Origin of the sequence: Cytobacillus spartinae (assembly GCF_042865285.1) — a bacterium.
GTDB classification, from domain to species: Bacteria; Bacillota; Bacilli; order Bacillales; family Cytobacillaceae; genus Robertmurraya_A; species Robertmurraya_A spartinae.
This window is the reverse complement of record NZ_JBIACK010000001.1, coordinates 115,344-230,686: the sequence shown is the minus strand read 5'-3', so window position 1 is coordinate 230,686 and position 115,343 is coordinate 115,344. Positions and strand designations below refer to the sequence as shown.

Sequence of the window (115,343 nt, the reverse complement as noted above, 5' to 3'; positions counted from 1 at the left end):
TAAATGAGGAGATTGCTCCATATAATGTGAATGTTTCAGCAGCGATTGCAGATGTTGCGGATCTAGAATCAGTGAATCATGCGGTTGAACATTTAAAATCTGATCTTGGCCCAATAGATATTTTAATTAATAACGCTGGGATTGCCCAGTTCGGGGGATTTCTTGATTTACCTCCAGAGGAGTGGGAAAAAATTATCCGCGTAAACTTAATGGGGGTTTATCATGTTACTCGAGCTGTCCTCCCTGAGATGATTGAAAGAAAAACCGGTGACATCATCAATATTGCCTCAACGGCTGGTCAAAAAGGAGCACCCGTTACCAGTGCATACAGTGCTTCAAAGTTCGGCGTATTAGGTTTAACAGAGTCTTTAATGTTAGAAGTAAGGAAACATAATATTCGTGTAACCGCATTGACCCCAAGCACCGTTGCAACGGATCTTGCTTACGAGACCAATCTGATTACAGGTGATCCTGAAAGAGTCATGCATCCGGAGGATTTAGCTGAACTCATCGTTTCAGGTTTAAAATTAAATCGTAGAGTTTTCGTGAAAACAGCTGGGCTTTGGTCTACTAATCCGTAGAGAGTTAATGTTTGTTGTCTTTAGTACACTGAAAGACTCGATGGTTTATCATCCATCGGGTCTTTCGTTAGTTAATAGACATCCCTTCTACGATATCCTAGCCTCATTTTGAGTGCATTACTCCTTTCTCGCTCACTTTTAACGGCAGCTAAATAGATATTCCGATAATCCCACCCCTAGACCATCTGGCCCAAAAGACTGCGTCGAGTCTGAATAAGTTCCGCCACAATGCTAACAGCCATTTCCTCTGGCCCAACTGCTCCGATTGGATTCCCAACTGGCGCATGAACCCACTCAGGAAAATTTCGTTGGTTTAACAATTGAATGGATCGCTTCTTAGGACCTAACAGGCCAAGATATTTTACCCTTCCTTGTTGAAAAATGTATGAAGTAATCTCTTCGTCCTTTTGGAAAACATGGGTCATTACTAGAACATAATCATTGTGTGTAAATTGGATTTCATCCATGATTTCCTTCGGTTGTCCGATTAATAGGTTGTCAGCTGTCGGAAAGTTTTCTTTAGAACAAAGTTGTGGTCTCCAGTCACATACCTGCACAGAGAAGCCATTTCTGCTTGCTAGCTCCGCCACAGGAATTGCATCCATATTAGCACCGAAAAGAAATAAACGTGGCTTAGGTTCAAGCTGATTGACAAAGAGCAACCGATCCTTTTTTCGTTTTAAATCTAAAGGAACATTCAGCTCTACAGGACCATTCGTCAAGTGATTGTCATACTTTACAAAGAACTGATTAATCAGTTTATAGTCAGTTGTAAACTCAATCATGTGTAAAACGCTGTGACCAGCTTCTAGATCCGCTTTTACATAGGAAAGTTTGGTTCGCAGTTGAATCGTGACAGGTTGTAATAGAATTTGTATGCTCCTATTCCATCCTGGTCCTTCACCCTTACCAAAATCGTTAGTATTTGATAAATCGTATTTAACGATTCTACTAGCTTCTGTCTCCATACATTCCTTCGCCCATATAACTAAATCACTCTCTAAGCATCCTGGGCTTATACAACCTATATAAGTCTCGTCTTCAAAAATGACGATACACGTTCCTTCCTTCATATAAGATGAACCTTCTACACGGACAATTGTACCCAGTACTGCTTTTTTCTCAGATGTTAATAGTTCCTTTAAAATATCATGAATATCTCCCATATTTTCCTCCACGAGAATCACTTATTAGAAATTTATCAATAAAATGTATGATAAACATCTTCAAAAAATTAGTAGGAAAAGTCATACAAGTTATATTTAAAAACCTCGCTTCATTTTTTATAGGAAACGAATGGATATTAGAATGAAGATTGGAGGAACAAGAAACATGCAATTTGAAAACAGTAAAAGAAAGTGGACCCAACAATCTGATAAAAAAGAGCACATTAATAGACTAAAACAACAGATTGGAGCATTTGTATGGATTCAGGCACTTGCCCTAGTTGCTGAAACAAGGGCAGTGACTGAATTGTATGATTTAGAGGACAAAGATCCGGGCAATGAAGAGATCTTAACCGGAGTATGGATCCAGGCAATCGGGCAATTAATTGAGGCAATAGGGGTCTCAAAACAACTTTTAGCCAATGATAATCCATCATTATTTGCTGGACAAAGAACCTCGATTACGGGGGATTGGATTCAATCCATAGGCGCATCTGTCGAAGCAGTTGGAGGAGAAAAATCTCTTAAAGATGCCATTCGTAAAGGTCAGAATGGATTAATCCCGTAATCTGTAGAGAGTTAAGAAATAAATTAGGAAGCTTTTCCTAGTTTATTTTTGTTTTTAATAGACCCTGTACATTTTAGACACGAACACTGTATAAGCACCCCTATTCTATGTTATTTTAAACGCAATAAAACAGAAGTATATTTTCGCGAGTGCTTTCGATTTATTTTAAATCCATGCTTTAAAAAACAGTGAATGCTTTCTTTCGTGCAAAGTGCTGTAATAACCTTTATTTTTTGATTCTCTTTTACATAATTTAATCGTTCTTCAAAGAGTTTATTGTAGATACCTTTTCTTCTATAATCTTGTAGAACAAATCCTCTCTTGAATATGGCTTTTCGTTGCCTTTCCCGAACTATACAAGAAACTAAACCAACTACTTCCCCATTAACTTTGGCAGTAAACCAAACGGTACCATCTGTCTCCCTAATTCTCAAACCTTCTTTATAAGCAGGTCCAATTAATGGTTTAATCTCATCAAACTTACTCTTTTGAATCGTTACTTCCATACAAAAACCCCCTTCTTACAAGTTGTCCTTTACTACTTTTGTATGTTAAAAGAGGAGTGTATGTAACGGCTTTTATCTACTAGATAAAAAATAAGCTGCTAGAAAAGCAGCTTAATAATAGATAGATTGATTACTATTTACGCATTAGATAGGTTGCTATCTAGATTAAAAGTTGATATTACGGATTTTATAATATCTACCCTCGGGGAAAAGAGAAATAAATCATGATAATTACTTTGAATGTATTCATCAATAACATTAATTTTGTCAATGATTCTTCCCATTAATAAGTAGCTTACTTTTTCATCCCATACAAACCTGTTCACCCTTTTAAGCTCATCCGCTAATATCTGAAACTTAAATTCTTCTATTAAATGCCTAAGTCTATAAAGCTTATCCTGGTTTTCAACGATTGTAGATTTTTTTGCATAGCTATCATTTACGAGCTGAATTAAGCAATGTAAGTTGTCAGCAACCATATTTGCTTTCTCCATTTTGAAATGCATAGATCTCACCTACCCCTATATACCATATATAGATACAAGTAAGTAAAGTCATGACATAAAAAGTAATAAAAGCTGTAGACTCTTATAAAAAGTTTACAGCTTTTATTCTCTACCCTTTTAGGAAAAACCCCAATAACCTAAGCGGACAAAACCTCTTCAATTTGTTGTAGAGTTTCGGCACTTAAACTTACGCCACTTGCTTTCATATTTTCTTCTAACTGTTGAGGTCGACTTGCTCCAACGAGGGCACTTGCTACATTTGGCTGTCTTAAAATCCAAGCAATGGCCAGTTGAGATAGTGACAGATTTTCATTTTCTGCAATCCCTTTAAGTCTTTCTACTTTTTCCAGGTTCTGATCGTTAAGGACGCCAAACAGGTTACCTAAATTTTCTTGAGAAGCGCGGCTCCCTACTGGAATTTCTTCTCCTTTTTTATACTTTCCTGTAAGTACCCCCTGAGCTAATGGAGAGAAAACAACTTGACCTATTCCATGCTTCTCGCTAACTGGTATGATTTCTTTTTCGATATAACGGTGAAGCATACTATAGTTTGGCTGATTAACGACAATACGGTCAAGGAGCTTCTTATCAGCAAGGTGAACGGCTTCGGTCATTTGTTCTGCTGTCCATTCACTTACCCCAACATAAAGTACCTTCCCTTGTCTTACTAGATCATCTAAAGCCCTTAAAGTCTCTTCTAGAGGAGTTTCTTCATGATAACGGTGACAATAATAAATATCAATATAATCTGTACCAAGTCTTTTTAGACTAGCATGGCATTGCTCCATGATATGTTTACGAGAAAGTCCTGAATCATTCGGACCCTCACCCATTTTCCCAAAAACTTTTGTTGCCAATACATAAGAGCTCCTATCATATTTACTTAGCGCTTCACCAACAACCTTCTCCGCTTCCCCTCGTTTATATACATTCGCTGTGTCAAAGAAGTTTATACCCAGCTCAAATGCTTTATCAATCGAAGAAATCGCATTCTGCTCTTCAACGTAACCACCATACGTTAACCAACTACCGAGACTAATTTCACTCACTTTAAGACCGGTGCTTCCTAAACGGCGATATTCCATATTTTTTAATCTCCTTTTTTTAAAATTTAACTTTAATGTTGAAAAATAGCATCAATTTTATTAACTTCTGCATCTGTTAATTGAACTTCTCCTGATTGAATGTTGCTAAGGATTTGCTCCGGTGACTTAGCACCAGGAATAATCGCATCAATTGAATCACGCGTCAAATACCAAGCTAGAACTAACTGTCCAACTTCAACATTCTTTTTAGCTGCTAACTCTCGTAATTGGTCTACTTTTTCTATGTTCTTAAAATAGGTTTCCTCTTTAAATAATGGATGTTTTTTCTGCTTTTCTGTTAATGGTGTCTCTTTTGTATATTTTCCTGTTAATAATCCCTTTGCGAGAGGAAAATAAGGAACAAAAGAAATGTTATGGTCAATTGTATATGGAAATATCTCCGTTTCTAAATCCCGATTAAATAAATTGTAGTGAGCCTGAAGGACATCAATGTAACCATCCTGATTGGCTTCTTTTAATTGTTCTAATGAAAAATTGGAAACACCAATGGCTCTTATCTTGCCTTCGTCTTTCAGTTTTTTCAAGGCACCAACAGCTTCATTTTTGGGTGTTTTATCATCAGGAAAATGTATATAGAATAAATCAATATAATCTGTTTGTAGTCTCTTTAACGACTCTTCCACGCTTTTAACTAAAAATGAAGGCGAATTATTATGAACAACGTCACCATTAATAAAGGTGTAGGATGCCTTAGAAGCAATGACAAAATCTTCGCGATTCCCATGTTCTTTCATGACCTCTCCAATTAATTCTTCCGAACGACCAAGGCCATAAAAATAAGCTGTATCGATAAAATTAAGCCCGTTATTCACAGCGGTATGGACAATTTTCTTGGACACCGCTTCATCAATATGTTCATAAATATTATGCCCCCCAATCGCGTTAGCTCCAAGACCAATAGGATTAACAAGTAAATCAGTTCTTCCAATACGGATTTTTTTCATAAGTCTATTCCCTCCAATAGTGAAGATCTTTAATCATTGATTTTAGTACACGCAAAAGCAAAAGGATCTTTACCCATACCCATCATCATTATCTCCTTTACTAGATAATTAGATGAGTAGGAATAAAAATCCTTCTAGTTACGAAATATTTAAGCAGAATATCCTGAATATCATTCATTCCAGTACTAAAAAGTATTGAACTTTACCTGGTGACAATGGCGAAATAGATTTCAATTGGTACCCTATACTTAGAAGTTGTGCTAGGGTCTCCGCGCAATTTCGTCTAGGTGGTTCAATGGGAGCGTGAAAGCTTTTATATAGATTCAAATACTGATTATTTTCAGTACAGTGAATCAAGACAACATGTTTCCCACTCCACGCCTGCCCAATTACCGGCTGCATTTGCGTCTCTCTAACTCTTCTCATATTCATACACCCTTACCCGTTTTATTAACTAGTTTATGTAGGAAAGGTTGTCTTTGGTTAATAGGTGTATGGTTTTGAAAACATTTGTAGTCGGATAGATCGTAAATTCCTTTCAATAAAGTAATGCTTAACTAATTAAGGCCTTTAGATATAAGTCCCCATGTTCCTTCTTAATCCTAGTATCTTCATCTACAAGACCTTTTTTTAAAAGTTCTCTCTTGACCTCCTCCAGTACTAACTCTTTTACAAACGCCGATCTACAAGGTTCTAGTTGACTTGCTAGATCCCAAATCCAATTCTCTAAGTGTATACTTTTGCTTTGTTTTTTCATTTCTTGGTTAAGTATTCTTCTGCTCAACTTTGAGGCCCTCCTTCAAACACACTTTATAGACTAATCAGTCTATATTATAAGGTGATAATTATAATTTATCAAACAAAAACTCTTTATTTTAAACTTTGATAAACAAAATATCATAATTAGAAAATAAACCAGTAAGTTTATTTTGAAAGTCCTTTAACTTCCTCTGTTAAAGTTAATTAGAAACACTAAGTTAATAATAGAAATTTAAGCCATTTAAACAGGTCTAGTAGTAGTTATGGAATGATTCTTCTAATAACCGTTGGAAAATATTGTTTAAACCATACCAATCATGTATACTTAATTGCTCGCCTTCTGACTCTCTATTGCTATTTTCTCCTTCTCCTGTCAGAAGTTAGATCACCTTCTGACTGTCTACTGCTATTTTTAGCTTCTCCTGTTAGAAGTTGGTTCATCTTCTGACTCTCTATTGCTATTTTCTCCTTCTCCTGTCAGAAGTTAGTTCACCTTCTGACTGTATATTGCTTTTTTCTCCTTCTCCTGTCAGAAGTTAGTTCACCTTCTGACTGTAACTCGCTTTTTTCTCCTTTTTCTGTCAGAATCTGGTTTGTCTTCTGACTGTCTATTGCTATTTTCTCCTTCTCCTGTCAGAAGTTAGTTCACCTTCTGACTGTATATTGCTTTTTTCTCCTTCTCCTGTCATAAGTTGGTTCACCTTCTGACTGTACTTCACTTTTTTCTCCTTCTCCTGTCAGAAGCTGGTTTGTCTTCTGACTGTCTATTGCTATTTTCTCCTTCTCCTGTCAGAAGTTGGTTTGTCTTCTGACTGTCTATCGCTATTTTCTCCTTCTCCTATCAGAAGTTAGATCACCTTCTGACTGTACTTCACTTTTTTCTCCTTCTCCTGTCATAAGTTGATCCGTCTTCTGAACGTTTATTGCATTTTTCAGCTTCTACTGTCAGAGTTGGTTTGACCATCTGAACGTACTCCTCTTCCCCTCAATTCTTCTATCTGAAGCTACCTTTTAACTTTCAAATAGCAGTTTTCCGGAAAAGAGCCAAAAGAAAAAACACCCACAGACTGTGCACTGGATGCATATGTGGATGTTTTTGAGTTATTAGTTCGTTGTTATTCTGAAAATCCTCAACCAAACTCAATTTGAAGTGTAGTAAGCACTTTGATTAATAAGAGTTATAAGATTAAAGTTTTCCACCACCAATATTCGTCGAACTAACCAGACTAAATTATTATAAAGCTCGATTTTCATATTCATATTCAACCAAAGCAGGTACAGCTTTGTCTTCGGCAATGGCAGGTGTCTCTGGGCTAGCAATTGTGAGTACGGCTGAACCAATGATTTCTGCCACCTGTTGCAGCTTTTCTTTACTTATTTTATCGATTGTATCAGTCGGTTGATGGTAATCGGGCTCTAATGGAGCATGAATAAATAAAGCAGCTGGGATTCCTACATCGTGAAATGGTTGATGATCACTTCGACCTAATTCCCCGTATGGAATAGCCTCTGAAAAAATATTTTTAGAAGCGGCTGCACCTAAATCCGTTACAAGATTTTTACGCCCGTCTGGTGTAAACATGATTAAGCCCCCAGCAGGATTTTGCCCTCCAGCGGCTGCGGCACCTACCATATCCATTTGGAAGTGGGCAATGATCTTACTCTTCTCTTCTGACGGAAGATTGTTAACGTAGTATGTTGAACCAATTAGCCCTTTTTCCTCAGCACCAAATGTAATGAAGCGTAATTCAGTATCTATCGATTTTTGTGAAAAAATTCTAGCTAGCTCTAATACTGCTGATACGCCCGAAGCATCATCATTCGCACCTGGACCTCCAGGAACCGAGTCATGATGAGCACCAACTGTTACAATCTGACCTGTGTTATTGCTATTGTCTGGTTTCATTGTTGCTATTACGTTGTAGGAGGGAGTCGTTACTTTTTCAACCTCCACGTCCAAAGAGGCTATAACTGTACCTTTCTCTACCTGATCAACCAACTTCTGTCCTTGATCACGCGAAATCGTGATGATAGGGATGTCATTTCCGTCTTTTACCATCCCATTGAAGCTACCATTTGGCTGGTCGTTATACATAATAGCTCCAATAGCTCCTTTGTTCATTACATTACTAATCTTTTCATAATATGGTCGTGCACTATTCTCTATTAGAGCAATTTTTCCTTTTACTTCTTCTCCAACTTCACTAACTGTTGCTTTACCAACATGCACAAGCTCACCCTTAACTTTTCCACTAACATTACTTCCAAATAATGTTCGAATATCTCCTTCTAAAGGCTTATCATTAATAGTTATCGCTTTACGAATTTCCTTATAATACTCAATTGGAAACTCCTGAATGGTTGTTTCGTATCCTAAACTCTTAAACTGGCTTTCTATGTAATCCACTGCTCGCTTTTCACCCTCGGTACCAGCAGCCCTAGGTTGTTCCGCTAAATAGGTCACCGTCTCATACATATTATCGGCATTAACCTCTTCGCTGATGTTAATAATTTCCTTAATTATATTTTCATGATTAACTTCCTTACTATTGTTGTCTTCATTTTCTCCAACTGTGTTATTGTCAGATCCAACTTCCTTATTAACACTCATATTTTTTTCTGACGTATTAGGTTGGTTGTCTGTGAAGAAATATAAAGAACCAATTACAATGAATATTCCTAAAACCAATATCCCATATAACGATTTACGGCGTAACATAAATATCCCCCTTATCTCTATTTCCTTAATTATCCATACCGCCGAATGTTTTGTAAATACTTTTCCAGTCCGTTAATAATTAGATTTAATTAGTGTGTTAGATGAATATCAGAATCTTAAAAATTGGAACTAGAGGCAATTGCTAAGAAAGGATTTCCGGAGACTAATTACAGGAATACAAATCTAATAACATTAACACTTAGAACCTTTGGTCAAAGCGTGTATCCAAGGCTTGAACTATACTAGAAAAGCCAGAGTCACATTTGTCATAAAATATTAACATCCGTTACATAACCTCCTCCGGCAAAAACCTGTCAATAGGAATATCCTAGTATTGTCTACCACTTCTACTAAAGAAAGCCAGATTACCGAATTCAGATAGAATTCATTAAAATCTAATATTTTTGAACAATTGATAGAGATGAAAATAGTAAAGAAGTTTTGATTTTTCACACACAGGAAAATCCTCCCTGAAATATTACAAAATTCACATGCTATGATGTGGTTGTATCAGAGGGAAAAAACATCTAGGAGGACTTGAATATGAAGAAAACTGTATTATCCTTAGTAGTTGCAGGAGCCCTATTGGTTACAGGACCATTAGCTAGTTCTGCTGAGAATTTAGATGGAGCAAAAAAAGTATATGAGGGCCGTTACGTTGTATCTGTTACCAACCATACGAATTGGAATGATTTCATTCAAAGCCTACTTAAAAAATACTATTCTCATAACTATCAAACTCAATTAAAAGAATTACCAGGGCAACCAACTGAGCAGACAGGAAAAGAAACAGAACAAGCACAACCGACAGAATCAAAGAATGAACAACCTGTTCAAGAAAGCCCAGTAGTTCCGCAACCAGCACAACAGCAGCCTGTTGAGCAAACGAATGAAACTAACAATCAGGCTACTTATTCATTAAGTCAGTTTGAGCAAGAAGTTGTGACTTTAACAAATAATGAACGTGCAAAATATGGTTTGCAGCCGCTAAAGGTTGATTTGAAATTAAGTGAAGTTGCCAGAGTTAAATCTTCCGATATGAAGAGTAATGGGTACTTCTCACATACAAGCCCAACTTACGGGTCACCATTTGATATGATGAAGCAATTCGCTGTTCAATATCGTTCTGCTGGTGAAAACATTGCGATGGGTCAGCGTTCACCACAGGAAGTTGTAACTGCTTGGATGAACAGTGAAGGTCACCGTAAGAACATTTTAAGTTCAAACTTTACCCATATTGGTGTCGGGCATGTTGAAGGGAATTACTGGACACAGATGTTTATTGGAAGATAAGTTAAGTGCACATTTAATAGAACTGACACTCAGTGGAGTTTCTCGTTGGGTGCTTTTCACCAATGAATTTTAAGCACATAAGAAAACGCCTGATTCCTTATAGAATAGGGATCAGGCGTTTCATCATATCTATGTGGATTCTTTTTATCCTCTATGACTTCAGCTTTAATAACTCCACAAATAAATCATCTCGTTTTTTTATTTTTTCTACTGCCTTCTCCCCATCATATGTATAAAATCCTTCTCCTGTTTTAACGCCAAGCTTCCCTTTTTCAACTAATGTTTGAAGCGCATGAGGAGTTTCTTTTACATCCGATAGCTTAGGAAGTAAATTGTTACAGATATAATCCATTGTATCTAGCCCTCCAAAGTCCATCGACTCTAGTGGTCCAATAAAAGCATAACGAAACCCTAAACTTTCTTTCATAGCTATATCAATGTCTTCAGCACTAGCTACATTGTTTTCAAAAAGCCATAATGCCTCTCGAATGACTGCAAACTGAAGTCGATTCGCAATGAATCCCGGCACTTCTTTTTGTAAAACTACTGGAGATTTTCCAACTTCAAACATAAGTTTCTCAATTGCATTCACTATTTGTTCATTGGTAACATCTACTTTTACTATCTCAACTAGCGGTACAAGTTGGGCTGGATTAAAAAAGTGCATGATGATGAAACGCTCCGGATACTTACTATGCTCATGGAGCAGAGTTAAAGGAAATGCCGATGTATTAGAAGCAATGATAACCTCACTCCCGACTAGTTCTTCTATTTTTTGATACATCTCCCATTTCATTTCAATGACTTCCGGAATTGCTTCAATAATTAATTCCGCCTGCTTCAAGGCTGTCGGTAATTCCGTGGTAAAATGAATTCTATTTAAGGATTGTTCTCCCTCTTCCTTTGTAAGCAACCCCTTTTCTATTAACATACTTATACTATTTTTAATGCTTTTCTTTGCTTTTTCTAGAGAGGATGGATACATATCATATAGTTGAACGTCTTTCTTCGCCTGTGCAAAAAGTTGGGCAATCCCATGACCCATAACCCCGGCTCCTAATACTGCAATATGTTGAAACATATAATCTCCCTGCCTTCGTATTTTTTCAGAAAACGCTATCATTCTTACTCTACTAGACTAGACCACTTAAAATCTAGTTTTTAAAGAATTTAATTTTCCCACCTCTTTACATTAAATCTTTAACTATTTTCTAAAAAAAATCGGTCTAACTCAAAAAAGTCCTTTTCTATTTTCAAATCATAAGAGTAGCTGTTAATATAAGAAAACAAATATGTATGTTTACAGTTTTAGATATAAGTTTGTTGTTAAGAAGGAGGTACATATTGAAAAAGCAAGGTGTTACATCCATTGGAGAAGTCATCGTTGATTTTATTGCAACGGATCCGTTCAATACGACCTATCAACAATTATTAGGCGGAGCTACTGTTAATGTTGCTGTTGGAATTAGGAGGTATAACATTCCTTCCTATTATTTATGCTGCTTAGGAAAGGATGAAACAAGTACGTTTGTTAGAGAAAAATTAATGAGTGAAGACGTGAATCTTTCCTTTTGTTCCCTTCACCCTAAAAAAAAGATTTGTTCAGTTTTTGTTCATTTAAATCCGGTTGGGGATCGTTATTTCCATTCTTACATAAATGAAACTCCGGATGAGTGGATTACTTATGAGGAACTACGCAAAGATCCGTTTATGAGTAGTAAAATCTTTTATTTTGGCTCAGGCACTTTATTTCACCCAACTGCTAGAAAAACAACTGAACTGGCTCTACATTATGCCCTGGAAGAGAAGATGTGGGTAGCTTTTGATACCAATATCCGGTTGAAACGATGGGAGAGTGAGGGTGTGTGTAGGGAAACGATCTTATCCTATATTAAAAAAGCGGATATCGTAAAGATGGCTGAAGATGAGTTGCTTTTTTTAACAGAGACGAAAACTCTTGAAAAAGGATTAGAACTGATCGCCAAAATGGACATTCCCTACCTTTTTATTACAAAAGGAAAGGATGGAGCATGTGCCGTTCATAAAAATATTATTGTTCAAGTACCTGGAATTCCCGTTAATACATTAGATACAACAGGTGCTGGAGATGCTTTTATGGCGGCCCTCCTTTCCTGTTTTCATGAAAAGGGAATCCCCAAAAACGAAGCTGGGCTAACAGACTATACTAATTTTGCAAATAAAGCAGCAGCCATTTCTACCACAAAATTTGGTTCTTTATAGGAAAGTTCGCTGATATCCATCCATGTCAGCGTTTTTTCTCTTGGAGGGTAAGAGTATATTTTTTGATTTTCTTCTGAGTAGGAATGGTAGCACATGTGTCTCTTTAAACATGTCCATCTGTATTTTTCTCTATCAACTTATCTTTCATATTGTTATAAAAAGGAATTTCTTCTAAAATAAAGGGACAAGCCTTTGGGAGGAACTACTAATGACAGAATTGGTCTATCACTTACTTATAAATCTTCTATTCATACTAATTTCTATTCTGCTCGTGAACTTAGTGGTCCTTAAGAATCGAAAGGCGTATTCCGCCAGATTACGAACACCCCTCCTTTTTGGAGTTGCGACAACAGGAATGGTGGGAAGTCTCATTTTATCGGTACCAGTTGAGGAAGGGTTTTACTATGACTTACGATTTGTGCCTTTCCTACTTGGTTGCATGTACTTGGGGAAACGTGGAATCTGGGGACTTGCTCTTGTGATGGTAATTATTCGACTTCCTCTTGGTGGGTATGGAATATGGGTAACGATGATTATTGTTTCCGTTTATGCTGTAGTCATGATGGGAATGTATCCAAGATTATTAAATAAATCGTTGTTCCAACGAGTCATGTACCTTACCTTTTTAGCATTTATCTATTCCTTATTACTTTTCATGATTCCGAAGCTGTTTTTTGGTTTTCATTCCTTAAAAGCGTTCTTGCTCTTTTCGCTTATTTTAACCTTTTCCACCTTTTTTGTGTGTTACTTGTGTGAGGTACTCCGCACATCGTACCTTCTTCAACTAGAGTCGTTTAAATACGAGAAAATGGAGACCGTAAGCCATCTTGCTGCAAGCATCAGTCATGAAGTGCGTAATCCACTCACCACAGTCAAAGGGTTTTTACAATTGATCCATGAGAACCCAAACATCCCGAGGGAAGCTAAATTGTACTCCCAACATGCCATTTCTGAAACGGACCGTGCAACAGCTATCATTAGTGATTACTTGACCTTTGCTCGGCCACATCCGGAAAAGATTGTACCTATTGATTTAAAAGAGACTATTCATCTCTGCAGAGAAGTGATGACTCCTCTTGCCAACAAACAAGGGGTTTCGATGGAAGTAAACCATTTTCACCATAACAGGATAAAGGGCGATCCTCATAAGTTCCAGCAAGCCCTTATCAACCTTTGTAAAAACGGCATTGAAGCCATGGGTACGGGAGGCACTCTTTCATTGATCACCCATGAAGAAAAAGAACAACTCCATGTGTACGTCATGGATACCGGAATAGGAATGACACCTGAACAAGTAGCACGACTTGGGGAGCCTTACTTCTCCCTAAAAGAAGAAAATGGAACAGGACTTGGCTTCATGGTGGTCTTCCGAATTGTCGAGGGAATGTTTGGAAAGGTTCATGTAGAAAGCGCACCTTCGAAGGGCACGAAAATCAAGATGTCTTTTCCCATTTATAAAGATTAATTACCTAAACACCTACTACAGGGTGTTTTTTTATACTAATCAATATTGATAACTATATTCAGATATACGAACAGATCGCCAATAACAAAACCACATAATATGTAAGAATGATCAATAATCTTCCTTTAGGATAGCTTTTTGGGGTAGAAGGTCTCACTTCCCTTCAGCAGGAATTATTTATTTCCGTCCTTCTTAAAGCCTAAACTTTATGTAGTCTACATGTTTATTCTTGCTATAGTTCAACTAACAAAATGAGCACTAAAAAAACCTCCTTAAAAATATAGCAAGGAGGTCGAACGAACTAGATATATGTAATGAATATTATACTAACGTTGATAATAACAATATTTTTTTGGCGGGACTGCCTGGGAATCGAACCCAGCTATCCTGGCACGCAGGACACAAGCGGTTTTGAAGACCGTGGAGGACACCAGTACCCCAATCAATCCCGTATGGACAACTTTTATTATACTGATAGAATAACATTTTTTCAACCAATACGTTTAATGTTCATAAATGGTACAAATATTAAATCTTTATTTTCCTTTTGTATCTATATAACTTGAACATTTCTCGTATAGCTTGTCTAAACAATACCATAAAGTCTATAATAGGACATGTAAATAAACGTTTTTGTAGGTGAAGTAACATGAAAAGTATGGCTCTTGAAGGTTGGTTTTCGTGGTTTATTGTGATATGGGTTTTTATTTTAGTAGGTTTGTTTTGGATTGGCGGATATTTTATGTTTCGGAAGTTTTTGAAAAGACTCCCTAAAGAAGATGGAAAATCAGTCTTAGACTGGGAAGAACACTATGTTAAAGAGACCATCCACTTATGGGGTGATCAAGAAAAAAAACTTCTAGAAGATTTAGTAAGCCCAGTTCCTGAACTTTTTAGAGATGTTGCCAAGCAAAAAATCGCAGGGAAAATTGGTGAACTCGCTTTAAATGAAAAGAGCAACCAAATTAATGAAGATTTAATTATTCGTGGATATATTTTAGCAACACCAAAACGAGATCACAAATTTTTAAGAAAAAAGTTATCGGAGAGACAAGTTGACATGACTCCGTATAAACACTTATTTTAACCATTCTTTCTGAAGAAAGAATGGTTTTTTATTAAAAAAAACGCCAGTCTATTCTTCGACTGACGTTACCTAAAATCTTAAACTGTTCTCGTATTAACCTGCTGCTCCAGCTTTCGAAAACTTCGATACATCGCAATTCTCCATGGAACGATCATACCGAAAGCTAGAATCCAGAACATTCCACTCAGCTGACCATAATCGATAGAGACGCTCAGCACCAGCTTGGCGGCTATTCTAATCACTAACAATCCAATTAAAATGAAAATAAACGCCCGAGATCTTTTTAAATAGATGTCATTTCCTTTTATTTCAAATTTAGAAGTTTTAATTAATAAAATTGAAAATATCATTCCGACTAATCCAGCTTCCAGTATTTCAAGCGGCGTTACTCGAAACATTGGATGTATAAACATTAGTGCTCCCGTGCTCATAAAAATTGGGGGCAGTATGATTTTTTTTGCTGAAACCGGCTTTTTTGCAGCTTTCATACGAATGAACATGGCAAGTATGGCCATGCAGATGGCTCCAATCGAAGAAGCGACAACCAGGTTCATATCATTCATCCTTTACCTAATTAGTTTAACACTATTATTATATCCTAAATAAACTACGAAGAAAAAGACTTTTAAAAAAAGGACTGCACGAATCTCTTTAATATTGAACGGTTAAGTCACAAGTTCCATTGCAATCTAAATTAAAAAAGCCATTTAAGTCATCCTTAAATGGCAGATAGTTAACTTAGTACTCTGTTGATTGCATCCAATACTCGACCTTCATCAAATGGCTTTACAATAAAGTCCTTTGCTCCAGCTTCAATTGCTTCTACGACCATCTTTTGTTGTCCCATTGCAGAGCACATAATGACTTTTGCGTTTGGAAAGTCTTTTTTTATTTCTTTCACAGCCTCAAGACCACTCATCTCAGGCATTGTGATATCCATAGTAACTAAATCTGGTGATAATTCCTTATACAGTTTAATGGCTTCTTTACCGTTCTCGCCTTCACCAACTACTTCATGGTTCGCCTTATTTAAAATGTTAGATAGAGTCATTCTCATAAATTTTGCGTCATCTACTATTAATATTCTAGCCATTGCTGTTTTCCCCCTCGACACTATCAACAGAAAAATCTATTTATATAATACTTTCTCTAAAAAGCAATAAAAAGACAAAAATCCTTTTGAGAAATACACAACCTATTACAATATACCTAATTATTTATGGAACTTCAATAAAAAGGATGAAAAATAATTAAAAACCTGTAAATCCACCGAAGACACCAGAGAACATGGCGATAATTCTTGTCATCCAGTCAAAGAAGAGGACAATCCCCATTACAATCATGATATAGCCACCGATTTTCATAATCTTTACATTATGCTTTTTAATCCATTGCATTTTGCCGATAAAGAACGACAAAATCAAAAACGGAATGGAAAAACCTAAAGAATACGCAATCATATAAAGCATTCCTGATCCTGGGTTTGAAGCGGCTAAAGCGATAACTGTCATTAAAATTGGACCCGTACAAGGCGTCCATCCTGCGGCAAAAGCCATCCCTATCAGAACCGACCCTATGTAACCTGACGGACGGTGCTTAAACTCTATTCGACGGTCCTTCATCATAAACTCTGGTTTAAAAACTCCTACCACAATCAAACCAAATAGAACAATAAAGATAGCACCTATTTGACGAATTAAATCTTGATACTCAATAAAAAATTCACCTATAAAGGACGTCCCAAATCCAATCGCTATAAATATAACCGAGAATCCTAATAGAAAAAAGATCGTATGCAATAAGCTACGTCTTTGTAACAATGCATTGTCCGTTTTAAGCTCCCCAACTGACATACCCGTGATATACGATAAGAAAGCAGGATACAACGGTAAACAACACGGTGAGATAAAACTTAAAAATCCTGCACCTAGAGCTAAGAATACATTCACATCTGTCATATGCACAACTCCTACTATAAATCATTCATCCTTCATTCTAACAAATCTCTATGAGAAAGGGTAATGAATAGACTGTGAACAATTTGTGTATTAGACTTTTTTTCAACATGGACACTGTTTTTATATATTATTCATATGATAACATTTATAAATCATGCTATGAAAATATTAAGTTCAATTTTACTAGATTTTCCCTTTGAATTAATTACCAAAGTTCGTTATACTATATAAGTAAATACATTTTTTTCTATAATTATTAACACTTTACATACTAGCGTAGAATTATTTTGAAAGGAATATCAGCCGTGTCCAAACAAGAACTTCTCACACTAATTGAAAAAAAGCGAGCTGAATTAATTGATGTTGCTATGCAGAATGGATTGAATTCTTCAACCGCTATACGGTACAGTCAAGAGCTCGATACTCTTTTAAACGAATATAACCGAATCTTTATTAAAAAAATCCAGACACAATAAAACCAGCTTGAACTGAAACTTTCAAGCTGGTTTTATTTTTTCAAGAATAATATTACCCTACGACATCTTCCAGTCTCTCTGTTGAACCATTTTGTAATAAATACATTTTGTGATACAGCCCTCTAAATGCTAATAACTCTTGATGAGTTCCTCTTTCTACAATTTCACCTTGATGTAGGACGAGAATCAAATTAGCATCTTGGATCGTTGATAATCTGTGAGCTATAGCAATAGTTGTTCTACCTTGCCTCATTTTAGCTAAGGCTAATTGAATCGCCTCTTCTGTTTCAGTGTCAATATTTGCAGTTGCTTCATCAAGAACCAAAATTTTCGGATTAGCCGCAATGGTTCTAGCAAAGGCAATCAACTGTCTTTGACCACTAGAAAAAGTTGAGCCTCTTTCTACTACTTTATGTTCATATTGGTCCTCTAGTTTTTCAATAAATGTATGTGCTTGAACGAAGCGAGCTGCTTCCTTAACGTCTTCATCACTTAAATCATTATTGTGAAGGCGAATGTTATCCTTAATAGATCCATAAAACAGGAATGGGTCCTGAAGCACAAGCCCCATTTTTGTTCTAATTTCATCGATTGGATAATCTTTTATTGATTTACCATCAATCTGTATATCTCCCCGGTTAAACTCATAGAAACGCATCATTAAGTTAATGATTGAACTTTTCCCACTTCCTGTATGACCAACTAACGCCACAGTCTCACCAGGTCTCGCTCTAAAAGAAATATTCTTTAATACATCTCTCTTCCCATCATATGAGAAGCTTACATTTTTAAATTCGATATCAGCGTCTTGAATAGTCTCTGCCAGATCAGTCTGAGAAGGTGAAAGCTCTTTTTCATCCAATAGTCTAAATACTCTCGAAGCTGCCACAATCGCTTGTTGATACAATGATAGACGCATCATCATGTTGTTAACTGGTTCAAAGAAACGATCTAGGTAATTTACAAAAGCGTAAAGGACTCCTATTTCAATTGGACTATTAAACGAAGTAATCCCAAAAAAACTCAGTACAACGATCAGGGCCGAAACATAGACAAGGTCGATTGCTGGCCTTAATAGTAAGCCATCTACTTTTATATTCTTCATCCCTGCTCGGTAATGCTTTTCGTTAATATCTCCGAATTCTTTTCTTAACCTTTTTTCTTGACGAAACACTTGAATGATTCCCATGCCTTGTAGGGACTCACTTAGCTTTGCATTCAGTTCACTGAGGCGCTCCCTCATGTCCTGATAAAATCGAGAGCTAAGCTTTCTATACGTTTTAATAATCAAAAATAGCACTGGCAGGATGAACAAGCAAAATATAGCTAATTTTACATTTAGAATAAACATCGCTACAAAGATTCCAAACATTAAAAAGCCGCTTTGAATAAAAGTAACAAGGACGGTTACAAACATATCTTTTATGGCTTCCGTATCATTCGTCACCCTCGAAACAATGCTCCCTGCAGGAGTCTTATCAAAATACTTCAGCCCTAATGATTGAACCTTTGAAAAAACATCAATCCGTATTTCTTGAATAATTTTCAAGGCAATTTCTTGGAACTTTAACAACTGAAAATAGGAGATAAGCACATTCATGATCTGGATACCGATGTAAGCAGCAGCTAGAGTAAAAAGTGGCTCAAACTTTAAATTTCTTGGTGTTAGATGATCATCAATAAAAATTTTGACTAGGATCGGGCCAAGAATATCTCCAATCGTGGTTAGTATCAACAAGGTAAAAGCTAGGATAATTGTTTTCGAATGTGGTTTCGCATAGGTTAATAAGCGGAATAAAACCTTTCGCTGCCCTTTACCACTGTTATAAGTTTCATTTTCCATCCCGTTTACCCTCCATGTTCCACAAGTTCTTCAAGTTGTTGGCGTAAATACATCTCTTTATACCAACCTGATTCCATCATTAACTCATCGTGGGTTCCCCTTTGAGCAATTCGTCCATTTTCAAGGACAATAATCAGGTTAGCATGCTTAATCGCACTTAATCTGTGTGCTGTGATAATTGTGGTTTTTCCTTCCCGATTCTCTTTCAATGCAGATAATATAGATTCCTCCGTTTTTGCATCAACGGCTGATAGCGAGTCGTCAAGAATAAGCACTTCTGGATCCATGATTAACGCTCGTGCAATAGATATACGTTGTTTTTGTCCACCTGAAAGAGAAACTCCTCTTTCCCCTACAACCGTTTCATATCCATTTGTAAATTCGAGTATATCGTTATGGATATTTGCTATTCTGGCAGCATGATATATTTCCTCAGTATCTGATTCTGGTCTAGCGAAAGAGATATTTTCACCGACTGTTGCCGAAAACAAGAAATGGTCCTGAGGTACGTACCCTATAGTACCCCTAAGATTAGCCAACTTATATGTATCTAGCGGTCGGCCTCCAAATGTAATTTGCCCGTTGGTAATGTCAAACTCCCTAATTAATAGCTTTAATAAAGTAGTTTTACCAGCACCTGTTTTTCCTACAATCCCTACCGTATCTCCTCTATTAATTGAAAAATAAATATCCTTTAACAAAGGTTCTTTTTCGTTCGGGTATTGGAATTCATCAATCTGATATTGAATATCTCCACCAGGTGTTCGATCTGAAACTCCCTCTTCATCTTTAATATCAACTTTCTCATTCAGTAGAGCAGTTATACGATCGTAGGAAGCTCTTCCGCGTTCCACGATATTAAACAACCAGCCAAATGCAAGCATAGGCCAGATTAACAGACCTAGATACGTTGTAAATGAGATTAATTGACCGATCGTAAGTTCACCGTTTATAACAAATCTGGAGCCGAATGAGATAGCTAAGAAGAAAGAGATCCCAACAATGATAGAGATGGTCGGATCAAATAGAGAATCTATTTTGGCAACCGATATGTTTTTTTGAACAACATCCTCTGATTGTTTTCTAAAGTCTTCAATATCTTCTTTTTCTTGACCAAATGTCTTAATGACTTTAATCCCTGTTATACTCTCTTGAGTCTTGTCATTTAATGAAGAGAACGCTTCCTGAGCTAAATGAAATCTCTTATGTAATAATGTCCCATACCAACTAGTTAATAGAGCCATAAAAGGCATAGGTATTAAACATATAAGCGTTAGTTTCCAGCTGATCGTCGTTGCCATTGCAAGAATTACAAAACCACCTGTTGCTAAAGAATCCACAAGAGTCAAAACCCCTGCACCTGCTGTTTGTTGGACGGCCTGAAGGTCATTGGTGGCATGAGCCATTAGGTCCCCTGTCCTACGCTTCTGATAAAACCTCTGTGACATATTGGTAAAGTGGTTATACAAGTTATTTCGTAATAACCTTGAAAGCTTTACCGCTGAACCAAAGATCATAATTCTCCAATAATAACGTAAAGAATACATAGCTAGCGCAACTAGAGCTAAAACCCCAATCCACTTAGCGAGCACTCCCCCAGTAAGGGTTCCCCTCTCGATTTCATCAACAACAATTCCAATGACTTTAGGGGGCACTAATTGTAAGAGCGCAACTAGAAGTAATAGAAAAATACCTGTTAGATAGGACTTTTTCTCCTGTTTAAAAAACCACATTAAATGAACAAACACTTTCATGATGAAATCCTCCGCCTAAATTACTTCAAACTTAATGAAAAAATCCAAAATCACTCTTTCCGATTATTTTTAGAATGACTAAAATAGTTTACCAAATATTAAGAAAACAAGAAAGTTATTTATTTTACATTTTTTTGAATAGCCTATTTTTCCATTATAAAAATAAAAAAAGAAGAGTGAATCCACTCTTCCCCATGCTTAAAGTCCAAGACTCTCTATTCGGTTTATTAGATTAGTTACTTCCGTTAACGTATTGAAAAGTTGTGAGTTCTCAAGCTTATCAAGTGCTACATGCCCATTCTCCAATACTTTATCTATTTCAGCTAAAAGCAATTCATTTTTTGCTACAAAATCTTGATGTACATCTTCTACTACAGTTGGGATGTCACTCAACTGTATAAATTCTTCCACATCAGCCTTTAGACGAATCAATTCAGTCTCAAGTTCAGCTCTAACTTCTTGATTTGTTGCAGCATCACTAATTAATTGAGGAGCTTCCTCAGCAAACGCATTTAAATTTTCGATATGTTCAGTTGCTGTAGTTACATAATCTAATGAGTTATTAACCTCACCAATGAAGGAACAAGCACTCAACAACACAGAACTTATAATTAGACCTATTAAGATGATTCTCTTCAAGTATTCCACTCCCCCTAGAAATCTCATACACAAATGTATACGTATTTCAATAGAGAAAAGTTTCATAAATTATCTATTCATTATATATGAAGAAATTATTTTGCTTAACATTTTATCATCCATGTTTAAAATCGGTTTCCCAGATTTACTCAATAGTTCTTTCGTGTTTTCACATGGAAAATAAATATCCCGCCCCCAGTAACTTTTAAAGGCGGATAGTGGTTTATTAAACAACTTCTCATCTTCTCTTAATTGGTGTTCAGAGTCAAACCCTATGGCATAGAGGCTTGGTAACTCCAAAGTGTCTTTGATGATCTTTAAAATGTCTCCTTGTTTAAGCGGATAAGGATTTGTAACATTAAATATGTCCCCATTCTCACTACTTTGTAGTGCTGCAACTAACACCGTTGAGACATAGTCTACCGGGACCAAATTTGCTGTTGTTTCAGTATTAAGCATGATATGAAATTTTGTTTCTCTAAAATTGTCTTTTCGCGAGATTTTCCTTTTTAAAACCAGTAGACTTTTTAAGAGGCCATACAAGCCGAAACTCGTATCTGCTTCTCCAGTAACTGAATCTCCAATAATAATAGATGGTCTTAAAATATTGACAAACATTTGATCTTGATAAGAGCTTACCAGATGTTCTGCTAAACATTTTGTCTCCTCATAATTATTAACAAAACTTCGATTTGTTGAATAAAGCTTTTCTGAACCCTCATTCTCAAGGCCAATTGTGTATGCAGTACTTACATAGAAAAATTTTATACAGCTAAGATTCTTTGCAAACTCTAGTGTATTTTTAGTCCCTTGTACATTAACTTGATATGACTTTTCTTTGTCTTTTGGGTCAAATGATAGTAATGCCGCCATATGGAAAATAGCATCTAGTTCCCCTCTTAGATTATCCTGTAGTTCCTCAGACACACCTAAATTATTTAGAGTTACATCCCCTTCGATAATATTTACTCTTGATTTCATTTGAGGAGATTCGATTGATTCGATAAAAGAATTGAGTTTTTTGGAGTTTCTAACTAGTAAATAGAGAATATGCCCCTCTTTTAGCAAATCCCTTGCAAGTTTCTTACCTAAAAATCCGTTTGCCCCAGTCATTAAAATTTTCATCTTAAAAGCTCTCCCTGCATATTTTACTTTTCACATTATCAACTGAATCAAATTTTTTGAAGTGATCCTACTTCCTTATTTTTAGGCTTAGGGATCTTTTCTATGAAACGTAACAGAAAAAAACCGCTCTTCCTGTTAATTTCAAACAGAAAAAACGGTTTTTGTTTAGAAAAGCAGAAAATAATACCCAGCTATTATTTCATTTGTTGCTTGTTCATTGCACTAAGCATCTGGTTGATTTTCTTCTGAGATGGTTTCATACCCATTTGCATCATCATCATTTTTAACATTTGTTCATTAATTGGTGGATTTTTCTTTAAGTAGCTCATCATGTATTTACGAGCAATGAAAAATCCTAGTGCTACACCAGCAAGTAATGCTAGTATACCTACTAGAATATATGTCCACATATTACTTCCTCCTTCATGTTGTCTATCATACAGTGTACTAAACCAAAGAACATTATACAATATTTGCTTTTGAAATTCTCGTATTTAGACAAATTTTCTTTCTTTAATTGGTTTTAGCCACCCGTATCGGTAATGCTCTAAATCTATCGCTAAAAAAGAACTTTCATGCTTTCTTAATACTTCAAAGAAAATTGTCTCAGCGTCGTAACTACCATAAGAGCAAATAGAGATATATTTATCAAAAATTTCTAGCTTTGCGGAACTTAGCTTACCATTTTCTATATAATATACCCCTTGTTCTGTTCGAAAATCCTTCATTCTTTGTAATTGCAGATTTAAGTACTGATGTAACCTTATACTTGGAATTGGCTTTGTTATATAATCAACTTGCTTTGTTAAAATCGATCTCATTTCACCAATAGATTCATTAAACTCGTTAAAAAGCTGAAAAAACATTTTCTCTCTACCAAAATAGTGGGAGGCAAAATCATCTTCAATTAAGTATAGCTGATAGGTTCTCACCGTATCTCCCTCCTTATAAAGACAACCTTTTCCTCATTATATAGAAAATCTTTTTGAACGTTTGTCTTAAAACGTCAAAAACTTCCACTATTTTTGTCGAATTTGCACATTTCTAACTATTCAAACATTTTAAGAGAGTGTTTTCAGCTATTAGAAAGCAAAAGGACACAGAAACTAGTTCCTGCGCCCTTTCCCCATTAATTAGTTTGAAAGAAGAGCTTTCACTCGCTCTACTACATTCTGTACTGAAAAACCGTATTCTTCCATAATTTTTTCACCAGGAGCAGAAGCACCAAATTGGTCGATAGCAAGCACATCTCCTTCATCCCCGGTATATCTGTGCCATCCTAAAGATGATCCCATCTCAATCCCTAAACGTTTTTTCACATTTTTCGGGATAACACTATCTTTATATTCTTTCGTTTGTTGTTCAAATCTAGCCCATGATGGCATACTTACTACTGAAGCTTGAATTCCCTCGCCTTTAAGTGCCGTCTGTGCTTCTACAGCTAATCCTACTTCAGAGCCTGCAGCAAGCAGAAGCACATCCGCATTTCCTTCCGCTGGCGAAACTACATATGCACCTTTTGATACGCCTTCGTAAGCATTTTTATCCGTATCCTTTAAAGTAGGTAGATTTTGACGAGTTAATACTAATGCAGTTGGTCTATCACTTGATTCTAGTGCTAGCTTCCATGCTGCTGATGTTTCGTTTCCATCCGCTGGACGAATGACATCTAGATTTGGCATGGCCCTAAGTGATGCAAGTTGCTCAATCGGCTCATGTGTTGGACCGTCTTCACCTACTGCAATACTATCATGTGTAAATACATAAGTGACTGGCAAGCCCATTAGCGCAGCTAAACGGATTGCTGGTCGTAAATAATCAGAGAAAACAAAGAATGTACCTCCAAATATTTTCAGTCCACCATGTAAAGCCATTCCATTCATGGCTGCACCCATGGCAAATTCTCTAACTCCAAACCAAATATTTCTTCCTTCAAATGAATCTGGAGTAAAATCGCCCGAACCTTTTATCATTGTTTTGTTTGAACCAGCTAAGTCAGCAGATCCACCTAAGAAGATCGGTAAGTTTTGTGCTATTGCATTTAACGCTTCACCAGAAGAAGCACGGCTTGCTAAGCTCTTACCTTCTTCATAAACAGGAAGGTCTTTATCCCATCCCTCAGGTAAGGAGCCTTTCATTGCCAAATCCAATTGAGCACCAAGTTCTGGGTATTCATTCTTATAGGCTTGGAACATTTCATTCCATTCTTTTTCTTTCTTCTGACCATTCTCTAAAACTTGCTTCTTAAATTGCTCATATACTTCTTGAGGTACATGGAAATCTTCCTCGAAAGTCCATTGATATGATTCTCTCGTTAGTTGTCGCTCATCACTTCCTAGTGGAGCACCGTGTACATCAGATTTACCAGATTTGTTTGGCGATCCGAATCCAATGACCGTTTTTACTTCAATTAATGTTGGATGATTTTCATCATTCTTTGCTGCTTCAATCGCATTTGCAACCTCCGTTAAATCATTGCCGTCTTCTACTCGAATATATTGCCAGCCATAAGACTTAAAACGCTGCTCAACACTCTCAGAGAACGATCTGTCTAAATCACCGTCTAACGAAATATCGTTTGAATCATAAAGAACAACAAGTCTACCTAGTTTTAAATGCCCTGCTAGAGATGCAGCCTCAGCAGATACACCCTCCATTAAGTCACCGTCTCCACAAATACTGTATGTATAATGATTAACTAAATCATATTGATCCTTATTATAGACTGCAGCTAAATGACGTTCTGCCATTGCCATACCCACTGCCATAGCAATCCCTTGCCCTAATGGACCTGTTGTTGCATCTACACCTGGAGTGTGACCGTATTCAGGGTGGCCTGGTGTTTTACTGCCCCATTGACGGAAGTCTTTAATATCATCCATTGTGACATCATAACCCGATAAATGAAGTAAGCTATATAAAAGCATCGAACCATGACCAGCAGATAAAACAAAACGATCACGATTAAACCATTCTGGATTTTGTGGATTATGATTCATGTGCTTCGTCCATAATGCATAAGCCATCGGAGCTGCACCCATAGGCATTCCTGGATGTCCTGAATTTGCTTTTTCAATTGCATCAATTGAAAGAGTTCTTATGGTATTAACTGCTAGTGAATCTACTTGTTCAAACATATCAACATCCCTTTCTTGAGTAGGCTTACTCTAATAATATAATAGTCCTCAATTTTTTTATACAATTGAATGTGACTATATTAGAAAAATTACTATATACTGCATCCTCTAACACAATATTCCTATTATAAATGCAAAAGAAGGAATACAAATTTTGCATTCCTTGATTGACCTATTTAATGTAGATCCTTTTTATTTTTCAATTTTTTAAGTTTCTCCGGTGTTACATCGTCTCCATTCGGATCTATAAATGTTACACCTTGCAAAGTATCTAACATGGAAGAACGAAATGTTTGTAAGTACTCTCGCCTTAATGTCGACTGTTCCTTTGCCTCTTCTTCAGTTAATTTTGAGGTCTTTGCCTTATTGGCTAACTCATTTATCCTAGCTATTTTATGTTTAGGTAGCATAATCAGGCTCCTTTGTGTCAAGTCTATCTTTGATTAAAGTCATATTACTAAAAACTTTATCGTTTGACAAGAAAAGAGCCTACTAATCCTGTAATGATTCTATGTGCTCCTTATACCTTCTATGTGCAGTCGCTTTAGAAATTTCGTAGCCAAATCCTCTTAACGTGGCAGCAATCTCAGCAAAGGTCAAATCGTTATTACGCAACCTAACAATCTCACTAATTGGTACATCGATTCTTTCTCTGCCCGCTGATATACCTTGATTCTTTAAGTTTTTCTCGGGTTTATACCCTTTTGCTATCGCTCGGTTCACGCCTCTCTTGATTTTAATATTATGTAACTTTCTCTGATACTCTTCTACCATTCCAACAATCTGCAGAACCATTGAATCCGAATCTGAAAGTTCTAATTCACCGTTATGAGAAATGCTATAAAGTTTTACCCGTTCTTTTAATATGCAATGAATAATGGCAATTTTCGTATTCCCACGACCAATTCTCGTTTCATCCTGAATCAAAACGGCCTCTATTGAATCATCCTTAATAAGAGATAATAGCTCAAGTATTCCGTCCCTTTCCATTTCATATCCGCTTGCCTTCTCCTTGATCACTGACACTACATTAAAGTTTCTATTTTTAGCTAGTAGTAATAGTTCTTCCTCTTGTCTCTGAAGTGAAGATTCTTGACTATCTTTGTTCGTACTAACTCGACAATATATAATCGCTTTCATTTAATCTCCTCAATCTAGTTGTTCATTATATGAGCTTGCAATTTGTTTAGAAAACTGTAGCTCTTCTGTTAAAACGGGGATCATAATCTTTTCGCCTACATATAAATGACTTCCACTTAATTGGTTGTTTTGTTTTACCCAATTAATAAATTCTCCAGGACTCAATTCGTGATAACTTGAAAATTCCTTCGATATACTCCATAGAGAATCTCCCTCTTCAACCGTAATTTCAACAAATTCATCTTTTAGTTCTTTCTTTTCATTTCCCAACAGAACGAATGTAACAGTAAAACTTAATATTACAAGAATAATAGTATATGAGTATTGATTCCATAATTTTTTCATAAAGACACCTCTAACTAAGAATGTATGTTCGATTTATATTCTGATTATACTAGGAACATTTGTTTGGTGTCAACAAAAATTCGAACTTATGTTTGTATACAATGGTAATACATGCTATAATTAATGCAAGATTAACCATATGAGGTGCGTAAATTATGGCAAAACTATCAAAACGCCAGCAGGATATTCTTGCATTTATAAAAGAAGAAGTGAAACTCAAGGGGTATCCACCTTCTGTTAGAGAGATCGGTGAAGCAGTTGGCCTAGCATCAAGCTCAACCGTTCATGGTCATTTGGCAAGATTAGAAAGCAAAGGGCTAATTCGAAGGGACCCAACAAAGCCTAGAGCGATTGAGGTATTAGATTTGGAGGAAGAATCCCACATTCCTAAATATAATGTGGTCAACGTCCCTGTAATTGGTAAGGTAACTGCAGGACTACCTATTACAGCCATTGAAAACGTTGAAGAATATTTTCCTCTACCGGAGAGGCTTGCTCCGTCTGATGATCAAGTATTTATGCTAGAAATAATGGGAGACAGTATGATTGAAGCTGGAATCCTAGACGGAGATTATGTGATCGTTCGTCAGCAACAAACTGCAAATAACGGTGATATTGTTGTAGCAATGACCGAAGAGGACGAAGCTACTGTAAAAAGATTCTTTAAAGAAAAAGATTATATTAGACTTCAACCCGAAAACTCCACATTAGAGCCAATTATTTTGCGTCATGTTTCTATTCTCGGAAAAGTAATCGGTGTTTATCGCCATATACACTAATAACAAAAAAGCCAGCGAGGAGAACCGGTCCTATTCGCTGGCTTTATTTTAATTTAATAGAGTATCTGCTTCTATAATTTCTAGAGTCAAATTTTGATGTGACGATAAATCAATATCATAAGGTTGTACTTCTTCACCATACTCATCTTTAATAATCCTTAGCTCTGGTCGACCCACAGCATTAAAATTATATTTTGAGACGATTCCTGTTCGCCCATCGTTTAACTTCACCGTTAGACCTGGTGGGTAGACAGCAATACAACCCCTAAATAACTCAATTTGTTTACTGTCAAATTGAGTACCACTTCCCGCATAAAGTAATTCTAGACCTTTGTGAGGCAAAATAGCCCGTCGATATGTTCGATGATTCGTTACTGCATCAAATACGTCTGCAACACTTAATATTTTTGAGTAGTGATGAATCTTGTCTCCTGTTAAACCTCTCGGGTATCCTTTCCCATCGATTCTTTCATGATGCTGAAGTGCACAATGGGCAACAGGTAGTGGAATTTCATGAATTTTTTTAAGAAGGCCAAACCCTAATTCCGCATGTGTTTTTACATGCTCGTATTCCTCCGCTGTTAAGCTTCCATGTTTATTGAGAATATCAGGTGAAATAAACATTTTACCAACATCGTGCAACATAGCACCAAGACCTACCTCTTCGATATTCTTCAATGGCCACCCATTTTCTATTGCTAATTGACACACATAAATGGATACATTCAAGCTATGGGAGTAAACATAACTATCATGCACTTTCGTTGATGCTAACAAATTTAATGCTGTTCTATTGTTTGAAAGTACACTATGTATATCACGAAAAATTTTCTGAAAGCTCCTAATGGCTCTTCCAGTCTTAAACATTCCTTGAATATTATTCTTGCTAGAATTCAAACCCGCAATAGAATCTAACCCATCTGTTATTACATTCACTGCTTCTATTCGAAGTTCTTCAGGGATAACATCTATTATTTCTATCCCTTCGGATGCATCATCTTCTATGTAAACTGTAAAGATATTTAGTGTTTTTAGTCTAGTAATTAATGGATCTGTTAATGATGTACCTTTTGCTAAGAGAATATGGCCGTTTTCGTTATAAATGGATTTGCCTAATTTAACCCCAACTTCACATTTCTCCAATGTTGTTAACCGCATGACTTTCCCCTCTATCACTTTTTCAATTTGTTGCAAATTCTATGACAAGCACCAGCTGTAAATGAGTCCCTAGTTTAGTTTCGCTTCAATTCCTGGGCACGATAAAGTAAAGAAGTCCCACTCCTTATTGAACACTTTACAAAATTCGACTTTAATTGCGATAATCCTTCCTTAACAGTAATTATTTGAAAAAAATGTGAAGTTTTCGTGATATCCAGTTCTATTTGTATTGACCACATAGTGTTAACTCTATTAAAATTTATAGGTATAAACACCTATCCACAAGGAGTTATTAAGATGAAGGTTGAAAGTGTTATACGGCTCGTTAATACCATGTGCAAAGACCATAAATATGCAAAGGCTAGACCTCTAATTGTAAGTGAATGGAAGCGTTTAACAGAATCTAAAAACTATCACTTATTAAATTCTAGTGCACAGCAATTTATTAAAATCATTAAAGAAGAGCAGGAAAACGGGACTATTGTCCATTTGTCTTATACTGATAAACAAGTATTGAATGTAATTAACTCTTATGTGAAAGATTCACATTTTCAGTATGCACGCAAAATTTTTTCAGAGCACCTTGCTCTACTTGAAAAACAAGAAGCACAGAGCTGGCTAACTTCGGATGCTAGATATATTTTTAATGCTTGGAAGAATTCAACCTCATCAGATCCATCCTAATTAGAGTATTTGAGACATATATAAAAGGCACTTCGACTTAAAATTGTCGAAATGCCTTCTTATTCTACAATTATCTTTAACGCCATTAAAGCGTGGCCTGCACCACATAACTCTGAGCAATTGCCAAAGTATTCTCCAGGCTTTTCAAAACTTATTTCAATTGATTCTCCATGCTGGATGACTTTTCCTCCAACCCGAAGTCCATGTTGAATTTCATCATCACTTGTAAGTGTAAGCTTGACTTTTTCTCCAACTTTTAAGTTTATCTCCGCAGGTTCAAAAATAAAATCTTCAATCTCTGGCCCTGTTTTACCAACGACCAAGATTTCCTCCATGCTATTGTTGGTTTGCCGCTCATTAGCAACATCAGCGTTTGCTGTTTCATCATTTACTTTCTTCTCTTTACTACAAGCTACTAAACTAGTGAATACGAGTAAAATGAATAGTGTAATAAATATTTTTTTCATGAAATCCTCCTGAAATGATTGGGACTATTGTAGTTTAGCAGCAAAAAATTAATGTTTCAAGAAGTATATTTCCAACTGTGTGCCGCATCTAAAAAAGCCTTAACACTGTCGTGTCAAGGCTTTTATCAGTCTTAGAACATTTGCATATATTGTTCTCTTTCCCAAGGGTGAACTTGTGTACGGAACATATCCCACTCGATCTCTTTCGCTTCAACAAAGTGTTCGAAAATGTGCTCACCTAGAGCAGATACGATTACTTCGTCAGCTTTTAATTTGTCTAGAGCTTGAGCTAAAGTAGCTGGTAGATCTTCAATGCCCTCAGCTAAGCGCTCTTCTTTGTTCATAACATAGATGTTACGATCAACCGGTGCAGGAGGAGTTTGTTTATTCTTAATCCCATCAAGACCTGCTTTTAAAAGTACAGCCATTGCTAAGTAAGGGTTAGCAGCTGGGTCCACACTACGTACTTCAACACGTGTGCTAATTCCACGCGATGCCGGAATACGAATTAATGGAGAACGGTTTCTAGCTGACCATGCAACGTAGCAAGGTGCTTCGTAACCAGGTACTAAACGCTTGTAAGAGTTAACAGTCGGGTTTGTAACCGCTGTAAAGCTTGGTGCGTGATTTAGAATTCCTGCGATAAATTGACGAGCTGTATCACTTAATTCTAAATTTCCAGTTGTGTCATAGAATGCATTTACACCATCTTTGAATAGTGAAACGTTACAGTGCATCCCAGAACCGTTTACTCCGAATAATGGTTTTGGCATAAATGTTGCGTGTAAACCGTGTTTACGAGCAATTGTCTTAACCACTAGCTTAAACGTTTGAATTTGGTCACAAGCTGTTAAAGCATCAGCATATTTAAAGTCAATTTCATGTTGTCCAGGAGCTACCTCATGGTGAGATGCTTCAATCTCGAAGCCCATTTCTTCTAGCTCAAGAACGATATCACGACGGCAGTTCTCACCTAAATCTGTTGGAGCTAAGTCAAAGTATCCACCGTTATCATTTAGTTCTAAAGTAGGTTCGCCTTTTTCATCTAATTTGAATAAGAAAAATTCTGGCTCAGGTCCAAGATTAAAATCTGAGAATCCTAAGTCTTCCATTTCTTTAAGAATACGTTTTAAGTTGTTACGAGGGTCACCTTCAAAAGGAGTACCATCAGCATTGTAGATATCACAGATTAAACGAGCAACTTTACCTTTTTCAGCAGTCCAAGGGAATACAACCCATGTATCAACATCAGGGAATAGGTACATATCAGACTCTTCAATACGTACAAAGCCTTCGATAGAAGAACCATCAAACATCATTTTGTTATCTAATGCTTTTTCAAGCTGACTAATTGGAATCTCAACATTTTTGATTGTTCCTAGAATGTCAGTGAATTGCAGACGAATAAACTTTACGTTTTCCTCTTCTGCCATTTTTCTAATATCATCTTTAGTGTACTTAGCCATTTTGTATTTCCTCCCTAAATTTTAATTCTATTATTTATTAATGAAAGAAGCGGGACATATCTCCTTGACGTAAAGAAGACCGATTAAATCTCCCAGCTTGCATTAATTCGGATTTCAGAATCTTTCTAAGTTCTGCATCTGATAATTCACGTTTTGTCTTTTCATTTTTCTTCATTACTGCGTTAAGTTCTTGTTCAAGTTTGACAGTAAATAATTGCTTTATCCCTGCCATATTGACACCTTGATCAATCAAATCCTTAATTTCTAATAAAGTATCAATATCATTCAATGAAAACAATCTTCTATTTCCGTCTGTTCTAGCTGGAGAAATCAATTGGTGCTCTTCATAGTAGCGAATTTGCCGAGCCGAAAGCTCAGTAAGCTGCATGACGATTCCAATTGGAAATAATGGCATTGTACGACGAATTTCACTTCCGCGCATCTGATTTCCCCTTTCATTAATTACTTCTTGACCTTATTATATGTAATGTAAGAAAATCTGTCAACTACATGTTAGGTTTTATAACATAAAAATTTTCATAAAAAAATAGAGTGGATTTGATTAACCACTCTTTTAATTTTCACTAATTTATTTTTATTAAACCTTTTACTAATAATCTGTTTAGAGCTATGCAAATGGCGATTTTAACATGAGAGTAGGTAAGTCCACCCTGTACGTACGCAACATATGGTGGCCGAATCGGTCCATCAGCCGTCAGTTCAATACTTGCTCCTTGTATAAAGGTACCAGCTGCCATAATAACATCATCTTCATAACCAGGCATATAAGCTGGATAAGCAGTTACATGCGAATTTATAGGAGATGCAAATTGAATAGCCTGACAAAAAGAAACCATCTTTTCTTTATCATCAAACTGCACGGATTGAATAAGGTCCGTACGGTTTGCATTCCAACTAGGATTCGTATTCATACCGAATTCTTCTAAAAGAGCTGCTGTTAAAACTGCCCCCTTCAATGCTTGGCCTACGACATGTGGTGCCAAGAAGAAACCTTGATACATTTCTTGTAAACTATAAAGGGAAGCTCCAGCCTCTGCCCCGATTCCTGGTGACGTCATACGATACGAACAAGATTCAACAAGTGATTGTTTACCTACGATATAGCCACCTGTCTTAGCAATCCCTCCACCAGGATTTTTTATGAGCGATCCTGCTATTAGATCAGCCCCTACATGACATGGTTCTAGGTCTTCTACAAATTCTCCATAACAATTATCTACAAATACAACAACATCTGATTTAATTTCTTTTACAAAGGAAATCATTTCTTCGATTTGAGCAATCGTAAATGAGGGTCTATTTGCATATCCTTTAGATCGCTGAATGCCAATCATTTTTGTATTTGGTTTTATGGCCTTTTCAACGGCAACAAAGTCAACTTGGCCTTCCTCGGTAAGGGGGACGCTATTATAATCTATCCCAAATTCCTTTAAGGATCCATTTCCTGTCCCTCTAATCCCAACAATTTCTTCTAATGTATCGTAAGGACGTCCCGTTATATAGAGAAGCTCATCCCCAGGACGAAGAACACCGAATAAAGCAATCGAAATCGCATGTGTCCCAGAAATGATTTGTGGTCTAACTAAACCAGCCTCGCCTCCGAATACATCTGCATAAATCTTCTCAAGTGTATCTCTCCCGATATCATCATACCCATACCCTGTTGAAGGAATGAAGTGTGAATCACTTACCTTATGCTTTTGATAACTTACTAAGACACGAAATTGATTACTTTCAATTTGGCGGTCAATATTCTGATGCTTTTCCGAAATCCGCTCCTCGATCTCAGCAACTTTTTTTTTCAGACTTTCCCCATATTCTAAATGTTGATACATGGTGTTCTCCTATCTACTTGATATTCAATTTAGCTTTTTTATAACTGAATGAAACTTTAACAATTCGCTCTAGCTCTTATGAACCATGTCATTTAAAAGGAGTACTTATTAAGCTGGCCAGATATTTGATGGTCCTGTAATGAGTAACCTTTACAAACATACAACTGCTTTTCTTCATTAAAAGAAAGCTCTCTAAGAATAGTGTCATTCTTTAGTTGTGAGAGAAGCTTCCCTTCTGTTGAAGGAACTTCAACGTAATAAGATTCCATCATTTCTATGACCATCTGTTCAACTTTTTGCTTTAAATGTACTCGGTCTTCTTGGTCAAAGGCACTTATGCGCACGGTCTCTGTTTTAGCAGAAGGGACAAAGTCTGGATGTGCTATATCCCTTTTGTTATATACAGTTAATTGAGGAATTTGTTGAATCTCTAGGTCTTCGAGTAGTTTGTGTACGGTCTCTTCATGTTGAAAATAATCTGGACTAGACATATCTACTACATGAAGAAGTAAATCAGCTTCTCTTACTTCCTCTAATGTTGAACGAAACGCAGCAATTAAGGTCGTAGGAAGATCCTGTATAAATCCAACGGTATCTGTTAACAACGTACCAAACCCACTTGGAAGAATCATTTTTCTTGTCATTGGATCAAGCGTTGCAAATAATTGATTTTCTTCATATGAGTCTGCTTCAGTTAGACGGTTGAATAAGGTGGATTTTCCGGCATTTGTATATCCAACTAAAGCGACCTGAAACGTTTTGTTTTTCTTTCTTCTCTCCCGGTAACGCTCACGATGCTGAACAATAACGGAAAGTTGAGCCTTAATATCATCGATGCGTCTCCGAATATGACGGCGATCGCTCTCTAGCTTTGTTTCACCCGGTCCTCTTGTACCAATTCCAGCCCCGAGTCTAGAAAGCTGTGTTCCTTGTCCACCTAATCTTGGGAGAAGGTATTGTAACTGCGCTAGTTCAACCTGCAGCTTTCCTTCCTTTGAACGAGCACGCCCCGCAAATATATCTAATATTAATTGTGTGCGGTCAATAATTCTAGCACTAATTTCAGAAGCTACGTTCCTTACCTGGCTAGGTGACAGTTCATCGTTAAATATAATCAGGTCGGCTTCCACTTCTTCAGCCAACATTTTTAATTCTTCTACCTTCCCTTTACCTATGTATGTAGATGGATGTACTCGATCTCTTTTCTGGGTTAAGGTTGCAAGTACTTTTCCCTTCGCCGTCTCTGTAAGTGAGGCAAGTTCCTCCATTGAATAGTCAAATCTCAAATCATCCTCAGTTGTATGACACCCTACAAGGATAACCTTTTCAAATTCATACTTTTGTTCCAAACGATCAACTTCTTCCTAAATAAAGTCTATATAGAGGTTTACAGGCAGTGTTTATACCCTGCACGAATACCTCATTCTTCCTTTAACAATTCCTTTATAACTGATTCTTATGGATCAATTCCTTCATATCTGTAAACATCATACCAAAAACTTTTCATCAAAACTAATTTTACTAAAACTTATTATTATATTAGACAAAATGGTTGAATTTATTGTGCAACATGGTAAAATCATATTGTTTGTTTAGGATTTACATTCATATATATAGATAATTAGAATTTTCATCACAGAGGAGAAAACATCATTATGACTTGGGATGTATTAAGCATGATTGGAACTGTCGCTTTCGCGGTCAGTGGTGCCATCATTGCCATGGAAGAAGAATATGATATTCTCGGAGTATACATACTAGGGATTGTAACGGCCTTTGGGGGTGGCGCCATTCGGAATTTATTAATAGGAGTGCCAGTCTCTGCGTTGTGGGAACAGGGGTTATTTTTTCAAATCGCTCTCTTGTCCATAACAATCGTCTTTCTTTTTCCAAATAAATTACTTAAACATTGGCAAAAGTGGGGAAATTTTTTCGATGCCATCGGATTATCTGCTTTCGCCATCCAAGGAGCTATTTATGCTTCTGATATGAATCACCCCATTAGCGCGATTGTTGTAGCAGCTGTTTTAACAGGAAGCGGAGGAGGGATCGTTCGAGATTTACTTGCTGGTAGAAAACCTCTAGTATTAAAATCAGAAATATACGCAGTATGGGCAATCCTTTGTGGATTATTAATCGGCTTTAAAGTAATTACTTCACCTGTTGAATTGTATATGTTATTTATAACCATTACTGCCCTTCGTGTAATTTCCTACACTTATAAATGGAAACTTCCTATTAAAAGACTTACGATTAGCTAAAAGGATTCCGAGCCATTCGGAATCCTTTTACTTACTCATCTTCTTCAAAAACGAGGTCATTACTCCTGATGGTCATTAAATCATGCCTATCAAAATTACTCTGCATAAGCAACCTCATCGCTTGGGTACGAATAGATTTCTCAAGTATATTTCGAATGTATCTTCCATTGGAAAAACTAACAGGGTTTAAGGTCTTTATCCATAATAAGTGTTCTCTCAACTTTTTTTCCGCTTCATGGCTCAAGACATATTCCTTTTCCTTTAACATTCGCTCACCAATTTCCATAAGCTGTTCAATTGAATAGTCAGGAAAATCAATGACGAGAGGGAAACGGGAATGAAGACCAGGATTTAAGGTTAAAAATTGATCCATTTCACGAGAATATCCTGCAAGGATCAAAATGAAATCGTGCTGCTTATCCTCCATATGTTTAACCATTGTATCAATTGCTTCTTTTCCGAAATCCTTTTCCCCACCCCTTCCAAGTGAATATGCCTCATCTACAAAAAGGATGCCCCCCATTGCCTTTTTAATTAAATCCCTAGTCTTCTGTGCTGTATGACCTATATACTCTCCTACAAGGTCTGCACGTTCCGCTTCTATTAAATGACCCTTGGAGAGAACATTCATTTTTTGAAATAGCTTTCCTATTAATCTTGCAACTGTCGTCTTTCCTGTTCCAGGATTCCCTTTAAACATCATGTGTAGAGCTTGCTTGCCGACTTTTAAACCGGTTTCTTCTCGTTTTTTATTTACATATATCCACGCATAAATTTCCTTAATCATCTTTTTCATTTCTTCCATTCCAACAAGAGCTCCTAATTCCTGCTCAATTTCCTTCAATGCAGTATGCTCAGGGGGAATGGTCTTTGGAACAACGTTTGATTCTGGTGGTTCTTTTGCTACTGCTTTTTTCTTCTGTGAGTTAAGTACAATACTAATTTGTCCGTTATTTTTCATCCGAATAGGTCGGTCCAAAGCTTTCACCTCACATTTCACCAACAGTATACGCCTAGATGCTTTATTTGTGACAAAAGCCTAGTATGCAGTCATATATATTACTCTATAAGCCCTTTCTCGATTGGAGCAAAACCGACACTTTTTATTTAATGTTTTGGTATGAATCATGTCGCATTATGCGGTTTCCCGAGAAATAAGCGTCTATTCTATATGTATTCACATAAGTCCCATTTCATTAAATAAAGTTTTCAGATCATAACTTTTATTTATGACCCATTAAAACGAAAAGAGCCCGCCTCTATTGAGAAGCGGGCAAAAGATTCATTTATGTTTTACTGCTGAACTTCCATATCAATATGAACATTTCGTTGTGGAGCAAAAGTTGAAATGGCATGTTTATATACAAGCTGTTGCTTACCTTCCGATTCAAAAAGAACCGTAAAGTTGTCAAAGCCTTTAATTTGTCCTCTTAATTGAAAGCCGTTAAGTAAGAAAACTGTTACACTTGTACCGTCTTTACGTAGTTGGTTTAAAAACTGATCTTGGATATTAATGGATTGTTTCATGGTTAATCCTCCTCTTTTATCTCTAATATTATGTATTCGATTTTATTTCAAGCTTTCCTTCAATATACGTGGAAATTTCCACAATTTTTTTTCTAAATTGCTGGTCATCTTCAACCTCAGTCATATCAAACCAGTTTACATCCATTTTATTTCGAAACCAAGTTAACTGTCTTTTCGCATACCTTCTTGAATTTTGCTTAAGGATTTCAACGGCATCTTCCAAGCTAACGCGATGATTGAAATATTCATAAAGCTCTTTATATCCAATAGCTTGAATGGATTGACAATCGCGAAGACCCTCGTCAAAAAGCGCTTTTACTTCCGCTAAAAGACCTTCCTTCATCATCATGTCAACCCTAGCATTAATTCTGCTATAAAGTTTTTCTCGATCCATTGTGAGTCCTATAAGTGCTGTATTGTAAATGAGTTCAGGACTTTGATTCTGCTGGTACTCATCCATCGTTTTACCTGTACAATGATAGATTTCCAGGGCTCTAATCACTCTTCGAACATTGTTTGGGTGTAAGTTTTCAGCACTTTTAGGATCAACTTTAACTAACTCACTATATAATGCTTCATTACCCTCTAAGGCTGCTCTAGAAGTTAACTGTTCTCGAAATCCCTCATCCGAAGGGGCATCTGAAAACTGATAGTCATTTATAACTGATTGGATATAAAGACCTGTTCCACCAACTATAATGGGTAGCTTTCCCCTTACCGTTATATCTGAAATCTTTTCTCGAACCAATTCTTGAAACTCTGCAACGGAAAAAGATTCATTTGGATTTTTAATATCAATTAAATGATGGGGAACCCCATTCATTTCATCTTTTGTTACTTTTGCAGTTCCTATGTCCATACCTTTGTAAATTTGCATTGAATCGCCACTAATAATTTCTCCGTCATACTTCTTGGCAAGTTCAATACTAAGCTTTGTCTTTCCGACGGCAGTTGGACCAATTATAACGACTACTTTATCTTTTTCCATGTTAGAAACCCCACATTGCCTTTTATATCTTTCTTTTTATTAATTCTTTTATTCCATCCTAATGTTACCACAAAACAGTTGTATTCTTTAAACTTTGTATGTAAATCTCTTGTAATGCAAGGCAAGTGGCTCTTGTAAAAATAAATCAGTTGAACATCTATGCATTATGCCCGATTCTGAGTTTCATATTCAAAATTTTGAAGGTTTTTTATCAATAAGGAAAAATTTATATTCTTCAATGTCGACTTAAAAGATTTGAGATTACCTTCTTTAGACAAAGGGTTTAAATCATTATAATTTAAACCCTTTTCAATCTATAATTTAAACTTTTGAACCAACTCTCTTAAATCCTGTGCCATATGGCTTAAAGAATCAGATGATGATGAAATTTCTTCCATAGAGGCTAACTGCTCTTCAGATGATGATGCAACATTTTGAGAGTTTGCAGATGTTTGTCTTGCTACATCCTCGATTACTATAATCGTTTCTTTTACCTTTACTGCATTTTCATTTGCAAGTTCTGTTGAGGAAGATACTTTTTGAATTTGATCAGTAACATTTTTAACAGACGTGAGAATCTTTTCAAATAATTCTCCCGCTTCGTTCACAATCTCAACACCTTCATGAACATCACTTGTCCCTTTGGACATAGCTTCCATGGCTTCAGAAGAATCTATCTGGATCTCTTTAATTAAATCTGATATTAAACTTGCAGATTTTTTCGATTCCTCAGCTAATTTTCTAACTTCATCTGCTACAACCGCAAATCCTTTCCCGTGCTCTCCTGCACGAGCAGCTTCAATAGCAGCATTTAGCGCAAGTAGATTGGTTTGTTCAGAAATCCCCGTTATCACTTGAATAATTTGACCAATTTCTACTGATCTTCCTTCTAATTTCTTTACAACGTTTGAAGAATTTGAAACAGAATCAGTAATGGTATTCATTTGGTTAATAACTTTTTGGATCACTTTATATCCTTGTTCAGCTTCAGTTGCTGCCGAGGTAGAGGATTTGGAAACGGAAGTAGCCATAGTTGAAACTTCGCTTAGCCCTTTCGCCATATCCGATAAGGATTTCGTTCCATCCTCAATGCTTCTTACCTGTGTTTCATTTGATGAAGCGATAGATTGCATAGCTACCGTTACTTCATTTGTGGCAATCTTTGTCTGTTCGGCACTTGCAGATAATTGTTCTGAGGAAGCAGCAACTTGCTCACTTGAAATATGTACTTGCTCTAGTAATTCACGTATCGTTTTAGCCATTTCTTTAAATGAAACGGATAACTCCCCTATTTCATCTGTAGCTTTAAATTCCTCTACTTCGATCGCCAAATTACCACGGGCAATTTCTTTTGCACTTTCATTTATTGATTGGATCTTGTTTAAGTAACTGCGTACAAAGAAATAATAAGCCACGCTTCCAATAATTAGTGTCACAACCCCAATTAAAATTGAAATCATTCTAAGAGCATCTAAATGTTCATAAAACTCGTCTGTATAAGCTCCTATCCCAATCATCCAATCCCATGGTTGATAATAAGATACATAGGCTAATTTTTCCCTTGGTTGGGTCTCACCTTTGTTTGTCCAATCATATGTATGTGTTCGTTCATCTGGGTTTTCTCTCTTTGAAATGCTTAATAGATCACGTATTAAGTAATTTCCATCCGCATCTTTTAATTCTGATTTATCCTGTCCCTCTAATCCCATTGGATGAGCAGTACTTATCAGCTTACCATCGTATGCAAACATATAGCCTTGTTCTTTATATAAGAAAGCTGCTTTATTGAAATCTCTTTGGTTATCAGTCGTACTAGGACCCGAGATGAAATTTGCTGCAATTTCTTTCGCCTCTTCTAAACTAATTTCTCCACTTTGAACCTGTTGATCCAGTTGATTAAGAATCGCAATAGCACCATTTACAGAGTGACGTAGGTCAGTAACCCCTGCATCAACCAATTCCTTCTTAGCAAATGTGTAGCTAATCGTGCCGAATAGTACCGAAACAATCAACAAGATAATGAAATTTAAAGCTAAAATTTTTGTCGTGAGACCTTTCTTAAAAAATTTTGACCTCATGTAAGTATCTCCTTTGGTGAATATTTTTTGAAATTGTCAAAGAGATATCAGGTTACTTTTAGTCATAAACATAGTCCTATTAAAATAGCACTTTGAGAATGCTTTTTTCACTAGAGGAGTTTAAACCTAGTACAAAAATACCATTTTCGACAATTCACTACAAATTATACCAAGCGAGATAAAATATTCAATCTAGTTCCGATAAAATTCACACAAAATATTCATTTTAGTTTTTTTAAATCATTTTTTCTATGTCATATATCATATTTCAAATAAGCTATAAAACTACCACCGATTTCCTGTTATTTTACATTGTGTTAACGATTAGATGACATTCTTTCGTTTACCCCCAAAACTGTGCTAATTTATTAGAATGCTATTTATGATAAATAATAGAACATACAATTATGTAGATTGGCGGGGAATAGATGTTTACAACTTCAGAATTTGGGATTGATTTAGGAACAGCAAATGTACTCGTATATTGTAAAAATAAAGGAATCACATTAAATGAACCTTCAGTAGTAGCGATTGATGCGGTTACTAAAAAAGTCTTAGCAGTTGGCACGGAAGCAAAAGAAATGATTGGAAAAACACCAGAAAGAATTGTTGCGATTCGCCCACTTAAAGACGGTGTGATCGCCGATTATCATATAACGACAGAAATGGTCAAACATATCCTTTATAAAGCTTCAAAAAATATGGGATTAACGATTAGGAAGCCAAATATTGTCGTATGTGTTCCGTCCGGTTCTACAAGTGTTGATCGAAGAGCCATTCATGATGTAGTAAAAAATGCAGGGGCAAAAAAGGTCCATATCATCGAGGAACCCGTTGCAGCTGCAATCGGAGCAGGTCTCCCGGTAGATGAACCAGTGGCTAATGTAGTAGTCGATATTGGCGGTGGTTCCACAGAAGTTGCATTAATTTCCTTCGGTGGAGTTGTTACTTGCCATTCCGTTCGGATTGGTGGAGACTCAATGGATGAAGACATTATCCAATACGTTCGCAAATCATATAATGTATTAATTGGAGAAAGAACTGCTGAGCAGATTAAAATAGAAATTGGCTATGCTCCATTGGACCATGATTCATTAGAGATGGAAGTTCGGGGCCGAGATTTAGTTACAGGACTTCCCAAGACCATCACTTTAACATCCAATGAAATTCGGGAGGCAATCAGAGAATCCCTCCTACACATTCTAGAAGCAATACGACTAACCTTAGAGGATAGCCCTGCAGAGTTAAGTGGCGATATTGTTGATAGAGGGGTTATATTAACAGGTGGTGGATCGTTGTTAAATGGTTTAGAGGAATGGATTAGTAAACAAATACAAGTACCGGTCCAGCTAGCCTCAAATCCACTAGAATCCGTAGCAATAGGTACGGGAAAAGCACTGAATTACTTACAAAAAATACAACCAGCTGTAAAATAAGAATTAAAATAGTAGACACCCTTGATTGGTGTCTACTATATATATTTATTAAGGCTATACGGCTTAATGATCGTCTAAAATAGCTCCCCCTAAAAGCCCCGCGCCTAATCCTAATAATCCAGTACTAAGAGCCGGATTAAAACCACCGTAACCATAACCTGGTGCTCCTGGGTAACCATGGCCTCCACCAAAGCCTGTTCCTACTCCTGGATAACCTGGGCCTCCGAAACCTGCTCCCGCTCCTGGATAACCATAGCCTCCAAAGCCTGTTCCTGCTCCTAGATAACCATGGCCTCCAAAGCCTGTTTCCGCTCCTGGATAACCATAGCCTCCAAAGCCTGTTCCCGCTCCTGGATAACCTGGGCCTCCAAAGCCTGTTCCCGCTCCTGGATAACTTGGGCCTCCAAAGCCTGTTCCCGCTCCTGGATAACCTGGGCCTCCAAAGCCTGTTCCCGCTCCTGGATAACCTGGGCCTCCAAAGCCTGTTCCCGCTCCTGGATAACCAAAACCAAATTGTCTAGATGAATGATTCAAATATGGATTCAATGTAATTCCCCTTCCTAATTGGTTTTCAGTCTAGTATATGTACCTATAAAAAAAGGGGAAGAGGAGTACAAGTTAATTGGGCTTATGAACTAGCATGAGTTTGACTAAGGTTACATATAAAAAGGAAAAGCATCTCTAACAACACCCAATCGACGTTGTTAGAGATGCTTTTAAGTCTGACTTTTTCTCATTCTATTGAAGTATATAAAGATTGGAAGAGGGATGACGATAAATCCTAAGCTTTTAATGATTTGATTTTTTGCTCTTTCTTGTTGACGTTGTTTTTCGTCTTTAATCATTTGCTCATATTCAGTGCGTAGTTCTTCCTCCGTCAACTCCGCCTTTTGTCCTTCAAACTTTTCATGTTGTCTCATCGTTTTGAAATCAGTATAACTCTGATAGTAAGATGGTGGACTAACTAAATCTGCTGAGGCCATAAAAATTGAAATGCCGCCACCGATCACCATCATAAGCGTGGCAAATAAAACTAAATACGTATACAAATGACGAATCATATCTTCTTCCCCCTCTTTATTTTTTGCGACAAGGGCAATTATGAACACTACAATTACGATAGGAATCAAAGAAAATAACAATCCTAAACTCACCATTTTACCACTCCAATCACATGGCCTATCTTAAATATAGTTTATATAGCTACTGAAAACCAGCTTGTTCGTTCGACTATTTTTTGAAAAATCAGGAACAAGTGAATTTTGGCAATATTTTATACCTCTATATACATTGACGATCATTTGATGAAAAAGTTTCACGAAAACGTATTTCCCTCTAGGCTGATTACGTTAAATTTTGCCGTATTCAGATTTGTGTTAATGCCACTATAACTCTAGAAGATCCTTACTAACCAAAAAACGCCAGAACATCGTTCAAACATTTGAACATGTTCTAGCGCTTTATTTACATCACTCTCTTAAACATTTTCTCTAACTCATAAGTTGAGTATTGAATAATGATTGGTCTCCCGTGAGGACATGTGAAGGGGTCTGTTGTTCTTCTTAAATCATCTAACAACGCTTGAATTTCTTCGTTTCGTAGATATTGATTTGCTTTTATAGAGGCTTTACAGCTCATCATAATGGCTGCTTCCTCTCTCAGCTTCTTAATATCTACTCTCTTCATATGAAGTAGTTGTTCAATCATACTCTCAATAATTTGCTGTTCTTCTCCTTTGGTAAACCATTGTGGGTGTGCTCGAACGATAAAGCTATTATGACCAAACGGTTCTAGGAAGATCCCTACTTTTTCAAGCTCGCCCTGGTACTCTGATATTTTCATATATTCATCTGTTGAATACTCGAGCGTTAAAGGTACCAACATGTCTTGGAGCTCACTTGCCACTTGCCCTACTTTTTCCTTAAAGTATTCATATTTTATCCGCTCTTGTGCAGCATGCTGATCAATAATATATAGTCCCTTTTCGTTTTGGGCTAAAATGTACGTTCCGTGCATCTGACCAATTGGATATAGAGGCGGAACCCTTTGTCCCATTTCAGTTGTTTCCTGACTAACTAGCTCTTGATGTGTTTCCTCTTTTACATCATCAATGAAACTCTCTTCATCCTCATGGATCATCTCCACCTGCGCTGAGGTCGATTCCACTCTAGTAGGCTGAAACTCTTCTAAAGTACCCGGTTGATAGAGTCTCTTAGCTGGCATTTCTCTCTGTAAGACTGGAGATGATTCAAATTTTACCGGTTTACTAGTCGTGTCCGGTAGATGATCCAACTCAAAAAAAGTCTGCTCAGATTTAGGCTTTTCTCTTTTTAATTGTGTGTAGCCTGATGGAATAAGCTCTTCTTTTTTAAAAGTATTCTTAATCGTTGAGGTTACTAATTCATTTAATTCATGCTCTTTACTTAAACGAACATCCATTTTAGAAGGATGGACGTTCACATCAACAAGTAACGGATCCATTTCAATATTTAATAGGACAATCGGATAGCGACCGATCGGCAAAAGAGTATGATACCCTTCCTGTATGGCTTTTACCAATGGATAGTTTTTAATAAATCGGCCATTAATCATCGTGGAAATATAGTTTCGGGACGCCCTTGTAATTTCAGGAAGCGCAATCCAACCATTTAATTTGAAATCTAATGAGCTAGCCTCAACCGGAATCATTTTTTTCACAATATTTAAACCATATATAGCTGCTAGAACTTGCCTTACATCGCCATTTCCATTTGTATGAAGCAACTTTCTTTCGTTATGGAGTAACCTAAACGATACTTCAGGATGAGAAAGGGCCAAACGATTTACTATATCCGTTATATTTCCTAATTCAGTGTGAACTGTCTTAAGATATTTAAGACGCGCAGGAGTGTTGAAAAACAAGTCCGTAATCGTGATATCTGTCCCTTTTCTGCTTGAAGACTTTTCAGAAACCTCAACTTTTCCACCCTCAATGACTACACGATTACCTGTTTCACCAGTAGAAGTCTTCATTTCCAGTCTAGAAACAGAGGCGATACTCGGTAATGCTTCACCACGGAAACCTAGTGTACGTATACGAAATAAGTCATTGTCTGTTTTAATTTTACTTGTAGCATGCCGTTGAAACGCCATTAAAACGTCGTCTTCTTCAATACCGTGTCCGTTGTCAATGATTCGAATCTTTGAAAGGCCAGCTTCTTCAATTTCGATTTCAATAATGGAACTTCCCGCGTCTATGGCATTTTCGACGAGTTCTTTTACCACAGAAGCAGGGCGTTCCACCACTTCACCAGCAGCTATTTTGTTCGACAATGCATCGTCTAATTGAATGATTCTTCCCACACATACACCTCCTAGTGATTATTTAAGTTTTTTGTGTAACTCATATAAAGTATTTAATGCTTGGATTGGGTTCATCTCCAGAATGTCCATCTGTTTGAGTTGAGAGATAATTTGTTTTTCCTTTGAATTTAAACCTTCATGATTGGTTTTAGATGGTACATCAAAAAACGAAAGCTGCGCCTCTTCTTCCACTTTTGAAAGAACTGGCTTTTTAAGCGTTTTCTCTTTAGAACCGTCCTTTTGTTCTAAAGTTTGCAAAATTTCATTCGCCCTTGTAATTAATTCTTCCGGGAGCTCCGCTAATTGGGCTACATGAATTCCATAGCTCTTATCCGCTGCGCCATCTTTAATTTTATGAAGAAACACCACTTTGCCATTTTGCTCAATGGCGCTTACATGAATATTTTTTAAGTTATCAAGCTGTTCTTCTAATACCGTTAGCTCATGATAGTGGGTTGAGAATAATGTTTTAGCACCAATACGGGTGTGAATATATTCAATGATTGCCTGTGCCAATGCCATTCCATCATAGGTTGATGTACCACGACCAATTTCATCAAAAAGAATTAGGCTTTCTTGAGTTGCGTTAGCAATGGCATTTTTCGCTTCTAGCATTTCCACCATAAATGTACTTTGTCCAGAAATTAAATCATCAGCAGCTCCGATTCTTGTGAAAACTTGGTCAAAGATGGGCAGTCTTGCTTCTGTAGCTGGTACATAACAACCAATTTGCGCAAGAATGGCTGTAAGCGCAATTTGTCTCATATACGTACTTTTCCCCGACATATTAGGTCCTGTAATAAGCAGTAGCTCTTTCTGTGAGTTCATTAAACAATCATTGGGAACATACTCCTGAGCATTCATTACTTTTTCAACAACAGGATGCCTACCTTCCTTAATAAAAATTTCTCGATTATTAGAGAAAGCAGGCTTTACATAATGTCTCTCCTCACTTACCGTTGCAAAACATTGAAGGACATCAATCTCACTGACAACTTTTGCTAATGCTTGTAATTGAGGAATATATTTTTTTACAAATTCACGAATGGAAATAAATAATTGGTACTCTAGTTCAACACTTTTTTCTTCTGCTTGTAAAATTAACGCTTCTTTTTCTTTTAGTTCTGGAGTAATAAAACGTTCAGCATTTGTAAGTGTTTGTTTTCTCTCATACTGACCTTCTTTTAAAAGATGAAGGTTTGCTTTTGTCACTTCAATATAATATCCAAACACACGGTTATATCCAACTTTAAGAGATTTAATACCAGTCTTTTCACGCTGTTCCCTTTCAAGTTGGGCAATCCATGTCTTTCCGTTCCTAGTTGCATCACGATATTGATCCAACTCAGCATGATATCCATCTTGAATCATATTCCCGTCCTTGATGGATAGAGGTGGATTTTCAACAATTGCTTTTTCTAGTAAATCAGTCACCTCAACACACGGTTCTATTTTTTTAGCTACTTCTTGAGCCTCTTTAATCGGAAGCTTCTCTAAAAGTTCTCTAACAATTGGCACCTGAAGAAGAGATCGTTTTAGTTGCATTAAGTCTCGTGCATTTACATTTCCGAATGCAACTCTTCCTGCTAAACGCTCAAGGTCGTAGACTTCCTTTAAGTTCTCTCTTAGCTCTTGACGTTCAAAATAATGAGAGATGAGAGCTTCTACAACCGCTTGGCGTCTCTTTATTTCTTTTTCATCGATTAGAGGTCGATCAATCCACTGCTTAAGAGTCCTTCCGCCCATAGCTGTTTTGGTTTCATCAAGAAGCCAAATGAGGGAACCCTTTTTCCCTTTGGAGCGGATCGTTTCAGTTAGTTCCAAGTTTCGTTTCGAAAAATAATCAATTTTCATATACTGATCGATTTGATAGAGCTCCACAGGCTGGAGATGATCTAAATTTCTTTTCTGTGTACGGTACAGATAATTAAATAAACGAATGACTGTCATACGGAGCTTGTCCTGGTTTATGTGCTCGATAACATGTTCGAAAGCTTCCTTTCCTTCAATGTCGTCCTCAAAAGAAATCGTGGTCACAGCACGCTCCTTCATTTTCCGTTGAAGATCACCATTAAACGAACGATCAATAACCACTTCTTTTGCACCTAAAAGCGATAATTCATTCAATACTTGCTCAAAGCTTCCAGTAAGTAGTGTAACTTTGTTTTCCCCTGTAGATAAGTCATTACATGCAAATCCATAGGTTTCATCATCGAATTGGGTAATGGTTGCGATATAATTATTATCTTTTTCGCTTAACGCTCGTCCTTCCATGACAGTTCCTGGAGTAATGAGTTGCACTACTTCTCTTCTAACTACCCCTTTAGCCTGTTTAGGATCTTCCGTTTGTTCACAAATCGCAACTTTATAACCTTTTTCCACTAGTTGCTCAATATATTGTGGCGCTGAATGATAGGGAACTCCGCACATCGGAATACGGTCCTCTCCACCACCATCACGACTTGTTAATGTAATCTCTAGTATTTGCGAAGCTTCAATTGCATCATTAAAAAACATTTCATAAAAATCACCCAAACGGAAAAATAAAAAGGCATCTTCATAGTCTGCCTTTACTCGTAAATATTGTTGTATCATCGGCGTATATGTAGTAGACATAAGTCCTCCAAAATATCATTCTATCAATCATTTTCTCTTGAACAATATTATAACATAAATCGACACATTCATTTCTAGCATCAACAAAAATCCAATTTGAAAATTTTCTCAAGAAATTTCTGATTAAAGCAATTATTTTTCCAAAGAAATCCATTATAATTCTTCTAAGGAGTTGATGAAGGATGAATAGAAGAACTGGCTACTTAGAAGGCTATAATGGAATGCAAGTTTCCTATACATATTTAGAACATAAGGAACCTTCGACTAAACTAGCATTTATTTTCCCTGGATTAGGCTATACAGCCCAAGCACCTCTTCTTTATTATAGTACAAGTTTATTTGTGAAAAATGGATACGATGTAGTTCATGTCAATTATGACTATCAGAGTGCACCGTTCTCTTCCTTTAGTCAAGAGGAAAAACAATCTTGCATGAAGTATAATGCAGAAACTATTATTGATGTCTTTCATTCAGAAAAATACTCAGAGACCCTTTTTGTTGGAAAGTCTATTGGCACACTCTCAATCTGCATAAGCTTAGAGTACTTTTTACCAAATAAGATCATTTGGTTAACTCCGCTCATCAATCGTGACGATGTATATGAAAAGATGCTTAATAGTCATATTCCATCACTCACCATCATCGGGGATCAGGATCCTTGTTATATAAGGGAGAAATGGGAACTATATAAAAATGTACATCAAACACATCTTGTACGTGGGGCTAACCACAGTCTCGATATAGGTGTCAACCCTTTTGAATCAATTAAGATATTAGAAGACGTTATAAGTGTAATCAATGAGTTTCTTGAGGAGAATGACAAAAAGCTATAAGAGGGCCTTATAGCTTCTTGTCTTTCATATCCCCACACTATTCATAAGAACCACTCTCCACCCATCTGGATCTTCAATGGTTACTCCGCCTCTTCCCCAATACGGATTTTCAGGCTCGACTGGTTCATATCCCATTCTCGTTAATCGACTAACGATTTCATCTCTTTTATAACGATTTCCCATATAAAACACAAGTAAATGCTCTTTCGTAGGAGTTGGGAGCGCAACCTCTTTCTCATATTGGGTGAATTCTATGTGGTAGGGGTGTCCTGGTAGACCAAGCATCATTCCATCATATCCTTCATGACCTCTAAACTCACCAATGATGTTAAGGCCGATTCCATCTTTATAAAACTCAACTAACTTTTCTAATTGATTGGTTGGTCGTGCCATCCGGAATTGAACGGCAGGAAGCTCATGATTCCATTCTTTCCTAACAACGATTTCATAAGGATAAATTTCATTTTTGTAGTATGTATCCTCATTCCCGGTGACATAGACTTTTAGAGGATGAATCGTGGCTCCTAATGTGGTGGGGTACCAATGTCTCCCTTCTTTAACAATGACAAATACCCCTTCAAGATCGCCATAAAACGCAAATGTTTCACTATCAGCCTTCACCTGATCGTTTAGAATTTGGTTTAATTGATTTTGTAGTTCCTTAACATTTTCCGTAGGTAGGCCGATCTCCCCTACATCGAACCAGGAGAGAGGTTCAGCTTGATCGGCTTCCGTAAATGGTCTTTCTAGCATTTCTAAAATATTCCCATCAGGATCTTTAAAATACGCCTGTTTTCCTTTCCAAAATAGACTAATTTCACCATCTTCATTAGGTAAAAGAACTTTTTCTGCATTCAGTTTATTGAATATGTGATGAAAGAATGTTGCGTTCGTTCTGAAACACACATGATAAAATGGCGTAATAGAATCCTTCTCAAAAACAAGCTTCGTTGTACCTGCCATCACAGAGAAATGACTCTCTGACTCTCCCACAAGCTCCATTTCTAAAACGTCTATATAAAAACTTTTCATTTCTTCTAATTGTGCACACTTCATATTGAGCTGATATATTTTCACTCAAATCTCCTCCTTCATCACAATTATATAAATTAGCAGTCATTTTGTACTCAAACTATTGATGGAGATTTCTTACGTTCATTAGAAGGAACATGGTGTCGATTGTTTACTTATATAGGAGGAGTTTTAAAAAGAGGGAATATATCCTCAAAAGAAAAAACTAGGAAGAATAAACTCCCTAGTTGATTACTACTCTTCTTCAGATCCGACTAAGAAATCTGGATTTAGATCCTCGAATTCCTCGTCATCGATATCTAATCCCCAATCATCATCGTCGTCCTTGTGAGCTCCAGGGTGTACTTCAACGCACACTTTTGTTTCACCAATAACTTCTACAAGGAATTCTCTTTCAACATGAACAATAATCTTATTTCCATTTGGGGAAATAACTGCTTCACAACAATTTGGCTGTTGAAGTACTTTCGCGATTACATCATGGTCATCAAAACAATCTGGATCACGATATTTTAGTTTAATGACGTCACAATATTCAACGCGCTCCGTTACAACTTCTGTCTTTGTATTATCGTTATAGGAGTGCCAAACGTTAATGTCATAGTAGCCGTGTACTTCAACTTTTTTACCTAACTTTTTCGCCTCGTACGTATGGTTTATGATCCAACAGCCGAGGATACTGGTCGGATTGTGTGCCGGGCAAATCGTATGATTAGACTGTGTGAATTTACGTCCTTTCGCTACGACCGCTTTTGTGATAATCTCTCTGTATTCTCCCATTGCGAGCGAAACCTCCTCAATCATTTTCATTTCATCCTATGCGGGATATTAGACTAGTGTGATTATATTTTTATAGGATTGACTAAGCCTTTATTTAGGTGCGGTATAGTTCATACTATGCGTTCACCCATAGATATGTGTCACGATTTAAAAGAGGGTTTTGAGAAGGATTCAAACAGAAAATAGGGACAGCAAAATTGCTATCCCTACATTTATATGATTCTATTGGATTGTCCGCCTATATCCGAAACACTTCGACAGACGATTTAAGTTCAGCTGCCATGGAGCTTACTTCCTCGGCTGAGCCTGACACGGTTTCCATCGCTGCAGTGGACTCTTGAATCGAAGCAGCCACTTCTTCCGTATTTGCCGCAGTATTTTCCATTACAGAAGATAAATCAGAAATCAACTTAACAATCTTATCTGAACTTGCGACTTCTTCGTCCGTTACATCAGAGATTCCGTCCACTTCTTTTAAGGTTAGTGATACAGCATCAAGGATTCGATCTAAAGCATCGCCTGCAGTCGATACAATTTCTACCCCCTGCTCTACTTCAGACTTGTTCAAATGCATAGCACGAACAACTTCACCAGTACTGCCAGATATCTTCTTGACTAATTCAGCTACTTGATTAGCACCTGAATTTGATTGTTCGGCTAGTTTACGAACTTCCTCTGCTACAACTGCAAATCCACGTCCATGTTCTCCTGCTCGTGCGGCTTCAATCGATGCGTTTAACGCAAGGAGATTCGTTTGATCTGCAATACTTGTAATCATCTGTGTGATATGGCCAATTTCCTGTGTGTACTGGTCTAGCTTTTGAATTAACACTTCAGTCTCAATGGTTCGATTTCTAATTGACTCAATTTTATCAATGGATTTATTTACTATGTCTTTTCCGTCGGTAGCCGTTTTATAAGTTGTTTCAGAATTATTTAGAGCTGAGGTTGCTTTATTTTTCGCAATTTGGATAAGAGAGGATAGCTCTAATAAAACCGTTGATACATCTACGACTGAATTGTTTCCTAATTCCGTATTTTGCGCAACATGATTCATTGAGATAGATACTTCTTGAACGGAAGATGATACTTGTTCACTCGAAGCTGCCATTTCCTCCGATACCGCCGCCAATTCTTCTGCTGACTTCGAAACGGAGGATACTAATGCCCGTAACCCTTCTTTCATTTCATTAAAAGACTGGGCTAAATCGCCAATTTCATCTTTATTCTTTATCAGGATTGTCTCTCCCGTTAAATCCCCCTTAGCAATCTCATTTGCTCTAGCAGAGATTTTCATCACCGGTTGACTAATGTTTCTTCCGACAAAAAGGCCGACGCTTATCGCTACAATAGTTGCGACAGCGATTGTTAAAATAAGAAGCAAACGAGTTTGCTTGTAATTTTGTTCATTTTGGTTCATTAATTCTTCAGCCATTTGATTGTTAATGTTAATTAGCTCTTTTAGGCTATCACTTGCTAATGTAAAAGGTTCTCCACCAAGCTTTAACCCCGCTGTAGCTTCCTCATACTGTTCGTTTTTAACTAAAATAATATTTTTAGCAACCCGATCCGTAAATGTATACCAGTTAGATGTAAACTCTTCAAACTTTTCTTTTTCTTCAGGGATCATTGAAATTTTTTCATATTTTTCAATTACATCTTTTATATGTATTATATTTTCCTCTGCAATTTTTGTTGGCGATGCATTCTTTGTATTAACTGCAGTGACCATTTGTACACGAGTATTCTCAGAGTACTTAGCAATATCCGCTAAAAGACTTAGTGGAACCACTCCATTTTTATACATCGTTTCTCCGTTTTTGTTTACAGAAGAAAGTGCTGTATATGCTCCAAGACCGAGTCCTCCCATCATAAGAACAATAATGAAGTAAGAAAGTAATAATTTCTTAGTTAATTTCGCCATTTCCATACACCCCATATAAAAATATCCCATGAGAATTCCATTCCTATTCAATTTTAAAGCACTATCAGTAATGTTCTCTGATAGTGAAATTGGATAAAACTATGAAACCACTCACTTTATGGTATTGTAGTGTATTTTTCCCTATTTAAACTATAGAAAAGAAGAAAAGGACTTAAATCTGTCAAATAGATTTAACAAAACTGTGAACAAGTATAAAAGAATGACTTTTTTCACATCCTACATGATTCATATATCCTAGAAATAATTAATATAAAAAAAACGACCCTGTCTTATAGACTAGGGTCGTTTTGTTATTAATGATGTGAACAGCTTTTGTTTTCAATCTCTGAACCAGTTTCCCCACTTAAGATGTTTCCACCAGTGGAAGTCACTACTTCGTCAGTAACTTTATTTGAGATAGTAGTAGCTACAAGCTGTAGAAGATCATTTACTTCTAACTGTGATTGCTTGAATTCTTGAACTACTGGAATAGAATCTAATTCCTCTTCAATTGAAGCAATTTTCGCTTCTGTCTTCTTAAGAGCTTCTTCTTTCCCATAGTGGTGTAAGTTTACTGCTTGTTTTTGCAAACCTTTAATTTGCGAAATCAAAGCGCGAACCTTCTCATTGCTATGAATTTGAGCTTCAGCCTTTTTAAAGAAATCAACTTCTTCTGTTTCTGAAATCATTCTTGCTAATTCTTGTGCACGTGCCACGATATCATCTTTTGTATATTTCCCCATCTTACTTCACCTCGATAGCTTCTAGTTCCTCAACCATTTCTCCGTTTAAAGACCAAGTTTTTGCATCTGTAATTTTTACTTTTACTAATTTACCAATTGCTGATTTTGGTCCTTTAAAGTTAACAAGCTTATTCTTACGAGTATATCCTGCTAAAACTTCAGGGTTATTCTTACTTTCCCCTTCAACAAGAACCTCAACAATTTGGTCATGATATTTCTTCATCGCTTCAGCAGAAAACTCATTAACTAATGCATTTAATTTTTGAAGACGCTCTTTCTTCACTTCCATCGGTACATTGTCCACCATTTTGGCAGCTGGTGTACCTTCACGTGGAGAGTAAATGAACGTATAAGCAGATTCAAAGCCAACCTCACGATATAAAGACATCGTCTCTTCAAATTGCTCTTCCGTTTCATTTGGATAGCCTACAATAATATCTGTTGTAAAAGTAGCATTTGGAATCGCTGCCTTTATTTTACGAACAAGTTCTAAATACTGCTCTCTCGTATATTTACGAGCCATGATCTTAAGAACTTCCGTTGATCCTGATTGTACTGGAAGGTGAATATGTTCAACAAGGTTTCCACCTTTTGCTAGTACTTCAATTAAATGATCATCAAAATCACGCGGGTGGCTAGTCGTAAATCGAATACGTGGGATGTCAATTTTACGAATCTCATCCATTAAGTCACCAAGGCCATATTTCATGTCCTCAAAATCTTTCCCATATGCGTTAACATTTTGACCAAGCAATGTAATTTCTTTATAGCCTTGTGATGCTAAATGACGCACTTCTTGGATAATGTCTTCAGGACGACGGCTACGTTCTTTCCCACGAGTGTAAGGTACAATACAATACGTACAGAACTTATCACATCCGTACATAATGTTAACCCAAGCTTTAATATCCCCCCGACGTACTTTTGGAAGATTCTCGATAATATCTCCTTCTTTTGACCAAACTTCAATAACCATTTCTTTAGACATATAAGCTTCTTGAAGAATGTTCGGGAGGCGGTGAATATTATGAGTACCGAAAATCATATCTACCTGTTGGTAAGTCTTAAGGATCTTGTTCACTACTGATTCCTCTTGAGACATACATCCACAAACACCAATCAGAAGATCTGGTCTCTGAGTTTTTAGATGTTTTAAGTGCCCTAATTCACCAAATACCTTATTTTCTGCATTTTCACGGATTGCACAAGTGTTTAAAAGGATTACATTCGCATCTTCAACTGAATCAGTAGGCTCATATCCAAGCCCCATAAAAATACCCGCCATTACTTCTGTATCATGTTCATTCATTTGACAGCCGTAAGTACGGATATAGAATTTACGACCTTCTCCCATACCACGAAATTCTTCTGGGATATCGAAATCCTTATGATACTGAACTTCTTCTTTTCCACGTTTTTTAGCATCTTTTAAAGAAGGAGCTGTGTAGACTTTTTCAAAGTACTTACTGAAATCCTTTTCGGATTTTTTGTCCGAAGAATTATCTGCTTGTACTTGCTGACCTTCTAAACGTTGTTTTTCGTTCATTCGAATTCCCCTTTCTTTTCTAAACTATCTATAAATCGACGATTTTAATGTTGTGTTTTGATGCAAACAAATTCTAGTCAAAACAGAGAATGTACGCACATTATTTAAGTATAAAGCCTATATAGATTGAAAACAATAGTAAATCACTTTTTGTCGAATAAGAAAGTTTATTTCGTTTGTTCATGTTTCACAAAAGATTTCATAAGGAGCCCAGAGTAATCTTATAGACATCCCAATCCCAATTCTCCGTGCTCATCCACAACACTTTCTTCGATTAAATCAAAAGTTTAGTAACCTTTATTAACGAATTAGGGGAAATGTAAACAAAGATAGCCAAAGGAATTTTACCCTAAAATGAACAAATCAGATGTGATAGTCATCACATTATAATCCCTGCAAAAAGAAAAACCCCGAATAAATTGAACTGCCCCCTCATTGTTATGGTAACAATTGAGGTAATCGTTCATTTATCGGGGTTTTAGGCTTTATTACATAAACTCAGAAACTAGCTTATTGAAGTGTGCTTCATCTAATTTTAGATCAGCATTTACAAGTGGAGTTTCAGAGTATCCAGATAATAACTCTTGATAAGATTTACGCTCAGTATCTTGGTAGATTAGTCCAGTTACTAAACCATTGTGCTTCATTAATGTCTGCATTGCTTGCTCTTTGTTATTTGGATCATAACCTTCAACATCAGCAAGCTTCGTTAGGTTTTCTTTAAACCAGTCATATGTGTTTACTTTATTGTAAGTTACACATGGGCTGAACACGTTGATTAATGAAAAACCTTTATGGTTAATTCCTGCCTCGATTAGAGCCGTTAAGTCCTTAAGGTCAGTTGAGAAGCTTTGAGCAACAAATGTTGCACCGGCTGTTAATGCCATTTCCATCGGGGAAATTGGCTGCTCAATAGAACCTTGAGGAGTAGATTTCGTCTTGAAACCTGCTGCTGATCTAGGTGATGTTTGACCTTTTGTTAATCCGTAAATTTGGTTATCCATAACAATATAAGTAACGTCTACGTTACGGCGGATTGCATGGATCGTGTGTCCCATTCCGATTGCAAATCCATCTCCGTCTCCACCAGATGCAATAACTGTTAAATCACGGTTCGCCATTTTCACACCTTGTGCAATTGGTAATGCACGTCCGTGAATACCATGGAAACCATATGAGTTAATATATCCTGAAATACGTCCAGAACATCCGATACCTGACACTACCGCTAAGTTTTCAGGTTCTAATCCAACGTTAGCTGCTGCACGTTGAATTGCCGCTTGTACTGAGAAATCGCCACAACCAGGGCACCAGTTAGGCTTTACGTTATTACGAAAGTCTTTAAATGTTGCCATTCTTAAAACAGCTCCTTGCATTTTGTATGAATTTCATGTGGCAAGAACGGATTTCCGTCATATTTTAAATGTTTGTAGACTTTTTCAGCATGTCCAACATTCATTTTTAAAATATTTGCCAGTTGTCCAGTTGCGTTGTTTTCTACAACTACAACCTTTTTAGCTGATTTCACAAGCGGTAGCATTTCATCAGTCGGGAACGGATGAATTAAACGAATATGAGCATGATTCACTTTTAATCCGTCTTTTTCTAAACGAGTCATTGCTTCTTCAATTGTTCCGCGAGTAGAGTTAAAGCCTACTAATAAAATGTCAGCTTCTTCATGCGGAGCATTTTTGTGAACTGGTGTATTAAATTTAATGTTTTCAACTTTACGGAAACGCTTATCCATTTGAGCATTACGGTTAGCAGCTGATTCTGATGGTTTACCCGTTTCATCGTGCTCAACACCTGTTACATGGTGAATACCATTTTTCATACCAGGAACTACACGTGGTGAAACTCCATCTTCAGTAACTTCATAACGCTTGAAGTAACCTTTGCCCTCAACTTCTGGTAGCTCTTCAGTAGCAAGCTTACCACGACGGATTTCAACTTTATCAAAGTTTAGTGGCTCAACCGTTTGCTTACCTAAAGATAACTGCAAGTCAGTTAATAGAATAACAGGAACTTGATATTCCTCAGCTAAGTTAAACGCCTCTGCAGCATCATAGAATGCTTCTTGAACAGTACTTGGAGCCATAACAATTTTAGGAATCTCTCCGTGAGTACCATAAATCATAGCCATTAAGTCAGATTGTTCTTGTTTCGTTGGAAGACCTGTAGAAGGACCACCACGTTGAGTATCAACAATAACAAGTGGAGTTTCTGTAATACCAGATAAACCAATTGCTTCCATTTTAAGAGATAGACCAGGACCCGCAGATGCTGTAATGGTACGAACACCAGCATAGTTAGCACCGATTGCCATTGTAGCTGCAGCAATTTCATCTTCTGTTTGGATAACAGTTCCACCTAAAGCAGGAAGTTTTTTAATTAAGTACTCCATGATCTCTGAAGCAGGAGTAATAGGATATGCAGCCATGAAGCGGCATCCACCAGCAATTGCTCCTAATGCGATTGCATCATTACCAATCATAAACATACGTTTATTTCCATCTGCTTTTTCTAATTGCATTACTGAATTATCAGATAGCTTTTCTTTCATAAAGTCGTAACCAGCTTTAACAGCTTCCATGTTCTTAGCTACAACTTGCTCACCTTTTTTCCCGTAGATCTCTTGAACTACTTCTTCAAAAACAGTGATATCTAAGTCTAAGATTGCACTAGTAGCACCAATTGCAACCATGTTCTTCATTAGCGATGTTCCTAGTTCTGTTGCCATATCTGTAAATGGAACCGCATACATTGCCGCTTGAGTATCTTCTGGACGTTTTGGATCAAACTTTGAATCAGCGATAATAATTCCTTTTTCGTGTAGTTCTTTGTAGTTTAAGTCAATTGTTTCTTGGTCGAAAGCTACCAGAATATCAAGGTCGTCGGAGATTGAGCGAACTTGAGTAGTGCTTACGCGAATTTTGTTGTTAGTATGACCGCCTTTAATACGAGATGAAAAGTGACGGTAACCATATAAATAGTAGCCTAAACGGTTCAATGCAATGGAAAATACTTCTCCAGTACTTTCAATACCTTCCCCTTGTTGTCCGCCAACTTTCCAAGAAAGTTGATTGATCATGTCTTACACCCCTTTGGATACGTTAAGAAATATGTAAAAAACGTGTTTTTTAAATAAGTGTAGCCCTATTCTAAAGCCCTTACAAACAAGTAGATCTCTTGTGAAAAAAACTAAGAGCATGAATACGTACTAAACGCTTTCAATTCTAGACCTAAGTATCAAAAATTGCAACCCCTTCGAACTAAATATTGACGAAAATATGAATATTTTTTTATTTACAAAAATATAATAGATAGATTGAGAAGACTTTCTATGAAAATTCATGAAAATGATTTAAAAAACATTGTTTCTATAGTGTTTTACCCTGGCTACTATCTCGGAAAACGACTTGCTAGATTTTTATATAGAAATTTTTCTACTTGTATATCAGAATAATATTTTGTTAATTCCTCTTTTAATGTAATATACCCTTCAACTGATTCCAATCCTGTAACTAGTTCATCGTTCCCATCGAAATCTGAACCGAAACCAACATGATCTTCTCCCCCAAGGGCACATACATGTTCTAAATGTCTCAAAATATCGGTAATTGTTGCATTCTCTTTACCTGATAGGAACTGTGGTACAAAATTAATACCCATTACCCCGTTTCGTTCGATAAGTGCATATATTTGCTCGTCATTTAAATTTCTTGTATGAGGACATAGTGAATAACAATTTGAATGTGATGCATATGGATAGTCTCCCCATTCAATTACATCCCAGAAGCCTCTCTCAGAGAGATGTGAAACGTCACACCATGTGTTGCTTTCATTTAATGTATTCACAACCTGTTTCCCAAATTGTGTTAGTCCTCCACCTCTTTCCTCAAGAGCACCATCCGCAACAGCATTTGCATGATTCCAAGTCAATCCAACCGATGAAACTCCTAGCCTCAAGAGTGTTTTAAGTTTCAGTAGGTCCCTTCCTATCGCATCACAGCCTTCTAAAGTAAGAATGGCCCCTACCTCGCCTTCACTTATATGATTTAATCCCTCCTGTGAAGTGATTAATCTTAACTGAGGGTTCGGCTTTAATACCTTTTCATAAAAAAGCTCAACCATATAAAGGGCAACATTAAACCTCATCTCTGGATGAGTAGATTCAGGTATATAAATAGAAAAACATTGAACTGTAACTCCAGCTTGCATTAAACCTTTGAGATTTACGTTTAAATCTTTGGAATTGTAAAAACGAAGATGATTATTTAATAGCATTTTATATAAGACATCGCAATGAGCATCAAAAATTTTCATACGTTTCTCCTCTCAAAAAAGTTTTAATCCTGACCTTTAAATGATTAAAATTACATCCATATAGATAAGCATATAAATCTACACACAAAAAAAGAACCTGTCTGCAAATCCGCAAACAGGCATAAGTAAAACAATGTTATCTTGGCTCTACTATAAGTTTAATCGCCGTTCTTTCTTCCCCATCAATCAAAATATCTGTAAATGCAGGAATACAAATTAAATCAACTCCGCTAGGTGCTACGAATCCTCTTGCGATCGCTACTGCCTTTACGGCTTGATTTAATGCACCCGCACCAATCGCTTGGATTTCCGCAGCACCTCTTTCACGCAGAACTCCTGCAAGCGCACCAGCTACAGAATTAGGATTAGATTTTGCTGAAACTTTTAATATTTCCATTCCTAGCTCCTCCTTGTTTAACCCCTCCTGATGTTCGTCATTTGAACATGTCAGGTATATATGATTCCATTGCTACTATATTCTTGAAATAAATAACATATTCCAGCTTGGACAAAAAAAAGAAAACTTTCAGGTGCGTTTTCCCAAAAAAAATTTTAAAAGGTCATTTATTCAAGGAGAGTTCTAGAAAAAATTAAAAAAGCCTCCTCCAGTAAATGAGAAGACTTTCTACAGTTCTATATGATGGCATTAGCTTCAGTTTTGATTTTTAGGAATAGAATGGGTGGTCTTCATTAATTATGATTCGGTCAATCTTCTTTGCCCGTCCACTGTTCTTATCTAGTTCAATAAGTACGCCATTAAGTTGAGACCTACCTGTTGTTGGTACTTCAAATCGAACTGGTAAATTCGTTAAGAACCTCTTCAATACCGCTTCCTTCTCAACTCCCAAAATTCCGTCGTAAGGACCTGTCATTCCTACGTCTGATATGTATGCAGTGCCAGAAGGTAAAATGCGATTGTCTGCCGTTTGAACGTGTGTGTGAGTACCTACTACTGCTGTTACTCTTCCATCTAAGTACCAACCCATCGCTTGTTTCTCGCTAGTTGCTTCTGCATGGAAATCTACAAATATGATGGGAGTTCTTTCTTTTGCCTCATTAATTAATTCGTCAACAACTGTAAATGGACAGTCGTTTGGTTGCATAAATGTTCGGCCCTGTACACTAATAATTGCTACCTCATCCTGATTCATCTTCAAATATACAATTCCTTTACCAGGATTATCTTTCGGGAAATTTGCCGGCCTGACCATATATTTAGCTTTATCAATGAATTCAAATATCTCACGATTATCCCATGTATGATTTCCAAGAGTAACAGCTTGTGCACCCGCCTCTAGAAATCCTCGGTAAATTTTCTCTGTAATTCCTTTGCCCCCTGCTGCATTTTCTCCATTGATGATGGTTATATGAGGACGATACTTCTCCTTAAGCTTTGGTAAATACTCATGTACCATATCTCGTCCGGGGGATCCAACAACATCCCCTATAAATAATATGTTCATACAAAAGCCCTTTCTTCTTCTTTTCTTATTTTGATATCCATATTTTCATTGTAACACAACTGATAGAAGTTCTATGCATCGGTTGACCCTTGAGCACAAATAAAGCGATGCATAGCGCATCGCTTTATTTTGCATATTCAACAGCTCTCGTTTCACGAATCACTGTTACTTTAATATGACCTGGATAATCAAGTTCTTCCTCAATCTGCTTTCTAATGTCTCTTGCAAGTCGATGAGCTTCAAGGTCATCGATTTGATCAGGCTTCACTAATATACGTACTTCTCGACCAGCTTGGATTGCAAAAGATTTCTCAACACCATCATAAGATTCAGAAATCTCTTCAAGCTTCTCAAGACGACGAATATAGTTTTCTAGAGTTTCTCTTCTAGCTCCTGGTCTAGCTGCTGATAGAGCATCGGCAGCGGCTACAAGGACAGCTATGATCGAAGTTGGTTCAGAATCACCATGGTGAGAAGCAATACTGTTAATTACAACTGGATGTTCTTTGTATTTTGTTGCTAATTCTACCCCAATCTCAACGTGACTACCTTCAACTTCATGGTCAATCGCCTTACCAATGTCATGAAGAAGACCTGCACGACGAGCTAATGTTTCATCTTCACCAAGTTCAGCGGCTAATAGTCCAGCTAGTTGAGCTACTTCCATTGAGTGTTTGAGTACATTTTGACCATAACTTGTACGGAATTTCAAGCGACCAAGGATTTTGATTAGGTCCGGATGAAGTCCATGAACACCAACCTCAAAAGTGGTTTGTTCTCCGATTTCTCGAATGTGCTCGTCAACTTCTCTACGCGCCTTATCAACCATCTCTTCAATTCTCGCAGGATGGATGCGTCCATCTTGTACAAGCTTTTCTAAAGCTAAACGGGCTGTCTCTCTACGAATTGGATCAAAACCAGAAAGGATAACTGCTTCCGGCGTATCATCGATAATAAGATCAATTCCTGTTAGAGTTTCCAGCGTTCGGATATTCCGTCCTTCACGACCAATTATGCGTCCCTTCATTTCATCATTTGGAAGGTTCACGACAGAAACGGTTGTTTCTGCGACATGATCAGCCGCGCATCTTTGGATTGCTAGTGACAAGACTTCTTTGGCTTTCTTATCCGATTCCTCTTTAGCTCTATTTTCACTCTCTTTAATCATTAAAGCGATGTCATGAGATAACTCCTGCTCCATTCGCTCTAAAATGATGGACTTCGCCTCTTCACGAGTTAAGCCAGAGATTCGTTCAAGCTCCGATTGTTGCGTTTTTACGATCTCGTCCACTTTGCTTTCCATCTCTTCAATATGCTGTTGTTTTTTGTTAAGAGAATCGTCTCTCTTTTCTAAAAGTGATTCACGTTTTTCTAAAGATTCATCTTTTCGATCAAGATTTTCCTCTTTTTGCAGTAATCGATTTTCTTGTTTTTGCAGTTCATTTCTTCGATCACGAATTTCACGTTCAGCTTCTATACGAAACTTGTGAATCTCATCCTTTGCTTCAAGCAGGGCTTCCTTTTTCAAAGAATCCGCTTCACGATTAGCATCTTCTAAAATTTGCTCTGCAGCACCCTTAGCACCTGCAATCTTTGCTTCAGAAAAGGATTTACGAACAAAATAGCCAACAACTGCACCGACGAATAGGCCAAGCAAAATGGAGATGACTGTAATTAAATCCATCATTTCACCTCCTCTTGCTATGAACTTTTTTTAGTTTACGATTTTTTAAAGTGTCGGCATGTACATTGTTCTACATCAACATACAGCACTAAGGCTTTTAACATTTTAATAATCAGTAAAAATGTAAAATATACATATTAATTGTAAAGCTGTGTATTTTTATTGTCAAGGGGTTGTCCTTCCACCCTTTTTTAAATATTTCGAAAAAACTACAAATTTCATCATATTCCTTCACAAAAAACCAGCAAAGTGTACGACCTTGCTGGTTTCGCTAAGATTAATCAATTAATTCAAATTCTTCTTGATCTTCGTCTTCAGGTGCCGTTTTAACACCATCTAAACCATAGTGTTCACGAATTTTCTTTTGAATTTCTAGGCGAATGCTTGGGTTTTCTTTTAAGAATATCTTCGCGTTTTCACGTCCTTGCCCAAGACGCTCATCATTGTAGGAATACCATGATCCGCTTTTTTGTACGATATCCAACTCAGAACCCATATCGATAATTTCACCCTCTTTTGAAATACCTTCTCCGTACATAATATCTACTTCTGCTGTACGGAAAGGAGGAGCTACTTTATTCTTAACGACTTTGATCTTTGTTTTGTTACCAACCATATCATTACCTTGCTTTAGTGTTTCAGCACGACGTACTTCTAGACGAACAGAAGAATAGAACTTGAGCGCACGTCCACCAGGAGTTGTTTCAGGATTCCCAAACATAACCCCAACTTTTTCACGAATCTGGTTAATGAAGATTGCAATCGTTTTGGATTTATTGATAGCACCTGAAAGTTTACGAAGAGCTTGAGACATTAAACGAGCTTGTAAACCAACGTGTGAATCTCCCATTTCCCCTTCAATTTCCGCTTTTGGTACAAGGGCTGCAACCGAGTCAATAACTAGAATATCGACAGCTCCACTTCTAACAAGTGCTTCTGCAATCTCTAGAGCTTGCTCTCCCGTATCTGGTTGCGATAGTAATAACTCGTCAATATTTACTCCTAGTTTTTGAGCATAAACAGGATCTAACGCGTGCTCCGCATCAATAAATGCTGCTTGTCCCCCTGTTGCTTGAACTTCAGCAATCGCATGTAAAGCAACAGTTGTTTTACCTGAACTTTCAGGACCGTAAATCTCAATAATACGTCCACGTGGATACCCACCTATCCCAAGGGCTGTGTCCAATGCTAATGATCCACTTGGCATAGTAGAGATTTGGCGATCTGTTTGTTCACCAAGCTTCATGATGGATCCTTTACCAAATTGCTTTTCTATTTGTTTTAACGCCATTTCAAGGGCTGCCTGACGATCATTCACTACAATTTCCTCCTTAGAACGAATATCTATTATTCGTTATCTCTTTAGAATCTATCATTACTATACCTGTTTTTTATAGGTTTGTCGAGAAAAAAATCGAACATCCATTCGATTTTTTTGCCATTGAATTTTTCTTCAAAACATATTTTTCAGCTAGGGAAAAATATCTTTTTTGCGGGTAGAAACCTTACGAAAACACAATTTTCAATCGTTTTCTGACTATAAAAACAAGAAAAACTTTATTCATCTAGTAGGATTCTATTTGATAGCCTGTATTTCTGATAATGCCTTTAATAGCAGATAGCAGCCATATTTAACGCTTCTAATACGATTTGCTTCTCTAGTTCCTCCTAGTAAAAGCTTTTCTGCCCTTACTGTGTGCCCTTTCACAAAAATCCCTATAAATACGGTGCCTACTGGCTGACCTTCAAGCTCGCTAGGTCCAGCAACGCCAGTAAAGCTAATCCCTATGTCCGATTGAAGTATTTCACTAACATTTTGGGCTAGTTCAGCAGCACACTCTGAACTTACTACACCTTTTTCTTCGATTGTTTCCCTCTTAACCTTTAAAATCTGTTTCTTCACTTCATTCGTATAGCAGACGATTCCGCCTTTTAACACTTCACTTGTGCCTGGTATGGAAGTAAGCTCCTGCTGAAATAATCCACCTGTCAAACTCTCTGCACAAGAAATCGTTAAATTCGATTCTTTTAGTTTTTCAACTAGTACTTTCATAAGAGACGTATCATCATAACCGTAGAAAAATTCCTGAACACGGTCAAGAATTTCTTTTTCCGTCTCATCTATTAAACTATGAGCAGTTTCTAGCGAAATATGTTTTGCCGTTAGCCTAAGTGTCACTTCACCGTCAGAAGCCAAAGGGGCAATCGTAGGATTCGTTTGTTTGTCAATGATGTCCTCGATTTCAGCTTCTAACATGGCTTCCCCTATTCCAAAGAATCGAAGCACTCTAGAGACGATTTTTTCTTCTGTATTAAGCTTACTCATAATAGCCGGCTGTGCATAATCCAGGTACATTGGTTCCATCTCTTTTGGTGGCCCAGGTAAGAGCATGTACATGTGATCATTTTTCGTAAGAAGCATACCTGGAGCCATACCATGGTCATTCTGTAATACCTCAGATTGTTCTAACACAAGTGCTTGTTTTCGATTATTTTCAGTCATGATGCGATTGACTTTTTCAAAATAACGCTCGATGGAGGTCAATGCAAACTCATCAAATACAAGTTTTAGCCCTAAATGAGAAGCAATGGTTTCTTTCGTTAAGTCATCCTTAGTAGGGCCTAAGCCACCTGTAAAAATAATTAAATTAGATCTTTTTTCTGCAATTTCAAGAACAGATTTAAGACGATGTGGATTATCTCCAACTACTGTATGGTAATAAACATTGATCCCTATATCCGCTAATTGCTTTGAGAGAAACCTTGCATTCGTATTGACAATTTGCCCAAGTAACAGTTCTGAACCTACTGCAATTATTTCCGCATTCATTATACTTCCACCTTACAAATTATTTTGAGTTGATAAGGGCATGCTTATTTTTGTTAAAATAATCCCATCCTGACCAAATGGTAAAGAATGTAGCAACCCAAAGAGAAATATCATCAAGTGGGAATGAAATGAGTTCAAAAATGGTATTATGCAATAGGTAAGCTGATATTGCTATGATTTGGGTCCAAGTCTTAATTTTCCCTAACGTATTAGCTGCAACAACTTCCCCTTCCCCAGCGAGGACAAGACGAAGTCCCGTTACAGCAAATTCACGGCTGATTATAATAATAACAATCCAAGAAGGAACCATTTCTAAATCTACTAGTAAAATAAGAGCAGCTGAAACCAATAGTTTATCTGCTAGTGGGTCAAGAAACTTTCCTAAATTAGTGACTAAGTTGTATTTTCTAGCATAATATCCGTCAACCCAATCAGTTGTAGATGCAATAATAAATATTAATCCTCCTATAAAATGAGCTATTGGTAATTCTACTCCGAAAAGATGCATATTCCCCCATGAAAAAGGGTCTAGCGTGATAATTAAAAAAAGTGGGATAAGTAAAATACGTGATATCGTAATTTTATTTGGCAAGTTCATCTTGTTACCTCCGTCCGCCTTCTAGGTATAATTCTTTCAAAAATAAGTGCTATTTCTTTTCTTTCATGAGCCAGACAATACTAATGTCTATAAGAGTAGCTTACACTTTGTCTATGCTTAATTCAAACTATAGAATAAGTTAGCATAAAACGAAAAAATAGTCATCTTTTAGATGACTATTCATTCGTAGGTATAAACCGAATAGTAATATCTTGACGAACCTGATCAGCAGGTGGTACTGCATAGTCTAATTTTACATCATTAATATAGATCTCTGTATTGGTAGAATTCCCGATTACAAGGACAGCCTCTGTTTCTTTCGAGAAATCCACTACTTTTTCACTTTCCTGACCGTCTTTCACTAGCATACCTTGGAAGAATGAATACCCTTTTCCATTAAGCATGTTAACCCAAGTTTCGCCTGTTGAAACAAGCTTTACTACAAATTGGTCGGCTTTTAGCTCGAAAGTAGTTTCCTTACCTTGTGATTGGACAACATTTACTTGTTGTGCAGGAAGTTCTGGTTCCTGCTCAGTTGCTTCTTCCTCTTCTGTTGTCTGTTCGGTTTCACTATCCGTTGTTTCGTTTGTTTCTTCTTCGTCCTCTTTATCTGCGAGATTATCTGATTCCTTATATTCTACCTGTTCGTTTTCATTATTATCTACAGGATTGTCTTGAGCTTCATCACCCGCATTTTGTTGAAGAAGGTAATAAATTAAAACTAGAGCACCAATTATGAATAAGGAAATAATGATTTTCGGAAGGATTTCAAATATTTTACTACTACTTCCTGAAATATCTTTCCTTGTTTGCACTCTCGAGAGTTTTTCAGGAATCTCTTCTTTATTATATGTAGAAGGAATTTCTTGCTTATATTGTTCAAAGAGTTCTTCGGGCTCGATATTAACAGCCTCAGCATATTGCTTAATAAATGCTCGCACATAAAAGGAACCAGGCATGATACTATAGTTGCCTTCTTCAATCCCTACTAAATAGCGTTTTTGTATTTTTGTAACAGTTTGTAAATCGTCTAAGCTCATTCCTTTAGCTAGTCGAGCTTCTTTTAGTCGATTACCTAATTCCGTCAACGATAACACCTTCCAACATATTAAAAATCAAATCCTCCAAAATCAGAATCAGAAAACATTCCATTTTTCTCTACAACATCATACTTAATTTCTTCCTCTGGCTCGTTCCGTAGTTCGATAATATAATCAAAATCTTCAATCGTGTACTCCGTATTTTGCACAAAAATATCAGGGTGTTCAACTACTTTTACCGCTGGAAGACGCATGATTTCCCGTACGAGCTGCCAATGACGTTCATTGGCTCTTCTTGTGGAAACAATTCCATCTAGAATAAATAAGTTGTTCTCATTATACTCGTCCTCAATTAATTGATTTCGAATTGTTTGTTTAAGTAAGGTCGATGATACGAATAACCACCTTTTGTTTGCACAAACGCTTGACGCGACAATGGACTCAGTTTTACCTACACGAGGCATTCCTCTTATTCCGATCAACTTATGACCTTCCTGTTTAAACAGCTCTGCCATAAAATCAACAAGGAGCCCAAGCTCATCTCGAACGAATCGGAATGTTTTTTTATCATCTGCATCTCTTTGTATGTATCGGCCGTGACGTACAGCCAAACGGTCTCTTAACTTCGGTTCACGTAGTTTTATTACTTTTATTGTGTCCATCGTATTCAAAATAGACTCAAGGCGCTCTATTTGTTCATGATCGTTAGCCAATATTAATAAGCCGCGTCGACCTTCATCCACACCATTAATGGTCACGATATTTATAGATAACATCCCTAATAAAGATGAAATATCACCGAGTAGTCCTGGACGATTCTTTTGGATCTCATATTCTAAATACCATTCTTTTTTCTCCATGGAAAACCTCCTCCGTTTAAGAAGAAAAGCAAGGTAAAACATGCCAATCATGATTTTATAGGACTTTTCGTCAATGGGAGTTGTAGATAGACGAAAAAGCGACAATTTTTAGCATTTTTTATCTAGCTACTATAATATATGATTTTCTACGAAGATGAAAGGAAAAACAAAGAACTACTGCATGAAAATAAAAATTAATAAGTTCACCTTAAAATAAATGAAAACGGATGAGTTATTTTTAGTACAATATACTCCCTACAATTTGAAGTGCTTTTATAAAAAAAGAGAGGAAATTTCACCTCTCTTTTTTTTTACGTTATATAAAATTCCTCTTATTGTTGAGTGCCGTCATTCTGAACTAACTTGACCATCATATTTGCAATGGCATGTTGTTCTTCTGGACTTGCAACAGACCATAAATCAGCAAGAATTCTTTCTTGTTCATTTTTAGGATCCACTTGCTTTGCAAGGTAGTCACCGATTTGGTATGCTAAATCGTTAATTACCTGTTTATTCATTCCTTCATTTTGTGCCTGATGTAAGCGATCACCTAAAAAGTCTTTCCACTGTTCCCAGTTATCTAAAACAGACATGGTATAATCCTCCTTTATTTGTTGTACAAAGTTATTTTGCATTCAACAAGGAGAAAATATACATGTTCAAATGTGTCTAATCGATGAAGCACTTGATCACTAAACATACCATCCACCATTTACAGACAGAACTTGACCAGTAATGTAGGAGGATCTTTCAGATAATAGAAAAGCCACTGCATCACCTATATCGTTGGGAGAACCTAATTTACCCATAGGAATTTCCTCTGTTACTGATTGCAATTCTGCTTCTGTGAAGCCTTCTAACATTCGAGTATGTATAGCGCCTGGAGCCACCCCATTTACACGGATTCCATTTAAGGCAACTTCCTTACTTAATGCTTTTACAAAACTAATCTGGGCCCCCTTTGCAGTTGAATAGGCCACTTCACAAGCAGCTCCTACCTGCCCCCATATGGATGAGATTACTACAATGCTTCCATGCTGTTTTGCAAGTAATTTAGGAAGAAGCTCCTTTGTTAACAAAAGAGGGGTTGTGACATGAACCCGCATTAAGTCATTTAACGTGTGATCATCCAAATCCATCAAAAGTCCGTAATGACTCGTTCCACTATTATGTACAATAGCATCCAAAGAAAATATATTTGACGCAATTTTTTTATAACCATCAGTTGTCGTTAAATCAGCTTGGATGGGTATATATTCCCCGCGGAACCTGTTAAGTGTTTTAATGAGATTACTCATGCTATTTTCATTCTGGTGATAATGTAAATATAACGAATAACCTTCCTCAGCAAGCTTATAAGCAATAGCACTTCCAATTCCACCACTTGCTCCTGTAATTAAAGCAAATTTTCTATTCATCGATTTCACTCCGGCTTATTTATACTAGGCTCTGATAAACGTTGCTGTTGATTTCCGCTCCTGGCGCATGCCTTCCGCTCCAAGCAACTTTCTCCGAAAAATCAACATTATCCTTTAACATAGCTAAATATTAAAGGATTTTATAGAATTATTCCGTCACGCATTGGCTTGGCTTCCTCTTAACACAATCAGCCTCATATTATCATTTTGTCTCATTTATTAGAAGAAATAGACTCAATTAAATAGTAAAGGCGCCGAAATCGACGCCTTACCCTGTGCTTATTTTTTTGGTACGACTTGGCATACACTAAAACGATTTTCGGCTATAAAATCGTTTACTGTAGCTTTAACATCCTCAACCGTGATACCTTCCAACGTTGGTACAACATCAAATAAATTCATCTCATTAAATGCATAACGAGTAAATTGGTTGGCAATATATTCTGGAGAATTGACAGCTCTTAAAAACGCACCTATTTTCTTTTTCTTTGTCCTCTCTAGACTTTCTGTAGTTAGTTCATTATTTTTTGCATCAAGGAGCATTTTCTGCAATGTGTCTGCTAGACGATCAGGATCATTTGTGTCTCCTCCTACCATCGCAAACCCAAACCCATGCTCTTGAGTATAATCATAAGAAAAACTCTCATCGATTAGTCCATCATTATATAATTGATTGTAGTTTTCAGAGCTTTTTCCGAATAGAACATCTAAGAATACATTAAGAGATAATTCATTCTTAAGCATTTCTTTACCACTTTGATTTACATGAAGAGCTTTAATCCCTATTAGACATTTAGAGGATTGAACATTCATTGGTAACACTTGTTTCTTATTTGCGACCTCTTCGATTTCTTCTTCAAAATATCTCTTGATCTCTGGCTGTTTGTTATACTCTTTTTTAGACTGATTGTCTTTAACTTGCTTCATAATACTTTCCGCATCAACCGGTCCAGTGATAAATAACAGCATATTACTCGGGTGGTAGAAAGTATGATAGCATTCATACAGCATATCCTTTGTAATATGCGATATGGAATCAATGGTACCGGCAATATCTATTTTAACTGGATGGTTTTTATACATATTCTCAATGAGCCCAAAATAAAGACGCCAATCAGGATTATCATCATACATGGTAATTTCCTGTCCGATAATACCTTTTTCTTTTTCAACCGTCTTTTCAGCAAAATAAGGCTCTTGAACAAAATCAATTAAAGTTTCTAAATTTCTTTCAACATCAGATGTACTTGAAAATAAATAAGCAGTACGTGTAAAAGATGTAAATGCATTAGCAGAAGCACCTTGTCGACTAAATTGTTGAAAGACATCACCGTCTTCCTTTTCAAACAATTTATGTTCTAAAAAATGGGCAATTCCATCTGGCACGGTGACAAATTCATCTTTTCCTAGCGGGACGAATTTATTGTCTATAGATCCGTATTTTGTTGTAAAGGTAGCATATGTTTTGTTGAATCCTTTTTTCGGAAGGATATAGACATCTAGTCCATTATCCAACTTTTCATGAAAAAGTTCCTCTTGAAGCTGATCGAAGGTGATTTTATTCATGATTGATTCGCCTCCATTCCCGTTAAGAAGTAAATCGTATCAAGTTCGACCTTTTGGGCCACTTTCACAATGTCTTCTTTTGTTGTTTTATCTGTCTGATCTAGCCAGTAATCGAGGGTAACTTCTTTATGTGATACTACATTGTGATATAAGACCTCAACCAAACCTCTTGCTGTGTCAATGGTTTCAAGTAACTGGTTCTTAATAACTGCTTTTGTTTGTTGAATTTCTTGATCAGTAAAGTCACCTGCCTGCATAGCGCTCATTTGTTCTTTAATGATGGATACAGCTTGATCATAGTTTTTATTATCTATTCCTGACATTACCATCATAAGACCTTTATGGCTTTCTAACCGACTAGCAGCATAGTATGCTAAGCTCGCTTTTTCCCTGACATTGATAAACAGTTTTGAGTGTGAAAAACCCCCATAAATCCCGTTAAATAATTGAAGAGCAAAGTAGTCATCATCTCCATATACTACATTGGTCCGATAACCGATATTAAGCTTACCTTGTTTTACGTCTTGCGTTTCTTTTACCTCATGAACGCTTTCCTTTTTATAAAAACCAGTACTTTCGATTTTTTTCGGTGTTCGAGCAGAAAAGCTTAAACACTCATTTGATAATGAGACAACTTCTTCCTCAGAAACATCGCCTATCACATATAGATCCAACTCATCTTCATTAAATACCTTTTGATAATATTCATATAACTCTTCAGCAGTGATGGTATCTACCGCGTTCATCTCGCCATGAACATGCAACGCATAAGGTTCACCTTTGCACATTTCCTCTACTAACCTAGAACTAGAATACTTCATTTTGTCATCGTAGACAGACTGAATTCTTTGTTTAAGCGTTCTTTTTTCCTTTTCTACCGTGTCTTTATCAAAAGAATTATTCTGAACGTTAGGCTTTGTTAATATCTGAGACAGTAACTCAACAGCCTTTCTCAATAACGGTGTTTGGTCCGTTAAGAATTTTTCGTTGGCTATTTCCATTGAAAAACTTATAATTTGATATTCATCTTTTTTTGCCAAGTCTATATTTAATGTAGCACCATACAATTCATCTAAGTATGATCGCAATTTGGTCGTTGTAGGATAATTTTCTGAATTACTTTGCATTACGTACGGTAATAGCGCTCTCTTAGTAACATCCTCTTTATTAAGAGGTGCTTTCATCTTCCAAACAATTGTATTGGTTTTATATTTTTCTGTTTTTACAATGTGTAATTTATAGCCATTCATTTCTTTAACACTTTCAGTGATTACGGCCATGTCCATCCTCCTTTTAGTTACCTGTTTTTATTATTATGTAAGGCTGTTTTCGCATAGATTGTTGCTATTTGTATATGGTCTCCAACACGAGTCTATGCTGCTTTGTGGCATCTTTTCTTCTCTAAATATAGAAAACAGCACCATAATCCGTTTAAAAGCAGTTTAAAGTACTTAAATAGCAACAGAGTTTACGAAAAGAGCCTTATGTAAGAAAGAATTGTGTTATCTTAACTAATTTTCACCCCATATAGAGTTGGTAAAAACACTTACTACAAAGCATAGCCAGAAAAATTATTTCTCCATACTATCATTCCCATAAAAGTATGATTATGAACCCTAATTATGGAGTAACTAGTAGCCTTTTCAATAAAAAAACTCCATCTCGGAGTAATTTTACATCGATTTTATTGCCGGAATGTTGTTATCAAGCTTACTCAAATACTTATGACCTGTTTCAAGAATAGCACGATTTTTTCCTTGCTTTTTTGCTTCGTAGAGGCATTGATCAGCCTTTGATAAAATCTCATCCCTTGTAACGGATGTAGAAGAAAAGGCTATCCCAAAACTCATCGTTACGGTCCAGAGGCTACTTGTAAATGTAAGCTGATTTATTTTACCGTACAAGTCTTCTAAAACAAACATTAGCTGATCCGTTTTCATAGCTGGTAAAATAAAGGCAAATTCTTCCCCACCATAACGGAATGCTTTTCCTTTATATTTAGTAGTAACTTCACTTAAAAGCTTGCCAAGCTTACTTAGTACTTCATCTCCAATCATATGTCCATAACGATCATTAATCGATTTAAAATGGTCAATATCGCCCATCACAAGTATAAAAGGCTCCTCTTTTTTGAATGAAACCTCTAATTCCTCTTGAAAAGATCTATGGTTATATAATCCAGTTAAATAGTCAGTAACCATTAATTCATAATAAATCTCTTTTTGCTTGAAGTGTTTGCGTTCCCTTAGAACAATAAGAGATCCAAATAGGCCAACCACAATTACAAAACAGCTATTTAAAGAGAAAATGATGATTTCATGTGCAGAGATCGTATCTTCTACTAGTAGTAAAGTAAAATACATTAAAACTGATAACGATGAAGATATAAAGGCTCCTTTTGTTTTCCAATAAATAGTTGAGTGCATGACCAACAAAAAAATAATAGGAAACAAAGGACTAGTAACACTTCCAGACAAAAGTAATAACCAAAAAACTACAATAAAGTCAAAAACAATTCCTGCTCTTACGATATATGCAAAACCCTTCGTCTCAGAGTTTATTCGAAGTAATGCAATTTGGGAAATGGTCATGTATAGGATCCCTAATGTAAGTAGAGCGTTAAAAGATCTCTGTTCAAGTTCTAGATATGAGGAAAGATTAGGCATCTTAAATAATACGAGGGCCACAACGAGAAAAATCCATCGTAAATAAGAAAATAATTTTTCAGTCTCATAATCGTTCATATATAACGAAAGTTTCATATTCGTATTCCTCTTTTATTCTGAAAAATTAGTTATATTTTACCATACTGAAGAATATTTTCCATTAAAATAAGTAGACAAATTTCGATATTAGCCCATTCTTTAAGTAGTTATTTCAGTTCTTCTAACTAAATACCCTATAAAGATAGCATTCTTTTTCACGAATCGATTCTTCCTAATACGCAAAAAAGGCTAATTCAAAATAATTAACTGCTTGAATTAGCCTTAATAAATATGCTTTTATGTTTACCTTTTTCCGGAATCAAACGTTTGACCGGCAGCTTTTGGTGCTTGTGAAGATTTAGAGAATATAACTAACGCAATTAATGTAACAACATAAGGGAAAATTTTCAAAATAATTGGCGGTATTACTGCTAACTCAGGGATTACCTGTGAGACGTTTGCAATGGTACTTGCAAAACCAAAAAAGAATGTAGCAGCTAATACTCCATATGGTCTCCATTGACCAAAAATTAAGGACGCTAGTGCTAAGAACCCTAATCCAGATACAGTACCTGTAAATTCACCAGCATACGTTACGATAATCAGAGCACCACCTATCCCAGAGAATGCACCTGAAATAAGTACTCCGCTATAACGAATAGCTCTTACGTTAACCCCAGCAGCTTCAGCAGCCTGAGGGTATTCACCACAAGATCTTAAGCGAAGACCGTATCTCGTTTTATAAAGAACAAATGTACTAACAATTAGAACCAATAGGATAAACCATGTAGTTGGATACGTTTTAGTAAAGAATAAGTCTCCAATTACAGGGATTGAAGAAAGAATAGGAATATCCATTGGCGAAAGTCCATTTGTGATACGGATGTTTCCACTTCCAGTAATATTTCTAGCTAAAAATACAGTCAAAGCTGTTGCAATCAAATTGATTGCTGTACCGCTAATAATTTGGTTAGCACTTAAATTAATGCTAGCAAATGCGTGTAGGATTGAGAATAACATTCCTGCTAACGCTGCTACCAAAATCCCAACCCAAATCGCTACATTGTTATCCACATTTCCTTGAAGATAGTATATCGTTAAAGCTCCAGAGAAAGCCCCAATGACCATCAATCCCTCAAGACCAATATTTACGATTCCACTTCTTTCACTAAATAGACCACCTAAAGCCGTAATAAGAAGAGGAATAGTGAAGATAATTGCATATGGAAAAATTTGCTCTATAATTGTCCACATTTTATTGCTCCCCCTTCTTAACATCAGGCACGACTATTTCTTGCTTATTACCACGCTTCCAAAATTTATTTACTACACGCTCGATAAGTACACTTGTAGCTGCAAAATAAATGATAATAGCAATAATGGTATTAGCTAGCTCCGGTGGAATCTCAGTCATAGCATTCATAAAGCCTGTACCAGAATATAGAATTCCAAATAGGATAGCTGCGAAAAATACTCCAAACGGTGTGTTTGCACCTAGCAATGCAACCGCTATGCCATCGTAGCCTTGTGTTGGTAATATTCCGATTTGTATACTAGAGGCATTACCCGTATACAGCGCTACACCGCCAAGACCAGCCAGTCCACCAGAGATCAGCATGGATAGGATAATATTTGAATTCACTCGCATCCCTGCATACTCCGCAGCAAAGCGATTAAAACCTACTGCCTTTAACTCAAATCCTAAAGTTGTTTTATTTATTATAAACGCAACAATAATTACAGTAATAACTGCTATAAATAAACCTAGGTTAATATATGAGCCAGCAAACATTTCAGTCAAAAACGGCACTCTTAAGGTAGCTTCCTCTGGCAACTTTCTAGACTCGGTTTCAAGAAACTCTCCCTTAAAATAACCCGGAATCACATAATATACTGTCCAATATGCAATCCAGTTCATCATGATGGTAGATACAACTTCATGTACATTAAACTTAGCTTTTAAAAGCCCAGGAATAAATGCCCATAATGCTCCACCTATAAACCCTACAAGAATCATTGTAATAAGCAAAACGGGTCTTGATAAATCAAAGCTTAGTCCAACCGCTGTTGCAAAAAGCCCACCTATTAACATTTGTCCAGAAGCACCAATATTAAATAGACCTGTTCGGAAAGCAAAAGCAACAGAAAGCCCAGTGAAAATTAGTGGGGTCGCGGTAGCTAACGTATTCCCAATCCGCTCAATATTTTTTAATGCCCCTTGGAATAAGTAAGAATACCCTTCTATCGGATTACTACCAATGAATAGCATTAATATTCCACCAGCTACTAACCCTAAGACAATAGCTATCAACGATACAATCGTCTGTCTCATACACTTCTCTCCTTACTAACGCCTGCCATCATTAACCCTACTTCATTTTCATCCGTTTCAGCAGCATTAACGATTCCAACTAACTCTCCATTATTAATAACTGCAATACGATCTGATAGTTTTAGGACTTCATCTAACTCTAATGAAACGAGGAGAACAGCATTACCTTGATCCCGGTGTTCTATCAATCTTCTATGGATATACTCAATGGAACCAACATCCAGTCCTCGTGTTGGTTGAACGGCAATAAGTAATTTCGGATTTAATTCTAGCTCTCTTCCGATAATCGCTTTTTGCTGATTTCCACCTGATAACGTACGAGCAATTGAATCCGCACCCTCACCAGAACGTACATCAAAGTTTTCTAATATATTCTTTGCATACTTTTTCATTTCCGATTCATTCAATAACCCAAACTTGGCAAAAGGAGGCTTATTATATACTTCTAATACCATGTTTGATTGTAGTGTATAATCTAAAACTAGTCCTCTTTTATGTCTATCCTCAGGAATATGCCCTATCCCTTTATCAATCCTAGAGCGGATTGATACATTTGTAATTTCCTCGTCATTTAATAAAACAGTTCCTGACTCCGCCTTTCTAAGGCCAGTAATAGCTTCTATGAGTTCAGTTTGTCCATTCCCATCTACTCCAGCAATACCTAAAATTTCACCCTCTTTAACTTCGAGTGAGAAATCTTTAAGACCTAAAACTTTTCGATTACTTTTAACTGATAAATGATCTATTTTAAGTACGGTGTTACCGACTTTACTTTCTGTCTTATCCACTTTAAATGATACACGGCGACCTACCATCATCTCCGCAAGGCTTGCCTCACTAGCGTCAGCCACATCTACTGTCCCAATTGATTTTCCACGACGAATAACTGTACAACGATCTGCTACAGCTTTAATTTCTTTTAACTTATGAGTAATAATAATGATAGACTTTCCTTCTTTAATAAGGTTACGCATAATTTTCATTAATTCATCAATTTCACTTGGAGTTAACACTGCTGTTGGTTCATCAAAAATAAGAACGTCTGCTTCACGATAAAGTGTTTTCATAATTTCTACCCTTTGTTGCATACCTACTGAAATATCTTCAATCTTGGCATGAGGGTCTACATTTAATCCATAATGCTTTGATAATTCCTCAATTCTCTTAGCAGCTTTGTCAATATCAAGTACGAACCCTTTTAGAGGCTCACTTCCTAAGATGATATTTTCAGTTACTGTAAAATTGTCAACCAACTTAAAATGTTGATGAACCATCCCAATCCCTAAACGATTTGCAACATTAGGATTAGTGATTTTTACTTCTTTACCATCCACTTTAATAGTCCCTTTTTCAGGTTGATACATCCCAAAAAGAACACCCATTAAAGTCGATTTACCTGCGCCATTTTCACCTAAAAGAGCATGAATTTCCCCTTTTTTAAGGGACAAGGAAATATTGTCATTTGCAACAATCCCAGGAAATTCCTTACGAATATTGAGCATTTCAACAACATAACTCATAAGTAACACTCACCTTTTTTTATAGTCTAAGGTTCCCTATTTTGATGGGACTCCCCTATCTCTACCACTGTAGGATAATGACTGATTGCATTTCTTTAGTAATATATATAATAAAATTGCCCATTTATATGTAGTCGGGTATATAGTATTTCAATATAAACTATTGTTAGCACTCATCGTAGTAATATACAAAAGAGACGGATAAAAGCAACCGTCTCTTTTGACTTTCTACCTACTCTTACTTAAATAAATTTCCTTGTTCAGGAGAGACTTTAATTTCCTCTGATTTAATCTTTTCGTAAATTTCGCCAACTTGATTCGTTGTTTCTTCACTTAGGTTTGGATTTTCTGCCGGTAAGCCAATTCCATCATTTTTAGCATCGAAAACCAATGTTTGGCCACCTGGGAAACTTCCATCTAACTCTTGCTTAATCATGTCAAAAGCAACTTGGTCTAACTTTTTCATTGCAGATGTTAAAATAACTGACTTTTCACCTTCATAAATACCATCAGCATATTGGTCTACGTCTACACCAACAATCCATACTTCTTCTCCAGCTTCAGCACGTGTTTTTGCTTCGGTAATTGCACCAACACCAACTCCACCAGCTGCAGTAAAGATAACGTTTACACCACGATCAAACATTTGAGCAGCAATTTGTTGTCCTGCTGCAGAGTTATCAAAAGTTCCTTGGTATAGTACGTTTTCTTGTTTCATTGTAACGTTTGTGCCTAAGTTTTCATTCGCATATTGTACACCTTGTTGGAAGCCCCAGTTAAACTTTTGTACAGCAGGGATTTCCATTCCACCGATGAATCCAGCTTCTGCTTCTTTTAATTCTAGAGCAGCAGCAACACCAGCTAAGAAACCTGATTCATGTTCTGCGAAGAATACAGAAACCGTATTATCCTTAACTACTGGATTATAATCACCAGAGTGAGGGTTTCCATCAATAATTACAAACTTAGCATCTTCGTAACGATCTTGTGCTTGGAATACAGCCGTTTCGAACTTAAATCCTGGAGTAATGATAAACTTATAATCTGCATCATATAAGTTTCCAATCTCTTTTAAGTAATCTGCTTCAGTTGTACCTGCAGGCTTAAGGTATTTTTCTTGAATTCCAAGTTCTTCTTTAGCATCAAGAATTCCTTCCCATGTACCTTGGTTGAACGACTTATCATCAATCGTCCCTGCATCTGTTACCATACCTACTTTAAGATCTACTTTATCTGCATTGTCACCATTACCTTCATCGCCGCCACCACAAGCAGCTAATACTGTACTTGCAGCTAACAACAATGACATAACAAAACCAAATTTACGTTTCTTCAAGATTTTTACCCCCTATAAAGTTTATTAGTAGAAATGCTTAGGAAAGCCTTATTTTTGTCTTCGGCGATATAAGACTTATACTCTTTTTCGCAAAACATGAAAACAAAATTTGTCGGCTCTAAAATAGTTTACCGAAAAAAGGACAGCTTCATCCATTTCATCATAATGGATTTGCTTTAAGACTAATAAAGCTGTTTCAGGATCGCACTCAAGGATGGGGGAGATTTTTTCGTGATACCCAATCGGCTCTATTTGAGCAATAGCATATGTAATTTTTCTGTGTCCTTCATCTTCTAGTATGCTTAATAGAGATTCCTCTTTGTGCGGAAAGGTTTTTGATAGGAATTTACTCGGGACTTTATCAATGCAGTAAACCACAGGTTCTGTGTTTGCAGTACGTACCCTTTCAATCACGGTAATTTCCTCATCCTCTAAACAGTTAAATCGTCCCAAATCCTCTTCGGTTGGACTTTGTGTAGTCGAGCTTAAAAAAATCGTTCCTGGTTTCATCCCCGCATGAACAATCATATTTGTGACACTATTTAACTGTTCAATTCCAGATGTGAATAGTGGCTTTGAATTTACAAAGGTACCTACTCCGTGTCGACGTGTGATAACGTTTTCTTCTTCAAGGATTCGAAGCGCTTCTCTTAATGTTGCTCTACTAACACCAAGTTGCTTGGCAAGATCAAACTCAGAAGGTAGTTTTTCCTTTTCCTTATAAACACCTTTCTCAATATCTTGCTTTAATCGCTCGATAACTTGTAAGTACAAATGCCGGCTATCAGATTTTATGGACATGCAAGGCTCCTCCAGCAACTTTTTCTTAAGACATCAGACCTCTGATGTTCAATCACTCCTACTAATCGAAAATAATATAACACTTTTTAAGACATAAATAAATAGATTGTCGAAAAAAGTAGAATTTTTTTCATTTATTGAGCTGTTATAATGAAGTTCTTATTCAAGGGCTATCCCTGACTATTGAGATAAGTTAAGGGTAAACCAATCATCACCTCATACTATCAGCATTGTCTCTCACAAAGTTCTACATAAAAAAGAGTCGGAGAAACTTCCGACCCTTTTTTAAATCCCTTCATTTAAGAACTAGCCTCTTCAGAAGGAGGCTTTGACATTAATACTGCCCTAGGTTTGCTACCTTCATAAGGACCTACTACTCCACGAAGTTCCATTTCATCAATCAATCTCGCAGCTCTCGTATATCCAATTCTAAACCTTCTTTGTAACATCGATACAGAGGCAGTTTGCATTTCTAATATGAGATCAACTGCTTCATTATATAATTCATCTTCTACTTCACCGCTAGCTTCTGGGATTTCATCTGGAATCATCTCTTCTTGATACTGAACTTTCTGTTGGTCAATGACAAAATCAACGATTTCTTCTACTTCATCATCCGATAGGAACGCACCTTGTACACGAATTGGTTTCGATGCCCCTACTGGTAAAAATAACATATCCCCTCTACCTAGAAGTTTTTCCGCACCACCCATATCAAGAATCGTTCTTGAATCGGTCATCGATGAAACAGCAAACGCAATTCGAGAAGGTATATTCGCTTTGATAACTCCTGTGATTACATCCACAGATGGCCTTTGTGTTGCAATAATTAAATGAATTCCGGCAGCACGTGCCATTTGTGCTAAACGCGTAATGGCATCCTCTACATCAGAAGAAGCGACCATCATTAAATCCGCTAGCTCGTCGACGATAACAACGATATACGGTAACAGCGGCTGCTTAGCTTCTTCTTCAGCATTATGCCTTTTAATGTGCTCATTATACCCTTCAATATTTCTCGTACCTGTATGAGAAAATAATTCATATCGGCGTTCCATCTCACTTACGACTTTCTGTAATGCTTGTGAAGCTTTTTTCGGATTTGTTACGACAGGTGCTAATAAATGAGGGATGCCATTATAAACGTTCAATTCGACCATCTTAGGGTCAATCATCATTAATTTTACTTCATGGGGTTTGGCTCTCATTAAAATACTAGTAATAATCCCGTTTATACAAACACTTTTCCCACTACCGGTAGCCCCTGCCACAAGCAAATGAGGCATTTTATTCAATTCAGCAAGGACTGCTTCTCCGGTAATGTCTCGACCTAAGCCAATCATTAATTTTGAGTCTGGCTTATCGTTTTGCTTTGATTCGAGAACCTCTCTTAATGACACCATTGCCACTTCTGAGTTCGGCACTTCAATCCCTATCGCTGATTTCCCTGGGATCGGTGCTTCTATTCGAATATCCTTTGCTGCAAGCGCAAGAGCTAAGTCGTCATTTAAACTAACAATTTTACTAACCTTCACCCCTACATCTGGATGAACCTCATATTTTGTAACCGCAGGTCCTAAATGCACCTGAGTAACCCTTGCTTTAACCCCAAAGCTTTGGAACGTTCTTTCAAGCTTGGCAGCATTCGCATGAATTAATTCGTATTCTCCACTTTGATCCGTCTGTCTAGGAAGCTTTAATAATTTAATAGGAGGCAGTTCGTAATCGACATTTTCAATTTCAGTAAATGTAATTGCGGGTGTGATTTCGTCTTCAGTTGAATGATCTTCTGTTACGATTTGCTGCTGTGTGTTAGGACCTATCGTTTCTTCTGTATCCAAATGCTGTTTGTAAGCCTTCTCTGCAAAGTTTGAAATGATAGGCTCCGGTGGTTGTTCCTCAACATCAGCAAGCTTCACCGTTGAAAAAATGGGTTCTGCCTGTTCTTTATTAGCTTCCTCTACTCTCTGTTTTTCTTTTTCTAGTTTTCTAATTTCCTTCTTCTCCTTACGGTCTTGTCTCCACTCAGCAAGATCATTCAGAAAAGCATCCCATTGTTTTTTTGAAAAATTTGAAATAGATATAAGTACTTTGCCAACTGCCTCACCAAATGTTTTACCTGTTAATAAAATGAATCCTATCATGATGAGGACCACTGCAATAATCTTTGTACCTGCCTCAGCGAACAAATAATAGAATAGAGCAAATAAAATAGCACCCAGCATACCTCCACCTAAATCCGTGGTACTGGTCTCACCGTTAATCTCCATCCAATAGAGTTCCCATGTATTCCCAATGACACTTGGATCTTGAAACTTCCCGCCATTTGATAGAAGTTCAAACAATGTTACATGACTAAGCAACAATAGAGATAGAATAATTAAATATAGGCCTATTAACTTTGGATGGAAAAAGGTTGGTATTTCTCTTTTCCACATTAAATATCCACCAATAACGATTAATCCAATAAGATTGACGATATACCATTCCCCTGAAAAAAATCGAAAAAACATAACAGTTGTGTTCCCAACTGCTCCTAGTCTTGCCATGGCTATAGCAGCTAAAGCTATTAAGACAAGGCCGATTAATTCAAATTGAACGGTTCGTTTAAATCCCTCTTTGCTTTTTGATCTTCTTCTTTTTCTTTTGGCCATAAATTATCACCTAAATTATTTTTTTCGCACATTCATCACTAAACATATGCATGTGTAAAGTGTGAAAAATTGATTATGTAAAAATAGGGTGCAGCACTTTATAGCTCCCCAAATACTTCATAGCAAAGTATTTACGTGAGTGCCTAATATTTTCATTCTTCTCACTTTTCTTTTAAAACAAACTATAAACTAGCTTTCAGTTCGTTTTAACGGTTATATATCCTACCATTAGTGAATGAATGATAGTGTTAAATGCGTTATTAGCAAGTTAAACACCTAAAAATAAACTTAAGATACTCATCTAAATAAAGCCTTTAATGAAGAAAGCAGCCTTAAATGGCTGCCTCTTGTATTTATACCTTATTATACCACAATGCTTGTCCCTGTGGTGCTCCCTTGTAATTACTACTGTAAAGAAATTTTTTCTCCTGGTGAACATCTTTGGTCAAGGAAATGAGAAGGATCACTGCTTAATATACGTACAACTCTATAGGATTGATCTTCTACCATTTCAACGAGCAATGGGATTCCGTTATACGAGATTGTGCTTTGCTTCCCAAATTCACTTGCTTCGCTTTGGAAGATTAATTCTTGCGGCATCATTGTATATAGAATCATTGTACTAGACCTTCATTCTTTTCCTTATTAATATCAATCAGTTCGTTTAACTTCTTCATAGCTTGACCAATCCCACCAACTTCATCAATCAATCCGTATTGAACAGCGTCTGTACCTACTACATTTGTACCAATGTCTCTCGTTAAATTTCCTTTTTCAAACATCAAATTTTTAAACTTTTCTTCGGTAATATTTGAATGGCGAGTCACAAAACTTACTACTCTTTCTTGCATTTTATCTAAATACTCAAAAGTTTGAGGTACACCAATTACTAAACCGGTTAATCTAATTGGATGAATGGTCATAGTAGCTGTTTCTGCAATAAAGGAATAGTCACATGAAACAGCTATTGGAACTCCAATAGAATGACCTCCCCCTAGTACGATGGAAACTGTTGGCTTTGATAATGAAGCTAGCATTTCAGAAATAGCAAGTCCAGCCTCAACATCTCCTCCGACCGTATTTAGGATTACCAATAAACCCTCTATTTTAGGATTTTGCTCAATCGCTACTATTTGAGGGATTAGATGTTCATATTTTGTTGTTTTATTTTGTGGTGGTAATTGTAAATGCCCCTCTATTTGACCAACAATTGTCAAGCAGTGAATGGTAGAATCCTGAGAAAGTTGCGGGACGTTGGTTTGCCCGAGTTGTTGGATTTTTTCCAATAATGGAGATGGTTTATCTTCTTTTGGTTGCTCCTGGCCTTCACCATTTTGTTTCGTTTCTTTATCCATCCTTATTTCTCCCTTCAGACATTAATATTGTTAGTATGAACGGCTAAATGGTTTTCATGCGAAAGTTTGGAAATAAAGGTAACAAACCAAACAACAAAAAACGACACATCGAGTGTCGTTTCAGACTGTAGACAAACTCGAGAATTCGTGGTTGCCTATATTCTTTTTTAAAATAAATTAAGTTATAAACTATATAATCGTTGATTTACGCTACGGGCGAACGCTTTCCGCGGGCGGGGTCGAGCCGCTTCCCTCGCTACGCTCACTCAGTCCAGGGTCTCGACTTTCCCGCTTTCCCCGCTGGAGTCGTCGCCCTTCGCTCCAATCAACTAAGTAACCTGTAATATTTTTTTTGGTGACGTACTATGTAAACCCGCAACAGCGAAAGGAGCTCACCGCCTTCCCCCTTGAAAGCAAGCGCCTGGAGTGGAAATCAACCATTTCCGCTGCGATTTGAATCTAAAAAAAAGAGGCATCAGTATCAATGCCTTTTGTCGTCTTTCTTCCATTTAAACTTCCATGATGATTGGAAGAATCATCGGTCGTCGCTTTGTTTTTTCAAATAAGAACTGGTTAAGTTCATCTCTCATATTTTGTTTCATGCTAGCCCAGTCAAAGGATTGGCTTGAAATGTTTCTTTCCACGATACTTCTCACCAATTCTGTAGAGTCCTCCATTAGTTTCTCGGATTCTCTTACATAAACAAATCCTCTGGAGATTATTTCTGGACCTGCAGAGATTTTCTTTTCATGTTTATTTAATGTCACCACAACGATTAAGGTTCCATCTTGAGAGAGAAGTCTACGGTCTCTTAAAACAATATTCCCTACATCTCCAACCCCGATCCCATCGATCAGAATATTCCCTGCTGGTACTCTACCGCTAAGCTTAAATCGATCACCTTTAAGCTCTAAAACGTCTCCTTTATCGGGAATTAGAATGCGATCATCTGTTATTCCACAACTATTAGCAACCTTTGCATGAGCTTTAAGCATTCGATATTCCCCATGAACAGGTACGAATATTTGCGGATTCATTAAATTAATCATAAATTTTAATTCTTCTTGGCTGCCATGACTAGATGTGTTTACAATGCGTTTTCCAGATATTACATGCGCTCCTGCACGATATAACATATCTATTGTTTTATAAATAAACACTTCTCTTCCTCTTAACGGGGAAGCTGCAACTAAAACGGTATCACCCGGTTGAATGTTTACTTGTTTGTGCATCCCTTTTGCCATCTTTTGAAGAACCTCAATAGGTTCTCCTTGCGTTCCTGTAGTTAATACAACTATTTCATCGTCACGATAATCCTTCAATTCTGAAATCGGTATGATCAGTTCATCATGGACTTGTAAATAATCCAATTCAATTGCTATTTCAAAAATACGTTGCAAGCTTTTTCCTACAACCGCTATTTTCCTGCGGCTTTCGTAAGCGGCATCAAATACGTGCTGAATTCGGTTTAAATCTGAGGCGAAGCAGGCAGCAATAATCCTTCCTTGTGCACTATAAAAAGCATCTGACATTTCTTGTGCCACAATGGCTTCTGATAATGTATATCCAGGCTTTTCCGCATCGGTACTGTCGGACAATAAACAAAGAACCCCTTCTTCGCCTATTTTAGCCATCTTCCCAATCTCAGGCTTGTAAAGCTCTTTTGCTGCCTGATCGAATTTAAAGTCGCCTGTATAAACGATGGCACCTTTTGATGTATGTATACAAACACCTACTGAGTCTGGGATACTATGATTAGTTTTGAAAAATGATACACTAGCCGTTTCAAAGTCCACAAGAGAATTTGAAGTAATTTCAACAAAATCAGCTTTCCCATTAAACTCTTGTTCGTTCATTTTCTCTTTAGCCAGTGCTAACGTCAATTTGGTTCCGTATACTGGAACTTGTAGTTGACGTAGAAGATATGATAAAGCTCCAATGTGGTCCTCATGACCATGTGTCAAGAACACTGCTTTAATTCTATTAGAATTTTGTGCTAGATACGTCATATCCGGGATGACGATATCTATTCCGAGCATTTCATTTTCAGGGAACATGAGTCCTGCATCGATAACAAATATGTCCTCATCGACTTCTACCAGATACATATTTTTCCCGATCTCTCCAACTCCCCCTAAAGCGATTACCTTAATGCTCTCATTCTTTCTCTTATTCAATGTAAGTTCCTCCTATGTTGAGTTAAGCCGACCCTAGATCAGTTAACATTATTATACTTGAATCGAGAAAACCTTTACAACCAAATTAACATCGTTCTAGCAGATAAAAAATATAATATTAGGTTGACTCTGGATGGCTACTGGATTTACTTAGGTGGAAAAAGATGGTATATATCTAAGGTTTATCTAGATAAAAACACAAAAAACGTATGTGACCATCTAAAGTCACATACGTTTTTTAACTATATTTACTTCTAAGTTTATTTAAATAGAGCTATGACATTTGATCTTTCTTGTTCAGTTAGTGGGACAAGTGGCAATCTAACTGATCCTACATCTAGCCCTTTCAATTGTAGAGCCGTTTTAACTGGTCCCGGACTAGGAGCTTTAAATAACCCTTCCATGATAGGTAAGATTTTTTGATGTATTTTAGCTGCATCTGCATTATTACCTTCAAAGAAAGCTGTTATCATTTCCTGCATCTCTAAACCAATTACATGGGATGCAACGGATACAATTCCATCTCCACCGATTGAGAGTACTGGTAAGGTTAATCCGTCATCACCACTGTACAGTAGGAAATCATCAGGCGTATTCGCAATAATCGTTGCCATTGCATTTAAATCTCCACTAGCTTCTTTAACAGCAACAATATTTTCGATATCTGAAAGACGAATAACGGTCTCTGGCGCGATATTTACTACCGATCTACCTGGGATGTTGTATACCATTACAGGAAGCTTGGTGCTCTCTGCAACTGCTTTAAAGTGTTGGTATAAACCTTCTTGGTTAGGTTTATTGTAGTAAGGCGCTACTAACATAACAGCGTCTACACCAATCTGCTCGGCTTTTTTTGTCAACTCAATGGACGCATACGTATTGTTACTTCCTGTTCCTGCAATGACTGGTACTCTCTTATCAACCACTTTTACAACATGTTGAAATAAAGCGATCTTTTCTTCTTTTGTAAGTGTTGGAGACTCACCAGTAGTTCCTGCAACAACCAGGGAATCTGTACCATTGTCGATTAAATAGTTGATTAATTGCGTTGTCTTTGCAAAGTCAATATGTCCCTTGCTATCAAATGGAGTTACCATTGCAGTTGAGACTCTTCCAAATAAAACCATGTTGCCACTCCTTTAAACGTTGCTTTTTCAAAATTAATTGTATTCTATAGATTCTTCCTGCAAATGAAACGCGTCATGTAAAGCATTAACTGCCGTTTTCAATTCATCCTGCTTTACAAGTACCCAAATAGTCGTATGACTATCAGCAGACTGCAAGATTCTAATTTCCTTCTCAGAGAGTGCTGATACTATTTTTGAAGTTACTCCTGGGACGCCTGCTATTCCAGCCCCTACTACGGAAACTTTCGCACAACTTCTCTCGATTTCCGGTTCATGACCGAGATTTCTCAGTACCTTTATCGCTTTATCTGTCATTTCATCCGTTACTGTATAGACGACGCCACTTGGTGAAATGTTTATAAAGTCCACACTAATCTTCTCATTTGCCATTGACTTAAAAACTTCTGATTGTAGATTGTACTGATCCTTTTTAGCAGCCACTTTGATTTGAGTGATTGGAGATACATGTGCAATGCCTGTAACCGTTCTTTCCTTAATATCACTACCTCGATTATGTCGATTTAAGGTGGTTACTAAAGTTCCAAGCTTGTCAGAGTACGTGGAGCGGATTCGAATCGGTACTTTTGATTGCATTGCTATTTCAACAGCACGTGGGTGAACAACCTTTGCCCCTTGATAAGCCATATTACATACTTCTGTATAGGTTACTACAGATAGCGGTCTTGCATTATCTGCTATGCGAGGGTCAGCTGTCATTATTCCTTCAACATCTGTAAAAATATCGATAAATTCTGCTTGCAAAGCAGAACCTAGAGCTGCAGCAGAAGTGTCGCTGCCTCCTCTACCAATCGTAGTCATATCACCGTTTTTAGCAACTCCTTGGAACCCCGCTACAACGACTATATCGTGTTCTTCTAGTTCCTTTAGTAGCCGCTCACAATCCATTTTAATAATTTTTGCATTTGTATGATCATCGTTGGTTCTAAAACCTGCTTGAGCGCCATTAAGTGATGTTGCCTTTAAACCATCCTCTAAAAGCATGTTGGTAAAAACTACACTCGAAATCACTTCTCCACACGACATAAGCAAATCCAATTCTCTTCTTGATAACTGACTGTTACTACCACCTATAAGAGAAAGTAGTGTATCTGTTGAATACGGCTCACCTTTACGTCCCATTGCTGAAACGACTACTACAACTTTATAGCCTTCAGATAGAGCATTTTTTATATGATTTTTAGCATGATCTCGACTTTCTTTATCTCTTACAGAAGTGCCGCCAAATTTCTGTACGATTATTTTCATTGTAACACCTCAAGATACAACACTTCAGATTTTAAATTCTAAGTTGATTTATTTAACAATACCTAGTTTCACTAGACTCTCAGCAATTTGTACTGAATTCCAAGCCGCGCCCTTAAGTAGGTTATCAGATACAACCCACATGTGGAAACCTTTTGAATGATCTAAGTCACGACGAATTCGTCCAACAAATACATCATTCTTACCAACGCAGTCTGCTGGCATTGGATATACTTGATTAGCTGGGTCATCTTGAAGCACAACTCCCGGCGCAGTTTCCAGTAATGTCTTCACTTCTTGAACACTGACCCCATCATTTTCCACTTCAAAATATAACGATTCAGAGTGTCCTGTTGCCACAGGTAGACGCACACAGGTTGCAGCTACTTGTAGCTCAGGTAAACTCATGATTTTTTTCGTTTCGTTAATCATTTTCATTTCTTCATAGGTATAACCATTTTCTTGGAATTTATCAATTTGCGGGATTGCATTAAAAGCAATCTGATAATGTTTCTTATCAGATCCAACAGGTAAAATTTGCGGTTCAAAGCTCTCATTGTTGATAATAGCTTTTGTTTGTCTATTTAACTCTTCTACTGCTGCAGCTCCAGAACCGGATACTGCCTGATAAGTTGAAACAATAATTTTCTTAAGACCATATTGGTTACGAATTGGTTGTAAGGCAACAACCATTTGAATCGTCGAGCAATTAGGGTTAGCTATAATACCGTTATGGTTATGAAGTTCCTCTTCATTTACCTCTGGAACAACAAGAGGTACATTCTCATCCATACGGAAAGCACTCGTGTTATCAACAACTATCGCTCCACGCTTTACAGCTTCAGGTGCAAGTGCTTTTGAAACACTTCCTCCAGCACTAAATAAAGCAATATCTACCCCTTCAAAGCTTTCAGGAGTTGCTTCTTGAACCGTATATTCTTCACCTTTAAAAACGACCACTTTACCAGCTGAACGTGAAGAAGATAGTAAAGTTAGTTTAGAAATAGGGAAATTTCTAGTTTCTAATGTTTGAATCATTTGTTGTCCAACAGCACCTGTTGCGCCTACTACAGCTACATGAAAACCTTTAACTTCTGTCATTGTTAGTTTCCCCTTCCAGTTGTTTATTTCGCATACTTTTTCTATTTTGAAATATTTATTTAAATGAGTGAAAAACAAAACCATACTTATCAAGATTTAGAAAATGATTTTTGAATTTCGACCATGAAGGTTTGTTTTTCATTATAGGAAAAATAAAGATGGATAAGCTATGTTTTCCGTAAAACTCCCACTTATGTGGTAAGTGGGAGTTTACAGACAGAAATACCCCGAATAAAAAGGGATTTCTATCAATCATACATTCTTTACCCTAAAGATTTTTCGTAATTAATCAACGTAATTTACGATATTTCTCCTAATAATAACATTTATTTTAACATATTCATGCATTAAAGATATAACTTTTTACTTTCTGCATGAAAATATTTCAGTAGATAAAATTTTTAAATAGAAGGTCTATCTTGATGAGGAACCCCCTAAATATTTTACCTAGAAAAAGATGAGAATGGTTTAATTACCATCGCGAAATTTCTCAACAATTACTGGTTGGATTTGTTTCCCTATTAATGCAGATTCAATCGTCTCAGATATCATTGTCATTCTGGCGACCATTGAATTAGGTTTCTTGACTGGATCATCCTGACCATAGGGAATAAAGTAGATGTTCTTTGTTGCCATTAACCTCATTAAATTTACTCCATTTAAGCCCAATGCATCATTGGTAGAAATCCCTAGAACTACTGGGTTTCCGTTTCTCAATGTCGCTTTCGCAGCCATTAAGACAGGAGAATCTGTCATAGCATTCGCAAATTTACTCATTGAATTTCCCGTTAGTGGTGCGACCACCATACAATCAAGAGGAATTTTGGGACCTAACGGCTCTGCTGCCACAATTGAATCGATTACCTTATTTCCAGTAAGATCTTCAATTCTTTGAACCCAATCCTCACCTTTTCCGAATCTAGTTTGTGTATTCTTTACTGTATGGGTTACCACTGGCAGCACTTCTGCCCCTGCATTAACCAATTTTTCAATCTCTGGAAAAACCGCGTCATACGTACAATGTGACCCGGTTAAACCAAAGCCAATTCTTTTTCCGTTTAAGCTCATGTTTCTTTCCCCTTTCTCTTTTGTAAATCATCTTTCAATAATTGAGAAAGAACGTTAGCCAAAATTTGTCCTGCTGTTTTTGGAGCAACGATTCCAGGAAGTCCAGGTGCTAGTAGAGCTTTAATTCCCCTCTTCTCTGCATACCTGAAATCGGTTCCACCTGGCTTAGAAGCAAGATCAATTACTAGCGTATGAGGTGGCATTCTTGATATTACTGAGGCATTGACAATTAAATGCGGGATGGTATTTATGACAATGTCTACATCATTTACTTCATCTTCTAAATCATTTAAATGGAATGGTTCTAATCCCATTTCGGTAATTCTGGCAAGATGTTCACTTTTTCTTGCTCCGACCTTTACATTTGCACCTAGCGCATCAAAAATTCTAGCTACGCTCATTCCGACTCTACCAAGGCCTAGTACGCTTACATTAGAACCATGAATAGTAAAATCGGTGTGCTGAATAGCCATCATAATCGTTCCTTCAACCGTTGGGATAGAATTATAAATAGCCACATCATCTCTCTCAAACAACTGTACAAGACGACGATTTGCTTGCTTAGTTATCCCAGTTAAATAGGAATTCGTAATTCCAGAGTATACCGTACAATGATCTGGTGTTTTCATTAACATCTCCTCTAATAAAAACACCTTTTCATTTGAGAATATGGTTTCAATCTGCCCTTCTAAATTGGTTCCAGGGACCGGTAAAATAATAACGTCAAGATTTGCAAAATCGACTTCGTCAATTTTTTCCTTTGTCGCTCCCGAGAACGCATGGTCTAATTGTTCAAAGCCAACTAAAGAGAGCTTTGCATCAAGTTCCGTTAATTTACGGATAATTTCAAGCTGTCTCGCGTCACCACCGATGACTGCTATTTGCATCCCTGTCAGCATGAAATATTCACCTTCTTTTTTGTAAAATCCTAAACAGGAATTAATTATCATGAACTACTTCAACATCTTATGTACGAAAGCACAAATCTGTGAGTTAACTAGCCTATACATATTTAAAAAAAGCCCACTTTTTTTAAGCACTACTATTGGACAATATCTAGAAAATTCGATTCTACTCTTCGAAGCTTGTTTAATTAAAGAAACATTAAGGTTTAATCTCCTACTTAAATCTTTGGCTTTCTTTGATTCTAAAAATCAGAAGTTACCGATACACATATAAAGAGGACAAATTGAAAAGGGGGGCTGTAAATGAGACTGAGTGAATTAAGCGGGAAAGAAATAGTTGATGTAAAAAAAGCAGAGCGCCTTGGAGTGTTAGGACAAACGGATCTAGAAATCAACGAGAGTACAGGGCAAATTCAGGCTTTGTTAATTCCATCATTAAAATGGTTTGGGTTTAAGCGGCAAGGTGGAGAAGTTCGAGTACCTTGGAAGCACATTAAGAAAATTGGTGCGGATATGGTGATTATTGATATTCCTGATCACGAAGAGGAGTAAAGAAGAGATTGTCTAGACAATCTCTTTTTCAGTCATAACTCGATAATTTGTTTCATAAAAAACAGCCTTACAAAAGTAAGACTGTTTTTTAACACACTAAATATTCTTAGGGAGAACAGCATCTGGGCTGATTAGGGCAACAGAATAATGATCTCCAAAGATAGAATTGGCCAGTTCGTTGACGCCCTGCTTTGAGACTCCATCAATTTCCACAACGATTTCGTCAAGTGAACGGTGTCTACCTAATAACAATTCGTTTTTACCATTTCTACTCATTCTACTATTTGTGCTTTCTAGGCTTAGCATTAAGCTTCCTTTTAATTGTTCCTTACTATTACTTAATTCTTTATCTGTAATCCCGTCTGCTTTTAATTTTGCAAGAGTATCTTGGACAGTATCAAATAAAACATCTAGTTGTTTTGCTCCTGTCCCTCCATAAATGGTTACCATTCCACTGTCCTGGAAGGCAGAGTGATAAGAGAAAATGGAATAAGCTAAGCCACGTTGTTCCCTAACCTCTTGGAACAATCTGCTACTCATGCTACCACCAAGAATATTATTTAGAACGATTAGGCTGTAAATGTCCTTATGACCTACTTGTAATCCTTCATAGCCAATACATAAATGAGCTTGTTCTGTCTCTTTTTTACGAGATAGATTATTGGAATGAAAACCTGGCTTGGATTCCCTTCTGTCTTGTTTCCCACCTTCATAGTTCCCGAAAAGCTTCTCAGCATTTGAAATAAATGCCTCTGAAACATTTCCAGCAATCGAAATAACGACATTTTCAGGAGTATATGTATTGTGCATGTATTCTTTTAAGGTCTCCCCAGTAAAAGTCGAAAGAGTTTCCTCTGTTCCAAGGATTGGGTATCCTAAAGAATGATTCTCGTAAACAGCCTTGCTTAAAAGATCATGAACAATATCATCAGGAGTATCATCATACATTTTAATTTCTTCATATACTACGTTCTTTTCCTTTTTTAATTCTTCCTCAACAAAGGTTGAATTAAAGAACATGTCTGCAAGTACCTCAAGAGCGTAATTTGCATGCGTATCAAGTACTTTTGCGTAGTAACAAGTGTATTCTTTTGAAGTAAAGGCATTAACTTGACCACCAATACTGTCAAATGATTCCGCAATTTCTCTTGCTGACCTTGTCTTTGTCCCTTTAAAGAACATATGCTCTAGGAAATGGGAAATCCCATTATTTTCAGGGCTTTCATTACGAGAACCTGTTCCAATCCAAACACCAATTGCAACGGAGCGAACGGTTGGAATATTTTCTAGTACAACTCTAACTCCATTTTGACATGTATATTTCTTAATCACTAAAACTCCTCCTGTTCTATGCGTGCTGCTACCCTAAAAAATTTTTACTAATTCCAATCAATTATTTGATGATCCGTTCTTCACTTAGTAATTCTGTGACGGTATCAATTTCTAAATCTTTACTCTTGATTTCTTTGATTAGTCGATCAAGAGCCTTGGCAGTCGAATCCGTTGGATGCATAAGAATCAACGCTCCATTGTGAACTTTACCTAAGACCCTATTAATTAACTCATCCGGACTAGGTTTTTTCCAATCGATGGTATCCACACTCCACATGACCGTTGCAAGATTCTCCTGAGCTGCTATGGTAACAACCTCATCTCGATAACTTCCACTTGGTGGAGCAAGAAGTGTGACTTCTTTCCCGGTAGTCGCTTTAATTACATCATTTGTTTTTTGTATTTCTTCCCGGACTTTTCCAGATGAAATAAGTTTCATATCAGGATGAGAATATGAGTGGTTTCCTACCTCATGTCCTGCATCCACAATCATTTTAGCAAGTTCGGGATTTTGCTTAACCCAACGACCTTCTAAAAAGAAACTTGCATGAACGCTATTCTTCTTTAACGTTGCCAAAATGGGGGATAAGTACTCATTTCCCCAAGCAACATTTATAATAAAACTCACCATAGGCTTATCTGGATGACCTTTGTAAATGGCGGTTGGTGGAAGATCCTTAAGATGTACAGCAGGCTTAACTTGTTTAAATACTAACTTTTCCTCTTTGAATTCTCCATCGTCTTTCATCTTCTTATAAGAAGCATCCACATCCACTTTTAACCCATTATATCCAGGGATTGCCTTCCAAACTGGATCAATCTTAGCATCAGATGGTGGTACTTCGAATTCAATTGAACGACTCTCAATCTCTAGAAATAAAGAGTCTTGCGGCTTTGCAACAGTTACAGCCTCATTTTTTAATTGTAAAACATAATACTTTGTGTAAGGGTTATTTACCAAAATTAACGCTAGCAAACCAATCATAGCAATAGAAACAATCTTTTTCATTAAATATGCCTCCTTCCATACAAATTATGTATGAAAAGGACAAGGTAGAACGAATGTAATTGCTTTACTGAAGTTTTCCAAAGACTACAACACTTGGTGAATCTTACTAAACTAAAACGAATGTGTTACTCAAACAAAAAGCCAGGGTTTCCCCTGACTTCGCATGAATGCAAATGTAGGAGTTTGATTAAGAATACTTTCCTACGTATGTCTCCTTACTTCTGCGCTTGTTCTTTTTGTTCACGTTGTTCTTTTAAAACAGCTTTTCTAGAGAGATTAACGCGACCTTGTTTATCGATTTCCGTTACTTTAACCAGAATCTCGTCACCAATAGCGATCACGTCTTCTACTTTTCCTACTCTTTCTTCTGCTAATTCAGAAATATGAACTAAGCCATCTTTTCCATTAAAGATTTCAACAAAAGCTCCGAATTTTTCAATGCGTTTTACCTTACCTAGATACATTTGTCCAACTTCGACTTCACGGACAATATCTTCAATAATCTTCTTCGCTCTTTGATTCATTTCCTCATTTGTCGAAGAAATGAATACCATTCCATCTTGTTCGATATCTATCTTAACGCCTGTTTCTTCAATAATCTTATTGATTTGTTTTCCACTTGGTCCAATAACATCACGAATCTTATCTGGGTTGATACGCAGAGTCAGAATTTTAGGAGCGTACTTAGATAATTGCTCTTTTGGCTCAGAAATAGTAGCCAACATTGAATCTAGAATCTCCATACGACCTTTTTTGGCTTGTTGTAAAGCCTCTTCTAAAATTTCACGAGATAAGCCTTCAATTTTAATATCCATTTGTAGGGCAGTTACCCCTTTAGATGTACCTGCTACTTTGAAGTCCATATCTCCTAAATGGTCTTCCATTCCTTGTATATCAGTTAGAACAGTATAGTGTTCTCCCGATTTAACTAATCCCATTGCAATACCTGCAACCGGTGCTTTAATTGGAACACCTGCATCCATCATCGCTAACGTACTTGCACAAATACTTGCTTGTGAAGTAGATCCATTTGATTCAAGAACTTCCGAAACCAAACGAATCGTGTATGGGAAGTCCTTTTCAGATGGAATAATTGGTTCTAATGCACGCTCACCCAATGCTCCGTGTCCAATTTCACGTCTTCCTGGACCGCGCATTGGACCAGTTTCACCAACGCTAAAGAGAGGGAAGTTATAGTGATGCATAAAGCGTTTCTCTTCTTCAATTCCTAGGCCATCTAAAATTTGAACGTCACCTAATGCACCTAGTGTACAAATACTTAATGCTTGTGTTTGTCCACGTGTAAATAGACCAGAACCATGCGTTCTAGGTAGCATGCCAATTTGAGAAGATAAAGGACGGATCTCATCTGGATTACGACCATCTGGACGAACTTTTTCTTCCGTAATGAGACGACGAACTTCATTCTTAACAAGCTTGTCTAGGATTTGCTTAACTTGCTTCATATCATCATCGTTCGCTTCTTGTTCTTCATATTTTGCTAACACTTCATTTTTTACATTCTTTATAGCTTCTTCACGAGCATGCTTCTCTTGTACCTGAATAGCTTGAATCATATCTTTTTCACATAAGTCACGAATTTCAGCTTCTAATTCCGCATCTAAGTCAAACAATGTCACTTCTGTCTTCTCTTTACCCACTTTAGCAACGATTTCTTCTTGGAATGCGATTAAGCGTTTTATTTCATCATGACCGAACATAATTGCTTCGAGCATCGTTTCTTCTGGTACTTCTTCAGCTCCAGCTTCAACCATGTTAATTGCATCTTTTGTACCAGCAACAACTAAGTGCATATCGCTATTTTCCATTTGCTCAACAGTTGGGTTGATAACAAAATTACCATCTATCCGTCCAACTGTAACCCCTGCGATTGGTCCCTCAAACGGAATATCTGACACACTTAATGCTAAAGAAGAACCAAACATTGCGGCCATTTCTGATGAACAATCTTGATCAACGCTCATTACAATACTAATGACTTGAACTTCATTTCTAAAACCATCTGCAAAAAGTGGACGAATTGGGCGATCAATTAAACGGCTAGCTAAAATAGCTTTTTCACTAGGACGCCCTTCTCTCTTAATAAAGCCACCTGGAATCTTACCTACTGCATATAATCTTTCCTCGTAATTTACTGTTAATGGAAAGAAATCTAATTTTTTAGGCTCTTTTGATGCTGTTGCAGTACTAAGTACAACCGTATCTCCATAACGGACTAGGACTGCACCGTTCGCTTGTTTAGCTAATTGTCCAATTTCAACGGACAACTTGCGACCAGCCCAATCCAAAGAATAGACTTGCTTTTCTTGTTCCATATTATAAACCCCTCTCTAACAACTCACCTGGAGTTCTAGCAAATTTTATTAAATATAGCAAAATTACCTACCTAATATCATTACGATCCATATTTGGTTAAAAAGTAAAAGGAAATTGAGTATGAAATGAATTAGGAAGCAATTAATTATGTGATAGATGGAAGGCTATTTTCGCATTGACATGTATTTTCTTATGTGTTTTGCGAAAAAGCTTGTCTTAATATAGTATGTACATTTTTTTTGTAACTTAAAAGGCTAGGAATATGTATATACATTCTCTTAACCGCTTAATGGTGTTTATGTTTAAAATCTTTATAAAAACTTTCATATAAAAGGAAAAAATTTCTATAAAAGCAGTCCTAATAAAAAAGCGGGAATAATCCCGCTTTCACTTAATTATCGACGTAAACCAAGCTTATTAATTAACTCACGGTAACGTTGAACATCTTTGTTACGAAGGTAAGTTAAAAGGTTACGACGTTTACCTACCATTTTTAAAAGACCGCGACGAGAGTGGTGGTCCTTTTTATGAGTACGTAAATGCTCATTTAAATTGTTAATTTCTTCAGTAAGGACAGCGATTTGAACTTCTGGAGATCCAGTGTCGCTTTCATGAGTTTTGTACTCATTGATAAGTTCATTTTTACGTTCTTTAGTGATTGCCATCCGTTTCACCTCCTAATAATATATCCCCTGTTACTGAGCAAGCGTCGGTGACTCGACTTGCCAAGCAAAGGTTCATTCTTGTGAAATGGTTCACAGTAAAAAGATTAAACTTTCACCTGAGAATGATTCACGTTTATAAGAATACAACTTTTTATGACAAAAAGCAAGACAAAACGTAGTTTTTTTCAATTACCTACACACATTAATCATTTAGACGTCTAAATTCTAAACGTTAAACAATCAATCTGTTTAATGTGATTCAAGGATTTGCGCTTTATTAAAATAGCTAAGAGCGTTTTCTTTATCAATCGTAATCTGACCAACTAGTTCATCCACACCAGAAAACTTACGCTCACTACGAAGGTGTTTATGCCACTCAACTGTAACTTCTTGATCATATATTTCTTTGTTAAAATCAAAAATATGAACTTCTATAGATGGCCTTGACGATTTTTCTTTATTAAACGTAGGCTTGTAACCAACATTGCAAACCCCTTCAAACCAGTTTCCTTCCACTAATATTCTTACTGTATAGACGCCTACTGGTGGCAATATATATTCATTTTTTACAGCTATATTAGCAGTCGGAAATCCTATTGTTCTTCCCCTCTTATCTCCATGAATAACAGTCCCACTAACCGTATAATATCTCCCCAAAAGATTAGGTAGTTGATCCATATTTCCATTTTTTATTCTAGATCGAATAAGGGTTGAGCTTATCTTTTCGTTATATGTCTCCAATTTAGGAACAACCGTAGATTCAAATTGTGCTCTTGAGTGAAACGGAAGTGTCTCCATCGTACCTTTGCCCATTTTCCCATATGAATAGTCGAAACCAGCAACGATATGAACAGCATTTAACCCAATCAAGTACTGGTCAACAAACTCTTGCGGTAAGAGCTGGGAGAAGGGTACAGAAAACTCTACAACAAATAAGTAGTCAATTCCAAGGCTCTCAATGAGTTTTTCTTTTTCATCTAATGGAGTAATGTACTCCACATGCTCCATGCTATTTCTTAATACAACCGATGGATGAGGATCGAACGTCATAACAGCGCTTCTCAAACCCTTTGAATGGGCTATCTCTTTGGCAGTAAGAATGACTTCTTGATGTCCCTTATGCACTCCATCAAAATAGCCAAGCGCTAACACCATTGGTTGAAATTCATTTTTGTCAATATTATGAGGGTGTTTTATCTTTATTACTTCCACTCAATACTCACCTTTTCCTAAGAAACCTTACGACTTCTGCTTCAAGTTCTATTCCTTATATTTTTAAAACTTTTGTTGGTTTCATTAAACCAGCTTTTTGAGGATGGTGCTGATAAATCGCTAGTGCTTCCCCATCCATATTTTTAACTACAATAGGTCCGGTGTTATTCTCTAATTCTGTCGGTATAGGAAGAACAGCGCCATTTTTTACTTTCTCACCTAATTTATCACTAATTTCATATTTCGGCAAATGATTAAGAGCTGATTCCATAGGCTTTAATACAGCTGGGAGCGAACCATTTCCCATCTTTTCTTCAACTTCTTCGAGTGTTAAACAATCTTCAATCCTATAGCCTGCCGATTGAATTCTTGTTAAATCTGACATATGTGCTGGGTAACCAAGTTCCTCTCCAATCATGACTGCCAAAGTTCTTACATAGGTACCCTTGCTACAGGAAACTCTAAAACGAAACTTAATGGTTTCTCCACTGAAAGAATTTCGATCATCTAATAACTCTAATTCATAAATCGTTACCTTCCTTGAAGGACGCTCAACCTCAATCCCTTTTCTTGCATACTCGTAAAGTCTTTTCCCATTTACCTTAACAGCAGAAAACATAGGTGGCGTTTGGGTTATTTCTCCGCTTAACTTTTTAAGTACCTCTAGGATCTCACTTCTAGTGAACTCCTCACGAACAACCCTCTGTTCAACTACTTCACCTGAACTGTCCTCAGTTGTTGTCGAGAATCCAATCGTAACTTCTCCTTCGTACGATTTTCCCGCTTCCGTCAGATATTCTGCAACCTTGGTCGCACGCCCTATACAAATCGGTAGCACACCATCTACATCCGGATCTAGTGTTCCGGTATGTCCAATCCTTTTCATTCTCAGTATCTTACGCAGCTTAAATACGCAATCATGTGAAGTCATTCCTCTTGATTTATAGAGTGGTAAAATTCCTTCCAAATCAATCACCATCCAAAGGTATAAAAGTATTATGTAAGAGAAAAAGGATAGACACCTGTCTATCCTTCCAGTTCACCAAATAACATATTATGAAGTGGATGGAGTAATCCAAATACTTCTATATGATGATTAGTCTTCTTGTTCTCTCTCTTCTGATTTGTTATCACCTTGTATTTGATGAAGAATCGCATTAATTCTATTCCCATATGCCATTGACTCATCAAATTCAAAAATGATTTCAGGTGTTTTTCTCAAGCGGATACGCTGACCGATTTCAGAACGGATAAACCCTTTAGCTTTTGCTAAGCCTTTAAGCGTATTATCCTTCTGTTCGTCATCACCTAACACTGAGATAAACACTTTTGCTTGTTGAAGATCCCCTGTTACTTGCACGTCCGTAACAGTAACAAAGCCAATTCTTGGGTCTTTAATTTTACGACCAATGATTTCGCCTAGTTCTTTTTTCATTTGCTCTCCAACACGATTAGATCTAAGGCTCATTTTTATGTCACCTCTTTATCTATTCTAAATGAGCAGTAGGACTCCCCAATGTGCTTGGGGTAGTTTATGACCTTGCAAGTCACAACCGTTTTATATCCACTCGATATCCGTAATGGTTCTTTCTATCTCTGGAAACGAGTCAATAAAACTTAGAGCGTTCTGAATCTCTATTTCAGTAGAAGATTTAGAAGAAGTAACAACAACCATCGCTATTTTTGTTCGTTGCCACACGTCTTGGTAGTCTACCTCTGATACCGATATGTTGTACTTCTGTTTTAAACGAGTAAGTACTCGTTGCAAAACAGCTCTTTTTTCTTTTAAAGAATGTGCATCGTAAATAATACATTCACAGGCTGCTAAGCCAATTATCATTAACGTTCCACTTCTTCCATAATATATGCTTCAATGATGTCTCCTTCTTTTACATCATTAAAGTTTTTAATGGTAATTCCGCACTCGTAACCTTGGCTTACTTCTTTAGCGTCATCTTTGAAACGTTTTAACGCATCGATTTCACCTTCAAATACAACGATACCGTCACGAATGACACGCACACCACTACCACGTGTAATCTTACCATCTGTTACATAAGAACCAGCAATGGTTCCCACTTTTGATACTTTGAATGTCTGACGAACTTCAGCTTGACCTGTGATTTTTTCTTGGAACTCAGGATCAAGCATTCCCTTCATTGCAGCTTCAATTTCCTCGATAACTTTATAAATGATTCTGTGTAAGCGGATATCTACTTCCTCAGTATCAGCAGCACGCTTTGCATTATTATCCGGACGGACGTTAAATCCAATAACGATTGCATTTGAAGCAGATGCTAACGTGATGTCTGATTCGTTGATTGCTCCAACACCCGTGTGAATAATTCTAACATTTACACCTTCTACATCAAGCTTTTGAAGAGCAGCAGCTACAGCCTCAACAGAACCTTGAACGTCAGCTTTAACAATTAAGTTTAAGTCTTTCATTTCACCTTGTTTCATATGTTCGAATAGGTTTTCAAGACTTACTTTTGTTTTCTCGCTTCTTTGTGCTTGGATGGCAATTTGTGCACGAGCTTCCCCTACAGAGCGAGCTGTCTTCTCATCTTCAAATACTACGAAACGATCTCCAGCAAGAGGTACATCGTTTAATCCTGTAATTTCTACAGGTGTAGAAGGTCCTGCTTCTTTTACACGACGACCAAGATCATTAACCATCGCACGAACACGACCGAATGTTCTTCCAACTACGATTGGGTCACCAACGCGTAACGTTCCATTTTGAACAAGAAGGGTTGCAACTGAACCTCTACCTTTATCAAGCTGAGCTTCAATTACGGTACCAATTGCTTTTCTGTTTGGATTAGCCTTGTATTCTTCTACTTCTCCAACAAGAAGAATCATTTCAAGAAGTGAATCGATTCCTTCACCTTTTAACGCTGAAAGTGGAACGAAAATTGTATCTCCACCCCAAGCCTCAGGTACTAATCCATGTTCAGTCAGTTCCTGCATTACACGGTCAGGATTGGCAGCTTCTTTATCCATCTTATTTACCGCAACAATAATTGGTACTTCCGCAGCTTTGGCATGGTTGATTGCTTCAATTGTTTGTGGCATTACACCATCATCAGCTGCTACAACAAGGATGGTGATATCTGTAATTTTCGCCCCACGAGCACGCATGGTAGTGAAAGCAGCGTGACCCGGTGTATCAAGGAATGTAATCTTTTTGCCGTTCTCGACTACTTGATAAGCACCGATATGCTGAGTGATTCCACCTGCTTCTCCAGCAGTTACCTTTGTATTACGAATAGAGTCTAGAAGAGTTGTTTTCCCGTGGTCAACGTGACCCATGATGGTAACAACTGATGGTCTTTCAACTAGTTCTGCTTCATCATCTTCAGTGAAATAAACCTCTAAATCAGTTGTATCAATCTTAATTTCTTCTTCTACTTCTACACCATATTCAGAAGCAATTAATTCGATTGCATCTTTGTCTAGGTCTTGGTTGATTGTTGCCATTACACCTAGTAAGAATAGCTTTTTGATAATTTCTGAAGGCTCACGGTGAAGCTTCTTTGCCAACTCAGCAACTGTTAAAGATTCACTAAAAGTGATTTTTGAAGGAAGCTCCTTCTCTTTTTTAGGCTGTTGCTGTTGATTTTGGTGTTGGTGTTGGTTTCTATTTCTATTATTGTTGTTTTGCTGATTTCGGTTTTTATTGTTATTGTTGTTGTTTTTACCTTTTGTAAACGCTTTATTCTCTTTAGACTGGTTCTCTTGTATTCCTTTTTTACCGTCTTTCGCTTTTGGTGCCGTTTTAACCTTTACTTTAGAAGGACTTGTATTATCATCGTCTTCAAATGCACTTGCCTTTGTTTTTGATTGGACCTGAGGCTGAGGCTTTTGGTTTTGAGGCTTTTGCTCTTGTTTATTTTGTGTTTGAGCAGGTTTTTCGTTCTTATTGTATAAACTATCTAACTTTTTCACTGTATCATCTTCAATTGTTGTCATATGATTAGAAACCTCAACGTTCATTTCTTTTAGTTTTGAGATCACGTCTTTACTTGAAACATTATGCTTTTTCGCATATTCGTAAACTCGTATTTTACTCATTATTACACCCCCGCTAGATTTAATCGAGCAACGTCATTAGCTTTTTGGCAAATCCCTCATCTAGAACAGCCACTACTACGCGGGCTTCTTTTCCAATCGCTTGACCGAGTAAAAAACGGTTTTCTACAATTTTATAAGGAATGTTATAGGATTTGCATTTGTCAGTCACTTTTTTACTCGTATTTGCGGATGCGTCCGCAGAAAGCAAAACAAGCTTTGCTTTACCGTTACGTATTTCCTTAACGGAAAGCTCCTCACCAGAAATAATTTTACGCGCTCGATTGGCTAAGCCAAGCAATGACATCCATTTATTTGTACTCATTAGGATAGTCGATTCTCTTTCCCTATTAACTCTAAAAGCTCGTCATAAACCGAATCTTCTACAGTTACTTCTAGATGATTTTTTAATACATTTTTCTTTTTTGCTAATAGAACAGCTTCTTTATCTTTCGATAGATAAGCTCCTCGACCAGACTTCTTCCCCGTTAAATCAATGGAGACTTCCCCATCTTTGGAGCGAACGATGCGAACTAATTCTTTTTTTGGCTTCATTTCACCAGTTGCAACACATTTTCGCATTGGAACTTTTTTTCGATTGTTCACCATCATTCACCTCCTTCTTATTCTAAATCCTCATTAAAATCTAAGTTTAAGTCTGTATCTGTATCAATATCAGAATCTTCATCGTCGAATGATAGAATGCCTTCTTCACGTGGATAAATACCAGCTTCTCTAGCATCAGATTCTGATTTAATATCAATTTTCCACCCTGTTAGCTTTGCTGCAAGCCTCGCATTTTGACCTCTTTTACCAATCGCAAGAGAAAGCTGATAATCAGGGACTACAACGGTTGTACCCTTTTCTTCTTCGTTCACAATAACGTCAAGAACTTTTGAAGGGCTTAACGCATTTGCTACAAAGACAACAGGGTCTTCTGACCATTTAACGATGTCGATTTTTTCACCCTTTAACTCATTAACAACTGCTTGAACACGGGTACCTTTTGGTCCAACACATGAACCAACAGGATCTACTTCTGAATTATCTGAATGAACCGATATTTTAGAACGGTCCCCTGCTTCACGAGCAACTGATTTAATCTCAACTGTTCCATCATAGATTTCAGGAACTTCGATTTCGAACAATCTTTTTAGTAATCCTGGGTGAGTTCTTGATACAAAAATCTGTGGACCTTTAGTCGTCTTTTCAACTTTTGTAATAAAGACTTTAATTCGATCATGTGGTTTGTATCTCTCATTAGGCATCTGTTCATTCGCCGGCAAAATCGCTTCAATCTTTCCTAAGCTAACATAAATGAATTTAGAATCTAATCGTTGTACAATACCAGTCATGATGTCTTCTTCGCGGTCAATAAACTCTGAATAAATAATGCCTCTTTCTGCTTCACGGACGCGCTGTGTTACCACTTGTTTAGCTGTTTGGGCAGCAATTCTTCCAAAATCCTTTGGAGTAACCTCTAATTCGACTACGTCCTCTACTTGGTAATTTGGATTAATTCTTTGTGCTTCCTCTAGAGAAATTTCAAGACGTGGATCAAACACTTCCTCTACTACTTCTTTTCGAGCAAATACTCTCATCGTTCCCGAACCGAGGTTCAAATCAATACGCACATTTTGAGCTTGATTAAAATTTCGGCGGTATGCAGAAATAAGGGCAGCTTCAATCGCTTCAATAATTACATCTCGAGATATCCCTTTTTCTTTTTCAAGTAACGTCAGAGCATCTAATAATTCACTGCTCATGAAATTGTATCCCCCTTTAACTCTCTTAAGTCTCTCGTTTCGAGTTTTTCTTCAAGATATTATGTTTTGAATGAATCATCATCTTGTACTATTAAATCCTTGTTCATCTTTACAACAATCGTTTTACCTAGTTGTCATTTCAAAGAGGATAGATTGGTAATATTCAATTAACTGAATGTAACAGCTAAACGCGCACTAGCAACCTTTGCGTAAGGTATCTCAACGGTCTTAGTTCTAGTTTTAATTTTCATATCTACAGTAACCGTCTCACCATCAAAACCTTTTAGTACGCCCTCGAATGCTTTTTCTCCATCTATTGGTTCATAGGTTTTAATAAAAACGTTCTTACCGATTGCTTTTTCAAAATCCTTCTCTTTCTTTAAAGGGCGTTCAGCTCCAGGAGATGATACTTCTAGAAAGTAGTTATACGGTATCGGGTCTAATTCATCTAGCTTTTCACTTAACCTTTCACTAACAAGACCACACTCTTCAATGTCAACACCATTTTCTTTATCAATAAATACGCGAAGAAACCAACTTTTTCCTTCTTTTACATATTCGATATCGACTAACTCCAAATTTAGTTCATTAACAATAGGGGTGGCTAAGCTTTCGACTACTTCAATTACTTTACTCATGATTTCCCTCCTCACGTACTTTCTGTAGCCCGTTCTTTAATTTTGTGCGCTAATTTAAAATGGTTAATGCTCTTTTTCGCAAAATCTTCTTGTCACAGTAAAGTTGTTGGACACTGAAGTTATTAGTGACTTAAAACAATATTTGTCCTCCAAAGAACAAGATATTAATTAAATTATGTACGAAAACAGCTATGATAAAAAAGTCTACACAACACGAAAGAGTGGGGTGACCCCACTCTTGGTTACGAGAGTTAACGTTAGTATTTCCAATAAAACTATACCATAACCATATTTTTAATGCAAATGGAATAGCTGTAAACCAAGGGGTGACAGCTATTCCTATATGGTTTGTTCTTACAACTTTCAAGTATTAGGATACGTAAATTTCTCCTAAGGTATGGTTAAGACGTTGTTGTTAAAACAGTGATAATTGATTTTGATCAGGTAAAGACTCTAAACATCCAAGATTATCAAGATATTCTAGAATTGTTTTAGAAACTCTTCCACGTTGCTGTAGGTCTTCTTTCGAAAGGAATTCCCCATCTTCTCTAGCTTTAACAATATTTAGCGCTACGTTCGTTCCAAGTCCCGGGATTGAGTTAAACGGAGGGATTAATGAATTCCCATCGATGATAAATTCCGATGCACTTGAACGGTATAGGTCTACCTTTTTAAATGAGAAACCACGCTCATTCATTTCTAAAGCTAACTCAAGAACGGTCATCAAGTTTTTCTCTTTCGTAGAAGCATCTAATCCTTTAGAATTGATTTCTTCTACTTTTGCTCTAATTGCCTGTGACCCCTTTACCATTGCTTCTATATCAAAGTCCTCTGCTCGAACAGTAAAGTATGCTGCGTAATATAGAAGCGGATGATGAACCTTAAAGTAAGCAATCCTCACGGCCATTAATACGTATGCGGCTGCGTGAGCTTTAGGGAACATGTATTTGATTTTCTTACATGAGTCAATATACCATTCCGGTACCTCGTTCTTACGCATTTCTTCTTCCATATCATCAGATAAACCTTTACCTTTACGAACGGACTCCATGATTTTAAAAGCAAATGATGGCTCTAATCCTTGATAGATCAAATATACCATGATGTCATCACGACAACCGATTACTTCACTTAAGGTACAAATATTGTTATGGATAAGCTCTTGAGCATTGCCAAGCCATACGTCAGTTCCATGGGATAGACCAGATATTTGAACTAACTCAGAAAAGGTAGTCGGTTTTGTATCCTCAAGCATTTGTCTAACAAATCGAGTACCAAACTCAGGAATCCCGTATGTTCCTGTTTTACACATAATTTGTTCTTCCGATACTCCAAGGGCCTCTGTACCACTAAATATTTTCATAACCTCTGGATCGTCAGTTGGAATCGTCTTTGGATCGATTCCACTTAAATCTTGAAGCATACGAATAACGGTCGGATCATCGTGCCCTAGTATATCAAGCTTTAGTAAATTATCATGAATAGAATGGAAGTCAAAATGAGTTGTTTTCCACTCTGACGTACGATCATCAGCAGGGAATTGAATAGGCGTAAAATCAAAAATATCCATATAATCTGGAACTACGATGATTCCCCCTGGATGCTGTCCAGTTGTCCGTTTTACTCCTGTACAACCAGAGGCAAGCCGTTCAATTTCAGCACCACGTAGCGTAAGATTATGGTCTTGCTGATACGCTTTAACATAACCGAACGCTGTTTTATCAGCTACAGTACCGATCGTTCCGGCACGATAAACATAATCTTCACCAAATAGAACCTTCGTATAGTTATGAGCACGAGGCTGATATTCACCTGAGAAGTTTAGATCGATATCGGGAACTTTATCTCCTTTAAATCCAAGGAAAGTCTCAAACGGAATATCATGTCCGTCTTTTTTATATACACCGCCGCAATTAGGGCAATCCTTATCAGGTAAATCAAATCCTGACCCAACCGATCCGTCATTGAAAAACTCTGAATGTTTGCAATGAGGGCAAACATAATGCGGTGGCAATGGATTTACTTCTGTAATTTCTGTCATCGTTGCTACAAGAGAGGATCCTACTGAACCACGAGAACCAACTAAGTAACCGTCATCTAGCGATTTTTTAACAAGTTTATGAGAAATTAAGTAAATAACCGCAAATCCATGACCAATAATACTTTTTAGCTCTTTTTCCAGTCGAGCTTCTACAATCTCTGGAAGGTCATCGCCGTAGATTCGTTTGGCCATCGAATAACTTAAATTTCTCATTTCTTCATCAGCGCCTTCAATTTTAGGCGTATAAAGGTCATCTTTAATTGGTTTGATAACTTCTATCATATCAGCAATTTTATTACTGTTAGTGACAACAAGTTCCTTCGCTTTTTCTTTACCTAAAAACTGAAAAGCTTCTAGCATTTCATTGGTTGTTCTAAAGTGAACATCTGGTAATTGGTGTCGATTTAATGGATTTGCCCCGCCTTGAGAGCTAATCAATATTTTTCGATAAATCTTATCATTTGGATTTAGATAATGAGTGTTACCTGTCGCCACGACTGGAATGTTAAGTTGATCACCGAGGCTTACGATATTTTTAATGATATCCTCTAAGGCATGCTCATCCTGAACAAGCTCCAACTCTATTAGATGTGCATAAACCTGCTTTGGATGAACCTCAATATAATCGTAAAATCTAGCTGTTGCTTCCACTTCCTCAGGGGCTTTTTGCATCATCCCTTCGAATACTTCTCCTTTATCACACCCCGAACCAACAATGATTCCCTCCCTATGTTTTTGAAGGACCGATCTTGGAATTCGAGGCACTCGGTAGAAATAATTCAAATGAGAAATGGAAATGAGCTTAAACAGATTCTTAAGCCCCTTTTCGTTTTGTGCAAGTAACGTACAATGATAAGGCCGTGCACGTTGGTATGCATTCCCTTTCCCCATATTGTCATTAAATTGATCATGGTATTCAATACCTTGCTCGTGTGCATCTTTTAACATTTTCATTAATAGATATCCTGTTGCCTCAGCATCATAGATCGCACGGTGATGTTGGGTAAGTTCAACATCAAATTTTTTCGCAAGTGTATTTAGACGATGATTTTTCATTTCTGGGTATAGGAAACGGGCTAGTTCAAGGGTATCAATAACCGGATTGGTCGCCTTTTCTATCCCTGCTTTTTTATAACCTACATTTAAGAATCCCATATCAAATGATGCATTATGAGCAACGAACACACAGTCTTCAGCCCATTGATGGAATCTGTGGAGTACTTCCTCCACTTCTGGTGCATCTCTTACCATATCGTCCGTAATCCCCGTTAAGTCAATCGTTGTTGCGGATAACGGATGGTGTGGATTCGCAAATGCTTCAAATCGGTCTATTATTTCTCCGTCTTTAATTTTTACAGCGGCTAATTCGATAATTGTATTGTATACGGCTGAAAGTCCTGTCGTCTCTACGTCGAACACTACATACGTGTCATCGGCCAGTAGTCGGTGAGCATCATTATAAGCAATTGGCACTCCATCATCGACTAAGTTAACTTCAACACCATATAAAATTTTTATATCATTTTTCTTTCCTGCACTATAAGCCTCAGGGAACGACTGAGCAACGGCATGGTCTGTTATTGCTATCGCTTTATGGCCCCACTTTTTTGCCTGGCTGACTAAAGAACTAACAGAGCTGACAGCATCCATTTGACTCATTGGAGTGTGAAGGTGTAGCTCCACTCGCTTCTCATCTTCTGGTGCAGTGTCCTTTCGCTCTATTGGCTTCATTTCATTTATGTCATTTCCGATCATGACCAAATCACGCACAAAGGTATCGTTTTGGATGCTACCTCGAACCTTTAGCCACATTCCTTTTTGAACTCGTTGGTATAGAGCAGCATCCTCTTTATCACGAGAGAACATCTTTACCATAATCGAGCTTGAGTAATCGGTAACTTTAAAGGTTAATAGAGTTCTACCGCTTCGCAGTTCTTTTGTTTCTGCAGCAAAAACATATCCTTCTATCGCAATTCGTCGCTCTTCATCAACAATTTCTTCTATCTTTCTAAAATCAGCATCGTCCTTAATCGTTAATCCAATGGTTAAAGGACCAGATGGTTGTCCACTATCAGCAGATTCTTTTTCTGCCTCCTGTTTCTCCATCTCGATAAGTGCTTGTAAGCCTCTTTCTTGATCTTCTTTTTGTTTTGCCTTTAAAAATGCTTCATATTGTTCCGTAGAGGAATCACTATTAACTTCAGTATCAATTACAAGGGCCGGAAACCCAAACTGTTGATAAGCATCACTAATAATCGTTGCATATTTTCTTTTAATTGCTAGTCCTTCAAGTTCATTCCCAACACTGATTGTGAGCTTATTCCCCTGTACTTTAGGAACTTGTTCATTTAATAATTTTATTAAAGGTGGGGAAATTCCATCTAGCTCTTGAACACAAGTATTCCAATACTCTAGAAGTATTTCTTGTGAGATCTGTTGGTCCTTAACGTTTATAGCGTAGGAGATCGTCGCAATATGTGAGAAAGTTTTTTGTAATTTATCTGTGAACTGAATCAGGACCTTACAAGGCAGTATTTTTTCAAATAAAAAATGAAAATGCCATCTCTTTGCTTGCTTTTCGATTACGACTTTTTCAATTTCAGCATTCGAAAAGTATTCCACAAAAGCATTTTCCGTAAGTTGAAGCTGCTGGAGCAAAAGTTGGAATCGCTCTTTTCTACCTGAAGCATCGCTCATCAACCTCTCTCCCCTCCATCAAAATAATATCTAATATAAGATGTACAAGTATTAGCAAAGGTTATTATAACATAAAAGAAAAAGGAGTTAGGTGAGGAAATAAAAAATATATCTTTGCTAAATTTAACAAATTGCGCTAGGGGTCTTCCTTAAAGCTTCCATCACCATTTCCAAAAATGTTAAACTTCAAAATGAAAAAGCGGGCTCCAAAGAACCCGCTTTTTCATTATAAACTTGAGATTATGTTCGTAATGGTTTGTAGTAAATCGTCCTTATGAACCTCTTGCATCTCACCTGTTTTACGAACTTTAACCTCTACAACCCCTTCAGAGGCTTTTTTCCCAACTGTTATTCTGACAGGCAGTCCGATTAAATCTGAATCAGCAAATTTAACACCTGGACGCTCCTGTCTATCGTCCATTAATACTTCATAGCGATTTTGTTTAAAGGTAGAATATAGCTCCTCAGCTAGGTTTGCTTGACTTTCGTCTTTCATATTAATTGGAATAAGATGAAGGTCGTATGGAGCAATGTTAACTGGCCAAACTAATCCACTCTCATCATTAAATTGTTCAGCAATAGCTGCCATTGTTCTTGAAACCCCGATACCGTAACAGCCCATAATCATCGGCTGTGTTCTGCCATTTTCGTCTAAGTAAGTAGCATTCATTGCTTCACTGTACCTAGTTCCTAATTTAAAGACATGCCCAACTTCAATCCCTTTTGCAAACAGGATTGTTCCGTTCCCATCCGGTGATGGATCCCCTTCTTTAATGAAACGAAGATCAGCGTAACGATTTACTTGGAAATCTCTTTCTGGATTAACATTCACAAAATGATAATCCTCTTCGTTTGCCCCGCAAACAGCGTTGACAACAGCTTCTACCGCATGGTCAGCAACAATCTCTACATTTTCAGTTTTAATAGGACCTAATGATCCTACAGAGCATCCTAATATTTCTTTTGTTTCTTCAGCCGTTGCTAACTCAACAGTAGCTGCCTCGAATAAATTTTTAAGTTTAATATCGTTTACTTCATGATCACCGCGTACTAGAACTAAAACGTACTGCTCGTCCACTTTAAAAAGAAGTGATTTAATGCACAGACTAGCTTCTACATTAAGAAATGCAGAAACCTCTTCAATTGTTTTTTGATTTTCAGTATGAACTTTTTCAAGATCCTTTAATGAATCCGTGCTTTTCTCGTACTTAACGTTAACCGGAGCCATCTCAATATTAGCTGCAAAATCAGATGAATCAGAATATGCGATTGTATCTTCGCCAACATCTGATAACACCATGAATTCATGGGTATCCTTCCCACCCATTGCACCAGAATCAGCAATAACTGCTCTGAAGTTTAATCCGCAACGTGAGAACACATTGGAATATGCCTTATATAACTTATCATATACTTCGTCTAATGATTCTTGTGATGAATGAAACGAATAGGCATCCTTCATGATAAATTCGCGGCCACGAAGTAAACCAAAACGCGGGCGTTTTTCATCACGAAACTTCGTTTGAATTTGATAGAGTGTTAAAGGCAATCTTTTATATGATTTTACTTCATCGCGAACTAGGCTTGTGATGACTTCCTCATGAGTTGCCCCAAGAGCAAAGTCTCGATCATGACGATCCTTCAATCGCATTAATTCAGGACCATATGAATACCAACGTCCTGATTCCTGCCAAAGTTCTGCTTGTTGCATAGCCGGCATTAGTAGCTCAGCAGCACCCGCATTATCCATTTCTTCACGAACGATCGTTTCAATTTTCTGCAATACTCTTTTTGCTAATGGCATGTAGCTATATATACCACTTGCATTTTGTCTCATAAAGCCAGCTCTTAATAGCAATTGATGGCTTTTAATTTCTGCATCTGCTGGAACTTCCCTAAGAGTAGGAATTAGCGTCGTACTTTGCTTCATCTATTTGCACCTCATTTAATAGCTTCTAAAATTTTTTTATTTGTGTCATTATAGGAAAAATTGAATGTAGAAAAGTGTCTAGGCTACCCTTGTAGGATAGCCATAGTGTTCACACTTTAGAATTTATCTAACTTTTACAAGAAGAATCGTTGAATATCATTCCAAGTAACAACTAGCATTAATAGCATTAGTAAAGCAAATCCGATAAAATGGACCATTCCTTCTTTATGCCGATCAATCGGTTTACCTCTAACTGCTTCAACAGCGAAAAACATAAGTCTTCCACCGTCCAATGCTGGAATTGGAAGTAAGTTCATAATTCCTAGGTTGATACTTAAAATCCCTGCCCATTTCATTAAATAATAGATTCCTGATTTAGCTACGGTATCTGTTGATACATAGATTCCAACTGGACCAGAAAGAGCGTCGATTGAGAATTGCCCCGTAATTAATTTTCCTAACATGGAGAAAATCTCAGTAGTCCAGAAATAAACTTCTTTAACTCCATAAACGACTGATTTTACAGGAGATTTTTCCATCGGGCTATATACGCCAATAATCCCAATTTTTTCACCTTCAATTTCCTGCTCCTTTGGCGTAATTGGAAGTGTCATCTCTTGTCCTTCACGTTCAATAATAAATTCTAGTTCATTCCCCGGATTCTTACGGATCACTTCGACCACATCGGACCAGCTTGAAATCTCTGCTCCATCTACACTGTGGACGATATCGCCTTCTTTAAGTCCACCTTCTAACGCAGCACCTTCAGGAGTAAGTTTTCCTAACATTGGCTCGTTTGTTGGTATGCCTTGAAGGAGAGCAATTAATATAAATAGAACGCCTGCTAGCACAAAGTTCATCATCGGACCAGCAAAAATAGCCATCGTTCTTTGACCTAATGTCTTAGAAGCAAACTGTCTATCGTAAGGAGCTAAGAGGGTCTCCACACCATTTTCAACTAAATGCGCTTTTCGGCTAATCGGAAACGATTTTAAGAGCTCGTCTTCCCCTTCTTCATAACCTTTAATAACTAAGTCATGCTCAATATCCGCGTATTCAACTTCAATAATTCTGGCATCTGGATATTTTTCTTTGTTATTAAGGATGATTTTTGTAACTTCCTCATTTTTATTAAATAATAGCCCCACACGAAAACCTGGTTTGATTTCGACCATTTCAGGGTCTTCTCCAGCCATCCTGACAAATCCACCGATAGGCAGTAATCTGATGGTATAAACCGTTTCCCCTTTTTTATGAGAAAAGACCTTCGGACCCATACCTATAGCAAATTCCCGACATAGAATTCCAGCTCTTTTAGCAAAAATAAAATGTCCTAATTCATGAAAAAATACAAGTGCTCCAAAAATGATGATAAAGGCTAATACTGTACTCAATTTTTAACCACCTTTATTTTAGAAGTGAGTTTACATATGTGCGCGTCTCTTGATCAACCTCTTGAATCAATGAAAGACTTGGTGTTTGAATACTATGATGATTTTCTAGTGCTTTTTCTATTAAATCTTCAATCTGCAAGAAGGTAATTTTCCCTGACAAGAAGGCCTCAACGGCTGCTTCATTTGCAGCATTTAGTACAGTAGGTAAAGTGCCTCCTTTTTTACCAGCTTCAAAAGCAAACTGTAAACAACGGAATCTCTCGAAATCCATTTTCTTGAAGTTCAATTGTCCAATCTCAGCTAAGTTTAATCGATTAGCTGAAGGTAAAGGTAGGCGATCTGGATAGGTTAAAGCATATTGGATAGGAACTCGCATATCTGGTGTTCCTAGTTGAGCAATGATACTACTGTCATGGAATTCAATCATCGAGTGAATGATACTTTCTTTATGAAGAAGCACCTCAATTTTTTCATATGGCATCGCAAAAAGCCAATGTGCTTCAATCACTTCGAGTCCTTTATTCATCATCGTTGCTGAATCGATGGTTATCTTTGCTCCCATTGACCAGTTTGGGTGATTTAAAGCTTGTTCAACTGTTACGTGTTCTAGTTCTGCGCGGGTGCGATCCCTAAAGCTCCCCCCCGATGCAGTCAGTATTAGCTTTTCAATATTTTTTTCTTTTTCACCCTGTAATGCCTGATAAATAGCGGAATGTTCACTATCAACTGGAAGTAACGTAACGCCGTGCTTTTCAGCTGCATCCATCACTAGATGCCCAGCAGTAACTAGAGTCTCTTTATTTGCTATCGCTATGGTTTTCTTCGCCTCGATTGCTTGCAATGTAGGTTGTAGACCCACACTACCTAGAATGGCATTTACTAGTATATCAGACTTATGGAAAGTAGCTACTTCTACTAAGCCCCCCTGTCCATAAGAAATGTTCAGATTCGGAAATTCAGCTCTTAAAGTTTCAGCTGAAGCTTTTTCACTAACAGAAACTAATTCTGGTTTAAACTCTAGAATTATTTTTCTAGTCAGCTCCAAATTACGCCCTACAGAGATCGCATTGAGTTTAAATTCTTCACTATGCTCTCTTATTATATCTAACGTTTGGGTTCCAATAGATCCTGTTGCCCCTAACAAACTAATGCACTTCACCAAATTCAACTCCGATTAGATTTTCGAAACTATTTTATGTATTAGAAATACCAACTACCACACTTCTTCATCAAAATGTATTAGAGAAGATTGAAAAAGTGTAGAAGCGGCCAAACAAATAATAAACTATCAAATCTATCTAGTATACCACCATGGCCTGGAAGGATTGTTCCAGAATCCTTAACATCATAATGTCTCTTCAATGCAGATTCAACTAGGTCACCAACTTGGCCAAATATTGATAGTAAAATGGTAATTAATACTAACTCAATTAACGATGCTTGTATGTCTGAGAAAACAATAAACAACACAGCAACTAAAACGGCGCATATGATCCCACCGATAAAGCCTTCAATGGTTTTATTCGGGCTTATTTCAGGCCAAAGTTTATTTTTCCCGAAAGCGCGACCGATAAAATAGGCACCAGAATCCGTTGCCCAAATAATGAATAAAGAGTAAAAAATATACACTAATCCTGCTTCACGTGTTTCAATAAAATACAAAAATCCCATTCCGATATAAAGAGTAGCCATCGTTGAAAAAGCAACATCATCAAAAGTAAATCGATTTTTTGTCGCTACTGTATACGTCAAAAATAACAGTACAGCCAATAATGCAAATTCGACCTTTGTATAGTTTAGATCACTCAGTATCCCCTGGTATTGATCGGGTAAAAGAAAAATCCAAAGAACTACTAGTGAGATAAGGCCCGGTACAGAAAAAAGTTTTAAATTTCTCATTCTTAGAAGCTCATGTAAAGCAACAGAAGCTAAAAGGTATGTTAATATAACAAACGGCATACCCCCAAAAATGACAAGAGGTAAAAAGATTGCTGCTGCGATAATTGCTGTGATAATTCTTTGCTTCATTTAATTTTCAACACCTTTACTAAACTCCGCCAAAACGCCTCTGACGATTTTGAAAAACCTCAATGGCTTCAACAAGATGTTCTTCAGAAAAATCTGGCCATAGAACATCTGTAAACCAGAACTCTGTATAAGCTAGCTGCCAAAGCATAAAGTTACTTAAGCGAATTTCACCACTTGTTCTAATAAGTAAATCAGGGTCTTTCAAACCATTTGTCATTAAATAGCTTGAAAAGACATCTTCATTTAATTCATCATCCTTCATTATACCACTTTTATAATCATTTAAGACATTCTTTACAGCTTCAAGTATTTCAGCTCGACTGCCATAGTTAAGAGCAAAATTTAGAATGAGTCCATTATTATCTCTCGTATCATGTATGGCCTTTTCTAATGCGTTCAAAGTATGAGAAGGTAGATTCTCTCTATATCCCATCATCTTTACCTGAACATTTTCTTCCACTAATTCTGGTAAAAAGGACCCTAAAAATTCTTCAGGTAATTTCATTAGATAGTCTACTTCCATTTTGGGCCTTTTCCAGTTCTCTGTAGAAAAAGCATACAAGGTTAACGTCCTAACTCCAAGTTCATTAGCTAATTTCGTTATCTTACGAACGACCTTCATTCCTTCATGATGTCCAGCAATTCTTGGCATGGCTCTTTTTTTT

103 protein-coding genes and 1 tRNA gene (2 of these 104 cut by a window edge) are annotated in these 115,343 nt (G+C 37.0%); 13 read left to right on the top strand and 91 right to left on the bottom strand.

The annotated features are described in order from the left end of the window. Positions 1–581 carry the 3' portion of a 3-ketoacyl-ACP reductase gene (locus tag ACFYKX_RS01105; RefSeq protein WP_389357228.1) on the top strand. Its footprint begins 136 nt before the window's first position, so only the last 581 of its 717 coding nucleotides appear in the window; its start codon lies off the left edge, out of view; its stop codon occupies positions 579–581. A gap of 176 nt (positions 582–757) precedes the next feature. Here the strand turns inward: ACFYKX_RS01105 and ACFYKX_RS01100 are convergent, their stop codons facing one another. Then, positions 758–1,747, bottom strand: a complete 990-nt coding sequence (locus ACFYKX_RS01100) for an XdhC family protein (RefSeq protein WP_389357226.1) — start codon at positions 1,745–1,747, stop codon at positions 758–760. A gap of 166 nt (positions 1,748–1,913) precedes the next feature. Here ACFYKX_RS01100 and ACFYKX_RS01095 point away from each other — a divergent pair, with 166 nt between their 5' ends. Next, complete coding sequence (locus ACFYKX_RS01095) at positions 1,914–2,315, top strand: hypothetical protein (protein WP_389357224.1); 402 nt, start codon at positions 1,914–1,916, stop codon at positions 2,313–2,315. A 110-nt stretch (positions 2,316–2,425) separates the two neighbouring features. Here ACFYKX_RS01095 and ACFYKX_RS01090 read toward each other — a convergent pair whose 3' ends face one another. From ACFYKX_RS01090 to ACFYKX_RS01060, 7 genes are all read right to left on the bottom strand, one after another. Continuing rightward, the gene (locus ACFYKX_RS01090; protein WP_389357222.1) at positions 2,426–2,821 is read right to left on the bottom strand and encodes a GNAT family N-acetyltransferase; all 396 of its coding nucleotides are present in this window, start codon (positions 2,819–2,821) and stop codon (positions 2,426–2,428) included. A gap of 137 nt (positions 2,822–2,958) precedes the next feature. Next, positions 2,959–3,327, bottom strand: coding sequence for a hypothetical protein (locus ACFYKX_RS01085; RefSeq protein ID WP_389357220.1), 369 nt, complete (start codon positions 3,325–3,327; stop codon positions 2,959–2,961). Between the two features lie 137 nt (positions 3,328–3,464). Next, the gene (locus ACFYKX_RS01080) at positions 3,465–4,412 is read right to left on the bottom strand and encodes an aldo/keto reductase family protein (RefSeq protein ID WP_389357218.1); all 948 of its coding nucleotides are present in this window, start codon (positions 4,410–4,412) and stop codon (positions 3,465–3,467) included. A gap of 32 nt (positions 4,413–4,444) precedes the next feature. Continuing rightward, entirely contained in the window at positions 4,445–5,377 is a 933-nt protein-coding gene (locus tag ACFYKX_RS01075; RefSeq protein WP_389357216.1) for an aldo/keto reductase, read from the bottom strand. Positions 5,378–5,551: 174 nt separating this feature from the next. Further along, positions 5,552–5,803, bottom strand: a complete 252-nt coding sequence (locus ACFYKX_RS01070) for a hypothetical protein (protein ID WP_389357214.1) — start codon at positions 5,801–5,803, stop codon at positions 5,552–5,554. 127 nt (positions 5,804–5,930) lie between these two features. Then, positions 5,931–6,161 carry a hypothetical protein gene (locus tag ACFYKX_RS01065; RefSeq protein WP_389357212.1) on the bottom strand — a complete coding sequence of 77 codons (231 nt, stop codon included), beginning with the start codon at positions 6,159–6,161 and terminating at the stop codon, positions 5,931–5,933. Between the two features lie 1,209 nt (positions 6,162–7,370). Further along, positions 7,371–8,855 (bottom strand): M28 family peptidase, encoded by a 1,485-nt coding sequence (locus ACFYKX_RS01060; RefSeq protein ID WP_389357210.1) that lies wholly within the window; start codon positions 8,853–8,855, stop codon positions 7,371–7,373. Positions 8,856–9,398: 543 nt separating this feature from the next. Between ACFYKX_RS01060 and ACFYKX_RS01055 the strand changes: the two genes are divergently transcribed. Next, complete coding sequence (locus ACFYKX_RS01055; protein ID WP_389357208.1) at positions 9,399–10,148, top strand: CAP domain-containing protein; 750 nt, start codon at positions 9,399–9,401, stop codon at positions 10,146–10,148. A gap of 151 nt (positions 10,149–10,299) precedes the next feature. On the opposite strand, the gene ACFYKX_RS01050 is transcribed toward ACFYKX_RS01055, so the two are convergent. Then, on the bottom strand, positions 10,300–11,229 hold the full coding sequence (locus ACFYKX_RS01050) for a 3-hydroxyacyl-CoA dehydrogenase family protein (RefSeq protein WP_389357206.1): 930 nt from the start codon (positions 11,227–11,229) through the stop codon (positions 10,300–10,302). A 263-nt stretch (positions 11,230–11,492) separates the two neighbouring features. Here ACFYKX_RS01050 and ACFYKX_RS01045 point away from each other — a divergent pair, with 263 nt between their 5' ends. Further along, positions 11,493–12,389, top strand: coding sequence for a carbohydrate kinase family protein (locus ACFYKX_RS01045; RefSeq protein ID WP_389357204.1), 897 nt, complete (start codon positions 11,493–11,495; stop codon positions 12,387–12,389). A gap of 208 nt (positions 12,390–12,597) precedes the next feature. Then, positions 12,598–13,854, top strand: coding sequence for an ATP-binding protein (locus ACFYKX_RS01040; RefSeq protein ID WP_389357202.1), 1,257 nt, complete (start codon positions 12,598–12,600; stop codon positions 13,852–13,854). A 353-nt stretch (positions 13,855–14,207) separates the two neighbouring features. Here the strand turns inward: ACFYKX_RS01040 and ACFYKX_RS01035 are convergent. Then, positions 14,208–14,304 (bottom strand) — tRNA-Sec (locus tag ACFYKX_RS01035). A gap of 199 nt (positions 14,305–14,503) precedes the next feature. On the opposite strand from ACFYKX_RS01035, the gene ACFYKX_RS01030 reads away from it, so the two are divergent. Further along, a complete protein-coding gene (locus tag ACFYKX_RS01030; protein WP_389357200.1) occupies positions 14,504–14,941 on the top strand; it encodes a DUF2621 domain-containing protein in 438 nt (145 codons plus the stop codon). A 77-nt stretch (positions 14,942–15,018) separates the two neighbouring features. On the opposite strand, the gene ACFYKX_RS01025 is transcribed toward ACFYKX_RS01030, so the two are convergent. From ACFYKX_RS01025 to ACFYKX_RS01015, 3 genes are all read right to left on the bottom strand, one after another. After that, positions 15,019–15,495 carry a CcdC family protein gene (locus ACFYKX_RS01025; protein ID WP_389357198.1) on the bottom strand — a complete coding sequence of 159 codons (477 nt, stop codon included), beginning with the start codon at positions 15,493–15,495 and terminating at the stop codon, positions 15,019–15,021. A 179-nt stretch (positions 15,496–15,674) separates the two neighbouring features. Continuing rightward, positions 15,675–16,034: a response regulator gene (locus ACFYKX_RS01020; RefSeq protein ID WP_389357196.1), complete on the bottom strand. Its 360-nt coding sequence runs from the start codon at positions 16,032–16,034 to the stop codon at positions 15,675–15,677. 157 nt (positions 16,035–16,191) lie between these two features. Next, a complete protein-coding gene (locus tag ACFYKX_RS01015; RefSeq protein ID WP_389357194.1) occupies positions 16,192–16,899 on the bottom strand; it encodes a cytochrome c biogenesis CcdA family protein in 708 nt (235 codons plus the stop codon). Between the two features lie 305 nt (positions 16,900–17,204). On the opposite strand from ACFYKX_RS01015, the gene ACFYKX_RS01010 reads away from it, so the two are divergent. Further along, complete coding sequence (locus ACFYKX_RS01010; protein WP_389357192.1) at positions 17,205–17,375, top strand: Spo0E family sporulation regulatory protein-aspartic acid phosphatase; 171 nt, start codon at positions 17,205–17,207, stop codon at positions 17,373–17,375. Between the two features lie 52 nt (positions 17,376–17,427). Here ACFYKX_RS01010 and ACFYKX_RS01005 read toward each other — a convergent pair whose 3' ends face one another. The 10 genes from ACFYKX_RS01005 to yneA form a co-directional block, all read right to left on the bottom strand. Continuing rightward, positions 17,428–19,218 (bottom strand): ABC transporter ATP-binding protein, encoded by a 1,791-nt coding sequence (locus ACFYKX_RS01005; RefSeq protein ID WP_389357190.1) that lies wholly within the window; start codon positions 19,216–19,218, stop codon positions 17,428–17,430. 5 nt (positions 19,219–19,223) lie between these two features. Beyond that, a complete protein-coding gene (locus tag ACFYKX_RS01000) occupies positions 19,224–20,972 on the bottom strand; it encodes an ABC transporter transmembrane domain-containing protein (RefSeq protein ID WP_389357188.1) in 1,749 nt (582 codons plus the stop codon). Positions 20,973–21,170: 198 nt separating this feature from the next. After that, positions 21,171–21,611: a DUF6376 family protein gene (locus ACFYKX_RS00995; RefSeq protein ID WP_389357186.1), complete on the bottom strand. Its 441-nt coding sequence runs from the start codon at positions 21,609–21,611 to the stop codon at positions 21,171–21,173. A 69-nt stretch (positions 21,612–21,680) separates the two neighbouring features. Next, on the bottom strand, positions 21,681–22,736 hold the full coding sequence (locus ACFYKX_RS00990) for an SDR family oxidoreductase (protein WP_389357184.1): 1,056 nt from the start codon (positions 22,734–22,736) through the stop codon (positions 21,681–21,683). Between the two features lie 194 nt (positions 22,737–22,930). Further along, the gene (locus ACFYKX_RS00985; protein WP_389357182.1) at positions 22,931–23,146 is read right to left on the bottom strand and encodes a YneF family protein; all 216 of its coding nucleotides are present in this window, start codon (positions 23,144–23,146) and stop codon (positions 22,931–22,933) included. Between the two features lie 84 nt (positions 23,147–23,230). After that, positions 23,231–23,668 (bottom strand): sporulation inhibitor of replication protein SirA, encoded by a 438-nt coding sequence (gene sirA, locus ACFYKX_RS00980; protein ID WP_389357180.1) that lies wholly within the window; start codon positions 23,666–23,668, stop codon positions 23,231–23,233. A 201-nt stretch (positions 23,669–23,869) separates the two neighbouring features. Further along, positions 23,870–25,873 (bottom strand): transketolase, encoded by a 2,004-nt coding sequence (gene tkt / locus ACFYKX_RS00975; RefSeq protein WP_389357178.1) that lies wholly within the window; start codon positions 25,871–25,873, stop codon positions 23,870–23,872. Positions 25,874–26,049: 176 nt separating this feature from the next. Beyond that, entirely contained in the window at positions 26,050–26,283 is a 234-nt protein-coding gene (locus ACFYKX_RS00970; RefSeq protein WP_389357176.1) for a DUF896 domain-containing protein, read from the bottom strand. An 82-nt stretch (positions 26,284–26,365) separates the two neighbouring features. After that, the gene (locus ACFYKX_RS00965; RefSeq protein WP_389357174.1) at positions 26,366–27,013 is read right to left on the bottom strand and encodes a YneB family resolvase-like protein; all 648 of its coding nucleotides are present in this window, start codon (positions 27,011–27,013) and stop codon (positions 26,366–26,368) included. 9 nt (positions 27,014–27,022) lie between these two features. Next, positions 27,023–27,358 carry a cell division suppressor protein YneA gene (yneA, locus tag ACFYKX_RS00960; protein WP_389357172.1) on the bottom strand — a complete coding sequence of 112 codons (336 nt, stop codon included), beginning with the start codon at positions 27,356–27,358 and terminating at the stop codon, positions 27,023–27,025. Positions 27,359–27,513: 155 nt separating this feature from the next. Here yneA and lexA point away from each other — a divergent pair, with 155 nt between their 5' ends. Then, complete coding sequence (lexA, locus tag ACFYKX_RS00955; RefSeq protein ID WP_389357170.1) at positions 27,514–28,137, top strand: transcriptional repressor LexA; 624 nt, start codon at positions 27,514–27,516, stop codon at positions 28,135–28,137. A 48-nt stretch (positions 28,138–28,185) separates the two neighbouring features. Here lexA and ACFYKX_RS00950 read toward each other — a convergent pair whose 3' ends face one another. After that, positions 28,186–29,295: an HD-GYP domain-containing protein gene (locus ACFYKX_RS00950; protein ID WP_389357168.1), complete on the bottom strand. Its 1,110-nt coding sequence runs from the start codon at positions 29,293–29,295 to the stop codon at positions 28,186–28,188. A 297-nt stretch (positions 29,296–29,592) separates the two neighbouring features. Between ACFYKX_RS00950 and ACFYKX_RS00945 the strand changes: the two genes are divergently transcribed. Further along, a complete protein-coding gene (locus tag ACFYKX_RS00945; protein WP_389357166.1) occupies positions 29,593–29,979 on the top strand; it encodes a hypothetical protein in 387 nt (128 codons plus the stop codon). A 59-nt stretch (positions 29,980–30,038) separates the two neighbouring features. Here ACFYKX_RS00945 and ACFYKX_RS00940 read toward each other — a convergent pair whose 3' ends face one another. The 5 genes from ACFYKX_RS00940 to hflX form a co-directional block, all read right to left on the bottom strand. After that, on the bottom strand, positions 30,039–30,446 hold the full coding sequence (locus ACFYKX_RS00940; protein WP_389357164.1) for a hypothetical protein: 408 nt from the start codon (positions 30,444–30,446) through the stop codon (positions 30,039–30,041). Positions 30,447–30,577: 131 nt separating this feature from the next. Beyond that, a complete protein-coding gene (gene glnA / locus ACFYKX_RS00935) occupies positions 30,578–31,912 on the bottom strand; it encodes a type I glutamate--ammonia ligase (RefSeq protein WP_389357162.1) in 1,335 nt (444 codons plus the stop codon). Between the two features lie 37 nt (positions 31,913–31,949). After that, entirely contained in the window at positions 31,950–32,354 is a 405-nt protein-coding gene (locus ACFYKX_RS00930) for a MerR family transcriptional regulator (RefSeq protein WP_389357160.1), read from the bottom strand. Positions 32,355–32,496: 142 nt separating this feature from the next. Continuing rightward, the gene (locus ACFYKX_RS00925) at positions 32,497–33,768 is read right to left on the bottom strand and encodes a methionine gamma-lyase family protein (protein WP_389357158.1); all 1,272 of its coding nucleotides are present in this window, start codon (positions 33,766–33,768) and stop codon (positions 32,497–32,499) included. A gap of 92 nt (positions 33,769–33,860) precedes the next feature. After that, positions 33,861–35,117 (bottom strand): GTPase HflX, encoded by a 1,257-nt coding sequence (hflX, locus tag ACFYKX_RS00920; RefSeq protein WP_389357156.1) that lies wholly within the window; start codon positions 35,115–35,117, stop codon positions 33,861–33,863. Positions 35,118–35,423: 306 nt separating this feature from the next. Here hflX and ACFYKX_RS00915 point away from each other — a divergent pair, with 306 nt between their 5' ends. After that, a complete protein-coding gene (locus tag ACFYKX_RS00915) occupies positions 35,424–36,029 on the top strand; it encodes a trimeric intracellular cation channel family protein (RefSeq protein ID WP_389357154.1) in 606 nt (201 codons plus the stop codon). Positions 36,030–36,060: 31 nt separating this feature from the next. Here ACFYKX_RS00915 and spoVK read toward each other — a convergent pair whose 3' ends face one another. The 4 genes from spoVK to ACFYKX_RS00895 all read right to left on the bottom strand — a co-directional run bounded on the left by spoVK (position 36,061) and on the right by ACFYKX_RS00895 (position 40,622). Beyond that, the gene (gene spoVK, locus ACFYKX_RS00910; protein WP_389357152.1) at positions 36,061–37,008 is read right to left on the bottom strand and encodes a stage V sporulation protein K; all 948 of its coding nucleotides are present in this window, start codon (positions 37,006–37,008) and stop codon (positions 36,061–36,063) included. 314 nt (positions 37,009–37,322) lie between these two features. Beyond that, complete coding sequence (gene hfq / locus ACFYKX_RS00905; protein WP_389357150.1) at positions 37,323–37,556, bottom strand: RNA chaperone Hfq; 234 nt, start codon at positions 37,554–37,556, stop codon at positions 37,323–37,325. 28 nt (positions 37,557–37,584) lie between these two features. After that, on the bottom strand, positions 37,585–38,544 hold the full coding sequence (miaA, locus tag ACFYKX_RS00900; protein WP_389357148.1) for a tRNA (adenosine(37)-N6)-dimethylallyltransferase MiaA: 960 nt from the start codon (positions 38,542–38,544) through the stop codon (positions 37,585–37,587). A 314-nt stretch (positions 38,545–38,858) separates the two neighbouring features. Beyond that, entirely contained in the window at positions 38,859–40,622 is a 1,764-nt protein-coding gene (locus ACFYKX_RS00895) for a methyl-accepting chemotaxis protein (protein ID WP_389357146.1), read from the bottom strand. A 428-nt stretch (positions 40,623–41,050) separates the two neighbouring features. On the opposite strand from ACFYKX_RS00895, the gene mreBH reads away from it, so the two are divergent. Further along, positions 41,051–42,058, top strand: coding sequence for a rod-share determining protein MreBH (gene mreBH, locus ACFYKX_RS00890; protein WP_389357144.1), 1,008 nt, complete (start codon positions 41,051–41,053; stop codon positions 42,056–42,058). 63 nt (positions 42,059–42,121) lie between these two features. Here the strand turns inward: mreBH and ACFYKX_RS00885 are convergent, their stop codons facing one another. From ACFYKX_RS00885 to mutS, 4 genes are all read right to left on the bottom strand, one after another. Beyond that, positions 42,122–42,604 (bottom strand): hypothetical protein, encoded by a 483-nt coding sequence (locus ACFYKX_RS00885; RefSeq protein WP_389357142.1) that lies wholly within the window; start codon positions 42,602–42,604, stop codon positions 42,122–42,124. Positions 42,605–42,774: 170 nt separating this feature from the next. Then, positions 42,775–43,119: a hypothetical protein gene (locus ACFYKX_RS00880; RefSeq protein ID WP_389357140.1), complete on the bottom strand. Its 345-nt coding sequence runs from the start codon at positions 43,117–43,119 to the stop codon at positions 42,775–42,777. 403 nt (positions 43,120–43,522) lie between these two features. After that, positions 43,523–45,400: a DNA mismatch repair endonuclease MutL gene (mutL, locus tag ACFYKX_RS00875; protein WP_389357138.1), complete on the bottom strand. Its 1,878-nt coding sequence runs from the start codon at positions 45,398–45,400 to the stop codon at positions 43,523–43,525. A gap of 18 nt (positions 45,401–45,418) precedes the next feature. Continuing rightward, on the bottom strand, positions 45,419–48,016 hold the full coding sequence (gene mutS, locus ACFYKX_RS00870; protein ID WP_389357136.1) for a DNA mismatch repair protein MutS: 2,598 nt from the start codon (positions 48,014–48,016) through the stop codon (positions 45,419–45,421). Between the two features lie 182 nt (positions 48,017–48,198). On the opposite strand from mutS, the gene ACFYKX_RS00865 reads away from it, so the two are divergent. Beyond that, positions 48,199–48,849 carry an alpha/beta hydrolase gene (locus ACFYKX_RS00865; RefSeq protein WP_389357135.1) on the top strand — a complete coding sequence of 217 codons (651 nt, stop codon included), beginning with the start codon at positions 48,199–48,201 and terminating at the stop codon, positions 48,847–48,849. Positions 48,850–48,873: 24 nt separating this feature from the next. Here ACFYKX_RS00865 and ACFYKX_RS00860 read toward each other — a convergent pair whose 3' ends face one another. The 35 genes from ACFYKX_RS00860 to dpaA form a co-directional block, all read right to left on the bottom strand. Continuing rightward, positions 48,874–49,242: a VOC family protein gene (locus tag ACFYKX_RS00860; protein WP_389358974.1), complete on the bottom strand. Its 369-nt coding sequence runs from the start codon at positions 49,240–49,242 to the stop codon at positions 48,874–48,876. An 873-nt stretch (positions 49,243–50,115) separates the two neighbouring features. Continuing rightward, positions 50,116–50,661: an outer spore coat protein CotE gene (locus ACFYKX_RS00855; protein ID WP_389358972.1), complete on the bottom strand. Its 546-nt coding sequence runs from the start codon at positions 50,659–50,661 to the stop codon at positions 50,116–50,118. Positions 50,662–50,899: 238 nt separating this feature from the next. Beyond that, positions 50,900–52,585 (bottom strand): methyl-accepting chemotaxis protein, encoded by a 1,686-nt coding sequence (locus ACFYKX_RS00850; protein ID WP_389357133.1) that lies wholly within the window; start codon positions 52,583–52,585, stop codon positions 50,900–50,902. A 314-nt stretch (positions 52,586–52,899) separates the two neighbouring features. Further along, positions 52,900–53,328: a RicAFT regulatory complex protein RicA family protein gene (locus ACFYKX_RS00845; RefSeq protein ID WP_389357131.1), complete on the bottom strand. Its 429-nt coding sequence runs from the start codon at positions 53,326–53,328 to the stop codon at positions 52,900–52,902. Position 53,329: 1 nt separating this feature from the next. After that, positions 53,330–54,874: a tRNA (N6-isopentenyl adenosine(37)-C2)-methylthiotransferase MiaB gene (gene miaB / locus ACFYKX_RS00840; RefSeq protein ID WP_389357129.1), complete on the bottom strand. Its 1,545-nt coding sequence runs from the start codon at positions 54,872–54,874 to the stop codon at positions 53,330–53,332. Between the two features lie 488 nt (positions 54,875–55,362). Next, positions 55,363–56,229 carry a 2-oxoacid:ferredoxin oxidoreductase subunit beta gene (locus ACFYKX_RS00835; RefSeq protein WP_389357127.1) on the bottom strand — a complete coding sequence of 289 codons (867 nt, stop codon included), beginning with the start codon at positions 56,227–56,229 and terminating at the stop codon, positions 55,363–55,365. Positions 56,230–56,231: 2 nt separating this feature from the next. Further along, positions 56,232–57,965 carry a 2-oxoacid:acceptor oxidoreductase subunit alpha gene (locus ACFYKX_RS00830; RefSeq protein ID WP_389357125.1) on the bottom strand — a complete coding sequence of 578 codons (1,734 nt, stop codon included), beginning with the start codon at positions 57,963–57,965 and terminating at the stop codon, positions 56,232–56,234. 311 nt (positions 57,966–58,276) lie between these two features. Then, on the bottom strand, positions 58,277–59,200 hold the full coding sequence (locus tag ACFYKX_RS00825) for a dipeptidase (protein ID WP_389357123.1): 924 nt from the start codon (positions 59,198–59,200) through the stop codon (positions 58,277–58,279). A 136-nt stretch (positions 59,201–59,336) separates the two neighbouring features. Further along, a complete protein-coding gene (gene spoVS / locus ACFYKX_RS00820; protein ID WP_003211281.1) occupies positions 59,337–59,597 on the bottom strand; it encodes a stage V sporulation protein SpoVS in 261 nt (86 codons plus the stop codon). Positions 59,598–59,865: 268 nt separating this feature from the next. Further along, positions 59,866–60,663 (bottom strand): TIGR00282 family metallophosphoesterase, encoded by a 798-nt coding sequence (locus ACFYKX_RS00815; protein WP_389357121.1) that lies wholly within the window; start codon positions 60,661–60,663, stop codon positions 59,866–59,868. 124 nt (positions 60,664–60,787) lie between these two features. Further along, on the bottom strand, positions 60,788–62,347 hold the full coding sequence (rny, locus tag ACFYKX_RS00810; protein WP_389358970.1) for a ribonuclease Y: 1,560 nt from the start codon (positions 62,345–62,347) through the stop codon (positions 60,788–60,790). Positions 62,348–62,624: 277 nt separating this feature from the next. Next, positions 62,625–63,665: a recombinase RecA gene (gene recA, locus ACFYKX_RS00805; protein ID WP_389357119.1), complete on the bottom strand. Its 1,041-nt coding sequence runs from the start codon at positions 63,663–63,665 to the stop codon at positions 62,625–62,627. Positions 63,666–63,923: 258 nt separating this feature from the next. After that, positions 63,924–65,177: a competence/damage-inducible protein A gene (locus ACFYKX_RS00800; protein WP_389357117.1), complete on the bottom strand. Its 1,254-nt coding sequence runs from the start codon at positions 65,175–65,177 to the stop codon at positions 63,924–63,926. Positions 65,178–65,196: 19 nt separating this feature from the next. Beyond that, positions 65,197–65,775 carry a CDP-diacylglycerol--glycerol-3-phosphate 3-phosphatidyltransferase gene (gene pgsA, locus ACFYKX_RS00795; protein ID WP_389357115.1) on the bottom strand — a complete coding sequence of 193 codons (579 nt, stop codon included), beginning with the start codon at positions 65,773–65,775 and terminating at the stop codon, positions 65,197–65,199. A gap of 176 nt (positions 65,776–65,951) precedes the next feature. After that, entirely contained in the window at positions 65,952–66,872 is a 921-nt protein-coding gene (locus tag ACFYKX_RS00790; RefSeq protein ID WP_449257602.1) for a helix-turn-helix domain-containing protein, read from the bottom strand. 11 nt (positions 66,873–66,883) lie between these two features. After that, positions 66,884–67,675, bottom strand: a complete 792-nt coding sequence (locus ACFYKX_RS00785; RefSeq protein ID WP_389357111.1) for a YmfK family protein — start codon at positions 67,673–67,675, stop codon at positions 66,884–66,886. Between the two features lie 332 nt (positions 67,676–68,007). Next, positions 68,008–68,268, bottom strand: coding sequence for a DUF3243 domain-containing protein (locus tag ACFYKX_RS00780; RefSeq protein WP_389357109.1), 261 nt, complete (start codon positions 68,266–68,268; stop codon positions 68,008–68,010). 99 nt (positions 68,269–68,367) lie between these two features. Continuing rightward, complete coding sequence (gene ymfI / locus ACFYKX_RS00775; protein ID WP_389357107.1) at positions 68,368–69,093, bottom strand: elongation factor P 5-aminopentanone reductase; 726 nt, start codon at positions 69,091–69,093, stop codon at positions 68,368–68,370. Positions 69,094–69,372: 279 nt separating this feature from the next. Continuing rightward, the gene (gene yfmH, locus ACFYKX_RS00770; RefSeq protein ID WP_389357105.1) at positions 69,373–70,659 is read right to left on the bottom strand and encodes an EF-P 5-aminopentanol modification-associated protein YfmH; all 1,287 of its coding nucleotides are present in this window, start codon (positions 70,657–70,659) and stop codon (positions 69,373–69,375) included. Next, positions 70,656–71,939, bottom strand: a complete 1,284-nt coding sequence (yfmF, locus tag ACFYKX_RS00765; protein WP_389357103.1) for an EF-P 5-aminopentanol modification-associated protein YfmF — start codon at positions 71,937–71,939, stop codon at positions 70,656–70,658. The genes yfmH and yfmF overlap by 4 nt, the downstream gene beginning before the upstream one ends. Before the next feature lie 393 nt (positions 71,940–72,332). After that, a complete protein-coding gene (locus tag ACFYKX_RS00760) occupies positions 72,333–73,421 on the bottom strand; it encodes a GGDEF domain-containing protein (RefSeq protein ID WP_389357101.1) in 1,089 nt (362 codons plus the stop codon). 246 nt (positions 73,422–73,667) lie between these two features. Continuing rightward, positions 73,668–74,618: an ABC transporter permease gene (locus tag ACFYKX_RS00755; protein WP_389357099.1), complete on the bottom strand. Its 951-nt coding sequence runs from the start codon at positions 74,616–74,618 to the stop codon at positions 73,668–73,670. Position 74,619: 1 nt separating this feature from the next. Next, complete coding sequence (locus ACFYKX_RS00750) at positions 74,620–75,696, bottom strand: ABC transporter permease (RefSeq protein WP_389357097.1); 1,077 nt, start codon at positions 75,694–75,696, stop codon at positions 74,620–74,622. Continuing rightward, positions 75,693–77,216 carry an ABC transporter ATP-binding protein gene (locus ACFYKX_RS00745; protein ID WP_389357095.1) on the bottom strand — a complete coding sequence of 508 codons (1,524 nt, stop codon included), beginning with the start codon at positions 77,214–77,216 and terminating at the stop codon, positions 75,693–75,695. The genes ACFYKX_RS00750 and ACFYKX_RS00745 overlap by 4 nt, the downstream gene beginning before the upstream one ends. 238 nt (positions 77,217–77,454) lie before the next feature. Next, positions 77,455–78,552 carry a BMP family lipoprotein gene (locus ACFYKX_RS00740; RefSeq protein ID WP_389357093.1) on the bottom strand — a complete coding sequence of 366 codons (1,098 nt, stop codon included), beginning with the start codon at positions 78,550–78,552 and terminating at the stop codon, positions 77,455–77,457. Positions 78,553–78,627: 75 nt separating this feature from the next. Continuing rightward, positions 78,628–79,353: a GntR family transcriptional regulator gene (locus ACFYKX_RS00735; RefSeq protein WP_389357091.1), complete on the bottom strand. Its 726-nt coding sequence runs from the start codon at positions 79,351–79,353 to the stop codon at positions 78,628–78,630. Between the two features lie 299 nt (positions 79,354–79,652). Beyond that, on the bottom strand, positions 79,653–82,007 hold the full coding sequence (locus tag ACFYKX_RS00730; protein WP_389357089.1) for an FtsK/SpoIIIE family DNA translocase: 2,355 nt from the start codon (positions 82,005–82,007) through the stop codon (positions 79,653–79,655). 405 nt (positions 82,008–82,412) lie between these two features. Then, positions 82,413–82,625, bottom strand: a complete 213-nt coding sequence (locus ACFYKX_RS00725) for a YlzJ-like family protein (RefSeq protein WP_389357087.1) — start codon at positions 82,623–82,625, stop codon at positions 82,413–82,415. Beyond that, on the bottom strand, positions 82,622–83,362 hold the full coding sequence (locus ACFYKX_RS00720; RefSeq protein ID WP_389357085.1) for a ClpP family protease: 741 nt from the start codon (positions 83,360–83,362) through the stop codon (positions 82,622–82,624). Before ACFYKX_RS00720 ends, ACFYKX_RS00725 begins: the two co-directional genes overlap by 4 nt. Before the next feature lie 509 nt (positions 83,363–83,871). Continuing rightward, complete coding sequence (locus ACFYKX_RS00715; protein ID WP_389357083.1) at positions 83,872–85,539, bottom strand: ribonuclease J; 1,668 nt, start codon at positions 85,537–85,539, stop codon at positions 83,872–83,874. 260 nt (positions 85,540–85,799) lie between these two features. Further along, complete coding sequence (gene dapA, locus ACFYKX_RS00710) at positions 85,800–86,666, bottom strand: 4-hydroxy-tetrahydrodipicolinate synthase (RefSeq protein WP_389357081.1); 867 nt, start codon at positions 86,664–86,666, stop codon at positions 85,800–85,802. Between the two features lie 33 nt (positions 86,667–86,699). After that, positions 86,700–87,932, bottom strand: a complete 1,233-nt coding sequence (gene dapG / locus ACFYKX_RS00705) for an aspartate kinase (RefSeq protein WP_389357079.1) — start codon at positions 87,930–87,932, stop codon at positions 86,700–86,702. Positions 87,933–87,980: 48 nt separating this feature from the next. After that, the gene (gene asd / locus ACFYKX_RS00700) at positions 87,981–89,030 is read right to left on the bottom strand and encodes an aspartate-semialdehyde dehydrogenase (protein ID WP_389357077.1); all 1,050 of its coding nucleotides are present in this window, start codon (positions 89,028–89,030) and stop codon (positions 87,981–87,983) included. A 468-nt stretch (positions 89,031–89,498) separates the two neighbouring features. Beyond that, complete coding sequence (locus tag ACFYKX_RS00695; RefSeq protein WP_389357075.1) at positions 89,499–90,098, bottom strand: dipicolinate synthase subunit B; 600 nt, start codon at positions 90,096–90,098, stop codon at positions 89,499–89,501. Then, positions 90,095–90,997, bottom strand: coding sequence for a dipicolinic acid synthetase subunit A (gene dpaA / locus ACFYKX_RS00690; RefSeq protein WP_389357073.1), 903 nt, complete (start codon positions 90,995–90,997; stop codon positions 90,095–90,097). Before dpaA ends, ACFYKX_RS00695 begins: the two co-directional genes overlap by 4 nt. Positions 90,998–91,306: 309 nt before the next feature. Here dpaA and ACFYKX_RS00685 point away from each other — a divergent pair, with 309 nt between their 5' ends. Beyond that, positions 91,307–91,555 carry a YlmC/YmxH family sporulation protein gene (locus ACFYKX_RS00685; RefSeq protein ID WP_389357071.1) on the top strand — a complete coding sequence of 83 codons (249 nt, stop codon included), beginning with the start codon at positions 91,307–91,309 and terminating at the stop codon, positions 91,553–91,555. A gap of 96 nt (positions 91,556–91,651) precedes the next feature. Here ACFYKX_RS00685 and ACFYKX_RS00680 read toward each other — a convergent pair whose 3' ends face one another. From ACFYKX_RS00680 to ACFYKX_RS00590, 19 genes are all read right to left on the bottom strand, one after another. Beyond that, complete coding sequence (locus tag ACFYKX_RS00680) at positions 91,652–92,887, bottom strand: M16 family metallopeptidase (RefSeq protein WP_389357069.1); 1,236 nt, start codon at positions 92,885–92,887, stop codon at positions 91,652–91,654. A 61-nt stretch (positions 92,888–92,948) separates the two neighbouring features. Further along, the gene (locus tag ACFYKX_RS00675; RefSeq protein WP_389357067.1) at positions 92,949–93,896 is read right to left on the bottom strand and encodes a polysaccharide deacetylase family protein; all 948 of its coding nucleotides are present in this window, start codon (positions 93,894–93,896) and stop codon (positions 92,949–92,951) included. Between the two features lie 215 nt (positions 93,897–94,111). After that, positions 94,112–96,232, bottom strand: a complete 2,121-nt coding sequence (gene pnp / locus ACFYKX_RS00670) for a polyribonucleotide nucleotidyltransferase (protein WP_389357065.1) — start codon at positions 96,230–96,232, stop codon at positions 94,112–94,114. A gap of 396 nt (positions 96,233–96,628) precedes the next feature. Next, positions 96,629–96,898, bottom strand: coding sequence for a 30S ribosomal protein S15 (gene rpsO / locus ACFYKX_RS00665; protein ID WP_389357063.1), 270 nt, complete (start codon positions 96,896–96,898; stop codon positions 96,629–96,631). Between the two features lie 249 nt (positions 96,899–97,147). Next, complete coding sequence (ribF, locus tag ACFYKX_RS00660; RefSeq protein WP_389357061.1) at positions 97,148–98,110, bottom strand: bifunctional riboflavin kinase/FAD synthetase; 963 nt, start codon at positions 98,108–98,110, stop codon at positions 97,148–97,150. 55 nt (positions 98,111–98,165) lie between these two features. Further along, a complete protein-coding gene (gene truB, locus ACFYKX_RS00655) occupies positions 98,166–99,077 on the bottom strand; it encodes a tRNA pseudouridine(55) synthase TruB (protein WP_389357059.1) in 912 nt (303 codons plus the stop codon). A gap of 129 nt (positions 99,078–99,206) precedes the next feature. Further along, positions 99,207–99,578 (bottom strand): 30S ribosome-binding factor RbfA, encoded by a 372-nt coding sequence (rbfA, locus tag ACFYKX_RS00650; RefSeq protein ID WP_389357057.1) that lies wholly within the window; start codon positions 99,576–99,578, stop codon positions 99,207–99,209. A gap of 90 nt (positions 99,579–99,668) precedes the next feature. Further along, positions 99,669–99,950: a DUF503 domain-containing protein gene (locus tag ACFYKX_RS00645; RefSeq protein ID WP_389357055.1), complete on the bottom strand. Its 282-nt coding sequence runs from the start codon at positions 99,948–99,950 to the stop codon at positions 99,669–99,671. Further along, complete coding sequence (infB, locus tag ACFYKX_RS00640) at positions 99,950–102,187, bottom strand: translation initiation factor IF-2 (RefSeq protein ID WP_389357053.1); 2,238 nt, start codon at positions 102,185–102,187, stop codon at positions 99,950–99,952. The genes ACFYKX_RS00645 and infB overlap by 1 nt, the downstream gene beginning before the upstream one ends. Positions 102,188–102,206: 19 nt before the next feature. After that, the gene (locus tag ACFYKX_RS00635) at positions 102,207–102,509 is read right to left on the bottom strand and encodes a YlxQ family RNA-binding protein (protein ID WP_389357051.1); all 303 of its coding nucleotides are present in this window, start codon (positions 102,507–102,509) and stop codon (positions 102,207–102,209) included. Then, entirely contained in the window at positions 102,509–102,790 is a 282-nt protein-coding gene (gene rnpM, locus ACFYKX_RS00630) for an RNase P modulator RnpM (RefSeq protein WP_389358968.1), read from the bottom strand. Before rnpM ends, ACFYKX_RS00635 begins: the two co-directional genes overlap by 1 nt. A gap of 17 nt (positions 102,791–102,807) precedes the next feature. After that, on the bottom strand, positions 102,808–103,950 hold the full coding sequence (gene nusA, locus ACFYKX_RS00625) for a transcription termination factor NusA (protein WP_389357049.1): 1,143 nt from the start codon (positions 103,948–103,950) through the stop codon (positions 102,808–102,810). A gap of 167 nt (positions 103,951–104,117) precedes the next feature. Beyond that, positions 104,118–104,588: a ribosome maturation factor RimP gene (gene rimP, locus ACFYKX_RS00620; protein WP_389357047.1), complete on the bottom strand. Its 471-nt coding sequence runs from the start codon at positions 104,586–104,588 to the stop codon at positions 104,118–104,120. A gap of 415 nt (positions 104,589–105,003) precedes the next feature. Continuing rightward, entirely contained in the window at positions 105,004–109,326 is a 4,323-nt protein-coding gene (locus tag ACFYKX_RS00615) for a PolC-type DNA polymerase III (RefSeq protein ID WP_389357045.1), read from the bottom strand. 226 nt (positions 109,327–109,552) lie between these two features. Continuing rightward, positions 109,553–111,256 (bottom strand): proline--tRNA ligase, encoded by a 1,704-nt coding sequence (locus tag ACFYKX_RS00610; RefSeq protein ID WP_389357043.1) that lies wholly within the window; start codon positions 111,254–111,256, stop codon positions 109,553–109,555. A gap of 134 nt (positions 111,257–111,390) precedes the next feature. Continuing rightward, complete coding sequence (rseP, locus tag ACFYKX_RS00605; protein WP_389357041.1) at positions 111,391–112,650, bottom strand: RIP metalloprotease RseP; 1,260 nt, start codon at positions 112,648–112,650, stop codon at positions 111,391–111,393. A 13-nt stretch (positions 112,651–112,663) separates the two neighbouring features. Then, the gene (locus tag ACFYKX_RS00600) at positions 112,664–113,809 is read right to left on the bottom strand and encodes a 1-deoxy-D-xylulose-5-phosphate reductoisomerase (protein WP_389357039.1); all 1,146 of its coding nucleotides are present in this window, start codon (positions 113,807–113,809) and stop codon (positions 112,664–112,666) included. A gap of 80 nt (positions 113,810–113,889) precedes the next feature. Continuing rightward, complete coding sequence (locus ACFYKX_RS00595; RefSeq protein WP_389357037.1) at positions 113,890–114,678, bottom strand: phosphatidate cytidylyltransferase; 789 nt, start codon at positions 114,676–114,678, stop codon at positions 113,890–113,892. A 19-nt stretch (positions 114,679–114,697) separates the two neighbouring features. Continuing rightward, positions 114,698–115,343, bottom strand: the 3' portion of a protein-coding gene (locus ACFYKX_RS00590; RefSeq protein ID WP_389357036.1) for an isoprenyl transferase. It continues 131 nt past the right edge of the window; the window shows 646 of its 777 coding nt (coding positions 132–777); its start codon lies off the right edge, out of view; it ends in the stop codon at positions 114,698–114,700.

Coding starts and splice junctions, on each gene's coding strand:
- ACFYKX_RS01030 (WP_389357200.1), top strand. CDS start 14,504: ATGAAAAGTATGGCTCTTGAAGGTTGGTTTTCGTGGTTTATTGTGATA.
- ACFYKX_RS00725 (WP_389357087.1), bottom strand. CDS start 82,625: ATGATTCTATATACAATGATGCCGCAAGAATTAATCTTCCAAAGCGAA.
- pnp (WP_389357065.1), bottom strand. CDS start 96,232: ATGGAACAAGAAAAGCAAGTCTATTCTTTGGATTGGGCTGGTCGCAAG.
- ACFYKX_RS00915 (WP_389357154.1), top strand. CDS start 35,424: ATGACTTGGGATGTATTAAGCATGATTGGAACTGTCGCTTTCGCGGTC.
- ACFYKX_RS00865 (WP_389357135.1), top strand. CDS start 48,199: ATGAATAGAAGAACTGGCTACTTAGAAGGCTATAATGGAATGCAAGTT.
- ACFYKX_RS00695 (WP_389357075.1), bottom strand. CDS start 90,098: ATGAGCTTAAACGGAAAAAGAATTGGCTTTGGTTTAACCGGGTCACAT.
- ACFYKX_RS00745 (WP_389357095.1), bottom strand. CDS start 77,216: ATGAGTTATGTTGTTGAAATGCTCAATATTCGTAAGGAATTTCCTGGG.
- asd (WP_389357077.1), bottom strand. CDS start 89,030: ATGACAGAAGTTAAAGGTTTTCATGTAGCTGTAGTAGGCGCAACAGGT.
- ACFYKX_RS00615 (WP_389357045.1), bottom strand. CDS start 109,326: ATGAGCGATGCTTCAGGTAGAAAAGAGCGATTCCAACTTTTGCTCCAG.
- yfmH (WP_389357105.1), bottom strand. CDS start 70,659: ATGAATAAAATCACCTTCGATCAGCTTCAAGAGGAACTTTTTCATGAA.
- dpaA (WP_389357073.1), bottom strand. CDS start 90,997: ATGCTGACAGGGATGCAAATAGCAGTCATCGGTGGTGACGCGAGACAG.
- ACFYKX_RS01000 (WP_389357188.1), bottom strand. CDS start 20,972: ATGAAAGTGTTTGTTCATTTAATGTGGTTTTTTAAACAGGAGAAAAAG.
- lexA (WP_389357170.1), top strand. CDS start 27,514: ATGGCAAAACTATCAAAACGCCAGCAGGATATTCTTGCATTTATAAAA.
- pgsA (WP_389357115.1), bottom strand. CDS start 65,775: ATGAACTTGCCAAATAAAATTACGATATCACGTATTTTACTTATCCCA.
- ACFYKX_RS00610 (WP_389357043.1), bottom strand. CDS start 111,256: ATGAAGCAAAGTACGACGCTAATTCCTACTCTTAGGGAAGTTCCAGCA.
- ACFYKX_RS00985 (WP_389357182.1), bottom strand. CDS start 23,146: ATGTGGACATATATTCTAGTAGGTATACTAGCATTACTTGCTGGTGTA.
- ACFYKX_RS00635 (WP_389357051.1), bottom strand. CDS start 102,509: ATGAGTACAAATAAATGGATGTCATTGCTTGGCTTAGCCAATCGAGCG.
- ACFYKX_RS00950 (WP_389357168.1), bottom strand. CDS start 29,295: ATGCGGTTAACAACATTGGAGAAATGTGAAGTTGGGGTTAAATTAGGC.
- ACFYKX_RS00860 (WP_389358974.1), bottom strand. CDS start 49,242: ATGGCACGACCAACCAATCAATTAGAAAAGTTAGTTGAGTTTTATAAA.
- ACFYKX_RS00930 (WP_389357160.1), bottom strand. CDS start 32,354: ATGCGCGGAAGTGAAATTCGTCGTACAATGCCATTATTTCCAATTGGA.
- ACFYKX_RS00835 (WP_389357127.1), bottom strand. CDS start 56,229: ATGGCAACATTTAAAGACTTTCGTAATAACGTAAAGCCTAACTGGTGC.
- glnA (WP_389357162.1), bottom strand. CDS start 31,912: ATGGCTAAGTACACTAAAGATGATATTAGAAAAATGGCAGAAGAGGAA.
- ACFYKX_RS00850 (WP_389357133.1), bottom strand. CDS start 52,585: ATGGCGAAATTAACTAAGAAATTATTACTTTCTTACTTCATTATTGTT.
- ACFYKX_RS00970 (WP_389357176.1), bottom strand. CDS start 26,283: ATGCTACCTAAACATAAAATAGCTAGGATAAATGAGTTAGCCAATAAG.
- ACFYKX_RS00760 (WP_389357101.1), bottom strand. CDS start 73,421: ATGAAACTTTCGTTATATATGAACGATTATGAGACTGAAAAATTATTT.
- ACFYKX_RS00800 (WP_389357117.1), bottom strand. CDS start 65,177: ATGAATGCGGAAATAATTGCAGTAGGTTCAGAACTGTTACTTGGGCAA.
- ACFYKX_RS01070 (WP_389357214.1), bottom strand. CDS start 5,803: ATGAGAAGAGTTAGAGAGACGCAAATGCAGCCGGTAATTGGGCAGGCG.
- ACFYKX_RS01090 (WP_389357222.1), bottom strand. CDS start 2,821: ATGGAAGTAACGATTCAAAAGAGTAAGTTTGATGAGATTAAACCATTA.
- ACFYKX_RS00815 (WP_389357121.1), bottom strand. CDS start 60,663: ATGAACATATTATTTATAGGGGATGTTGTTGGATCCCCCGGACGAGAT.
- ACFYKX_RS00855 (WP_389358972.1), bottom strand. CDS start 50,661: ATGGGAGAATACAGAGAGATTATCACAAAAGCGGTCGTAGCGAAAGGA.
- ACFYKX_RS00750 (WP_389357097.1), bottom strand. CDS start 75,696: ATGAGACAGACGATTGTATCGTTGATAGCTATTGTCTTAGGGTTAGTA.
- miaA (WP_389357148.1), bottom strand. CDS start 38,544: ATGGAAAAAGATAAAGTAGTCGTTATAATTGGTCCAACTGCCGTCGGA.
- spoVS (WP_003211281.1), bottom strand. CDS start 59,597: ATGGAAATATTAAAAGTTTCAGCAAAATCTAATCCTAATTCTGTAGCT.
- dapG (WP_389357079.1), bottom strand. CDS start 87,932: ATGAAAATAATCGTACAGAAATTTGGCGGCACTTCTGTAAGAGATAAA.
- ACFYKX_RS01015 (WP_389357194.1), bottom strand. CDS start 16,899: ATGACAGATGTGAATGTATTCTTAGCTCTAGGTGCAGGATTTTTAAGT.
- ACFYKX_RS01080 (WP_389357218.1), bottom strand. CDS start 4,412: ATGGAATATCGCCGTTTAGGAAGCACCGGTCTTAAAGTGAGTGAAATT.
- ACFYKX_RS00595 (WP_389357037.1), bottom strand. CDS start 114,678: ATGAAGCAAAGAATTATCACAGCAATTATCGCAGCAGCAATCTTTTTA.
- nusA (WP_389357049.1), bottom strand. CDS start 103,950: ATGAGCAGTGAATTATTAGATGCTCTGACGTTACTTGAAAAAGAAAAA.
- rbfA (WP_389357057.1), bottom strand. CDS start 99,578: ATGAGCCTTAGATCTAATCGTGTTGGAGAGCAAATGAAAAAAGAACTA.
- ACFYKX_RS00785 (WP_389357111.1), bottom strand. CDS start 67,675: ATGGAGAAAAAAGAATGGTATTTAGAATATGAGATCCAAAAGAATCGT.
- ACFYKX_RS01040 (WP_389357202.1), top strand. CDS start 12,598: ATGACAGAATTGGTCTATCACTTACTTATAAATCTTCTATTCATACTA.
- ACFYKX_RS00780 (WP_389357109.1), bottom strand. CDS start 68,268: ATGTCTGTTTTAGATAACTGGGAACAGTGGAAAGACTTTTTAGGTGAT.
- rny (WP_389358970.1), bottom strand. CDS start 62,347: ATGGATTTAATTACAGTCATCTCCATTTTGCTTGGCCTATTCGTCGGT.
- mutS (WP_389357136.1), bottom strand. CDS start 48,016: ATGTCTACTACATATACGCCGATGATACAACAATATTTACGAGTAAAG.
- ACFYKX_RS01025 (WP_389357198.1), bottom strand. CDS start 15,495: ATGAACCTGGTTGTCGCTTCTTCGATTGGAGCCATCTGCATGGCCATA.
- ACFYKX_RS01050 (WP_389357206.1), bottom strand. CDS start 11,229: ATGTTTCAACATATTGCAGTATTAGGAGCCGGGGTTATGGGTCATGGG.
- ACFYKX_RS00945 (WP_389357166.1), top strand. CDS start 29,593: ATGAAGGTTGAAAGTGTTATACGGCTCGTTAATACCATGTGCAAAGAC.
- hfq (WP_389357150.1), bottom strand. CDS start 37,556: ATGAAACAATCCATTAATATCCAAGATCAGTTTTTAAACCAACTACGT.
- dapA (WP_389357081.1), bottom strand. CDS start 86,666: ATGGTTTTATTTGGAAGAGTCTCAACTGCAATGGTAACTCCATTTGAT.
- ACFYKX_RS00880 (WP_389357140.1), bottom strand. CDS start 43,119: ATGATTCGTCATTTGTATACGTATTTAGTTTTATTTGCCACGCTTATG.
- ACFYKX_RS00735 (WP_389357091.1), bottom strand. CDS start 79,353: ATGTCCATAAAATCTGATAGCCGGCATTTGTACTTACAAGTTATCGAG.
- ACFYKX_RS00645 (WP_389357055.1), bottom strand. CDS start 99,950: ATGATAATTGGCTTAGCAGCCTGTGAATGTATTATTTACGATGCACAT.
- ACFYKX_RS01005 (WP_389357190.1), bottom strand. CDS start 19,218: ATGGAAAATGAAACTTATAACAGTGGTAAAGGGCAGCGAAAGGTTTTA.
- ACFYKX_RS00755 (WP_389357099.1), bottom strand. CDS start 74,618: ATGTGGACAATTATAGAGCAAATTTTTCCATATGCAATTATCTTCACT.
- ACFYKX_RS00830 (WP_389357125.1), bottom strand. CDS start 57,965: ATGATCAATCAACTTTCTTGGAAAGTTGGCGGACAACAAGGGGAAGGT.
- ACFYKX_RS00925 (WP_389357158.1), bottom strand. CDS start 33,768: ATGTATCAACATTTAGAATATGGGGAAAGTCTGAAAAAAAAAGTTGCT.
- ACFYKX_RS00845 (WP_389357131.1), bottom strand. CDS start 53,328: ATGGGGAAATATACAAAAGATGATATCGTGGCACGTGCACAAGAATTA.
- ACFYKX_RS00730 (WP_389357089.1), bottom strand. CDS start 82,007: ATGGCCAAAAGAAAAAGAAGAAGATCAAAAAGCAAAGAGGGATTTAAA.
- mreBH (WP_389357144.1), top strand. CDS start 41,051: ATGTTTACAACTTCAGAATTTGGGATTGATTTAGGAACAGCAAATGTA.
- ACFYKX_RS00895 (WP_389357146.1), bottom strand. CDS start 40,622: ATGAGGTCAAAATTTTTTAAGAAAGGTCTCACGACAAAAATTTTAGCT.
- ACFYKX_RS01095 (WP_389357224.1), top strand. CDS start 1,914: ATGCAATTTGAAAACAGTAAAAGAAAGTGGACCCAACAATCTGATAAA.
- tkt (WP_389357178.1), bottom strand. CDS start 25,873: ATGTTTGAACAAGTAGATTCACTAGCAGTTAATACCATAAGAACTCTT.
- ACFYKX_RS00990 (WP_389357184.1), bottom strand. CDS start 22,736: ATGAAAATTTTAATGACTGGGGCAAACGGATTTTTAGGTAAGAAACTT.
- ymfI (WP_389357107.1), bottom strand. CDS start 69,093: ATGAATAGAAAATTTGCTTTAATTACAGGAGCAAGTGGTGGAATTGGA.
- yneA (WP_389357172.1), bottom strand. CDS start 27,358: ATGAAAAAATTATGGAATCAATACTCATATACTATTATTCTTGTAATA.
- ACFYKX_RS01100 (WP_389357226.1), bottom strand. CDS start 1,747: ATGGGAGATATTCATGATATTTTAAAGGAACTATTAACATCTGAGAAA.
- ACFYKX_RS01020 (WP_389357196.1), bottom strand. CDS start 16,034: ATGGCTAGAATATTAATAGTAGATGACGCAAAATTTATGAGAATGACT.
- rimP (WP_389357047.1), bottom strand. CDS start 104,588: ATGAGTAAAGTAATTGAAGTAGTCGAAAGCTTAGCCACCCCTATTGTT.
- rpsO (WP_389357063.1), bottom strand. CDS start 96,898: ATGGCAATCACTAAAGAACGTAAAAATGAACTTATCAATGAGTACAAA.
- ACFYKX_RS01055 (WP_389357208.1), top strand. CDS start 9,399: ATGAAGAAAACTGTATTATCCTTAGTAGTTGCAGGAGCCCTATTGGTT.
- ACFYKX_RS01060 (WP_389357210.1), bottom strand. CDS start 8,855: ATGTTACGCCGTAAATCGTTATATGGGATATTGGTTTTAGGAATATTC.
- miaB (WP_389357129.1), bottom strand. CDS start 54,874: ATGAACGAAAAACAACGTTTAGAAGGTCAGCAAGTACAAGCAGATAAT.
- ACFYKX_RS00940 (WP_389357164.1), bottom strand. CDS start 30,446: ATGAAAAAAATATTTATTACACTATTCATTTTACTCGTATTCACTAGT.
- ACFYKX_RS00675 (WP_389357067.1), bottom strand. CDS start 93,896: ATGAAAAAGATTGTTTCTATTGCTATGATTGGTTTGCTAGCGTTAATT.
- ACFYKX_RS00720 (WP_389357085.1), bottom strand. CDS start 83,362: ATGGATAAAGAAACGAAACAAAATGGTGAAGGCCAGGAGCAACCAAAA.
- ACFYKX_RS00825 (WP_389357123.1), bottom strand. CDS start 59,200: ATGAAAATTTTTGATGCTCATTGCGATGTCTTATATAAAATGCTATTA.
- ACFYKX_RS00965 (WP_389357174.1), bottom strand. CDS start 27,013: ATGAAAGCGATTATATATTGTCGAGTTAGTACGAACAAAGATAGTCAA.
- infB (WP_389357053.1), bottom strand. CDS start 102,187: ATGAGTAAAATACGAGTTTACGAATATGCGAAAAAGCATAATGTTTCA.
- ACFYKX_RS01085 (WP_389357220.1), bottom strand. CDS start 3,327: ATGCATTTCAAAATGGAGAAAGCAAATATGGTTGCTGACAACTTACAT.
- ACFYKX_RS00685 (WP_389357071.1), top strand. CDS start 91,307: ATGAGACTGAGTGAATTAAGCGGGAAAGAAATAGTTGATGTAAAAAAA.
- yfmF (WP_389357103.1), bottom strand. CDS start 71,939: ATGGCCGTAATCACTGAAAGTGTTAAAGAAATGAATGGCTATAAATTA.
- ACFYKX_RS01075 (WP_389357216.1), bottom strand. CDS start 5,377: ATGAAAAAAATCCGTATTGGAAGAACTGATTTACTTGTTAATCCTATT.